The sequence below is a fragment of the Salinisphaera sp. genome (genome assembly GCF_035690525.1).
GTDB lineage: Bacteria > Pseudomonadota > Gammaproteobacteria > Nevskiales > Salinisphaeraceae > Salinisphaera.
Genome location: NZ_DASSKM010000109.1, coordinates 1 through 102,191, shown reverse-complemented (window position 1 = coordinate 102,191; position 102,191 = coordinate 1). Strand labels below are relative to the sequence as shown.

The window sequence follows — 102,191 nt, the reverse complement described above, 5'->3', positions numbered from 1 at the left end:
CAGGACAAGGACGGCCTCGTGGTCACCCCGGCCACCGCCAAGAAATATCACCTCAAGACGATCGCCGACCTCAAGCCGGTTGCCGGCAAGCTCACGCTGGGTGGCCCGCCGGAGGTCAAGACGCGCTACGTGGGATTGAAGGGCCTGAAGCAGGTGTACGGCATCGAGTTCAAGAACTTCCGAGCGCTGGATGCCGGCGGCCCGCTGACTCAGAGCGCGCTGCAAAGCGGGGCGATCGATGTCGCGCGCATGTTCACCACCCAGGGCGTGATTCCCGAGCGCGGCTGGGTGCTGCTCAAGGACAACAAGAACCTGGTGCCGGCCCAGAACATTCTGCCGGTGGTGCGCAAGGCGGTGCTGACGCCGACAATTCGCAAGGCGCTCAATGACATCTCGGCGCAGTTGACGACCGAGGATCTGCAGCGCATGAACCAGCGGGTGAGCGTGAAGCACGACGACCCGGAGATAATCGCCCGGGACTGGGTGAAGCAGCACCACCTCGGCAAGTAGCGGCAATCCGTGTCGGTCGGGTTAGCCTTCGGGCGCTACGTTTCGCGTCGGCCCCAGCCGCCGCCGCCCGGGGTGCGCACCGATACGATATCGCCCGGCTCGAGTTCCCGGCTGGCCTTGGCCGGCAGGATCTCGTCGTTTAGACGATTTTCGCCGGGCGTGCCGTCATCGCCGCCGTTGCGGCCGCGCGGGCCGTGGCGGCGGCGATCGCTGATCAGCGAGAGCGTGGCCGGGGCGAGCACCTCGATGTCGCGATAAAAACCGTCGCCGCCGCGGTGCTGGCCGTCGCCGCCGGTTTCATAGGCCAGTTCGTAGCGCACGACGCGCATCGGGTATTCGAGCTCAAACGCCTCGATCGGCGTGTTGAGGGTGTTGGTCATGCCGACATGGCGGCCGGAGGTACCGGGCCCGACGCGGGACGCGCCCTGACCGCCGCCGAGCGTCTCGTAATAACTCCAGTCGGCGCCGCCGATGATGAGATTGTTCATCGTGCCCTGGCCGCCGGCGACGACCTCGGTCGCTTGGCCGAGGGCGAGCAGTACGGTATCGGTCAGGCGCTGGCTGGTCTCGACGTTGCCGGCGACCACCGCCGACGGCCGCTGGGCATTGACGAACGAGCCCTGCCGCGCGTGCAGAGAAATCGGGGCGTATGCGCCGGCGTTGCCTGGCACGTCCGCCGGCAGCAGGGTGCGCAGGGCAAAATAGCAGGCCGCGCGGGTGACCGTGAGCGGGCAGTTCACGTTGCCGGCCACCGCGTCCGCGGTGCCGGTGAAATCGACGTGCAGTTGGTCGCCGTCGACGGTTACGGCGACCGAGATCGGGATGTCGTCGGTGGTCACGCCGTCGCCTTCGATCTCGGATTCGGCGCGATAGACGCCGTCGGGCAGGTCGGCGATCACGCGCCGCGTCCAACGCTCGGTGTAAGTGAGCACGCCGGTAAAGGCGGCGAGTAGCGTGTCGCGCCCGCGCTGCTCGGCCAGTTCGGCGAGACGTAAGGACGCCCGGCGATTGGCGGCGAGCTGGGCTCGCAGATCGCCGCGGCGCACATCCGGTGTGCGCACATTGGCGAGTAGGATCGATAGGATTTCGTCGTTGTCCCGGCCGGCCGCGACCAGCCGTACCGGCGGAATGACCAGGCCTTCCTGATAGATCTCGCGCGAGTCGGCCGGCATCGAGCCGGGGCGCATGCCGCCGATATCCGAATGGTGGGCGCGGGTGACGGCGTAGGCGACGATTTCTTTATCGTGGGCGTCGTCGTCGGCCAGCGTGATCGGCGAGACCAGCGTGATATCCGGCAGATGATTGCCGCCGGCGAACGGGTCGTTGAGCATGAACACGTCGCCGGGCACGGGCCCGCGTTCGATCACGGCGGCCACCGAATCCTGCATCGCGCCGAGATGTACCGGGATATGCTCGGCCTGGCAGATCATGCGGCCGGCGGCATCGGTGAGCGCGGCCGAGCAGTCGCGGCGCTCCTTGATGTTCGAGGAATAGGCGCCGCGGATCAGCACCGCACCCATTTCCTCGGCGATGCCGGCCAGTGCGCGGGCCATAATCGACAGGGTGATCGCATCCAGGGTCTGCGGCGAGTCGCTCATCATATGGCCTCCAGAATCAGCGTGCCGACGGCATCGATCGCCCCGTGCCAGCCGGGCCGCACCACGCAGGTGGTCTCCGCGAACTCGACAATCGCCGGGCCGTCGATACGGCTGCCGCGGCCGAGCCGGGCCCGGTCGTAGACCGGGATATCGCGCCATTCGTCGTCGACGAGTACGGCTCTCGTGACCGGTTCGGGCGCGGCTTCCGGCGCGTCTTCGGTCAGTTCCGGTTTGTCGACAATCACGCGCGCGGTGATGCGCAGATTGACCAGTTCGATCGGGTCCTCACGCATGGCGTAGCCATAACGAGTTTCGTGGGCCGTGTGGAAACGCTCGGCAAGTTCGTCCCAATCGTCTGCCCAGCCATCCACAACCACGCCCAATTCAAAGGACTGGCCGCGATAACGCAGATCGGCCGTTCGCTCAATCTCCGGCGAGTTCAGATCGGCGCGCACCTCGGTGATCATTTCGTCATAGAGCGCGTCGATGGCGTCGCGCTCGGCGCTGTCCAGGCGTGTGAGCACGGGCCGCGTGAAGTCGCGGCGCAGGTCGGAAACGGCGAGCCCCAGCGCGCTCAATACACCCGAGGCGCGCGGCACCAGGATCTTGGTCATGCCGAGCTGCTCGGCCAGCGCGCAGGCGTGTAACGGGCCGGCGCCGCCGTAGGCCATGAGGGCGTTGTCCCGCGGATCCACGCCGCGGGCCACGCTGATCACGCGCAGGGCGTTGGCCATTTCGGTGTTGGCGACATCGATGATGCCGCGCGCGGTCGCCTCGACATCCAGCGACAGCGTGTCGCCGAGTCGTTCGAGCGCTTGGCCCGCCAGTTCGCGCGCGATGACGACCCGGCCGCCGAGTTCGGTTTGATCGGCGATATGGCCCATGAACACGTTGGCGTCGGTGACGGTCGCATCCTCGCCGCCGAGGCCGTACGCGGCCGGGCCCGGCTCGGCGCCGGCCGAGGCCGGGCCGACGCGTAGGGCGCCGCCGGCGTCGGCCCAGGCGATCGAGCCGCCGCCCGCGCTGACCGTATGCACGTTGATCATCGGCAGCTTGATCGGCACGCCGGCGACCACGCTGTCGGTGGTGGTCGACGCCTGGCCGTTCGCGATCGGAGCCACATCGGTGCTGGTGCCGCCCATGTCGAAGGTTAGGATGTCCGCCACGCCCGACAGCGCGCCCAGCCAGGCCGCGCCGACCACGCCGCCGGCCGGCCCGGAAAGCACGCATTGCGCGGCATTGGCGGCCGCGCTCGCGATATCGATCACCCCGCCGGAGGATTGCATCACGGTCGGCTCCGGCAGGCCGGCGGATGCCAGATGCCCGGCCAAGCTGTCGAGATAACGCCCCAGCCTAGGGGAGAGATAGGCATTGGCGGATGTGGTGGCGAAACGTTCGTATTCGCGGAATTCGGGCAGCACCGCGGACGAGCGCGAGATATGCAGATCGGGCAGGGCGGCCGCCACGCGCTCGGCAACCGCGATCTCGTGCTCGGGATATTCGAACGAAAACAACAGACAGATCGCCACGGCCTCGATATCGCCGGCCGCGCGAATCGCCTCGATCGCGGCGTCCACGCTGGCCATGTCGAGCGCTTTGATTTCGCCATCGCGGCCCATGCGCTCGCGTACCGTGAAGCGATGTTCGCGCGAGACCAGCGGCTCGGGTGGGCGCTGCGTCAGGTCGTAGAGCGCCGGCCGGTTCTGACGGCCGATCTCCACGAGATCGCGAAAGCCCTCGGTGGTGATCAGCGCCACTTTGGCGCCGTCGCGCTCGAGCAGCGCATTGGTGGCCACGGTCATGCCGTGGGCGAGCGCGGCGATACCGTCGGCGGCCAGCCCGCTGGCCTCGATCGCATCGACCACGCCTTGCGACTGGTCGGCCGGTGTCGACGGCACCTTGGCGGTGATCACGGCCCCACCGCCGATCGCCACTAAATCGGTGAACGTGCCGCCCACGTCCACGCCCAGACGAAAATTGCTCATCCATGACTCCGAATTGTCGGGGCGTCGATCGCGCCCATCGTCGCCGCACACGTTAGATGGTTTCGCCTTCCTAGTGCCAATCTGTGCCGCCTGGCACAATAAGCGCCCTCGAAGAGGTTCCGCGCCCGTAGCTCAGGGGATAGAGCAACGGTCTTCTAAACCGTGGGTCGCTGGTTCGAATCCAGCCGGGCGCGCCATTGCCAGAGCTCGCCGCAGGCGGGCTCTGGCAATGGCTCATCTGATTAGAATTCGAACCAGCGACAGATAACAAGTGTGGTTCGACGGACGCGCTTTGCGCGTACGAACGATGCGGCTTTCGCCGCATCGGCCCGAAGGGTGAGCGGCTCCGCCGCGAGTAATCCAGCCGGGCGCGCCATTTTTCCTCTTTATATTCAGTAGCTAAGACGGGAATAATAGATCGCTTGGTGGGTAACCGTTCGGTATATCGTGACAGCTAACGTGATACCGATTAGTCGCGTATGGTTCCGATATGCGCGTAGACCGGGCGCTGGGAAGATAGGGCCGCGTGCTCAACCCGTGGGTATGCATACCGGAACAGTTGGATGAGTCGCGCTCGTCGTTCGGCCCGATGGCTTATTTCATACGTCCGAATGCGAGCGTTGTACAAAACGCGCTACGCCGCTAGAATACGCAGCTCGCAGAGTTCCTTTGCCCTGCGAATCTTAGACGATGGTGGGCGTAGCTCAGTTGGTAGAGCCCCGGATTGTGATTCCGGTCGTCGTGGGTTCGAGTCCCATCGTCCACCCCACCGTCTTCCGGCGGGCCGCTAGCTCAATGGTAGAGCAGTTGACTCTTAATCAATTGGTTCGGGGTTCGAGTCCCTGGCGGCCCACCAATTAAATCAAAGGCTTAACTGGCTGCCACGTTTTTGGCCGGCACTTTCAATAGGCAGTCCAATATTCTTGGTCCACGGCGAAGGCGTCTTGAAACAGACCAGCCTCGACCGATAGCTGTGGCCTTGCGTCATCACTTCAGAGATCGTAGTAGTTCGGCCCGGCGCCGCCCTCGGGCGCGACCCAGTTGATGATCTGGTAGGGGTCCTTGATGTCGCAGGTCTTGCAGTGCACGCAGTTGGCGGCGTTGATTTTCAATTCCTGCTCGCCGGCTTCGTTCTCGATCATTTCGTAGACGTTGGCCGGGCAGAAGCGGGTGCAGGGATTGCCGTACTCGTGGGTGCAGCGTTCGATGCAGACGCTCGTATCGAGCACCTGCAGATGTACCGGCTGATTTTCGTCGTGTTCGGTCTGGGCGTAGTAGACCGAGGCCAGCCGGTCGCGCGGGGCCAGGTCGCGTTTACGATATTCTTCCGCCTGCTCGGGCGTGGGCCCGTCCAGATCTTCGAGCCGTTTGGTCACGCGCCAGTCGGTGTGGTTGGACAGCGTCCAGGGCGAGAGCCCCCGGGTGGCGGTTTCCCAGACTGCATTCGCCAGCCCCAGCCATTTGCCTCTGCGAAAGCCCGGACGGATGTTACGAACCTTCTTGAGTTCGGCTCCGACGGTTGAGGCGCGCAGCATCCGGTCGAAGCCCTGGGGCGACCGGGTGGCGACGGCGTGATCGGCGGCGAGCATGCCCGCGCGCATGGCGGTATGGATGCCCTTGATTTTGGGCACGTTGAGCGTGCCGGCGTTGTCGCCGACGAGCATCGCGCCCGGCATGTCCATGCGGGGCAGCGACTGCCAGCCGCCCTCGACCAGTGCGCGAGCGCCGGCGGAGAGGATCTCGCCGCCTTCGAGCATCGGCTTGATTTTCGGGTGGTGCTTGAATTGCTGAAAGACCTCGAACGGCCGCAACCGCGGGTCGGCGTAGTCCAGCCCGACGACGAAGCCGATGGCGATGCGGTTGTCGTCCAGGTGGTAGATGAACCCGCCGCCGTAAGTGGCGTCGTCCAGAGGCCAGCCGATGGTGTGCTGGATCAGCCCGGCCCGGCATTGGCCTTCCGGCACTTTCCATAGCTCCTTCAAGCCGATGCCGTAGGTCTGCGGATCGGATTCTGCGTCCAGTTCGAAGCGCTCGATGAGTTGTTTGGTGCAGTGTCCGCGGCAGCCTTCGGCGAACAGCGTGATCGGCGCGTGGATTTCGACACCGGGGGTATAGCTGTCCTTGGGCCGGCCGGCGCGGTCGAGCCCGAGATCCGGCGTGCGCACGCCCTTGACCGCGCCGTCGGCGTCGAACAGCGGCTCGGCGGCGGCAAAGCCGGGATAGATCTCCACGCCGAGTGCCTCCGCTTTCGGCGCCAGCCAGGCCAGCATGTTCGCCAGCGAGACGATCACGTTGCCGCGATTGTTCTGCTGGGGCGGGGTGGGCAGTTTGTTGCCGCCGTGCCGATGCAGCATCCAGAATTCGTCGGCCGCCGCGTCGACGCAGATCGCGGGCGGGTCGTCGCGCCAGTCGGGCACGAGCTGGTCGAGCGGATCGGTCTCGATGACCGCGCCGGCCAGGCTGTGCCCGCCGACTTCAGCCGCTTTTTCCAGCACGCAGACTTCGGTTTCCGGGGCTTGCCGCTTGATCCGCATGGCCGCAGCCAGGCCGGCCGGGCCGGCGCCCACGATCAGCACGTCGTAGGCCATGACGTCGCGTTCGATGTTGTCGCTCATGTGGCAACGCTCGGGTTGAGCGGCGCGGGCGACGCCGCGCCGGGCAAAATCGATGATCACCTATGGTAGGCCCATGGTAGCGCCTGACGGGCTCAGGGGGCGCGGCGCAGGCGGCTATTTGCGCAGACTGATGCTGTCGACCGCGTGCTCCGGGCCCTTGGACAGGATCAGGCTGGCGCGCTCGCGGGTCGGCAGGATGTTCTGGCGCAGGTTGACTTCGTTGATCTCGCGCCAGATGCGATCGGCGGTGGCGACGGCTTCCTCGTCGCTCAAGTCCGCGTACTTGTGGAAGTACGAGTTCGGATCGGCGAACACGCTGTCGCGCAGCATCATGAAACGGCGGATGAACCACTGGTTGAGCTGCTCGACCGATGCATCGACGTAGATCGAGAAATCGATGAAATCCGACACGAACACATGGTGCGTGTTCTGCGGATAATCCATCCCGCTCTGCAGCACGTTCAACCCTTCGAGTACCAGAATATCGGGCTGATCGACGATCTGCGTCCGCTCCCGGAGCACGTCGTAAACCAGATGCGAATACAGCGGCACCTCGAGCTGCGGGCGGCCGGCTTTCAGATCGGCAGCGAATTCGATCAGCCGATTGATGTCGAACGAGACCGGGAAGCCTTTCTTGCCCATGAGATCGCGCGCTTCCAGCGTGGCGTTCGGGTAGAGAAAGCCGTCGGTGGTTACCAAGGCGACGGCGCGCGGCTCCGGCCAGCGGTTGAGCAGGGCCTGGAGCACGCGAGCGGTCGTCGACTTGCCGACCGCCACGCTGCCCGCGATACCGATCACGAACGGCGGGCGTCGATCGTGGTTGCCGAGAAACCGGTCGAGCGTGGCACTGCGATGCTGATTGGCATCGACATAGAGATTAAGCAGACGCGCCAGCGGCAGATAGATCTCGGCGACTTCCTCCAGCGACAACGCTTCGTTGATGCCCTTGAGCGTGCGGATCTCGTCCGGGGTGAGCGTCATGGGCGTGGTATCGCGCAGCGCGGCCCATTGTTCCCGGGAAAACCGCATATAGGGGCTGTCTACCGAGCGGGTCGACATCGTTCGGATCCCCGTGTCCAAAATCAAATCCGGCCAGTATAGCCGCCCGGGCGGGGCTGAACAGGGGTGTGGCCGGCCGGGCGCGACGGGTTTCAGACGATAAGCCGAGCCGCCAACACGGCCATCAGCACGGCGACGGCGGCGTCCACGATGCGCCAGGTCGCCGGGCGCGCGAACAGCCCGCGCAACCGCCGCGCGCCAAAACCCAGCGTAAAGAAGAAGACGAAAGACGCAGAGATCGCGCCAAGGCCGAAAACGATCCGCTCGTCGCCGTAGGTCGCAGCCACGGTACCGAGCAGAATCAATGTATCCAGATAGACATGGGGGTTGAGCCATGTCAGTGCCAGACAGATAGCGAGCGTGCGCGAAAGCGATGCGGCGGGTTCGGCACCGGCTGCCAACGCGGCCCCGCTGCCCAGCGCCCGCCGCAGGCTCGCCGCGGCATACACCACGAGAAACGCCGCGCCCGCATAACGAAAAGCCGCGATCCAGTCCGAGTGCGCGCGGGCAAGCGCGCCGACGCCCGCCACGCCGGCGCCGATCAGCACGACATCCGACAAGGTACAGCACAGACATACCGCCAGCACATACCGGTCCGCCAGACCTTGGCGGAGCACAAAGGCGTTCTGGGCGCCGATGGCGACGATCAGGCCAAGACCGAGGGCGAAGCCGGCGTAAAAAGGCATGGCGCGATCAACGATGAATGAGCGCCCGCAGTTTGCTTCGGACCGCCTCAACAGAAAAACTAAAATAATTGGTCTCTATTAAGAAAAACTTATGACGCTCGATTCCGCACAGCTCGCTGCCCTGGCCGCCGTTGTCCAGCACGGCTCGTTCGAACGCGCGGCGCGGACGCTTCACGTCACGCCGTCGGCGATATCGCAACGTATCGCCCGGCTCGAGGATCGTCTTGGGCTGGTGCTGGTGACGCGCGGCGCGCCGTGTCGGGCCACGCCGGCCGGCGATCGCCTGGCGCGCCACGCGGAGGCGGTGGCGCTGGCCGAACACGATACGCTCGCCGCGCTCGGGGTGGCCGACAGCGAAGACGCGCTGCCCGTGGTGCGGGTCGCGGTCAACGCGGACAGCCTCGCGACTTGGTTCGTCGACGCGCTGGCCGGTCTGGAATCGATGCGGGTCGACGTAGTGGTCGACAACGAGGAACACAGCATCGGCTGGCTGCGGCGCGGCGAAGTGATGGCCGCGGTGGCTGTCGACGGCGAAACGGTCGGCGGTTGCGATCGTCGGTCGCTCGGGCGGCTGCGTTATCGGGCCACGGCATCGCCGCAATTCGTCGCGCGTTATTTTCCCGACGGCGTGACGCCGCAGGCGCTCGCCGCCGCGCCGGCGCTGTCGTTCAACGCGGCGGATCGGCTCCAGGCGCGCTGGGCCGGGCGCTACGTCGGGCCGGTGGAGCCGGGGTCCGGGCATTGTCTGCCTTCGGCGAACGCTTTCGTTGACGCGGCCGAGGCGGGTATCGGCTGGGGGCTGAATCCGGCGCCGTTGATCGCGCAGGCGCTGGCCGAGCGGCGGCTGGTCGAACTGCTCCCGGACACGCCGTTCGATGTGCCGCTGGCCTGGCATTACGTTCGTCGCCTGGACGCCGTGCTGGGGCCGCTGACCGAGGCGGTGGCCACTGCCGCGGGCCGCCACTTGGTGGCCCCGGATTGAGCGGCGGCGTCGGCGCGGTCACGAGCCAATTGCCGCGTGATGGCGCTACATGCGCACCGGATCGTGCCCGCCGAGCCGAGCCGGATCGTAGCCGAAGCGCTCGGCGACTGGGCCCGCGAGCCGGCGGATCGTTTCGATTTCGTCCGTTTCGAACGCCGGCCTGTAGTAGTCGGGCAGATGCAGGCGCCGGCCGGCGGCGTCGAGCGTGGCCGCGTCGACCGTCAGGCCGCAGTGGCGATAGAAGTCGGCGAGCACGCGCGGCGAATCGGTACAAAGCGGTTCGTAGCGTACGATCTGCGTGGCCTTTTCGAGTGTTTCGTCGGCATCGATCTGATCGGCGAGCGCGCCGTAGACCAGCGCCCAGTAGCGCGCCCAGCCCTCGACTTCCTGGCCGTTGTTCCAGAGCTTCTCGATACGCGCCACCGCCTCGCTGTCGCCGGTATTGATCGGGCGCCGCTGCAAACCGAACTCGAAATGTCCGACCCGGCGCAGGTGATCGCTCGCCCGGGGGTGGGCTTTCTCGCCGGCCTCGAACAGCGCCTGCTGCTTCATCAGCGAGGCGATATGCCAGATCGGATCGCGGATCGGCAGCACGAAGCGGGCGTCGGCGAACAGCTTCTGCAGATAGCCCAGGCGCATGAGGTTGTAGTTGCCCTTGGCCGCGTAGCGCGCGCCGCCGCGAATCGCCAGTATCTTGCGGATGTGTTCGGCGTAGAAGGCCTCGAACTCGGGGTTTGTTGTCTCGCGGGTGAGCACATTGGAGTGCGCCGGGTCGTGACTGTGCTCGAAGAACGCCATCCACAGCACTTCCTCGAACGCTTCCGGGCTGTGCGAGGTCACGGCGATACCGTCACCGTGGGCGCGCTCGGCGGCCGTTTCATCTTTTTCGGGCACGCGCGCCAGCCAGCGATCCCACAGCCAGGGCGTGAATACCGGCGGAAAGTCGCGGTACTTGTGGGTGGCGACTTCGGGATGCTCGGCCAGCAGCTCGAGCAGAATGGTGGTGCCCGAGCGCGCCAAGCCGGCGATATAGATCGGCGCGTCGATGGTCACGTTCTCGATCGCGTCCGCCGCTATCTTGGTATCGAAGTTGCCGAGCCGGATAGCACCGCGCGGATGGCGTTCCTGCCAGCCGGCGACGCGATGCATCCAGGTCGGAACCGCGAAACTCGCGACCGCGGCTTCGGCCGGGGTCGAGCGCGGCGTGGCGTCCGGAGTTTCGTCGCTCATTCGATCTTGGCCCATTTGAACATCAGCAGGGAGACGATAAACATCACCGGAATGAACACCGCCAGCCAGCCGTGCATCCAGTTCGGGCCGAAGTGGATGTATTCACGCTCCGGCAGTTCGATGCGCACGGCTCGGAGGGGGCTGTCGTCCGGTAGATAGCCGAGCGGGTTGCCGACCAGCCAGTTCCAAGCGCTGTATTTGGTGAGCACCGGTACCGGAGCATTCATGGGGTACGAGCGGGTTTCGCCACCTTCGCCCTGCACGGAAACGGCGGGCGGATGGCTGCTGGCGTCCCAGTGTGCGCGTACGCCGTTAGCGGTCGCCGGCACAGTGGAAACCTTGGGCGTGACGCCATCGGCCGGCAGTTCGTGGCCGAAATAATTGTCGGCCCAGACCAAAAAACACAGTAGCGGCAGGATCGCGATGATCGTGCCCGGCACCACCAGGCCGATATGTTTGAAGGCGGTGACGAACTGGTCGCGGATCAGCGGTCCCGCGTCGGCGAATTCACCGTCGAAGCTGTTGAGTTTCCGGCGTGCTTCGCGGGCTTCGCGCTTGGCTTTGCCGATCCGCTCCTGCGGCGATAGCACCTTGTACAGCAGCATGGTGCCCACGGCGAGGAACGCCGCCCACAGCGCCATTCGCGCCGCGGCCGGCAGTACCGGCGCCACGGCGCCGTCAACGGCGCCGAACACCGGCGACAGGATATTCAACAGACCCATTCAACGCGCTCCGCCGGTAATCCGCCGCAATAGCCGCTCGGCCATCGTTAGCGGCCGTCGTGTGGTGTGTCGGAATCCGACTCGCGATGTGCCGGCGCGGACTCCGAGCGCTGCGCGGCGTCGGCTTGTCGCGCCTCGCGGCGCTTGCGGCGCAGCCGCCGAAGCGGCCACAGGATCACGAACAGAAACGCCGCGCCGATCGCGCACAGCAGACCCCAGAGCGCGCTGAGCAGGCTCAGGCCCGCGCCGGGGCCGACATAAGCCTGGGCGGCCGCGAACGGCGCCAGCAGAATCACAATCGTTACGCCGAGCTTCAGCGGCGTGCTATAGCGGGGGGCGGGAGAACGATAGGACATGACATCACTCCTACGAAGTGCTCAGTGACCGGCGGAATGCCGGCGTCAATTGCTTTGGCTTGATGCGTTGGCCCGACGAGACGACCGGGATGTATTGATCATGATCGCCGCCGCGGATGGGATTGTAGAACTCCCAGACGATATCGCCGTTTGGCGCGACCTCGAACAGCCGGCCGCCATCCGATTCCGTAACCAGGCGGTCGCCGTTGGGCAGCGTGACGACCGCGCCGCGCAACAGGTTGGAAAACGGGTGCGCCTTGCTGCCTTCGTACTCCCATACGATGGCCTCATTGGCCGGATCGACTTCCAGGATCCGGCTCATGTTATGCGGTTCGAAGTTGCCGTAGTTGTCGAAGACCGTGAAATCGCCGTTGGGCAGCGCCCGGATCGAATGTTGGCCCAGCCAGGAGCCGCTGAGCGCCCAAGTCACCTTGCCGGTTTTCAGATCGAGCAGCAACGCGATGCCGGGGTGGCGCATCGACAGCAATACCTGATCGCCGTTGCCCCGAGCCGGGCCGAAGGCCGCGCCCAGTTTGTCGCCTAGATACTGAATGCTGTTGGTGTGCAGCGGATCGGCCATCGCAAAGCTCGGATCGGCGCCCAGCAATTCGTTGTAGCGCGACTGCCAGAGGGCGTCGAACAGCGAAATCTTTTTGAGCACGCGGCCGGTTTCGCCGTCGAGTTCGACCACATAATCGTTGAGCCAGGGCGTTTCCAGGGTGGGGAAACCCGGTACCTCGTCGTTGCGGAAGGCGTCCGTCAGCACGAATACGCGATTGTCGTCGGTGAGATAAATATCGTGGTGGGTGGCGCCGTGGTATTTCCAAATCACGTTCGAGTCGGCGTCCAGCTTGACCAAGCCGTAACCCCACGGCGTATCGCCGGCGGTAATGAAAATCGCCAGCAGATCGCCGTTGGGATACATCACCGCCTTGCGGAAATACATCAGCTTATCGGGCTGCGGCGTGCCGCCGTCCGGCGCGGTCTTCCAAAGATCGGAATAGTTGACGTGCCACTTGTGCACCGTGTTGCCGTGCATGTCGATCAAATAGGCCGTGGTGCGGCCGCCCGAGGTGTAGAGCGTATAGCCGTTGTAGGCGCGAGAGGGGTCGTAAATGTCCACGCCGCGGGCGTCGCTGCGCGCCTCGCGCCATTGATCGGTCTGGGTAAAAGGGTTGTCGATGATGTGTTTCTGTTGAACCAGCGCCCAGCCGGCGCGGTAGGCGTTGTCGAAAAACTTATAGGGAAAGACTTCGGCGATCACGATATAGGCGCCGCCCAAAAAGGCGAAAAACAGACAGCCGATGAAAAACGCCGCCAACCCGGCACGATCGCCTTTGTTCATTCGAACGCTCTCTTGCACATTATGGTCGGACGCCGTCCCCGCCGATCATTGTTCGGGTGGTTGCCTGATTACTGGCCTGGGGTCCGACTTGCCGGAGTATAGATTAGAGGCGGTGCCTGAACGTTGGATTAGCCGGCCGTCACCGGTTCGTCACGCGGTGCCGTGCATCGTGTCGTCGTATGGGCCGTATTCGCCGGCCACGATGCGTTCCAGCTCGCCGTACAGGTCGACCTCGGCGTGTAGGCTACGCAATATCCAGTACAAGCCGGATAGCGTGCGCATGACGAAGACCATGTCCGGCGCGGCCCGGAAATAACGCCAGTAGGCCATCGATCGACCGATCTCGGCGCGAATCGAGTCGATCAACTCGTCACGCTCGAATACATAAGGACGGCGATCGCGCAGCGGGGCGAGGGCGGACTCGGCGTGCCGGATATAGATTTCGCGGTAGATCTCGCTGTGTTTTTCCCAGCTATCCTCGGGCACCGCGCCCAGACGCGCCATGCCGTCGTGAACGCCGACCCAGTCCTCGGCCATTGCGGCGGCGAGGATATCGCGCATGGCCGCGCGGGTCGCAGGATCGAGATATTTCAGGCAGCCGAAATCGTAAAGCGCCATCGCGCCCTGTTCGGTGATGCCAAAATTGCCCGCGTGTGGGTCGGCGTGCAGCGCGCCGGCCTCGAACACCTGACGATTGACCGCCTCGACCACGGCGGCCCCGAGTTTCGGATCGCCGGTCTCGAGCGCCCAGGAGTCGAGCCGGGTGGTGACGAGAATGGCCTCGGTGCACAACTCGTCGACCGGTTCCGGCAGTTCGAAATCACGCAGTTTTAGACCGCGCAGCAGTTTCAGGTTGGCCAGTTCGCGACGATAGTCGGTCTCCTCGACGAAACGCGCGCGCAACTCACCGAGCACGGCATCCAAATCGCGCCCGCCGATGGGCAGAAAACGCGACCATTTGAGCAGCCGGCCCAGATTGGCGACGTCGGCGTCGATCGAATCCGCGACCCCGGGATAACGGATCTTGATTACCACCTCGCGGCCGTCGATCAGGCGCGCCGCATGCACTTGGCCGATCGAGGCCGCGGCCAGGGCGGCCTCGTCGATATGCGCGACCCTATCCCGCTGCTCGTTGGTCCAGTGGGCCACCAGCACCGGCTCGAGATCGACGAAATCCCACGGCTCGGCGTCGCGCTGCAGGCGCGCGAGCTGTTCGGTGAGCTGCGGCGGCAGCAGATCCTGATACTGGGCAGCGATCTGGCCCAGCTTCATCGCCGCGCCCTTGAGCCCGCCCAGTGTGTCGTACCAGTCCTGGCCGGTCCGCTGCAGGCTCTTGGCACGGTCGTAGCCGGGCATGCCGCGCATGGCGCCGCGGCTTAGAGTGCGGATGCCGGCGCCGATGATGCGCCGCCGGCGCCTTTTGGAACCGTCGCTATCCGAGGCCATGAAGGGTCAGCCCGGTGGTATTGCGAAGCCAGCCGTACAAGCTCTGGGCCTGGCTCGGTTTGACGCGGGTTCCCGGCACGAGCGCGGTCGGCCGCGGCTTGCGATCGAACACGAACGCGCCGTTCAACCCGGCCGCGGCGCGGGCCGCGCCCAACCAAACCGCGGTATCAGCGCCCATGCGCGCATCGCGCAGCACCGGACGCATCACGAGATGAAAGCGCGGCAGCGATTCCGCGACCCCGGGCGTGTCCACCCAGCCCGGATGCATGGCGTTGAAATTGATGCCCTCATCGCCATAACGACGCGCCCAATGCGCGGTCAGCGCCACCAGTGCGCGCTTGGCGCGGGCATAGGCCTTCAGCCCGCCGTAGGCCGAGGGCAGCGGCGCGAGTTGGTCGAGATCGAGGCCGACCGCATACATGCCGCCGCTGGCCATGTTGATCACGCGGCCGCCGGCGGCGTGCAACGGCCGCAGCAGGGACTCGGTCAGCACGAACGGCGCGACGAGGTTGATCGCCGTCGTGCGCTCGATGCCGTCATCGGTGACGCCGTACTCGTCGAACAGCGCGCCCGCGTTATTGACCAGCACATCGAGCTTCGGCGCGTCTTCGGCGATGGTCGCGGCGGCCCGGCGCGTCGCGGCGAGGCTCGACAAATCGGCCTCGGTCACGTCGACGGCGTCGGCGGCGGCGCCGGCGAAATCGCGGACGTGATCGGCCGCGGCGGCCAGCCGGGCCGCATCGCGTCCGAGCAGCGTGACATGGGCGCCGAGCCGGGCGTATTCGGCCGCAATCGCCCGGCCGATACCGCCGGTCGCACCGGTCACCACGACGCGTCTGCCGTCCATGAACTCGCTGTGCGCGCGATCGCGCATCGCGAAGTAGCCGCGATCGGTGTACAACGCCTCGCCCGGCAGGATCGCGCGGTCGGCGGCATAGCTGAGCCAGCCTTGGCGCGGCGTCTCGACTCGGATGGCCAGCGCATCGGCCAGGCCGCGGGCGGCCCGCGCCACCATGCGCCGTATGGCCGGCGCGAGCACGGGTTGGGCGCGGGCCAGCGGACCACGCAGCGAGAACCGGCCCTGATATTCGATGCGCGCGCGTTCGCCGCCGTCCTCGGCGGCCACGGTCAGCGTCTCGAACGTCTTGACGCCGGCGCCGCGGCCGACCAGATCGATGCGCCGGCCGGGCTGAATCGCGTTGATCCGGTAGCGCAGCGTCTTGCGGCGCGCGCCCAAGCTCACGATCACGCGGAACTCGGTGCCGACGGCGGGCGTGCCGGGCGTGAGTTTCTCGGCGCGGTAGACGGCCGGGTCCCATTGTTCGCACGTGGAAAAATCGGCGATGTAGCGAAAGGCCTCGCCCGGCGGTCGGTCGGCGATGACGTGGCGGTCGATTTCGATCATGGGCGCGCAGTCGATGTCTGCGACATGGGTCGGATTCCGATGGGGCAGTTTGTTTACTGCAAGGCGGCGCTGCAAGCCGCGGTTTGCCGGCAAGTGCGAGCGTTCGCATTATCTGACCGTTGTACGACGACAAGTTCAATCGTAATTCCCAGCGGCTCGCGCCGGACCAGGTCGAGGCTCTAAGCGGGTATCCTGAGCGGCGATGTTTCGTCCCGACGATTTCGATGGCGCAACCGATCCAGCACACTCTCGCACTCGACGAGACGGACGACCTGCAGCTGCGCGCGTGCGAACTGGCCGCGTATTGGATCGGCCGTGCGCGCGAGATCACCGGCGCCAGCGCGCGCCGGCTGCCGGTGCCGGAGGTCCGCTTCGATCTGCGCGGTCGGGCGGCCGGCCAAGCCGTGTTCGCGCGCCGCACCCGGCGTTGTCATATCCGGCTCAACGCCGAGTTGCTTGCTTCGCACAGCCGCGAAATGCTCGACCAAACCGTGCCGCACGAAGTCGCGCATGTGGCGGTCTATCGGCTCCACGGCCGCCGAGCCAGGCCGCACGGGGCCGAATGGAAAGCGCTGATGCACGCCTTCGGCGTCGATGCCTCGCCCTGCCACACATTGCCCGCCGAGCCGACCCGCCAGCTCAAGCGTTTTCGTTATGCCTGCGACTGCCACGAGCCGGCCTGGCTGACCAGCATCCGCCACAAGCGAGCGCTGGCCGGCACCGATTATGTCTGTCGGGTTTGCGGCGCCAAGTTGGAATACGCCGAGGTTTAGAGCCTGTTCATGAACAGGTTCCTAGCCATTTTGCCCCGCCCAGTCGCGCGCGAACTGCTCCGCGGTTCGGCCGCTGCGATTGCCGCGGGCCAATGCCCATTGCAGCGCGGCGCGTTCCCAGGGTCGATCGGCGCCGATTTCGGCTTCGATGCCGTGAACGGCCAGGTGCCGGGCGGCGATCGCCAGATAGTTGGCTTGATCGAACGGGTAGAACGACAGCCACAATCCAAAGCGTTCCGACAGCGATATCTTTTCCTCGACCGCTTCGCCGTGGTGGATTTCGCCGGTCGCCGCGTCGACCGTGCGCGAGGCCTGATTCTCGGACTGGTATTCCGGCAGCAGGTGGCGCCGGTTCGAGGTCGCGTAGATCAGGACGTTCTCGGGGGCGGCGGCGAGCGAGCCGTCGAGCACGGCCTTGAGCGCCTTATAGCTGCCGTCGCCGGCCTCGAACGACAGATCGTCCGAAAACACCACGAAGCGCTCCTCGCGCCCGGCCAGCGTGGCCACGAGATCAGGCAGGTCGACCAGCCGATGCGCCGGCACCTCGACGATCCGCAGACCCTGGCCGGCGAATTCTGACAGCAACGCGCGCACGAGCGACGATTTGCCGGTCCCGCGCGAACCCCAGAGCAGGGCGTTGTTGGCCGGCCGGTGCGCCACGAACTGGCGCGTGTTGGCGACCAGCCGCTCCTTCTGGCGCTCGATGCCGTGCAGGCGCTCCAACGGCATCGTGCTCGGCGAGGCAATCGCCTGCAACCGGCCGTCGTCGCGCCAGCGAAACGCTAGCGCCGACCAGTCGATATCGCCACCGACCGCTCGCCGCTCGTCGGCCAGGCGTGCCTCCGCCGTGTTCGCGAGCCGAGCCAGCTGCGCCAGGATCTGTGTCAGGGTGTCTGTATGTTGCATCGGAGTATTTTAGACGATCGACGGTTTTGGCGGCGGCGGCTTGTTATCAACGAAGCTCGATCACGCGATGCGCCGCGAGGATCTCGGTGATCGGGCGATCGATCCGGAACACAGCGCGCGGTGTTCCGGCCGCGGCCCAGAGGATAGCGTGTTGCAGAAGGCCCGCGTCCACCCACACCGCCGGTATTTCACGGTGGCCAAGCGGCGGCACGCCGCCGATGCTAAAACCGGTGGTTTCCTTGACGAATGCGGCATCGGCCTTTTCGATCGGCCCGCCCACATGCGCGGCCAGGACGGCTTCATCGACCCGGTTGTCGCCGCTGGCCAGCACGAGCACGGCCGCGTCCGTCCGGGTATCGTGAAATATCAGCGATTTCACGATCTGGGCGCGGTGGCAGCCAAGCGCGGCCGCGGCCTCGTCCGCGCTGCGCGTCGAATCCGGCAATTCGCGAACCCGGAAGTCGAACCCCTTTTCGATCAGCAGGGTTTGAAACTGTCGGGCGCGTCTGCTCAATTCCATCGCGAGACTCCTGTGTCGCCCGACCGGCCGTCTGCTAAAGACACCCGCCGGCCGAGGTATGTCAGCCAGGGCTGGCATGATGATGTTCCGGCCTGGCGACCTCCGGCCGCGGCCGGGTCCGGGCGACGCATCGGGCTCGGCCGCGCTACTCGCGATCGCCGACCCATGCGCCGCACGAGGACCAAGTCTGCAGCGCGTCGAAATCCAGAATATCGACGAGCGAACGGTGCACGCAGATGATCCCGCTTTCCTGTAGCCTGCGCAGCACGCGGCTTACGGTCTCGATGCGCATGCCCAGATAATTGGCCAGATCCGTGCGCTTCATGCTGAGATGTACGGGTGACAGCGACATACCGCGCATCTCGCGTCGACTGGCCAGGCTGACGAGCAGCGAGGCGATCCGCCCTTCACTGTTTTTGCGTCCCAGCGTGAGTAGTAGCTGGTCGTCTTCGGATAGTGCCTGACTCATGAGCCGCATCAGTCGGCGCCGTAGCGACGGCAGATCATCGAGCAGGGCGTCCAGCCGTTCGAACGGGATACGACAGACGGCGCTGTCTTCCAGCGCAGTGGCTGAACAGCGGTGTTCCATTGCCGCCACGCCGTCCAGCCCCAGTAGATCTCCGGGGTAGTGAAAGCCGGTGATCTGTTCCAGCCCGTCGGCGCTCATCGTCGAGGTTTTCAGCGCGCCGGAACCCACCACATAGATCGCCGTTAGACGATCGCCTTGTGTGAACAGCGGGACGTTGCGCGCGAACTTTCGGCCGACGTCGACCAGTTTTTCGAGTCGGGCGACATCGTCCGCGCCGAGTCCACAAGGCAGACACAGCCGGGCCAGCGAGCATTGGCTGCACGCCTGCTGCATGTCATCGAGATGGCGAAAGGTCGCGGGCATGGTCGGTGCCGCCTCGCGGCATGGTGTTTGTCGGATAGTCAAGGTGTGGCAGGCCGATGACAATCAATGATCGTTTCTTAATTAATTATGCATCATCGAATAATGCTCCATTTTCTCACGTCTTATCTGTTCGGATCCGGCTTGATTTGAATCAAATCGGGAGCGCCTGATCACGGCTACAGTGCCAGTGCCTTTTCCTGGGCTTTAGAGGCGATGTCGGTACAAAAAAATGTCACGGCCGATGCCAACTCGCCGAACAGAGCGCTGTTCGGCGCCGCGTTCGATTCTTCACCGGCTTCGGGCCGTATCCCTGTTCGGGTTCGGACCCGCCGCGGCTAGCTACACCGACGTGATGCAACTGGCGATGCCTTCATCTTGAGCTTGATGGCGGCAGTGAACGTAGAAACAGGACCGCGCTATTCGTGACATTTTTTGGGGAGACCGGGCATGAGTCATTTTCTCGATCGACTGACGTATTTCACCCGCAAGCAGGACGCTTTTGCCGACGACCACGGCGAGACGTCCACCGACGACCGCGCCTGGGAGAACGCCTACCGCCAGCGCTGGCAGCACGACCGCATCGTGCGCTCGACCCACGGCGTGAACTGCACCGGCGCCTGCTCGTGGAAGATCTACGTCAAGGAAGGGCTGGTGACCTGGGAGACCCAGCAGACCGACTATCCGCGCACCCGGGCCGATCTGCCCAACCACGAGCCGCGGGGCTGCCCGCGCGGGGCCAGCTATTCCTGGTATATCTACAGCGCCAACCGGCTCAAATATCCGCTGGTGCGGGCCGCGCTGATCAAGCTCTGGCGCGAGGCCCGGGCCGCGCACGCCGATCCGGTCGATGCCTGGGCGGCGATCGTCGCCGACGAGGAAAAACGGGCCAGCTACCAGAAGCGCCGCGGCCTGGGCGGCATGGTGCGCGCCGGCTGGGACGAGCTCAACGAACTGATCGCCGCGGCCAACGTGCATACCATCGAGCGCTGGGGGCCGGACCGGATCGCCGGTTTCTCGCCGATTCCGGCGATGTCGATGCTGTCCTATGCTTCCGGGGCGCGCTATCTGTCGCTGATCGGCGGCGTGGCGCTTTCCTTCTATGATTGGTACTGCGACCTGCCGCCGTCCTCGCCGCAGGTCTGGGGCGAGCAGACCGACGTGCCGGAATCCGCCGACTGGTACCGGGCCAAGTTCATCATGATGTGGGGCTCGAACGTGCCGCAGACGCGCACCCCGGACGCCCATTTCATGACCGAAGCGCGCTACAACGGCACCGAGATCGTGGTTTGTTCACCGGACTACGCCGAGGCCACCAAGTTCGCCGACCTGTGGCTGTCGCCCAAGCAGGGCACCGATGCCGCGCTGGCGATGGCGCTCGGCCACGTGATCCTGAAAGAATTCCATGTCGATAATCCGAATCCGTATTTCCAGGATTACTGTCGGCGTTTGACCGATCTGCCCATGCTGGTCCGGCTCGATCCGCACGAAGACGGCCATGTCGCGGGGCGCTTCTTGCGCGCCAGCGATCTGACCGCAGACCCGGTCGAAAACGGCGACTGGAAGACGGTGGTCTGGGACGAAACCCGCGACGTACCGGCGGTGCCGCAGGGCTCGATCGGTTTCCGCTGGGACGGCAGCGGGCGTTGGAACCTGGAGCAAAAGACCGCCGACGACGCCGAGATCCATTCGCGGCTCACCTTTTTCGAGGCCGGCGACGACACCGCACTGGTCGGCTTTCCGTACTTCGGCGGGCTCACTCACGAGCAGTACACACCCAACGTGCAGGAGGATGTGCTCTGGCGGCGCGTGCCGGTAACCCGAATCCGGCTTGCCGACGGCACCACCGCGCCGGTGGCCACGGTCTACGACCTGCTGATCGCCCACTACGGCGTGGGTCGCGGCTATAACGACGGCACCGCGTGCGATTACGAAGACAACGTGCCCTATACGCCGGCCTGGCAGGAAACCATCACCAGCGTGCCGGCCGCGCACGTGGTGCACGTCGCGCGGCGCTTCGCCGAAACCGCGGCCAAGACCCGGGGCAAGTCGATGGTGATCCTCGGCGCGGGCCTGAATCACTGGTACCACAACGACATGAACTACCGCGGCATCATCAATATGCTGATGCTGTGCGGTACGGTCGGGGTCAACGGCGGCGGCTGGGCGCATTACGTCGGCCAGGAGAACCTGCGCCCGCTGGACGGCTGGCTGCCGGTGACCTTCGGCCTGGACTGGCTGCGCCCGCCGCGCCAGATGAACGGCACGTCGTTTTTCTATGCGCACTCCGACCAGTGGCGCTACGAACAGGTCGGGGTCGACGAGATTCTGTCGCCGCTGGCCGACGCCAAGCGCTGGACCGGCAGCCTGATCGACTACAACGTGCGCGCCGAGCGCATGGGCTGGCTGCCCTCGGCGCCGCAGTTGAACCGCAATCCGCTGGTTATCGCCCGTGAAGCCGCGAAAGCCGGGCGTGATCCGATCGAATACGTGGTCGAGCAGCTTAAAAACGGCGATCTGCGCATGGCCTGCGAGGATCCGGACGCGCCCGAGAACTGGCCGCGCAACATGTTCATCTGGCGCTCCAACCTGCTCGGCGCCTCCGGCAAGGGCCACGAGTATTTTCTCAAGCACCTGCTGGGCACCGAAGACAGCGTCCAGGGCGCCGATCTCGGCGCCGAGGGTGGTCTGCGCCCGGAACACGTGGTCTGGCACGACGAAGCACCCCGCGGCAAGCTCGATCTGCTGGTCACGCTGGACTTCCGCATGTCCTCGACCTGTCTGTATTCGGACATCGTGCTACCCACGGCGACCTGGTACGAGAAGAACGACCTCAATACTTCGGACATGCACACCTTCATCCATCCGCTGTCCGCGGCGGTCAATCCGGCCTGGGAGTCACGCTCGGACTGGGATATCTTCAAGGGCATCGCGGCCGCGTTCTCGCAGGCCGCCGAAGGTCGGCTGGGCGTCGAGACCGATCTGGTCACACGTCCGCTGGCGCACGATTCGCCGGGCGAACTGGGTCAGCCGTTCGACGCCGCCGAGTGGTATGCCGGCGAGTGCGAGCCGCTGCCCGGCCAGACCATGCCGTCGATCAAGATCGTCGAACGCGATTACCCGGCGACTTTCGATCGCTACAATTCGCTGGGCCCGGCCCTGGAAGCCCACGGCAATGAGGAAAAAGGCCTCGAATGGGAAACCGCCGGCGAGGTCGCCGAGCTGGGCGCGGTGCACGGGCGGGATCACAACGGCCGGCCGCGCATGGACAACGCGATCCAGGCGGCCGATACCGTCATGACGCTGTCCTCGGCGACCAACGGCAAGGTGGCGGTCAAGGCTTGGCGGGCGCTGGAGGCCGCCACCGGCCGCGAACACGCCCATCTAGCTGCGCCCCGGGCGGGCGAGCATATCCGCTTCCGCGACATCGTGGCCCAGCCGCGCCGGGTCATCGCCTCGCCGGTATGGTCCGGCGTGCCCGACGAGGACACCACCTACAACGGCAGCTATCTCAACGTTCACGAACTGATCCCCTGGCGCACGCTGACCGGGCGCCAGCACTTCTATCTGGACCACCAGTGGATGCGCGCCTTCGGCGAAGGCTTCACGACCTATCGGCCGCCGGTCAATACCAAGACCTGGAAGTCGATCATGAACACCCGGCCCAACGGCCACACCGAGATCGTGTTGTCCTGGATCACCCCGCACCAGAAATGGGGCATCCACAGCACCTATACCGACAACCTGATCATGCTCACGCTGTCCCGCGGCGGGCCGATCATCTGGATCTCGGAAGTCGACGCCAAGCGCGCCGGCATCGCCGACAACGACTGGATCGAGGGCTACAACATCAACGGCGCGGTGGTCGCCCGCGCGGTGGTCTCGCAGCGCGTGCGCGAGGGCATGGCGATGATGTATCACGCCCAGGATCGCACCGTGAACACGCCGGGCTCCGAGATCACCGGCAACCGCGGCGGCATCCACAACTCGGTGACCCGCACGCTGATCAAGCCCACCCACATGATCGGCGGCTACGCCCAGCTCAGCTACGGCTTCAACTACTACGGCACGGTCGGCTCCAACCGCGACGATTTCGTGATCATCCGCAAGATGGATCGCGTCGACTGGCTGGAAGGCGACGATCAAAGCATCCGCGATCAGGGGTACGTGCGATGAATGTTTTCCGTACGGATCGAGGTCAAATGGCTTTTTGGCTGTATTCAGCCCCTTGGGCGCCGCGCCGAGCAGCGGAGCCAGAAAGCGATGAAGCCGCCGGATGTCTGAGCGCAGCGAGTTCCGGCGGCGCGCTTTCTGGCGAGCAGCACAGGGGACCGATGCGAAGCATCGGCGCAAGACAGGGTGTCGTTTGTTTTGCTTTCTTTTATTTGGACAAGCAAATAAAAGGGAGTCGCGCATCAGCGCGAAACCCAGCCCCAATCGAAGGTAGAGCACAACCAGTCCGGCAACCGACAATTTGCGGGGAAAAAACTTCACCGATTCCTGACTTTCGCACGCAATCAAAAACGTTTGTGCGCTCAAGCATCGCGAGTGACCTGGAGGTCTCACCATGAAAATCCGAGCCCAGATCGGCAAGGTTTTGAACCTGGACAAATGCATCGGCTGCCACACCTGCTCGGTGACCTGCAAGAACGTGTGGACCTCGCGCGAGGGCGCGGAGTATATGTGGTTCAACAACGTCGAGACCAAGCCCGGCGTCGGCTATCCCAAGGACTGGGAGAACCAGGACCGCTGGAAGGGCGGCTGGGTACGCCGCGACGATGGCGAGATCACGCCGAAGCAGGGCGGCAAATGGCGGCTGCTCGCCAAGATCTTCGCCAACCCACACCTGCCCGAGATCGACGAATACTACGAGCCGTTCAACTTCGACTATCAGCGGCTGCAGAACGCGCCCGCGTCCAAGGCCCAGCCGACCGCCAAACCGTATTCGGCGATCACGGGTGCGCCCATCGACAAGATCGAGTGGGGCCCGAACTGGGAAGAGATTCTCGGCGGCGAATTCGCCAAGCGCAAGCGCGACTACAACTTCGCGAATATCCAGACCGAGATCTACGGGCAGTTCGAACATACGTTCATGATGTATCTGCCGCGGCTGTGCGAGCACTGCCTGAATCCGAGCTGTGTCGCGTCGTGCCCGAGCGGCGCGATCTACAAGCGCGCCGAGGACGGCATCGTGCTCATCGATCAGGATCGCTGCCGCGGCTGGCGGATGTGCATCTCCGGCTGTCCGTACAAGAAGATTTACTACAACTGGCAGTCCGGCAAGTCCGAGAAATGCATCTTCTGTTATCCGCGCATCGAGGTTGGCGAACCGACCGTGTGCTCGGAAACCTGCGTCGGCCGTATCCGCTATCTGGGCGTGATGCTCTACGACGCCGACCGCATCAAGGAAGCGGCCAGCGTGGCCAACGAGGCCGATCTGTACGAAGCCCAAATGGACATCTTCCTCGATCCGCACGACCCGGAAGTGCAGGCGCAGGCGCGCGCCGATGGGGTGCCCGACAACTGGCTGGAAGCAGCCAAGCGCTCGCCGGTCTGGAAGATGGCCAAGGAGTGGCGGGTGGCCTTCCCGCTGCACCCGGAATACCGCACCCTGCCGATGGTCTGGTACGTGCCGCCGCTGTCACCGGTGCAGGCCGCGGCCGACGCCGGCAATATCGCCGCCGACGGCGAGATTCCGGACGTGCAGTCGCTCAAGATCCCGGTCAAGTATCTGGCCAACCTGCTGACCGCCGGCGAGGAAAAACCCATTATCTACGGCCTGCGGCGGCTGCTGGCGATGCGCAAGTACCGGCGCTCGCTGACGGTGGACAACGAGCCTAACAACGCCGTGTTGGAACAGGTGGGCCTGACGTCCGAGCTGGTCGATGACATGTACCAGACCATGGCCATCGCCAACTATGAAGACCGGTTCGTGATCCCGACCGGGCACCGCGAAATGGCCTCATCCGATCCGCTCGGCCAACGTTCGGGCTGTGGCTTTTCCTTCGGCGACGGCTGCCATACCGACGGCGTGACGCGGGGCAACTTGTTTGGGGGTAAAAGCCCCGGAAAGCGTGAGCATGCGCCGGCCGTACCCGCGGCCGAAAGCGAGGCGGGCAAATGACGGCCGGCGCCGACAATCCGCTCGCCCGGCCGCTGGCAGCACTCGCCCGGGTGCTCGATTATCCGAGCGCGACGCTGCAAGCCCATGCAGATGAGCTGGCGGACATCCTGTGCGTGCTGTCGGAATTGAGCGACGCCGAGCGCACGGCGGTTCACGCCTTCATCGACGATCTGGCGCAGCGCGATCTGCTGGAGATCCAGGCGCGCTACGTGGACACCTTCGATCGCGGCCGCAAGGTCTCGCTATATGTCTTCGAACACGTCTACGGCGAGTCCCGCGACCGCGGTCCGGCGATGATCGAGCTCACCCGCGTTTATCGCGAGCACGGCCTGGAAAGTCATACACGCGAGCTGCCGGATTTTCTGCCGATGCTGCTGGAATTCTGTGCCCAGCTTCCCGAGCCGGACGCGCGAGCCTGGCTGGTCGAAACTACCCACGTGCTACAGCGGATCAGCGTGCGTCTAAGCCAGCGCGACAGCGGCTATGCCAGCGCCTTCACCGTGCTGCTGCGCCTGATCGGCGCCGAGCCCGCGCCGGAAGGGCTGACCGAGATGGCCGGCAAGGAAGTGCGCGACGACACGCCGGCCGCTATAGACGACGTCTGGATGGAAAAACCGGTCACATTCGGCCCCGGCGAGGCGCACACCAATTGTGGGGCAACGCGCCAGAACCGGCCCGAGCCGGATACGGGCAGCGCGCCATCGGCTCATATTCAGGGAGATTGAGGCATGGATACGCTTGATTACATTCTGTTCCAGATCTATCCCTATATCGCCGGCACGATATTTTTACTCGGCAGCCTCGTGCGCTACGACATGAGCCAGTACACTTGGAAGACCAATTCCAGCCAGTTGCTGAACAATTCGATGGTTTTCCAGATCGGCAACTACCTGTTCCATCTGGGCATCATTTTTTTATTCTTTGGCCATTTGATCGGCCTGCTCATGCCGCACTGGCTTTATCCCTATGTTGGCCTGACCGTGACCAGCAAGCAGCTGTTGGCCATGGTCTCCGGCGGCGTCGCGGGCACGGCCGCGCTGGTCGGCGGCAGCATCTTGCTCTATCGGCGGCTGTTTCATCGCCTGGTCAGCGCGCAATCCCTGCGCGGCGACAAGTTCATTCTGATTCTGCTGTACGTGCAGCTCGTATTCGGCCTGGCCACCATTCCGGTGTCGGCCCAGCATCTGGACGGCAGCGAAATGATCGCGCTCGCCGACTGGGCCCAGCATATCGTGACCTTCCGGCCGGGTGCTTCGACCTATCTGGCCAGCGTCTACTGGGTGTTCAAGGTGCATCTGTTTCTCGGTTTGACCGTGTTCTTGGTCTTTCCCTTCACGCGCCTGGTGCATATCTGGAGCGTGCCGTATCGCTACGCGGCGCGGCGTTATCAGGTGGTGCGAGAGTACCGGACGCGGGCCGCGGCGCGCTCCGAGCGCGCCTGAACCGGGCAAGGAGTTCATCATGCTGGCCATGGTCAATCGTGTCGTGCTGCCCGAGCACCACATCAACGCCGAGTCCGGCGAAATCGATTCGGGCACGATCGACGAAAAACGCGCCGAGGCCACCCGGCGGCTGGCGGTCAAGGAACTGCTGCGCCAGCGCGCCGAGGCCGTTGGCATCGCCACCGCCGAGCGCCTGGACGCCGCCATCGATGAGCTGCTGAGCGCCGAGGTCGCGGTGCCCGAGGCCACCGAGGACGACTGCCGGCGCTACTTCGACGCCAATCGCGAGCGGTTCGCCACGCCGGTGAGCGTGGCCATGGCGCATATTCTCTTGGCGGCCGCGCCCGACGATCCCGAAGCCCGTGTAGCAGCGCGGCAGCAGGTCGATGAATTGATCGAACAGCTCGGCGTCGAACCGGACTGTTTTGCCGAACTGGCGGCGGCGCATTCACGCTGCCCGTCGGCCGAAGCCGGCGGCGCGCTCGGCTGGATCGGGCGCGGCCAGACCGTGCCCGAGCTGGAGAGCGTGGCGCTGCGGCTGGACGTGGGCCTGGCGAACAAGCCCATCGAGACGCGCTACGGTTATCACATCGTGCGCGTGGACGAGCGCCGTGGCGGCGAGCCGCTGGCCTATGACGACGTCGCGCCAATGGTCGCCGATTATCTGGCCGAGCGCTCCTGGCGCCGGGCGGTCAGTCAGTATATTCGGGTGCTGGCCTCCGAAGCCGAACTCCGGGGCGTGGAGCTGGAAACCGCCGACAACCCGCTGCTGCAATAATGGATACAACGACTTCGAATACCGTGCCGGCGCTTGAGTCGTTCGACGACCTGATCGCCATGGCGCGGGCCGAACCCGATCCCTGCCGGCTGCTCACGGTGCTGGTCCAGGCCGAAACCGCTTATCGGCGCCGGGCCGATGCGAATAAGGCCTTGATGGACGAAGGTCTGCTGCAGCCCGTCATGGTCCGCGATTGGGCGGTGACGGACGATCTGTGCCTGGCCGATATCGTGGCCGGGGCCGATTCGGTCACGAGTGACTGGCGATTTCTGATGACAGCGGTATTGCCGGGATCGCACGGCACCGCGCCCACGTCGGCCGAATGTGAACCGCATCTTGAGCGTATGGCAACCGCGCTGACGATCGGCGCGGATCTGGGCGCATTCGTGTTTTTCGACCGCGAAGGTGGGCCCGTGTCCATCCGCAGCGCATCATGAACTGTTAGCGATAGCGCGCTTCCGGCTGATTGCGGACATCGAGTACGCGAAGCCTGAGCGCATTACCGCCGGGCACCTGCCACTGAATCTCCTGGTCGACAGCCAGGCCGAGCAGTGCGCTGCCCACCGGCGCGAGTATCGATACCTTGCCGGGGCTGCCGTCGATATCCCGGGGATAGACGAGCGCCAGCTCGAAACGCTTGCCGCTGTCAACGTTTTCGAACGCGATGGTCGAATTCATCGTCGCCACGTTTTCCGGAACGTCCTCCGACGCAACGACGTGCGCGCGCTCGAGCTCGGTGCGCAGCTCCCGTATGCCGGGTACGGCATCGCCCGTTTCATCGAGCAGCGCGTCGATCCGGTCGTAATCGGTTTCGGTGACGGTGATGGGCGGTTGTTTCATTAGAGATTCCCGGGCATTGCCGTACAACCGGCAATGTCGTGTTGCAGAATTTGCCGAACGTCCGCAAGTTGGATCTCAAGCGGAAATGGCTCGTGTACTGGAGTTCCACCAGTATACGAAAAAATAGCGAAACCGGTCGTCAATCCGCGGCGTGTTGACGATTCAGGGCAATGCGTCCGAACGCGGTAGCGGAATGAAAAAAGGCCCCCGTAAGACGGCGCGGGCGCACCGTGGCTCTGGTGGAAATGGATCGGGACGAATGTTTTCGGGTCATGCCCACCGCGTCGGTCGCATCCCGACATGATCTGGATCAAGGCCCGTCCGTCGAGATCGATCTATGCTGTCGACAACGGTCGAATGAGGTCCATCATGACGCATGTAGTGACCGACAATTGTATTCGCTGCAAGTACACCGACTGTGTCGAGGTGTGTCCGGTGGACTGCTTTCACGAGGGGCCTAATTTCCTGGCCATCGATCCGGAGGAGTGTATCGACTGCACGCTCTGTATACCCGAGTGCCCGGCCGAGGCGATTTTCGCCGAGGACGATGTGCCGGCCGATCAGCAGCATTTTTTCGAGATCAACGCGCGTCTCGCGTCGCGCTGGCCGGTCATCGACGCGATGATCGAGGCGCCGGAGGATGCCGATTCCTGGAACGGCGTGCCGGACAAGCTGGGGCTGCTGGACGAGGGGGCGCCGGAGCCGTCCGCGCATTGCAACCCGAAAAAACGTTGACGTGGCTTGCGCGAGCTCGGAACGCGTGGTTTCAATCAATCACGAGCCGAGTCCGGAGGTCTTTCCGGTCAATTACGCCGTGCGGAATAATGCCGTGGTGATTCACTCCGGAGTCGGTGCCAAGCAGATCACGGCCAGCCGGGGTCAGCCCCTAGAAGCGCTGGCCGCCTGTTGACTCGTCGAATTCGCGGCGCAGCACCGCGGGCTCCGGGATGTAAAGCCGGTGCGGATCGGCGGTGCGCTGGATCAGGCCGTCCCGGTTTAGACCGGCCAGAATGCGGGATAGCGTTTCGGGCCGGATCGAAAGCTGAGCGGCGATCGTGTTCTTGCGTGCCGGCAGTGTGATGGTCGCGTCGTTGCGTGCGGCTCCATCATTCGGCACCAGGCCGAGCAGAAAGCGGATCACGCGGTCGCGTCCGCCGCGCAGGGTCAGGCACTCGATCTCGTCGAGCAGCCGCGAGATACGGCCGGTCAGCTTGCCCATCACCGCCAGGCAGGTTTCCGGCGAAGCGATCAACTGTTCACGATACACTTTACGCGATAAGCCGATCACCCGGCTGTCTTCGATGGCCTGCGCATGAACCGGATAGCGTGGGCATTCCATGAACGCGATGCCTTCGGCGAAGCTGTCGCCGGCACCGACGCGGCCGATGATTTTTTCGCTGCCGGCGGCCGAGATGCGATAGAGCTTGAGCTTTCCTTCGATGACCACGAAGAACCGTGTGGCCGCCGCCTGCTGATGGAATAGGAACTGGCCTTCGGCGACGCGTCGATGCGCCGCGGTGTCGATGAGGCGTTCGAGAGCGTCGTCGCCCAGCCCAGCGGCGAAGGGCTGAGCGGCGATCAGACGGGCCGGCGCGTCGGCATCCACCGACGTTCCGGAACGTTTTTTCTGCACTTTCCCCGCGGTATCACACACGACGGTGCGCTGGCCTCAGCTGGCCTTTTCGAGGGCCGCGGCCGGGCCGAAGAACTCGTAGTGCATCGCGTCATTCGATACGCCGCGCGACGTGAGTAGACGATAGAGCGCGATCAGCATCGGCTCGGGTCCGCAGAAGTAGTAGTCCGCGGGCGTATCGCCGACCAGACGATCGAGCAGGGCATCGTCGATCAGCCCTTCGCTGACGCCGTCGTCCTCCGCGCCCACGTCGCCGGCGTCGGGCTCGTTGTAGATCACGTGCAGGCGCAGGTTGTCGTGGGTTTCGTCGGCAACCGCCAGTTCCTCGGCGAACGGACGAAGCCGGGCACAGCGCGCGGCCTGGATGAACACGACCGGGCGATCCTTGTTGGCTTCGTCGGCCAGCGCGGTGTGCAGCATGGACAGCAACGGCGTAATGCCCACGCCGCCCGCCAGGAAGACCAGAGGCCGCGAGCTGTCCCGGGAGGGCTCGAGCGTGAATTCGCCGCAGGGCGGGCTCACCCGGACCTTGTCGCCCTGGGCGAGACGTTCGTGGGCGTAGTTGGAGAACTTGCCGCGCGGCACGCCGGCCCGGGGCGCGTCTTCGCGCTTGACGCTGATCCGGTAGTAGGGCGTGCCCGGCGCGTTGGACAGGCTGTAGTTGCGCAGTGCGGTGTCGCCGTCGGGCAATTCGGCGTGAATGGCGATGTACTGGCCCGGCTTGTGGGGCGGCAGCGGCTGACCGTCCACGGGTTCCAGATACACCGACATCACGTTATCCGAGACCGGCTGGCGCTCGGTCACAACGAACGGCTTGAGGCCGTTCCATCCGTCGCGCTCCTTCTGGTCGGTATAGATCTGTCGTTCGCGATCGATGAAGATCTCGGCGAGTTGCGAGTAGGCCGCGGCCCAGGCATCGATCACTTCGTCCGTGGCGGCTTCGCCGAGCACTTCGCGGAACGCGGCCAGCAGGTGCCGGCCCACCACAGGATAGTGCTCGGGCTGGATGCCGAGCGACGTATGCTTCTGGGCGATCAGTTCGATGGCCTCGGTGAGCGCGCCCGGGTTGTCGATATGCTGGGCGTAGGCGGTCACGGCTGACGAGAGCGCCTTTTGCTGGCGCCCGGAAATCTGATGGGCCGGATTGAAGTAGTCCTTGACTTCCGGGTTCTGGGTGAACATCCGGTCGTACATATGGCGGGCGACGGCTTCGCCGTGCTCGTTGAGAACCGGCGCCGTATCCTTGATGACGGCGGTCTGGCGTTCACTGAGCATGCAACTCTCCTTATTTAAGGCAAGTGAAATACTTCTTTTAAAGAAGTATATAATACGCTCATTTGGCGTCAAGTCTCATGCAGCTCACGACCCATACCGATTATTCGCTGCGCCTGCTGATCTATCTGGCCGTGGGTGACGATCCGGAACCCGCCCGGATCAAGGACGCGGCCACACGGTTCCGTGCTTGATCTGGATCAATCGGTTGGGACACAACCCGTGGTAGCTTCTGAAGGCTTTTCGACCGACAATGCGGCCTGGCTTCTGATGGCGGCTATCGGGCCTTTATACTTCGAAGAATAGGTTTGCAACGTGGATCCACTCGCGATACTGCTGACCCGGCTTGATTTCGCCTGGGTCACCAGCCTGCATTTCCTGTATCCGCCGCTGACAATCGGATTGTCCGCGCTTTTGTTCGTTTCCGAATGGCGCTGGCTCGCCACGAACGACGAGGGCTGGTACCGGCTGGTTCGCTTCTTCGAAAAGCTATTCATCATCAATTTCGGCGCCGGGGTGGCCACCGGCGTGACCATGGAAATGGCCTTTGGGATTCTCTACGGGCCATTTTCGCAGGCCGCCGGGCCGTTTTTCGGCGTTGTGCTCGGCTACGAAACCATCACCGCCTTCATGTACGAGGCCGGCTTCATCGGCCTGATGGTGTTCGGCTGGGGCAAGATCAGCCGCGGTATGCATCTGTTTGCGACCTTCAACGTCATGCTGTCGTCGACGTTGTCCGCCTTCTGGATCATGGACGCCAATTCCTGGATGCAGACGCCGACCGGCGTCGAGCTCAGAAACGGTGTTTTCCATGTCACCGATTGGTGGGCGGCGATCTTCAACCCGAACTTTATCTACGGTTTTCCGCATATGTGGATCGCCGCGCTGGAACTGGCGCTGTTCTTCGTGATCGGGGTGGCCGCCTGGTTCGTGCTCAAGGGCCGCCAAGTCGCGCTGTTTCGGCGGGCGTTGCAGTACGCGCTGCTCGCCGCGGTCGTTATTACGCCGCTGCAGATTTATCTGGGCGATGCGCTCGGTCATGTTGTGGGCGAAACCCAGCCGGCCGCGCTGGCGGCCATGGAAGGCCATTATCAGACGTACGATGCGGATGGCACGATCAATACTGCCTGGACGATTATCGGCTGGCCCAACGATGCCGCGAACACAATGGACTGGGCCATTTCCATCCCGCACGCGCTGAGCCTGATCGAGACCTATTCGTGGAACGGCAAGGTGCCCGGGCTAGACCAGTTCAAGCCTGAAAATCGGCCGCCGGTATGGGTGCCGTTCTATTCGTTTCGGGTGATGGTCGCGATCGGCTTCTTTCTGTTTGGCGTCGCGCTCTGGGGCGCGTACCTGATGTGGCGCGGCCGTTTGTCGGCCACCACCATTGCCGGCAACCGCTGGTTTCTGCGTATTTTAGTGTTTTCTGCTTTTCTGCCGTATCTGGCGATCTGGACCGGCTGGTGGACGCGCGAGGTCGGCCGCCAGCCGTGGCTGGTGGACGGCATGATGCGCGTGTCCGAAGGCGTGAGCCGGATGACGGTGTTCGAGGCTGCGCTCTGGCTGGGCGCGTTTTTCGTCTTTGAACTGCTGGTGTGGTACTTCACCTGGTATTTCCTGGCCAAAGTTTTGCGGGCCGGCCCGGATATGGACAGCCCGGTAGTCACCGGTGGGGATGAATTGCTCGGGCATCTGGAGAACGCGCCGGATTCCGACGAAGACGAACCGGCCTACGTGCGGCCGTAGGAGGGCACAGGCAATGAACGATCTGTCACAGGCCCATAATTTCCTGATATACGCCTGGTGGTTCGCACTCGGCTTTAGTTTCCTGATGTATATCATGCTCGACGGCGCCGATCTGGGCGCCGGCGTCTTCTCGTTATTCGTGCACGATCATCAAGAGCGTGGCGCGATTATGGCGACTATGGCCGGCACATGGGATGCCAATGAAACCTGGCTCGTTGTGGCCGGTGGCATTCTGTTTGGCACTTTTCCCATGGTGTACGGCTCGGCGTTTCATTATCTGATGCTGCCGCTGATCATCGTACTGCTCAGCATCATGATGCGGGCTGTATCGTTGGAGTTCCGGCATCTTTCGCAGCGCACCCAATGGCTATGGGACGGCTTGTTCGGCGTGGCCAGCCTGACCACGCTGTTTTTCGCCGGCATGGCCATGGGCGCGGTACTTCAGGGGTACCCGCTGACCGGCGGTCAAGTGCCGACATACCCAGGCGGCATGCTGCGCTTTGTCAGCGCTTTCAGCGTCTGGACCGGCATTGGTGCGGTAATCGCGGCCTCGCTGGCCGGGAGTTTGTTCATCCGGGCGCGCTTCGAGCGCACCGAAGCGATCCGCGTGCGGGCGGCGGTCTGGGTCGATCGTACGTTCTATCTGGCGCTGGCCGCCGTGGTCGTTACCGGCATCTGGAGCCTCGCGATCTTCGAATGGGTACGCGCCAAATGGCTGGGGCCGTATTTCTGGATTTGGCTGCTGTTGGCGATCGTGGTCGTGCTGGCAACCTTCCAGATGCGCCGCGCGACCCGCAAAGAGCGCGATCTGGCGGCCATCCTGTGGCTAAACGCCGCCATCGCGATCATGTGGCTTTCCATGATGTTCACTATGCTCCCCTGGATTGTGCCGAATACCTGGACTGTGCAAGCGGCTGCCAGCCCGGCGGTATCGCTGGTGACCTTCACGCTCGCCATGGGCAGTTTCCTGCCGGTGATGCTGGCCTACAACTGGTATCAGATTTGGGTGTTCCGGGCGCGTATCAACAAGCTCACGGGTTATGGCCACTAAACCGACCATGCCTGCGGCCGACAATGGCGATGCCCGGCATGTTTGGGCTCGGGCGCTATGGCATATGCGCTGGCCGGCGGTCTATATCTGTGGCCCGGTGCTCGGCCTGGTGATGGTCAACCTGTTTTTCGGCCTGCCTGGCCACCTGTGGTTTGTTGCGGCCGCCTTCTTCGGTTTTAGTGTCGTGTTGTTCGGCATCCTGGTCAGGGGCGAGGCGCGCCGTCTCCGCCGGATCGGGCGTTCGCGCTGATTCGAACCGCTATCGGCAATTTTTGGCCGGTCGGGTCGGTCGGATATTCATGAGTTGATTCGGGGTGGTGAGAATGGCGCGTTCGGCTGCACCGGGAAAGCGTGCCGCCGCCGGGGTGCTGAGCGGTTGGTTGCGCAGACAACTCCGCCGGGCGCGCGGGCCGCTGGGCTTGAGTATCGCGATGAGCGCGGTCGACGGGCTGTTGCTGATCGGACAAGCCTGGCTGCTGGCCCGGATCATCGCCGCGGTGGCGATCGACGGTCGAGGCTTGGCCGCCGTATGGCCGTGGCTGTGGGGCGTGCTCGCCGTGTTCGCGGTGCGCGCCGCCGTAACGCCATTGGCTGAGGTCGCCGCCTTCGAGGCCGCGGCGCGCGTCAAGCTCGCGGTGCGGAGGCAGCTATACGACCATGCCCAGGCCCTCGGTCCGGCATGGGCGCGCCGTCAGCGCAGCGGCGCGATCGCGCATACGCTCACCGACGCGGTCGAGTCGCTCGACAGTTATTACGCCGGCTATCTGCCGCAGATCGCCCGGGCTACGTTCCTGCCGCTCGCGATCCTGGTGTTCGTTTTCCCGCAGGATTGGGTCTCCGGACTGATCCTCGTCATCACCGCGCCGCTGATTCCGCTGTTCATGATCCTGATCGGCAAGGGCACCGAGCGCCTCAATCAGCGCCAGTGGCGGCGGCTCGCGCGCATGAGCGCGCATTTTTTCGACGCCATCGAAGGCCTGACCACGCGCAAGCTGTTCAACGCCAGCCGGCGCGAGGCCGCGGTCGTGGCCCGGATATCGAAAGCCTATCGGCACGACACCATGGCGGTGCTGCGCGTGGCGTTCCTGTCGTCGTTGATGCTGGAGTTCCTGGCCACGATCGCCATCGCGATGGTCGCGGTCTATATCGGTTTCCGGCTTTACTACGGTGAGATGCAGTTTCTGCCGGGCCTGTTCGTGCTGCTTCTGGCGCCCGAGTTCTATGTGCCGCTGCGCAACATGGGGGCTCAGTACCATGCGCGCATGGAGGCGATTGGCGCTTCGGAGCAGATCGTGGCGCTGTTGGATGAGCCGGCGACGCGCCCGGCGCGCGGTGAGGCCGCCGCCCGGATCGGCCCTCTGACCCGCGTGGCTTTCGAGCGCGTCGATTTTGCCTACGAGCCCGGGCAGCCGGTGCTTCAAAATCTCGACTTCGCGATCGAGCGCGGCCGGCGCGTCGCCCTCGTCGGGCCGAGCGGCGCCGGCAAGACGACGATCAGTCAGCTGCTTCTGGGCTTCCTTCAGCCGGCACAGGGCCGCGTCCGCGCCAATGGCGTCGATCTGTGTGATATCGATGCCGAACAATGGTTGGCGCGGGTGGCTTGGCTGGCCCAGCGGCCGACGCTGTTCCACGGCAGCGTGGGCGACAATATCCGTCTGGGCATGCCGTCGGCGGGCCCCGAGGCGGTGCGGCGTGCGGCGGCGCAGGCCAACGCCGCCGCGTTCATCGAAGGATTGCCGGCCGGCTACGACACGATCGTCGGCGATCGCGGCCAGGGGCTATCCGGCGGCGAGATCCAGCGTATCGCGCTTGCGCGCGCTTTTCTCAAGGACGCCGACCTGGTGGTGCTGGATGAGGCCAGCGCCAGTCTCGACCCCGAGACCGAGACGTTGATCACCCAGGCCATCGAGCGCCTGGCCCGCAATCGCGTCATGCTGATGATCGCGCATCGCCTGGCCACCGTGCGCCGCGCCGACGAGATTGTGGTTCTCGATCACGGGCGCATCATCGAGCGGGGCAGCCACCGCACGCTGCTGAATAATAACGGGCGTTACGTCGAAATGCTGTCGCTCTACCGCGGCGGTATGGTCGATACGCCATGACCGATTTGCTGCGTCTGCTCGGTCTCTTCAAGCCCTTCCGGCGCTCGCTCGCTGCCGGCATCGCGCTGTCGACCGGCGTCATTCTGGCCAATGTGGCGTTGTTGTCGCTGGCCGGCTGGTTCATCACCGCAATGGCGCTGGCGGGCCTTGGCGGGTATACGATCAACTACTTCACGCCGGCTGCCGGTATTCGCGCCCTGGCCATCGTGCGGAGCGTCGGGCGTTACGGTGAGCGGCTGGTGACCCACGACGCCACGCTTCGCCTGCTGTCGCAGTTGCGCGGCTGGTTCTATGTGCATCTCGAACCGCTGGCGCCGGCGCGGCTACAGTTTTATCGCGGCGGCGATCTGCTGAGTCGTATCCGCGCGGATATCGATACGCTCGACAACTTCTATCTACGGGTGCTCGTGCCCACCGTTGCCGCGGCGGTCAGCGTGCTGGTGATGGTCGGTTTCCTCGCCGGCTTCAGCGTGGCCGCGGCGCTGATCGATCTGGCCGGGCTGGTGGTCGTCGGTATCGGGATGCCGCTGTTGGTCCAGCGCCTGGGGGCGGTACCCGGCGCGCGTGCCGTGGCGGGTCGCGCCGATCTGCGCTCCGCGATCGCCGATTCCGTGCGCGGCATGGACGAACTGCACGTCTATCAGGCGCGTGTCCGTCAGGCCGGGCATGTGGAACGGCTGAGCCAGGGGCTGGTCGCGCCGCAGCGCCGGCAGGTATGGATCGATGCCGTGGCGGGGGCGGTTTCGGGGCTCGCGACCCGGCTCTGTCTCTGGCTGGCGTTGGTGGCCGTGATTCCGCTGATCGCGGCCGGCCGGCTCGACGGCGCCGATCTGGCGATGATCGCGTTTTTCATCCTGGCCAGCTTCGAGGCCGTCAATCCGTTGCCATTGGCCTTTCGGAGCCTCGGCGAGACGCGCGCCGCCGCGCGCCGAATATTCGCTCTGGTCGATGCCGCGCCGGCGGTGGACGAACCGCCGCGCGAGGCCGAGCCGCCGCCCATTTTCGATATCCGGTGCCGCGGGCTGCGTATGCGCTATGCCGAAGGCGCGCGCTGGGCGCTGGACGGTATCGACTTACACGTGGCGCCGGGCCAACGGCTGGGTGTCGTCGGCGCGACGGGTTCGGGAAAAACAAGTTTGTTCAATGTGTTGCTACGATTCTGGGACTATCAGGACGGCGAGGCGACCCTGGGCGGCGTACCGCTGCGCGCCTATCGCGGCGAGACGGTCCGCGGCTGGTGTGCCGTGGTCTCGCAGCGGACGCATCTGTTCAATACCAGCATCCGCGAGAATCTGAGGCTCGCGCACAGCGGAGCCACGGACGAACAGCTCTGGGGCGCTCTGCGTCAGGCCGGGATCGAGGCTGAAATTCGGGCGCTGCCGGGTGGACTGGACACCGTGACCGGCGAAACGGGGACGCGCCTGTCCGGTGGCCAGGCGCGCCGGATCGCCATCGCTCGCGCGCTGCTCAAGGACGCGCCGATTTTGTTGTTGGACGAGCCCACCGAAGGGCTGGACGCCGGGACCGAGCATGCGGTGCTGCAGGCGCTGGAAACGCTCATGGCGAATCGTACGACGCTGCTCATCACGCATCGGCCCCAGGCCCTGCGGCACGTCGACCGGGTTGCGGTGCTAGGCGACGGCCGCGTGCTGGAGCAGGGGACGCCGGGCGAACTGTTGCGCCGAGGGCGCTATCTGCCGATCTATGCGGCACTTGGTTAACGTCCCACCCGTCGCCGCGCCCGGCGGCGTCGCCAAACCTAGCCTGGCGCACCGTCCACGCGCGGGCCGAGATAGGCGGCGCCATAGCGCAGAGTCCAGGGCAGCAGGGCGACGAGCCAGAGCGCCGCGGCGGCGAGGATCAACCACGGGCGCAATCCGCTCGGCACCGGGCATTCGGCCAGGACGCGGACCACGGCCGTCACTTGAATCAGCGTGAAAGCCCATAGCGCGACACGCCCGGCGATCAGCGGGCGGCCTGAATGACCGAGGCTCACGCGGGTGGCCATGGCGACCACCATACCGGTGACGAAGCCGATCCCCAGCGCATGCAGAGGCGCGGTGCCGAGCGACATTCGAGCGCCGAAGAACTGCAGCAGACTGTCGATTGCATACAGCGTCATCGCGACGGCCAGCCAGGCGAAGGCGACGTGGAGCATGCCGAGCAGGGGGTTGCGCAGGCTCCGCGCCAGCCCCCAGCGCCAGCTATGCCACGCGGCGAGCGCCGCCAGCGGTAGATCGCAGAAGAGCGACCAGTCAAGCCGGCCGGCGATCGCGAGGCTGCAGTGGGCGGCAACGCAAAGCAAGGTGGCCGGTAGGGTCCAGCCGGGTTTGGCGATTCGGTAGTCACTTAGAACACGAGAACTGAAAAACGGAATCATTCGATGGCTTATGGCCACGATCAGCGGCACCAGAAACAGCCAGATGCCGATCGCGATGGCCGGTTCCAGCAGCGGCGCCCGCGGTACGATCAACCCGGCGACGTAGATGGCCGCGCCGAGCCAGCCCGCGGCGATACACCCCAGTGGAAACAGCGCGAAGCGCTTGTCGACACGCGGCGAGTGCCGCCAGACTCGATACAGCGTGACCCAACCGAAGCCCCATGCGGCCACGAACAGCGCAGCACCCGCGGCGGCCAGCCTCCGGTCGATCAGGAAGCCGATGTAGGCGACGCACACGCCCAGCGCCATGCCGGCGGCGATGCGCGCATAGCGCGCCTTGGGCACCGGTGCGCTGTTCAACCAGCGTGGGAACGCGGTAAGGGCGAAACCGAACACAAAAAACGGAAACAGGCCGTACAGCATCAGAAAAACGTGCACAGCCATGCCGGGAACCGCGAGCGTCGGGCCGGCCGTGCCGGGTAGATACCAGCCGCAGAGAATCGTTAGCCAAAGCCCCATGGCCGCGACGATCTGCGCGGCGCCGGCCAGAAAGAACGGCCGATGCGGTGAAGCCAGTACGATCGCTGCTCGCCCGGCCATGATCGGAGTCTTCACGCAAATCCCCGTCTATGAGGTGTTGGTGGCCCGCACTCGGCAGACCGCGCGACACGGCGATTACAATATCGCGCGAATCGCCGGTTTTTTCATAGCACATGATGAGGGATCGCCCTGTCGGCCCGCCTTGACGCAGATCAAGGCCTGTACCGGCGTTGCCGGCACACTGGGTAAACGCATGGCGCTCGGGCGGCCGCACTCGGTTTTCGTATCGATCAGGGCGAACGCGTCGAAGGCGATGACCCGGCGGCGTCGCAGGTTCATATCGTCCTAAAAGAAAAAGGCAACGAAGCTGATGGACATCGGCACTCTCTACAACGGGATCAAGCTCGTTCACATGAGCTGCGCCGGGGCCAGCGTCAGCCTGTTCACGGCGCGCGGTCTATGGGTCAACGTGGCGCGCCGCGGTCTCTGGCGTTGGCTGCGCATCGTGCCGCACGTCATCGACACGCTGTTGCTGGCCAGCGGTCTCACGCTGGCCTTTCTCATCCATCAGTATCCGTTTTTCAACAGCGACTGGCTGACCGCGAAGGTGATCGGTCTGATCGCCTATATTGCGCTGGGTACCGTGGTGTTTCGTGGCCCGTCCGACCGCCGGTGGCGGGCGCTCGCGGGCGTGCTCGCGCTGCTGGTCTTTGCCTATATCGTGGGCGTGGCCGTGACCATGCGGCCGACGGGCTTTCTGCATTTCGCGCTTTGATCTGAGCGGCTGCCGCCCGGCTCGGACTCACGCAAAGCCCGCTGGATGCCATTCCTCCATCATCTTTTGCCGGGCGGAACTCAGCCGTCGGGACATCAGGGCCGAAAAGCGCTTGAACAGCTCGTAGCCGAATTTGGGGTCGGATTCGCAGCGGGCCAGAATGGCGTCGCCGTCGAATACCAGCACGTCGCTGTCTTCCAGGGCACGGGCTTGAAAATGCCAGCGATAGGGCGGTATCAGCCACGACCAGCCGACGACCTCGCCGGGTCCGAGATGTTGCATTTCGAGCGCGGGGCCGCTGATCGCCGCCACTTCGATGCTGATGGCGCCCCGGCGTATGAAATAGAACTGCTGCGCGCGGTGATCGTGGCGAAACAGGATATCTTCCGTGTCCAGCGCGAGCGGCGTGGCACAGCCGGCCAGAAAAGAAAGAAAGGACGGATCGAGCCCGATGAAGAAATCCCGTTCGGCCAGATCGCTCACGGTGGGTTGGTTCGACATCGATTCATACCTCGCTGACTGATTCCATGCTATCGGGGGTGTCGTTGGGCAGACAACAGTCTGCACAGGATAGCGCTCGAAAGAGACTCGGGCACCCCGGCCGACGGCGACGAAGGGTGTCGTGCAGGCGCCGCCAATGGACAAGCATCCGCGCCTCGGCGATACTCATTTTCATAAAAACAGACTGTCACGCCACAAGATCAACCGGGGACCACGGTTCGCGTACGCCTGAAAAGGCCGGGCAGGCGGCGCGCTCGTTCGCGGTGCCGCCGCTCGCTTGTGTGATTCGGCAACGAACCATGCCCGGTCTGCTCACCTGAAGATTCTCCGAGACCGCCGCCCGTAAATGCAGCCCGTCAGGCTCGTCGAACCCGTTGTGATGCTTGCGACCGTAGCCCAGTGGCTGGTGCTGGCCACGCTGACGGGGACCCTGGTCGGGGCGGGCACCAGTCTTTTTCTGTACGCGCTGTTCTTCGTTTCCGCGCCCACTGAAACCGCGCCGCTCTGGCTGCATATGGTGCTGTTGCCGTTGGGCGGTCTGTTCAACGGTCTGCTGCTGCACTGGGGTTACCGCGCCAACAAGACGGGTCTGAAGGATTCGACGATCGCCGCAGTGCATCAGCAGGCGGGCAGAATGCCGCTGGCCACGGCGTGGATCAAACCCGTGGCCGCGCTGGCCACACTGGCCTCCGGCGGTTCGGCCGGCCGGACTGGGCCGTGCTCGCACATCGGCGGGGCGGTCGCGGCCGGGATCGGCAAGGTACTGCACCTGAACGGCGAGTTGCGAAAGCGGCTCGTCGCCTGCGGCATCAGCGCCGGTTTCGCCGGCGTCTTCGGCACGCCGATCGCGGGCGCCGTCTACGGCGTGGAAATCCTCACGGTCGGCTATCTCCGGCACGATTTCCTGTTTCCGGCCACGGTGGCCGGCTTTGCGTCGTTCGAGATCAGCAAGTTGGTCGACGCCCCGTACATCGAATATTTCACCATCGGGCTGCCGGACAATTTCTCGGAAATCCTGTTCATCAAGACCGTGATCATCGGGATCATTTGCGGTCTGGTCGCGTGGCTCTACGTTTATCTGATCGAGCTCGCCCGCCGGGGCTTCAAGCGGTTCCGGTACCGGTTCAATCTGTGGCCGCCGCTGATGCCGCTGTTGGGCGGCGTCATTCTGGCCGTGCTGATCATCGTGATTCCCACCGATTACCTGGGCCTGAGCCTGCCATTGATGGACCACGCGCTCGCCGGCGACCCCATGCCGTATCTCGGTTTCCTGTGGAAGTCGATTCTGGTGGCGATCACGCTGGGCTCCGGGTTTTATGGCGGCGTCGTGACACCACAGCTCGTCATCGGCGCCATGACCGGCAACGCTTTTTCCCATCTACTCGGTTTCAGCCCGGCGCTGGGCGGCGCGATCGGCCTGGTTGCGGTGGTGGCCGCGGCCTCCGATGCGCCCATCGCCGCGATACTCATGGGTATCGAACTGTTCGACACGTCGACCGGCACCTTCTATGCCTCGGGTGCCGCCATCGCGGCCTATCTGGTGATCGGCCATCGCAGCGTTTATCCCGACCAGCTTCTGGCTTTTACCAAGTCCTCCTGGATATCGGCCAAACCGGGCCTGCCGCTGGACAAGAAAACGCTTTATCTATCCTTCGGCCTGCGCAAGTGGCTCAGTTATCTGCGTAAACGCCGCCGCGGAGAGAGACGATAGCGCTTCCTCTTCGACCCGAGCGGGCCAGACGGCGGTGATGCTCAGGCACGGCCTGAGGCTGTCGACGCGTCGTCGAGCAACGCCCGCAGCATAAAGCGCAGGATGCCACCGTGGCGATAGTAGGCCGCTTCGGCGGGCGTATCGATCCGCAGGCGGACATCGAACGCCTGTGACCGCCCGTCTGTGCCGGCCGCCGTGACCTGAACGAAATTCGGCAGCACGTCCCGGCCGGCCAGCCCGGTGATCGCGAAGGTCTCCTCGCCGGAGAGCCCGAGCGAGTCGGCGGATTCGCCCTCGGCAAACTGCAGCGGCAACACGCCCATGCCGATCAGGTTGGAGCGGTGGATGCGCTCGTAGCTCTCGGCGATCACCGCGCGCACGCCGAGCAGGGCGGTGCCCTTGGCAGCCCAGTCGCGCGACGAGCCGGAGCCATACTCCTTGCCGGCGAGCACGAGCAGCGGTGTGCCCGCCGCCGCGTAGTTTACCGACGCATCGTAGATCGTGCTCACCGGCGCGTCGTCCTGCGTGAAGTCCCGGGTGTAGCCGCCTTCCGTACCCGGCGCGAGCAGATTACGCAGGCGAATGTTGGCGAAAGTGCCGCGGATCATCACTTCGTGGTTGCCGCGGCGCGCGCCGTAGGAGTTGAAATCCGGGCGCGCCACGCCGTGCTCGGCCAGATATTGTCCGGCCGGGGAGTCGGGCGCGATCGCACCCGCCGGGCTGATGTGATCGGTGGTGACCGAGTCGCCGAGCCGGGCCAGCACGCGCGCGCCTTCGATATCGGCCAGAGGTTCGGGCTCGCGGCTCATGCCGTCGAAAAACGGCGGCCGGCGCACGTAGGTTGAGTCCGCCTGCCATTCGAAGGTGTCGCCTTCGGCGATGGCCATGCCGCGCCAGCGCTCGTCGCCTTTGTAGATATCGGCGTAGCCGGCGGTGAACATGTCCGCGTGCAGGTTTTCGGCGATGGTGTGCTCGATGGCGGCTGGCGCCGGCCAGATGTCCTCGAGAAAAACCGGCTCGCCGTCGCTGCCGGTGCCGATCGGCTCGCGCAGCAGGTTGACGTGCAGGCTGCCGGCCAGCGCGTAGGCGATCACCAGCGGCGGCGAGGCCAGAAAATTCATACGGCATTCGGGGTGGATACGGCCCTCGAAGTTGCGGTTGCCCGACAGTACCGAGCACACCGTGAGGTCTTTGTCGTTGACGGCGGCACTGACCTCCGGGATCAGCGGACCGGAATTGCCGATGCAGGTCGTGCAACCGTAGCCGACCAGATGGAAGCCCAGCTCCTCCAGATACGGCGTCAATCCGGCGCGCTCGATGTAGTCGGTGACCACTCTGGAGCCGGGCGCCAGCGAGGTCTTGACCCAGGGTCTGCGCGCCAGGCCCTTTTCCACGGCATTTTTCGCGAGCAGGGCGGCGCCGATCATTACCGACGGGTTGGAGGTATTGGTGCAGGAGGTGATCGCGGCGATCACCACCGAGCCGTTGTCGATCTCGCACCGGCTGCCGTCGTCCAGGGTCACGGTCGCCGGCGTGCTGGGCCAGGCGTGCTCGGCCCCGCAGTCACACGGCGGATTCGGTTCGTCGCCGGGATGATCGTGGTCGATCGAGACCGGATCGCTGGCCGGAAAGGATTCTCCGGAGGCTTCGTCGAGACCGACATCGATAGCCTCGGCCTGGGTCTGGCCGGCCAGCAGCGCGCCGACCGCGTGGGGGGCAATACGCAGCGGCACGCGATCGTGCGGACGTTTGGGACCGGCGATGGATGGTTCGACCGTGCCTAAATCCAGTTCGACGACCTGCGAGTATTCGGCTTCGTGCTCGGGGTCGTGCCAGAGGCCCTGTTCCTTCGCGTAGGCCTCGACCAGGCGGATCTGATGCTCGTCGCGCCCGGTCAGGCGCAGATAGGCGAGCGTTTCATCGTCGATCGGGAATATCGCGCAGGTCGAGCCGTATTCCGGGCTCATGTTGCCGATGGTGGCGCGGTTGGCCAGCGGCACGTTGGCCACGCCGGGCCCGAAGAACTCGACGAATTTGCCGACCACACCGGTGGCGCGCAGCAGTTCGGCGACGGTGAGCACCAGGTCGGTGGCCGTGGTGCCGGGCTGCAGTTCGTCGGTGAGCTTGAAGCCGACCACCTGCGGCATCAGCAGGCTGATCGGCTGGCCGAGCATGGCCGCCTCCGCCTCGATGCCGCCCACGCCCCAGCCGAGCACCCCCAGGCCGTTGACCATCGGCGTATGCGAGTCGGTGCCCACCAGTGTATCGGGGTAGGCGAGCGTGCCGTTTTCGGTCTCGCGGGTGAATACCGTACGGGCCAGATATTCCAGATTCACCTGATGGCAGATGCCGGTGTCCGGCGGTACCACCTTGAAATCGTTGAACGCCGTCGCACCCCAGCGCAGCAACTGATAGCGCTCGGCGTTGCGCTCGAACTCCCTGGCTGCATTGGTCAGAAACGCATTCGGCCGGCCGAAGGCATCCACGATCACGGAATGATCGATGACCAGTTCGGTGGGGATCTGCGGATTGATCCGTCGCGCATCGCCGCCCAACTCGCCGATCGCATCGCGCATCGCCACCAGATCCACCACACCCGGTACACCGGTGAAATCCTGCATCAGCACCCGCGCCGGGGTGTATTGGATCTCCTGTTCGGGCGCGGCTTCGGGCCGCCACTCGGCCAGTGCGCGGATTTGTTCGGCGGTCACGCGCTCGCCGTCCTCGTTGCGCAGCAGGTTTTCCAGCATCACCTTCAGGCTGTAGGGCAGGCGTTCGAAGCCTTCGACGGCCGACAGTCTGTAGATGATGTAATTCGCGTTGTCGACGGCCAGCGTATCGCGGGCGCCAAATGTGTTGGATGCCATGCCGATGCTCCTTGAATCGATTGGCCAGGCCCAGCCCGTATGCCGCCTCGCGTCTACCGAGCCAGATCCGGCCGGTAGCCGCCGGCTTCCATGCGCGAAGCGATCGCCAGCCGGTTCCAACTGTTGATCGCGGCAATCGCCAGGCTGAGATCCAGTAGTTCGTTGTCGTTGAAATACTGAGCCGCCTGTTCGTACACGTTGTCCGGCACATGGGTATCGGCCACGCGCGTCACCGCCTCCGTCCAGGCCAGAGCGGCACGTTCGCGGTCGCTGAAAAAAGGCGTTTCGCGCCAGGCATTCAATGTGTACAGTCGCTGTTCGCTTTCGCCGGCCGCGCGAGCGCCCTTGCTATGCATGTCCAGACAAAACGCGCAGCCATTGATCTGCGAGGCACGCATCTTGACCAGTTCCAGCAGCGGCGCTTCGAGACGGCAGTCGTGAAGATAGTCTTCCAGGCTGCGCAGCGCCTGGATACCCGCATGCGACAGCTGATATGTGAAACGCTGGGCCATATTGTTTGCTCCCGCTATCGGATGTCTGGCTCTATTGATTGATAGAGCATGCGAGAAATGTCGTTATCAGTCGTTGACCCAGATCAAACCGGCTGATCGACAGGCTCGCCTCGGTCGCATTTCTTGCAGTCCAGCTCGAAACCGAGCATCGACTCACGCCCGGCCGCGTGCGTGACCCAAGGCCGCTGGACCCACGGCGGATCGTGTCGGACATGCTGATTGTGGCCGCAGGCCAGCTCGGCCACCCAATGGTCTTCCAGGTCGCGGTGATAGCCGGCGATTGGTTGGCGCATGGAATCCACGGTCTCAGCCGGTGACGGCCAGAGCCTGATCCAGGTCGGCGATCAGGTCGTCGATGTGTTCGATGCCGATCGACAGCCGGATCATGTCGGGCGTCACGCCGGCGCTTGCGAGCTCGGCTTCGTTGAGCTGGCGATGGGTGGTCGCGGCCGGCATCGATGCGCAGCTCTTGGCGTCGCCGATATTGACCAGCCGGATGAACAGATCGAGGGCGTCGTAGAAACGCACACCGGCCTCCAGACCCCCTTCGATGCCGAAACTCAGGATGCCCGAGGCCCGACCGTCCATATAGCGCCGGGCCAGCGGATGATCGCGGTGGTCGGCGAGTCCGGCGTAGCTGACCCAGCGCACGCGCGGGTGGGCCTCGAGGTATTCGGCGATGCGCTGGGTGTTGTCGCAGACACGCTCCATGCGCAGCGCCAGGGTCTCCAGACCCTGCAGCAACTGCCATGCGTTGAACGGGCTCATGGCACCGCCCATGTTGCGCAGCGGCACCACACGGGCGCGCGTGATGAAAGCCGCTTCACCCGCGTCCTTCGCGTAGTTGACGCCGTGATAGGACGGATCGGGCTCGGTGAGCAGCGTGAAGCGTTCGGCGTGGTCCAGCCAGGGGAAACGCCCGGAATCGACGATTAGGCCGCCGACCGTGGTGCCGTGGCCGCCGATGTACTTGGTCGCGGCGTGCACGATGATATCCGCGCCGTGTTCGATCGGGCGCAGCAGCGTCGGCGAAGGTACGGTATTGTCGACGATCAGTGGCACGCCGTGGCCGTGCGCGATCTCGGCCAGCGCTTCGATATCCGCGACGTTGCCCGACGGGTTGCCGATCGATTCGCAGTAGATGGCCTTGGTGTGTTCGTCGATGAGCGCAGCCATGGCGGCCGGGTCGTCCTTGTCGGCGAAACGCACCGTCATGCCCTGACGCGGCAGGGTATGGGCGAACAGATTGTAGGTGCCGCCGTAGAGTTCGCTGATCGAGACGATGTTGTCGCCGGCCTCGGCGATGGTCTGGATCGCGGCGGTGACCGCAGCCATGCCGGAGGCCATAGCGAGTGCGCCGACGCCGCCCTCGAGCGCCGCGATGCGCTGTTCCAGCACGTTGCAGGTCGGATTCATGATGCGGCTGTAGATATTGCCCGGTACCTTCAGATCGAAGAGATCGGCGGCGTGTTGGGCATCGTCGAACGCATACGATGTGGTCTGGTGGATCGGCACGGCCACGGCGTGCTGTTCGTCGGGCGTGTACCCGCCGTGCAGGGCAATGGTTTCCGGTTTCATGAGCGATCACCTGTGTGCTGACGAAGTAGGCAGCCACGATTGAGCCTCGTCACGAAGCCGAACACAAGTAACGGGTTCGGTTACGAGCCGGGTTAGCGCGTTGGAGCATGGTTTCGCATGCCAGGACAGGGACGCACGTAATCGGGTGTTATAGTCATGTTTTAATACGCGTTTACAGTTTGAGGCGGATCATGGCCAAGACAGCGAAACAGAATCGAGAGGATCTGACGCCGGATGCGGAACAAGCCTGGCGCGACTTCAGCAAGGCCGTATTCGCGCCGGGCGCGTTGGATGCCAAGACCAAGCAACTGATCGCGGTCGCCGTCGCGCACGTGACCCAGTGCCCCTACTGCATCGAGGGACACGCGCCGGCCGCCCGGCGGGCCGGCGCCACCGAGGCGGAAATGATGGAGGCGATCTGGGTAGCCGCGGAAATGCGGGCCGGCGGCGCGATCGCGCATTCGCATTTGGCTCTGAATGCCTACGCGCAAACCGAATCCGACTGAAAGCGCCTGCGTGGCAGCGACGCACGCGCCGCTTCCTTAGAGGACCACAGCCGATCGCGGTCCCGGCGAAGGAGGGATGATCGATGAGTCACAAATTCCGGGTTGGCGACCATGTCGCCTGGAACTCGGAGGCGGGTCGGGTCAGCGGTACCATCATCAAGGTTCATACGCGGGATTTCGACTATAAGGGCCACACCCGGCGCGCCTCCGAGGACGAACCCCAGTATGAAATCAAGAGCGACAAGACCGATCACGTCGCGGCGCACAAGGAAGGCACACTGACACGGATTGGCTGACGGCGTGGTGCCGGTGTTCTACACGATCGGCCACTCGACGCGCACGAGTGCGCAGTTCGTCGACCTGCTGCGGGCCGGCGGCGTCGAGCACGTGGTCGATGTGCGCGCTATGCCGCGCTCGCGCGCCAATCCCCAGTTCAACGCCGAAGCGCTGACGCAGAGTCTGGCCGCGAGCGGGATCGGATACAGCCACAGCGCCGAGCTGGCCGGCCTGCGCACCCGCGACGACCGGATTCCGGAGACGCGCAACGGCTACTGGCGCAACCGTAGCTTTCACAACTACGCCGACTACGCGTTATCGGCGCGTTTCCGGTCGGGGCTCGAATCGCTCGTTGCCCGGGGGCGCGACGAGACATGCGCCATCATGTGTTCGGAGGCGGTATGGTGGCGCTGTCATCGTCGCATCATTGCTGATCACCTGCTGCATCGTGGATTCGCGGTTCATCATCTGATGGGCCGTGATCGAATCCAGCCGGCCGAGCTGACGCCGGCGGCGCGTGTCGCGGAAAACGGCGCTCTGATCTATCCCGCGTCAGAAGTACCGGATTCGTAGATCCGGCTTTCCGTTCACGCGGCGCCAGCTCTTCGGGGCCTGTTCAAAACGTATCGCTGAATCCCGGCGGAAATGGCTCCAACCGGATTGACGCGCATCAAGGTATTCGGCCCGCCGACCAGAAGCAATTCATCGCGATCAATGCCGAGCTGGCTCCGCGCTGGCCGGTGATCGACCCCATCATCGAAGCGCCATCGGACGCCGACGAATGGAACGGCATTCCCGACAAGCTGGAATATCTCGACCGGGGCGAGCACGCGGAACAGGAGGATCTCGCTGAATCGTAATGAGATGGGCTAAGTTGGCCGATGTCTGCATACCGGTCGTACCGGACGGCGCAGTTGGTGTTGTAGCCCGCGTATGTGAACGATACCGTTCAATCTCAATCATCGAAGCTATCCATCGTGCCTGTAGTCGCGGATTCGTTCCACGATGAGTTCCGCCAGGCAATCGGCGGCCCGGCTGGCTCGCCCCGGCTTGCGGTGTAGCCGGATGTCCATGGCGGGCAGTTCGGGAAGGCCGGTGGTTTCCGGGGCCAGTATTTCCAGGTCGGAGCCGATCAGGCTCGGTATGGCCACGGTCACGGCGAGACCGACGCCGACCGGTATGCGCTGTGCGGCGAACGCGGGGCTTTCGTAAGCGATTCGCCAGCGCTGGCCGGCGGCGTCCAGGCGCGCGGTGGCGGCGGCCCGGAAGGCGCAGACGCCCTCGGGGCTGAGGGATAGCGGGATCGGGTCATGGAGATAGGCGGTCGTTCCGGGCGCGGCGACCCAGACCAGGGCTTCCCGCCGGAGCAGGGTTCCCCCGGACGCGTCTGGCTCGCGGGTGACAATCGCCATGTCGATGTCGCCCGCCCGCGTTTGTTCGATCAGGTTCACGCTAAGCTCGGATCGGACTTCCATTTCGACCAGCGGATAGCGTTCGGCGAACATCGTCAACGTGCTCGGAATATAGGGCGCGTAATCGACCGGCAGCCCGAGGCGCACGGTGCCCCCGATTTCCCGTTCCGCCAGCCGGTGACGCAGCTCGCCGTTGAGCCGGAGCATTTCGCGCGCGTAGCCGAGCACTTCTCCGCCCGCGCGGGTCGGCTCGATTGAGCGCGATTCCCGTTTCAATAAGGAAACGCCGAGTTCATTCTCGAGCCGGCGGATCTGCATGCTGATCGCGGACTGCGAATAGTGCAGTTGTCTGGCGGCGCCGGTGAAGCTTCCAATGTCAACCACGGTCACGAGGCTTTGCAGCGCGCGCAGATCGAGCGTTCGGTAGGGCAATGGTCATCAACAAAATTGATAGAACAGTCAAAAATTATCGTTTAACGAATAGTTCTGACAAGCGCATATTGCACGGCCTGAGTTTCAACGGATGCTCGCTTTTCCGTGCGTTGGCGGCGCTGGCAACGGCATCCGAATCATCGACGAGCGATGCGATATGTCATACGAAGATCGGCCGGCCTTTCGAATCATCGGCCTGAGCGGCGTCGTCATATTCCTGTGGGGCGTCACGGCGTGGTTGCGGATGTTGGCGGGTAGCGTCCCACCGCTGGAGCTGACCGGTATCGCGTTGATTGGCGCGGCATTGAGCAGTTGCCTGCTGACTGGCCCGCGCGGCGCGACGTGGTCCGCGATACGTCGTCATCCCTGGTACGCCTGGCTCACCGTCGGCGCCGGGCTGGTTGGCGGGGCCGCGTTCTATTTCGCCGCACTCACGTATGCCCCGGCGGCCCAGGTCGTGGTGATCACCTATAGCTGGCCGCTGCTGTTCGCCATCGCCAGCGATGTCTATAGTCATCGCCGGCCCGCGCCGCTGACGTTCGTCAGCCTGTTCGTCGGGCTGGCCGGCGTCGGGGTCATGCATGGCACAACGGCGGCGCCATCGGCCGATGCCTGGCTGGGTTACGTGTATGCGCTGGCCTCCGGATTGTGCTGGGTGGCGTATTCGCTATTCGTTCAGGTGTATTCCCGCCCGATCGCGTCGGCCTATCCCGCGTTTTTCGCGGTCGGCGCCGTGGCGGCGTTGTTGCTTCAAGCCGCCACAGGTGGCTTGGTGTGGCCGGGTTCGACCGGCGCCTGGACGGCGAGCATTATTCTGGGTATCGGGCCTTACGGGCTGGGTTTCCTGGCGTGGGGCTATGTCGTTCGTCATGGCAACCCGCGCATTGTGCCCGTGTTGCCTTACGCCGTGCCCGCGGTGGCAGCGATTACCTTGGTGCTGGTGGGGCGCGTACAGCCAACTCTGACTCTGTGGGCCGGCTGCGCACTGGTCATCATGGCTTGCGTGGCATCGATGCGGACGCGGCGCCACGCGGGCCGTGTGTGAAGCCGTTTCTTTCGCCGGCTTCGCCTTGTCTCGGCGAGCCGCTATCCCCGACCCCAAAGAAAAGCCCCCGTGTAAGCTGCGGGGGCTTGATAGGTTGGTGCGTCCCGCCGCCGGTTGATTAGGCCAATTTGCGATGCTTGGCCTTGGCCGAGCCTTCCGATGCGCTGCCGAGCCGGCGTTTGCGATCGGCTTCGTAGTCCTGGTAGTTGCCTTCGATGAAGACCACGTCGTCGTCTTCGAACGCCAGGATGTGAGTGGCGATGCGGTCCAGGAACCAGCGGTCGTGGGAGATGACCAGCACCGCGCCCGGGAATTCCAGCAGGGCTTCTTCCAGCGCGCGCAGGGTTTCGACGTCCAGATCGTTGGTCGGCTCGTCGAGCAGCAGGGTGTTGCCGCCTTTCTGTAGCAGCTTGGCCAGTTGCAGCCGATTGCGCTCGCCGCCCGAGAGCTCGGACACGCGTTTCTGCTGATCCGAGCCCTTGAAGTTGAAGCGGCCGATATAGGCTCTGGATGGAATCTCGTAGTTGCCGATCTGCAGGATGTCCTGTTCGTTGGATACTTCCTGCCAGACCGTCTTGTCCGAGTTCAGATCTTCGCGCGATTGGGTGACGTATGCCAGGTCGACGGTGTCGCCGACACGAATCTCGCCGGAATCCGGTTCTTCCTCGCCGTTGAGCATACGGAACAGCGTCGTCTTGCCGGCCCCGTTGGGGCCGACGATACCGACGATCGCACCCTGCGGGACCTTGAGCGAGACGTTCTCGTAAAGCGTGCGGTCGCCGTAGGACTTGGTTACGTTGTTCATCTCGAACACGAGATCGCCCAGGCGCGGGCCCGGCGGGATATAGATCTCGTTGGTTTCGCTGCGCTTCTGGTATTCACGCGATTGCAGTTCCTCGAACTGCTTGAGGCGCGCCTTGGATTTGGATTGACGACCCTTGGCGTTCGAGCGCACCCATGCCAGCTCGGACTTGATCGCTTTCTGGTGTGCGTCCTCGGATTTTTGTTCCTGTTCGAGGCGTTTTTCCTTCTGTTCCAGCCAGGAAGAATAATTGCCCTGCCACGGGATGCCATGACCGCGATCGAGTTCCAGAATCCAGCCGGCGACGTTGTCGAGGAAGTAGCGATCATGGGTGACCGCGACCACGGTGCCGTCGAAATCCTTCAGGAAGCGTTCCAGCCAGGACACCGACTCGGCGTCCAGATGGTTGGTCGGTTCGTCGAGCAGCAGCATGTCGGGCTTGGACAGCAGCAGCCGGCAGAGCGCCACGCGGCGGCGCTCGCCGCCCGACAGCGTATTTACGTCGGCGTCCCACGGCGGCAGATTGAGTGCGGCGCCCGCGCGATCCAGCGTGTTGTTGATCTCCCAGCCGTCGGCCGCGTCGATGGCTTCCTGCAGTTCGGCCTGTTCGGCCAGCAGCGCTTCGAAATCGGCATCCGGGTCCGCAAAGGCCTCGCTGATCTCATTGAAGCGTTTGAGTTTTTCGGCGACGTCGCCAAGGCCTTCCATAACATTGGCCCGCACGTCCTTGGACGAGTCCAGCGCCGGCTCCTGCGGTAGATAGCCGATATGGATGCCGGGCATGGGGCGGGCTTCGCCTTCGTATTCCCGGTCGACCCCGGCCATGATGCGCAGCAGCGTCGATTTGCCCGCGCCGTTGTAGCCCAGCACGCCAATCTTGGCGCCCGGATAGAACGACAGCGAGATATCGCGCAGGATGTGCTTTTTCGGCGGGACCACTTTGCCTACGCCGTTCATGGTGTAGATGTATTGGGCCATAGGATGCGTGTGCACTGGAAACAATCGAGCCGTTTATTGTAGCCAAGTTTGGCAAGCGATACACGGCGCGCCGGCCGGTCGGGGCGTAATACTAAGAATATAACTAAACGATATTGAAAGGCGGGTTTAAAATAACCGAATAGCTTTTAAAATTCTGCCAATGTCATTCGAGGCCGCCAACGTCGGCCCGGGCTCATTCAAGTGAGGTTCCGTCTTATGGATATCGATATCGCCAAGGCCAACGACGAATTCGCCGGCCGGCATCCGCAGGAAATCGTGAACTGGGCCGCCGGCCTGGATGGCCGTACGATCGTGACCACCAATTTCGGTCCGTACGAAGCCGCGATCCTGCATATGGCCGTGTCCGCGCAGCCGGATATGGACGTGGTCTGGATCGATTCCGGCTATGCCACGCGCAAGACCTATCTGTTCGCGGAAAAGCTGATCGCCGATCTCGGTCTGAACATCCATGTATTCAATCCGCTGGCTTCGGCGGCACGCCGTGATGCGATCATGGGCATTCCGGATGTCGATGATCCGATGCACGAAGAGTTCACCCGCCAGGTCAAACTGGAGCCGTTCGGCCGCGCCATGCGCGAGATGAGTCCGGATGTCTGGCTGACCGCCGTGCGCCGCGACCAGACCGCTTTTCGTCAGGGCATGGATATCGTGTCGCAGGACAAGCCCGGCGGTGTGATCAAGGTGGCGCCGGTGCTGGAATGGACCGAGTTCGACGTGGAGCGCTATCTCCACGAGCACGACCTGCCGAACGAGAAGAACTACTACGACCCGACCAAGGTGCACGGCAACCGCGAGTGCGGTTTGCACAATCGTTTCTCGGCCTGATCCGGCCGGATAGCGGAGCGATCGGGCGCGGGGGCTTCGGCGGCCTCTGCGCCTTTTTCATGCGCGCACGCCGCGCCGGTCAGAATGCCGGCGAGGTGATGCTGATGTCGGGCGGGGCGTTGTTCTCGTCGCCTGGTTGACCGGCGCCGTCGGCCGAGGGTTTTTCGTCCAGCGCGGCCGGTTTGCGTTGGTGCCGGTCGCTCGTCATCCAGGTCAGAATATCGTAGTAGGCGCGGATATCGCTGACGTAAGCCGCCGCCTGCTTGCCCCGGGCGTAGCCGTAACGCGTGTCGTCGAGATAGCGCTTTTCCGACAGCCAGCCGAGGGCGTCGCGCAGATTCACCCATACGTTCGGATCGCGGCCGGTCTTTTTCAGCAGGCGCCGGGCGTCGAGAACATGGCCGAGGCCGAGATTATAAGCGGCGAGCGCGAACCACGTGCGATCGGGCGGTTTCACGGCCTCGGGTAGGCGCTCGCGCACCTGCAACAGATAACGGGTGCCGCCGTCGATTGACTGTTGCGGGTCGAGGCGATCGCTGACATTCATGAGCTCGGCGGTGTCGCGCGTGAGCATCATGATACCGCGCACGTTCGTGGGGCTGGTGGCCTCGGCATCCCAGCGCGACTCCTGATAGCCGATCGCGGCCAGCAGCCGCCAGTCGACCCCGTACTGCTTGCCGGCGGCCTTGAAATCGGCCTTCCATCGATCCAGACGCTTATCCACCTGACGGGCGAACTCGGCGCCGCCGACGAAGCCGAGCCGCGCGGCGTGGCCGAAATAGCGGTTGTGCAAAATCTTGATTCGTCCCACGGCCTTGGCCTGTCGCAGATAAGCGATGGCCTTGTTGTAAAGCGCGTCATCGATACGCGCACCGCGATTTTTTGCAAACGCCCAGGCCATCCGCTGGCGCACCTCGTCGAGCGTGAAGCCGACCCGTAGTTTGGGGTAGTAGCGCTGGTTCATCGCCACCAAATCCGCATTGGCTATGGTCGCGTCGATATCGCCGTGGGCGATGCGCGCCATCAACTCTTCGATATTCGCGGAATGATCGACGCTAAACTTTAAATGCGGATGACGACGGCGTAGCCAATCGGCCAACGGCGTACCGTCGGGCAGCACCAGGTGGCCCGACAGATCGGATAACTGTTGAGGCTGGTCCTGGTGTTGGCGATAGACCGCTTCCAACGGGGTGCTGAGATAGGGCGGCGTGAAACGCACGCGCGCATCGCGCCGCGAACTAACCGCTAAGCCGACGCCTATCTGGGCGCGTCCGCTGTTCACCGCGCGGATAACGGCCGCGCGATTCGGCACCACCACCATCTTGAGCTGCACGCCCAGCGATTTCGCGAACCCGTGCGCCAAGTCGTATTCGAAGCCTTTCGGTCCGTGCGGTCCGAGATAAAAGGTATCCGCCGAATTGACCGTGGCTACACGCAGTACGTCGGTGCGCCGGACCTGGGTCAACCCGGCGGGGCGATACACGCAGGTGCTCAACAGCGTGCTCGCGCCGATCAGTACGATCAGCGCGAGTACCGCGGCCAGGCGGCGTCCTCGGGTTGATTTGGAGGCCGCGCGCCACGGACCGGCGCCCGGCCCTCGGTTTGTCTCGGGCACGTGTCGTAAAGAATTATCGAATCAAGTGTTGGGAAAGCGATTCGTATCGTTTAACATACGCGACTTCGCGGCCGGGGTCAGGCACGAGATCGGGCGCGAAAACAATGGAGAGGTACCGAAGCGGTCATAACGGCACCGACTCGAAATCGGTTGGGGGCTAACCGCCCCACGTGGGTTCGAATCCCACCCTCTCCGCCATTTCTCTATCCGATCATCGATCGATTCGTCCCATGGCCAACGCCGATTCCAATCGCCGCTTATATCGCGTGGCGTTCTACAATCAGGGCGAAGTTTACGAGATCTACGCGCGCTCGGTCGCCCAAGGCGGTCTGTTCGGCTTCGTCGAGATCGAGCAACTGGTCTTCGGCGAGCGCACCACGCTCGTAATCGACCCGGCCGAGGAGAAGCTTGCCGACGAGTTCTCCGAGGTCAAGCGCAGCTATATCCCCATGCACTCGATCATCCGCATCGACGAAGTCGAAAGCCGCGGCACGGCGAAGATCAGGCCGGCCGATTCCGAATCCAAGGTGCGCCCGTTTCCGGTCTATACCCGACAGGGGCCCGGCTCGGGAGGTCATGGCTCGGGGCACAACTCCTGAGCATGCGCTTCGCCCTGTTGGGTAGCGGCAGCAAGGGCAACGCGCTGGTGGTCGAGCAGGGCGCGACCAGGCTTCTGATCGACTGCGGCTTTTCCGCCCGCGAGATCGAAAAACGTCTGGCCCGGCTGGCACTCGCGCCCGCCGACATCGATGCCATCGTGATCACGCACGAACACGACGATCACTGGAAAGGCGTCTCGCGCTTTTCGCGCGCCCACGAGTTGCCGGTTTGGCTCACGCCGGGTACGCAGGCCGCGACGCTTGGCAGCGAACTCGCGGCCACGGAGCTGTATTCCCCGCACGAACCGTTCGCCATCGGCGATCTGGAACTGTTTCCCTATCCGGTGCCGCACGACGCGCGCGAGCCCGCGCAGCTCGTCATCGGCAACGGCGAGCATCGGCTGGGTGTACTTTCGGATATCGGCCATATCACGCCGCATGTGCGCGCGATGGTCGATGCCTGCGACGCGCTCATCATCGAATCCAATCACGATCCCGACCTGTTGGCGGGCGGGCCGTATCCGCCCAGCCTCAAGGCCCGGGTGGCCGGCCGGCTCGGCCACCTGAGCAACACCGAGGCCGCCGCGCTCGTATCGGCTATCGATACCGGCGCACTTCAGCATGTCGTGGTCGCGCATCTGTCCGAATCCAATAATCGTCCGGAGCTGGCCCGGGCCGCGTTGGCGCCGGCGCTGAACTGCACGCCGGACTGGGTGCAGGTCGCCAACCAAAACGAGGGTCTGTCGTGGCGAAGTCTGGTCAATCGATAACCGCGGTCGAAATCTATGCCGGCGAGACTGCGCTGGCGGACTTCGAACGCGAGCGTCTGGCCGCCGGTTTGCGGCGCGCCGGGCTCGAGGTCGACAAGGTCGAGGCGCGGGCGGTGTACATCGCCGCGTTCGCGAACGAACCGGACGATACGACCCGCCAGCGTCTATACCGCCTGTTGACGGTGGACGGCGCAGCGCCGCGCGCCGAAGGCGTGGTCGTGGTGCCGCGTCTGGGCACGGTTTCCGCCTGGTCGAGCAAGGCCGAGGACATCGCGCACAACAGCGGGATCAAGAATCTCGTGCGGCTCGAGCGCGCGGTGGCTTATCGACTCGGCGCCGATGCGCCGGACATCGGCGTATTGGCTCAAAGCCGCGCGCTCCACGACCCGATGACCGAATCACTGGTCGACGATTGGGCGCTGCTCACCACGTTGTTTACGGCGCCTGGGCGTCGTCGGCTACGCCGCGTGCCGCTGATAAGTCAGGGCGTCGAAGCGCTGGCCGCGGCCAATCGCGACTGGGGACTGGCGCTGGCCGAGGAGGAAATCGAATATCTCGCCGCGCAGTACGCCGCGCTCGATCGCGACCCCACCGACGTCGAGTTGATGATGTTCGGCCAGATCAATTCCGAGCATTGCCGGCACAAGATCTTCAACGCCGAGTTCACCATCGACGGCGAGACGCAAGCGGCCTCGTTGTTCGACATGATCCGCAGTTCCTACAAGGCGGCACCCGAAGGCGTGTTGTCGGCCTATCGAGACAACGCGGCTGTGGCCGCCGGTCCGGCCGCGACCCGCATGACGGTCGGTCGCGATCGCGTCTATCGCCTGGTCGAGGAAGACGTGCATCTGCTGATGAAGGTGGAGACGCACAACCACCCGACCGCGATCGCCCCGGCGCCGGGGGCCGCCACCGGCGCCGGCGGCGAGATCCGGGACGAAGCGGCGACCGGGCGCGGCGGCAAGCCGAAGGCCGGGCTGACCGGTTTCTCGGTCTGCGATCTGCGTATCCCCGCGGCTATCGCCCCGTGGGAACGCGATGCCGATCGGCCGGCGCATCTGGCCAGCGCGCTCGATATCATGCGCGAGGCCCCGATTGGCGCGGCGCGCTACAACAACGAGTTCGGTCGGCCCGCGCTCGGCGGTTACTTCAGAACCTTCCAGTACGAATCGGCGGCCACCGGTCTGCGCGGCTTCGCCAAGCCGATCATGATCGCCGGCGGCATGGGCAATGTCCGGCCGGGGCACGTTGAAAAACACGAAGTCCCGGTCGAGGCCTGTCTGATCGTGCTCGGCGGGCCGGCCATGCTGATCGGCCTCGGCGGCGGCGCGGCCTCGTCGATGGCCAGCGGTTCGGGCTCGGCGGCGCTGGATTTCGCCTCGGTGCAGCGCGCCGACCCGGAAATGCAGCGCCGCGCCCAGGAAGTCATCGAGGGCTGTATCGCGCTGGGCGCGGACAACCCGATCGCCTCGATCCACGATGTCGGCGCCGGCGGATTGTCCAACGCGCTGCCCGAGATCATCGACGCCGACGGCCGCGGCGGTTCGATTCGGCTGCGCGACATCGTCAGCGCCGATCCGAGCCTGTCGCCGATGGAGATCTGGTGCAACGAATCGCAGGAACGTTACGTGATTGCGATTCCCGCCGGCGAACTCGATGTGTTCGCGGCCCTCGCCAAGCGCGAGCGTTGTCCGTACAGCGTGGTGGGGCGCGCCACGGCCGAGCCCAATCTGGTGGTCGAGGACAGCGAGGCCGCTACCGCCGAGACCGCGCGCCCGGTCGATATGCCGATGCAGGTGCTGCTCGGCCGGACCCCGCGCATGCAGCGCGAGGCCGGGCACGTCGCGGTCGAACTGCCGGCATGGGAGCACGAGGGTGTGGACATCGCCGAAGCCTTCGAGCGCGTGCTCACACTGCCCGCCGTGGCCAGCAAGTCGTTTCTGATCACCATCGGTGATCGCAGCGTCGGCGGCATGACCGCGCGCGATCAGATGGTCGGGCCCTGGCAAGTGCCGGTCGCCGACGTCGCCGTGACCACCACCGCCTTCACCGGCGATGCCGGCGAGGCGATGGCCATGGGCGAGCGCAGCCCGGTGGCGCTGATCGACGCGCCGGCGTCCGGCCGTATGGCGGTGGCCGAGGCGATCACCAATCTGGCGGCGGCCCGGATCGGCAAGCTCACCGATGTACGCCTGTCGGCCAACTGGATGGCGGCCTGCGGCGATCCGGCCGAGGACGCGCGGCTGTACGACACGGTGCGCGCGGTCGGCGAACAGCTTTGCAGCGAACTCGGCCTGGCCATACCGGTCGGCAAGGATTCGCTGTCCATGCGCACGGGCTGGGACGGCGAAGCCGGTTCGCGCACCATGAGCGCGCCGGTATCGCTGGTCGTTTCGGCGTTCGCGCCGACGGTTTCGGCACGCGCCACGCTCACGCCGCAGCTGATGCCTCCCGGGCAGGTCGAAAGCCGGCTGATTCTGGCCGATCTGGGCGCCGGGCGGAATCGCCTGGGCGGGTCGGCGATCGCGCAGGTGTATGGCGCGCTCGGCAACCGGGCGCCGGATCTGGATGCGCCGGCCCTGCTGGGCGGCTTCTTCGATGCGGTGCAGACTCTGGCGTCCGACGGCCGGATTCTGGCGTATCACGATCGCAGCGACGGCGGCTTGGCCGCATGTCTGGCGGAGATGTGTTTCGCGTCGCGGCTCGGTGTGGACGTGGCGCTCGATCAACAGGGCGGCGATCCGCTGGCGGCGCTGTTCGCCGAGGAACTGGGCGCGGTGCTTCAGGTCGCGGCGGCCGATGTCGAGGCCGCGCTGACCGCACTGCGCGACGCCGGCGTGGCCGCCACCGATATCGGCACCGTCACCGCGGCCGATCGTATCGTCGTTCGCCACGGCGATGCCGAAGTGTTGTCGGTGGCGCGTATGGAGGCCCAGCGCCGCTGGGCCGCGACCAGCCATGCCATGGCGGCGCTGCGCGACGAGCCGGCCTGCGCGCACGCCGAATACGACGCGCTGCTGGATACGGCCGACCCCGGTTTGCCGGCCGAACTGACTTTCGATCCCGCCGAGGACGTGGCCGCGCCGTACATCAATAGCGAACGGCCGAAAATCGCGATCCTGCGCGAGCAGGGTGTGAACGGCCACAACGAGATGGCGTTCGCCTTCACCCGCGCCGGTTTCGATGCGATCGACGTGCATATGTCGGAAGTCGTCTCCGGCCGGGTTCGGCTGACCGATATGCAGGGCGTGGCGGCCTGCGGCGGTTTTTCCTATGGCGACGTGCTGGGTGCGGGCCAGGGCTGGGCCAAATCGGTCCTGTTCAATCGCAACGCGCGCAAGGCGTTCGCCGATTTCTTCGCGCGCGAGGACACATTCGCGCTCGGCGTATGCAACGGCTGCCAGATGCTGGCCGCGCTGTCGGAGCTCATCCCCGGCACCGAGGGTTGGCCCACGTTCGTGGCCAATACCTCACGCCAGTTCGAAGCCCGCACCAGCGCGGTCGAGATTGTCGAATCCAACGCCGTGCTGCTGGACGGCATGGCGGGCGCGCGGATGCCGATCGCGGTCGCGCACGGCGAAGGCCATGCCCGGTTCGCCGACCCCGCCGATCTCGCGCGGCTCGCCGATGCCGGCCGGATCGGCATGCGTTATACCGCCAATGCAGGCGGCGCAGCCGAATCCTATCCGGCCAATCCGAACGGTTCGCCGGGCGGGGTGACCGGCTTATCGAACGCCGATGGGCGGGTATTCATTTGTATGCCGCATCCCGAACGCGTCACGCGCACGGTCAATTTGTCGTGGGCGCCGGCGTCCTGGGGCGAGGCCAGCCCGTGGGCGCGCCTGTTCGCCAATGCGCGCCGTTTCGTGGGGTGAGCCGGCGTCGCGTCGCCGGCTCATTGCGGGCGCAGTGTTTTTCCATGCCGGGGCGGCGCTTCTGGTAATCCGGTCTGCTAATCTGGCCGGCAAACCCATCGGGCGGCCACGGCTATGAAAAGAACGTCGATCGTATCGCGAAGCGTCTGGGTCGCGGCCGTGCTGGTCGTCGCCGGCTGGGTCGGCAGCGCCCAGGCCGAGGCAACGTTCACGATCAAATCCCCGGCCTTCGATAACGGCCAGCCGATCCCCAAACGCTTCAGTTGCGACGGCGGCAACACGTCGCCGCCGTTGACGCTGTCCGGCGTGCCGGGCGCCGCGAAAAGCCTGGCCTTGATTGTCGACGACCCCGATGCCCCCGGCAGCGTGTTCACGCATTGGGTGTTGTACAACCTGGCGCCCAGCCTGGTCGCGCTGGCGCCGGGCGCCAGCGATCAGCCGCTACCGGGCCCGGCGACTACGGCCGATAACAGCACCCGGCACGCGAATTACCACGGCATGTGCCCGCCGCCGGGCGATGGCGTCCATCATTATCATTTCAAGCTGTTCGCCCTGGACCGACGGCTGCCGTCGAATTTGGCCGACAAGGCCGCGGTGCTAAAGGCGATGCAGGGCCATGTGATCGCGCAGACCGAGATCGTCGGCACCTATCAACGACCGTAGGCCCCGGTCGTAATACCAACCATTACAATGATGTAGCGATAGCCGATAAGAAAAAGAGCAAGTCCGCAAATAAACGCCAAAGGTACGCAAAATAAAGAAAATTAGTTTTCATTTGCGTTTTTTCGCGTTCATTCGCGGACTGTTTTTGCCTTCCTTTTGTATCCTTTTTTGCAGGTTGGTATAAGTCTTTATGAGCGTCGACGCCGAGCATCCGATCGTCCACCAGCCCTCGCGTGCGGCTATCGAGCACAGCCGGTTGGCCGGCTATGTGCGCTGGCTGGCCGATCGCGACGGCATGCCGGGTTTCGCTGTGGACGATTATGCGGCGCTGCATACCTGGTCGATCGACGAGCCGGAGTCGTTCTGGTCGAGCCTGTGGGATTATTTCGGCCTCGTCGGCGAGCGCGGCGAAGGCGCGGTCATCGATACACGCGCGATGCCCGGCGCGCGTTGGTTTGCCGGCGCGTGTATCAATTTCGCGGAGAACCTGTTGCGCGAAGCGGTCCAGGGTGATGCCGAGCGAATCGCGATCACCGCGTTGTCCGAGGCGCGCCCGCCGATCGCGCTGACCTACGGCGAATTGTATCGCCAGGTCGGCGCCTTCGAGGCGTTTTTGCGCTCGGCCGGCGTGCGGGCCGGCGATCGGGTCGCCGGGGTGGTCGCACATACACACGAGCCGATCGTGGCGCTGCTGGCCTGTGCCAGCCTCGGCGCGATTTGGTCGTCGGCCTCGCCGGATTTCGGCGTCTCGGGCGTCGCGGACCGCTTCGCCCAGATCGAGCCGCGCGTGCTGATCACGGTGGACGGCTATTGCTACGGCGGTAAGCAACACGACCGGCTCGACCGTATCGCGGCGCTGCGCGAGCGCATCCCGTCGATCGAGCATGTGATCGTCACCGACAACACCGGGCAGGGGCGTATGCTGCCCGACGACCCGAAAATCACCGCCTGGGCCGATGCGCTGGCCGCCCACCCGGAAGCATCGCCGAGCTTCGACCGCGGACCTTTCGACCGGCCGATTTATATCCTGTTTTCGTCGGGTACGACGGGTGCGCCAAAGTGCATCGTACACGGCGCCGGCGGAGCGCTGATCCAGCACGTCAAGGAACAGGTGCTACACGGCGATCTGCGGCGCGACGATGTGTTCTTCTACTTCACCACCTGCGGCTGGATGATGTGGAACTGGCATGTATCGGGGCTGTTCACCGGCGCGGAACTGATCACCTACGACGGCAGCCCGGGCTATCCCGATCTGAACGCGCTCTGGGCGATGGCCGCGGCACGGCGGGTCAGCCATTTCGGCACCAGCGCCAAGTGGCTCGGCGCCTGTCGCAATGCGGATCTCGCGCCGGGCGCGGAGCATGATCTGGCCGCTCTGCGCGTGATATTCTCGACCGGCTCGCCGCTGCTCGATGCCGACTACGACTGGGTCTACGAGCGGGTGAAATCCGACCTGCTGCTGGGTTCGATCTCGGGCGGCACGGATATCGTGTCGTGCTTTGTCGGCTCGTGCCCGACGCTGCCCGTGCGCCGCGGGGAGATTCAATGCCGGCTGCTCGGGGTCGCGGCCGAAGCGTTCAACGACGCCGGCGAGGCCGTGCTGGAAGAATGCGGCGAGCTGGTCTGTACCCAGCCGATCCCGTCCATGCCGGTCGCCTTCTGGAACGATCCCGACGGCGGTCGTTATCGCGCCGCTTATTTCGAGCGTTTCCCCGGCGTTTGGGCGCACGGCGATTTTATCGAGTTCAAGGCGTCGGGCGGGGCGGTCATCCACGGCCGCAGCGATGCCACGCTCAACGTCGGCGGCGTACGCATCGGCACGGCCGAGATTTATCGTCAGATCGAGCCCATGCCCGAGGTGGCGGATTGCCTGGTCGCGGCGCAGTCGGTGGGCGATGACGAGCGCATCGTGATGCTGGTGGTGCCGGCCGCCGGATACGCGGTCGACGACGCGCTGCGCGAGGCAATCCGAAACCGGCTGCGCGAACGGGCCAGCCCGCGGCATGTGCCGAAGCTGATCGTGGGCGTGGAAGCCCTGCCATACACGCGCAGCGGCAAGAAGATCGAGGTCGCGGTCGCGCGGTTGCTCAACGGGCGCGACGTGGCGCAGTCCGGTGCGATCGCCAATCCGGAATCGTTGGCCGCGATCGCGGAGCATCCGGATCTGGGGCTGCCGGAACGGCGGGGGCCGTCTGATTAAAAATAATACCAACCTGCAAAAGCAATGACCTACCGGTCAAAACGGTCCGCCAATAAACGCAAATGCACGCGAATAAGACGCGCTTATGCGCTTTTCTCGCTTTCATTCGCGTTTATTGGCGTTCATTTGCGGACGAATTATGGCTTCATGAAGATCGATCAATTTTTATGAGGGTTGGTATAAGACGTTTTATTTTTATTTTTATTTGCGTTTATTCGCGGACTGATTTGTCTTCCTTTTGTGTCCTTGTTTTGCAGGTTGGCATTAGTTCGCCCGGTCGAGCGGAATGACGTCGCCCAACGCACAGAAATCGATGATCGCGCGCATCTGCGACGGCGCGTTGGCGAAATGCAGCGTCGCCCCTGCTTTATCCGCATCGCGAATCCATTCCAAGAGCAACGCCACGCCGGCGCTGTCCGCCCGCGTGACGCCGCCCAGGTCGATCACCGTGTCGCGGCCGCGCTCGAACCAGCCCGCGGATTTGCGCAGGCGGGCCGGCACGTTGTCGACGTCCAACTCGCCTTCGACGCGGACGGTGTGAGCGGCGCTGTCGCTGGTATCGGTCACGGCGGCTTGAGCTAGGAATTGCCGCTGTTATAGCGTTTTTCCATCTCTTCGATGAAATCCTCCAGCCCTTGGCGCCGGATCGCGGAATTGAACTGGCCCCGGTAGTTGGTCACGAACGACAGATTGCCGACGCTGCCGTCGTAGACCTTCCACTGATCCTGCACCTTGTGCAGTTGCAGGCTCACCGGCGTGTCCTGGCCGTTGGGCGAGTGGATCACCGCGTTGAAGGTGACGCGCTTGGCGTCGTCGGGCGCGCGTACCGGCTTGTATTCGATATTGATGTCATTGTTGAAGCCGAGCAGGGCGCTGCCGTAGGTGCGGACCAGCATGTTCTTGAACGCGGCCTGAAAACGCTGGCGCTGTTCCGGCGAAGCCTGGCGCCAATAGCGGCCGAGTACCAACTGCGACATATAAGGCAGGTCGATCAGCGGTATCAAGTCACGTTCGATCAGGGCGTAGAGTTCCTGCGGGTTGTTGCGCAGTTCCGCGCGCCGCCCGTCCAGGTCGTTGAGCACCTTCTGCACGGTTTGTCTGGCGAGCTGCTCCGGCGGCGTCGGGTCGGCGCTGGCCAGAGCCGGCGCCATCAGCGCCACCGTGATGAAGGGGATGAGAACGCGAGTCCAACGCATAGCGGAAGCCCCTAAGCTGATAGGTCGTCGAATCTGTCGAAGTTTGTGTCATTGCCCTGAATCTGTCCTGAAGAACCGCCCCAGGGCAACCGATCGATGGCAATCGATGGCAAGGCGCGGCGCGACAGGATGCGGTGCGGGCTTAGCCACCGGAACCCGAACCGCCGCCGCCGCTGTCGGCGGACATGCTGGTCATGAACTGCCCGATCAGGTTTTCGAGCACGATGGCGGATTGGGTGATGATGAACTGGTCGCCGTCCTGCATGTTCTCGGTCGAGCCGCCGGGCCCGATGCCGACGTATTGGTCGCCCAGCAGGCCGGAGGTGAGAATCGAGGCGCCGGAATCCCTCGGAATCTTGTATTGATCCTGGATGTGTATGGTCGCGACCGCTCGGTAGGTGGTCTGATTGAGCTTGATGTCGGTCACCCGGCCGATGCGCACGCCGGCCAGATCCACCGGCGCGCCTACTTTCAGCCCGCCGATATCGTTGAAGGCGGCGGTGACGGTGTATCCCTCCGCGCTCCCGGTATTGGCCAGGTTGCTCACCCGCATCGTCAAAATGAAGATCGCGGCGATTCCGAGACAGACGAATAAACCGACCAGCAGTTCGACGGCTCTCGATGGCATAGCGTCGTTCCTTGATTAGCTACCGCTAAACATGACGGCGGTCAGCATGAGATTGGCGGCCAGAACCGCCAGCGAGGCGATGACCACGGTATGGGTGGTGGCCCGCGATACGCCTTCGGATGTCGGCGGGGCATGATAACCCTGAAAGACCGCGACCCAGGTGATGATGGCGCCGAAAACGCCGCTTTTTACGAATACGTTGAGAATATCGCGATTGAATTCGACGTTCGATTGAATGCCGTTCCAGTAAGCCCCGGCGTCCACCCCGAGCAGGTCCACGCCGACAAAATAGCCGCCGCCGGCCCCGATCGCCATCACGCAGAAGATGCAGGTCAGCAGCGGCATCGCGATCACACCGGCGATAAAGCGCGGCGCGACGATACGGCGCACCGGATCGACCGCCATCATTTCCATTCCGGCGAGCTGATCGGTCGCCTTCATCAGGCCGATCTCGGCGGCCAGGGCGCTGCCCGCACGACCGGCGAACAGCAGACCGGTGACCACCGGGCCGAGTTCGCGCACCACCACCAGCGCGACCGAGGTGCCGAGCGCGTTCTCGGCGCCGAAGTCGGCCAGCGCGCGATAGCCGGACAGGGCGAGAACCATGCCCACGAAGATGCCGGCCACCACCACGATCAGCAACGACAATACGCCGACCGAGTAGAGCTGCTCGACCACCAGCCGCGGCTTGGCCAGCAGCGATGGAATGGCGACGAGGGTACGGCCGAGAAAGATCGCGCTGCGGCCCAAATCGGCCAGCCAGCCGAACAACGCGTTGAAGATGTCCGCGGACCGGCTCATGCGCGGGGCCCGTCGAGCAGGTCGTCGGCGTAGGAGGTGTCGTTGTAATGAAACGGGACCGGGCCGTCGGCCGCCGCGGTCACGAACTGTTGTACCCAGCCCGACTCGGAATGCCGGATATGATCGGGGTCGCCGTGGTCCACGACTTCGCCGTCCGAGATGACGTAGACGTAGTCCGCGATGCCCAGCGTTTCCTTGACGTCGTGGCTGACCACGATCGAAGTCAGCCCGAGCACGTCGTTGAGCCGCCGGATCAGGCGCAGTAGGACGCCCATCGAGATCGGGTCCTGCCCGGCGAAAGGTTCGTCGTACATGATCATCTCGGGATCGAGCGCGATCGCCCGGGCCAGCGCCACGCGCCGCGACATGCCGCCGGAGAGCTGCGCCGGCGCCAGATCGCGCGCGCCGCGCAGGCCCACGGCCTCGAGCTTCATCAGCACGATGTCGCGGATCAGGCGTTCGGGCAGCCTGGTGTGCTCGCGCAGCGGAAAAGCGACGTTGTCGAAGACCGACAAATCGGTCAGCAAAGCCCCCGACTGAAACAGCATGCCCATGCGCTTGCGCTGAGCGAACAGCGTGCTCTGCGACATGCCGGCGACCGACCGGCCGTCGAACAGGAGCCGGCCGGAGCCGGCCCGCCACTGGCCGCTGATCAGACGCAGCAGGGTGGTTTTGCCGGTGCCCGAGGGCCCCATGATCGCCGTGATGCGGCCGCGCGCGATGTCGATATCGACGCCGTTGTAGATCATGCGCGAACCGAGCGTGAAATGCAGATCGCGCACCTCAACGAGGTTGTCGGTAGCGCCGGTGGTCGCGGTCGGGTCGGTCATGAACGGGATTCGGGCTGGAATGCGCGCCAGCCTATCAGATCGGCCGTTCGGGCCGGCGAATCCTCGGGCGTGAGCCCGAGAACGGCGCACAGATGGCCGCCCAGATCGTCGGCCACGCGATCCAGATCGCCCGGCCCGCCGAGCGCGGCGATCTGGGTCATCGCAAGCCCCTGATAACCGCAGGGATCGATCCGGCGGAACGGCTCCAGATCCATGTCGACGTTCAGCGCGAGACCGTGGTAGCTGTTCGAGCGCGACACACGCAGCCCGATCGAGCCGATCTTGGCGTCGCCGACATAGACGCCCGGCGCGTCGCGGCGGCCGTAGGCGTCGATATCGTAGCCGGCCAGGGTCGCGATCATGGCGTTTTCCAGGCCGGTGACGAGGCTGCGAATACCGATGCCCAGGCGTTTCAGATCGAGCATGACGTAGGCCATAAGCTGGCCCGGCCCGTGATAGGTCACCTGGCCGCCGCGGTCGATCGGTACGACCTCGATGTCGCCGGGCGCCAGCACGTGCTCGGCGCGACCGTTGCGGCCCTGGGTGAACACCGGCTCGTGGTTGAGTAGCCACAGCGCGTCCGCGTCCTCGGGCCCGCGCTCGGCGGTGAAGCGCTGCATGGCTTGCCAGACGGGACGATAGGGCAGAGGCTGCCAGCCGAAACGGCGGATGACGACGGGCCCTGTGCTCACAGCGACATCAGGACCTGTTCGTTGTCGGTCAAATCCTTGTAGATCGCGTCGAGCTGCGCGCGGCTTTGCGCGGTGATGGACGCGGTGACCGCGATATAGCGCCCGCCGCTAGATTCGCGGCAGCTCAGATCGTTCATGCTCAGCTCCGGCACATGCGCCTTGACCAGGGTGTAGACGGTCTGTTCGAAGGCGCTCCCGTGCCGGCCGAACGCCTTGATCGCGAACTCGCAGGGGAACTCGAGCAGGGTTTCGTCGTTGGATTCAGTCATGAAGCTACGGGGTCGCGGACCGGGGTCGGCGTCGGGCCGCCCGCCGGCGTGGCGGCCCGACCAGCGCGGCTATTGGAACATCATGAGGATGTCGTCGACGAACTGCGTGACGTAACCACCCTCGGCGATCGTCTTGCCGGCGTACAGCGGCTCTTCCTTGAGCGTCTTGTCATTGTACTTGATCGACAGCGTGCCCAGACGTTCACCCTTTTTGACCGGGGCGGTCAGTTGGCTCGGCAACTTGGCGCTGGTCGTCAGCGAATCACGCTGGCCGCGCGGATAGGCGATATAGACCGCGCCGTGGGCGACCACCGGCAACTCGTTTTCCGCGCCTTTCCAGACCCGGATCCGCGAAATTTCCTGACCCGCGGCGAACAGCTTGCCGTCGTTGAAGAAGCGAAAACCGTAGCTGATCAGAGCTTCGCACTGATTTTTGCGCGCGTTTTCCGAATCGGTGCCGGTAACCACCGAGATCACGCGCATGCCGTGGTCCTTGGCCGACACTGCCAGATTATAGCCGGCCGATTCGGTGTGGCCGGTCTTGCCGCCGTCCACGCGCGGATCGGACCAGAGCAGCGTGTTGCGGTTGTACTGCTGGATGCCGTTATAGGCGAACTTCTTCTGGTGGAAGTACTTGTCGTAGAGCTTAGGGAAGTGGCGCACGATCGCGCCGTACAACGTCGCGATGTCGCGTGCGCTCATGTAATGATCGGGATGCGGCAGGCCGTTGACGTCCATGAAGTGGCTGTTCTTCATGCCCAGATGCTTGGCATAGGCGTTCATGTAGTCGGCGAAGGTCGAGGCCGTTCCGGCCACATATTCGGCCAGGGCGACCGCCGCATCGTTGCCTGACGCGGTGATCAGGCCGTGCAGCAACTTGTCGACCGAGACCTTGTCGCCGACCTTGAGAAACATTTGAGAGCCGTGCATCTCCCATGCTTTTTTGCTGACCGTGACCATATCCGAGGGCTTGAGATTACCCTTCTTGATCTCGTCGAAAATGATATAGCAGGTCATCAGCTTGGTTATGCTGGCCGGCTCGATTCGCTGGTCGGGGTTCTTGGCCGCCAGCACCTGTCCCGAATTGTAATCCACCAGGATATAGCTTTTGGCGCCCAGCGACGGCGCGCTCGGAATCGGCAGATCGGCCGCGGTGGCGGCAACGCTGACCAGCAGGGCCGCGACGAACAAGAACAGGCGTTGGGCGTGAGGCATCGGGCTCGAACTCTTGGCGAACATGTAGGGTGGTGGAAGATGGCGAAGTTTAGCGTTTTGTGCGCGCTGCAGCTAACGTTTGACTTCGCGCACGGGAAATCCGGCAGCGGCGAGCTGCTGTTTGGCCCGCTGTTGGGCGGCCGACGAACTAAACGGTCCCACGCGGACACGATATAGGCTCATATCGGGCGACGGCGGTATCACCGCCACCGGGCCGACGCCCGCGGCGTTCGCGTGGGCCTTGGCGCGGCTGGCGTGGCCGGCCGTTGAAAAAGCCCCGATCTGCAGCGACGCGACCGGCGCGATGGTTTCGTCGGGGTCGGACGGCGGATTCTGTGCCCGGCGCAGCGGAACCGGCGGATCGGCGTGCTCCGGTGCATTGTTTTCCACGTACGGCTGATCGAGGGTTTCGGGCGTGACCGTGCGGATGCGCACCGGAGCGCTGCCTTCGTCGACGATGCCGAGCCGGCGCGCGGCGACATAGGAAAGGTCGATGATCCGGCCTTCATGAAAAGGGCCGCGGTCGTTGATCTTGACCACGACCTGTTTGTGGTTTTCCAGATTGGTGACCCGGACCCAGGTCGGGATCGGCAGGCTCTTGTGGGCCGCGGTCATGGCGAACATGTCGTAAGGCTCGCCGGAGGAGGTCCGCTCGCCGTCGAACTGTCGTCCGTACCAACTGGCCAGACCGGTTTGCGTGAAGCCGGCGGCGCTCTTCAATACGTAGTAGCGCTTGCCGAGCGCGGTGTAGCTGCTCGGGTTGCCGTACTCGGACAGCGGCATGTCCTTGGGCACCGCGTCGGGGATCTTGGACAGATCGATATCGATATTTTTCGGCGGCCCGTCGTTCTGGTAGTAACCGCCGCCACGGGACTTGGGCCCGGGGCTGCTCGCGCAGCCGGAGAGTACGAGCAGGGCGCCGGTGAGCGCGCTGGCCAGAGCGCTGGCCAGAGCCGGGCTCGTCCACCCACGCAACGCGCTCACGAGCCCACCGCCGGATGGGTGAAGGCCTTGATCTCGCGGCCCAGCTGATACACCGCCATGGCATACAAGGGGCTGGTGTTGTAGGTCATGATCACGAAGAAATTATGCTCGGCGATCCAGTACTCGGGCCCGTGCGGCCCGGTGAACTCGAGCAGGCCGACGCGCGTGTCGGTGGTTGGTGAGTCCGCGACTCGCACGCCTTTGGCCTTGAGTTCGCCCCAGCTATAGCGGGGTTTGCGGGTGTCGATATGGATATCGTCGATGGCCTCGGGATCGGCCAGTTCGGCCGGCTGTGCGATCGGCTGACCGCGTTGCCAGCCGTTTTTGGCCAGATAATTGGCGATCGAATCGATGATGTCGGCGGGCTCGTGCCATAAATCGCGTTGGCCGTTGCCGTTGCCGTCGACCGCGTAGTAGGCATAGCTCGACGGCATGAACTGGCCCAGTCCCATCGCGCCGGCATACGAACCGACGTCGTGGGTGCAATCCAGTTCTTCGCCTACGCAGAGGGTGATGAATTCGCCCAGTTCCTTGGTGAAATAGGTCGACCGCTCAGGGTAGTCGAAGGCCAGCGTGGCCAGCGCGTCGAGCACTCGATCGTCGCCGATATAACGGCCGTAGCGCGTCTCGACGCCGAGAATCGCGGCGATCATGTAAGCCGGCACACCGTATTTGGCCTGGGCTTTTTCGAACAGTTCGCGGTGGGCGTCGATATAATCGGCGCCCTGGCGTGCGCGTTCGCGTTGGACGAAGATCGGCCGGTACTCGGCCCAGGTGAGGGTTTTTTCCGCCGGTTTGCGCATTTTGGCCACGATTTCGGGCTTGTACTCCGCCTCGTTGAGCAGCCGTCGAGTGGTCGCCTTGGGAATATCCTGGTCGCGATACAGCCGGTCGATGAGTTTTTTGCCGGCGGCGGAATCGGCGTAGTCGCCGTGTGGAGCGTCCTCGGCGAGGGCGGCGCCGGCCGCCGTGAACAGGGCGAGCCCGAGTGCTACGTTCAACGCCAGTGTTTTCATGTCGCGAGCAACTTCCGGTGGGTGTGGATCGACATCAGAACGCCGAAGGAGGTCAGCAGCATGACCATCGACGTGCCGCCGAAGGAAATCAGCGGCAGCGGCACGCCGACTACCGGCAGCAGCCCGGCGACCATGCCCATGTTTACGAACGCGTAGAAGAAAAAGGTCAGCGACAGGCTGGATGCGGTCAGGCGCTGGAAAGTGTCCTGGCTCTTGACCGCGATGAACAGCCCGCGCGCGACGATGAAACCGTAGATCGCCATCAAACCGAGCACGCCGAGCAAGCCGTTTTCCTCGGCGTAGACGGCGAACACGAAATCGGTGTCGGATTCCGGCAGGAAGTTCAGATGCGCTTGGCTGCCGTTGAGCCAGCCCTTGCCGAACACGCCGCCCGAGCCGATGGCGATTTTCGACTGTGTAATGTGATAGCCCGCGCCGAGCGGGTCGCGCGCCGGGTTGAGAAACGTGAGCACGCGCTGTTGCTGATAATCGTGCAGGTTGAACCAGAACAACGGCGCAGCCGCGGCGGCGAGCACGATCAAGAGCAGGATGATGCGCCAGCGCAGCCCGGCGAAGAACAAGGCGCAACCGCCGCCGGCGACGATCAGCACGGCGGTGCCCAGATCGGGCTGTTGTACGACCAGCGCCACTGGCACGGCCACGATCGCGCCGGCCGCGATAACGTCGGTCAGCCGCGGCGGCAGGTTGCGATGGTGGAAAAACGCCGCGATCGTGAGCGGCACCACCAGCTTGGAGATTTCCGAGGGCTGGAAACGCACCACGCCCAGATCCAGCCAGCGCCTCGCGCCCATCGCGGCGTCGCCGAGCACGAGAGTAGCCACCAACAACAGCACGCCAACGATATAGACCCAGGGCGCGGTCACGCGGTACCAGTGCGGCGGGATCTGGGCCAGCGAGATCATGGCGACCAGGCCGATACCCGCGCGCACCGCCTGATCGATCACGATTTCGGTCGAACGTCCCGAGGCGCTGTAGAGCACGAACAGGCCGAGCAGGATGCAGCAGAGCAGGGCCACGAGTAGCTGTAGGTCGATATGCCAGTGCGCGAGCCATTGCGACAGCGTGGTCGGCCGATTGTGGGCGGTGGTCGTGCTCATGTATCGGTGCCGGCCTGGTCATGGGTCTGGCTGGCCTGCAGCGTCTTGCCGCCGGTCAGGCTGTTGAGATAGCTGTCGATCACGCGGCGCGCGATCGGCCCGGCCACGCTCGAACCGCCGCCACCATGCTCGACGACGACGGCCACGGCGATCTTGGGATTGTCGATCGGCGCGAAGGCGATGAACAACGCGTGCTCGCGCAGCCGGTACGGAATGCTCTCCAGATCCGGGGCGACCTCGTTCTGGGGCAGCCCCGCGACCTGTGCGCTGCCCGACTTGCCGGCGATCGGGTATTCCAGGTTCATGCCCACGTAGTAATGAGCCGTGCCGTGAATATTGTTGACCACGCCTTGCATGGCGTTGATCACGATTTGCCAGTGGCGTTTGTCGTGCAGTGAGATCGGCGGCAGCGCCCGCGGCTGATATTCGGTCACGACCCCGGTCCGCGGATCCTTCCAGGCCTTGAGCACGTGCGGCTTGTAGGCATGGCCGCGTTCGGCGATTTCGCTAACCGCCTGAGCCAACTGTAACGGCGTGGCGGTCATGAACCCCTGGCCGATCACCGTGATCAGGGTCTCGCCGGGATACCACGGCAGGTGCCGATTGCCGTGCTTCCATGCGCGCGAGGGCATGATGCCCGCATTCTCGCGCGGTAGATCGATACCGGTTTCCTGGCCGAAGCCGAACATCGAGCCGTAGCGGTGGATGTTGTCGATGCCGAGCTTCATCCCCAGCTTGTAGAAATAGACATCCGAACTGCGCTCGATCGCCTGGGTCAGGTCGATCCAGCCCTGGCCGGAGCGTTTCCAGTCGCGGTAGCGATGGCTCGATCCCGGTAGGGTGATATAGCCGGGGCACCACACTTTCTTGTCCGGGTCGATCACGCCGGTTTCCAGCGCGCCGATCGCCATGAACGGCTTGACCGTCGACCCGGGCGGGTACTGGCCCTGGAGCGCACGGTTGTACAGCGGATTGTGCGGGTTGTTGAGCAGGCGCGTGTAGTTCGCCTGGCTGATGCCGTCGACGAACAGATCCGGGTTGTAGCCCGGCTTGCTGACCATCGCCAGGACGCCCCCGGTCCCGGGGTCGAGCGCGACCACCGCGCCGTCCTGATCGCCGAGCGCGTTGTAGGCGATTTTCTGCAACGCCGAGTCGAGCGTGAGCACCAGACTGTCGCCGGCGGTCGCCGGATGCATCTCCAACTGGTGCAGCGTACGCCCGGCGGCGTTGATTTCGACCACCCGCGCGCCCGGATAGCCGTGCAGTTTCGATTCGTAGGACAGCTCGACGCCGACCTTGCCGATATGGGATGAGCCGCGATAGCGCTTGTCGTCCACCTTGGCCAGATCGGCCGCGGTGATGCCGCCGACGTAACCCACGAGATGCGCGGCGTATTTACCAAGCGGGTAGCTACGCCTGAGTCCGGCGCGAATATCCACACCGGGAAAGCGCTCGCGATTGACTTCAAAACGGGCGACCTCGGCTTGGGTCAGGCTCAGCCGTATCGGCGTGCCGCGAAACGCGGGTGTCTGTTTTTCCCGCGTATAGAAGCGCCGCTTATCGGCGTCGGTAATGTTCACGATCCGGGAAAGCCGCGCGATCGTGGACTCGACGCTGTCGGTGACCTGCTCCGGCACGATCTCCAGCCGGTAGGCCGGCTCGTTGTTGGCCAGCAGATTGCCGTGACGGTCGAAGATCAGGCCCCGCACCGGCGGCACGACCTCCATTCGCATACGGTTGTCCTGCGAACGGGTTTCGTAGTAGCTGTGCTTGTAGACCTGCAGATACACCACGCGCGCGATCAGCAGGCCGATCAGGATTACAAGCAGCAGGCCGGCGGCGATCGTGCGGATGATGAACAGGCGCCGCTCCGCCGCGTGATTCTTGATTGCGTCGTCCGCGGCCATATCCCCGCTCGTCGTCACCCTGATGCATGGCACGAGACCGCCGCGACGCGTACCAGGGCGCGCCCGTGTCGATCCTGTCGTAACCCCTTATCGACTATCCGACCTCTAATTCGGCGATCCGTTCCAGAAAAAAAGCCCAGATCGGCCAAAGCACGGCCGACGTGAATACCGGAAGCCAGCGTCCCCAAGGATTCACGTCCAGGCCGGCGACGCCGTCGATCCAGAACAGCACGAATTCGTAGATCGCGAAAACCGGCAGCATCAGCAGGCTCTGTTGGATCAGCGGAAAGCTCCACAGCAGTTCGCGCCCCTTGACCACCATATAAGCCGCCACCGCCATCGCTAGACCATGTTCGGAAAACGGCGTGCCGTAGAGCACGTCGATCGCCAAACCCGCGCACCAGGCCGCGATCGGCCCGAAACGCTGCGGCTGATTTGCGGTCCAGAACAAGACGGTCATGGTATAGAACGCCGGCTGGGCCGCGGAGACCGGGGTCGGCATCGGCAGCAGCGTGATGATCAGGGCCACGGCCAGGCTGGCGGCGATCAGCAGGCCGCCGACATGCTGATTGACGATCATGGGGCCTTGGCGTCATTGGCGCTGCCATCGTCGGGCGCGGCCGGCTTGCCCGATTGACCGGGATGATCCGAAGCGGGTTGGGCGCCGTCGCCGTGGTTGTTCCAGACCAGCAGCACCTCGCGGCCGTGGTTGAGATTGGCCGTGGGCTCGGCTGTCACATCCAGGAACTCCTCGCCGGGACGATGAACCACGCGGGTCACGCGGGCCACCGGATAGTTCGGCGGATAGCGGCCGCCCAGCCCCGAGGAGATCAACAGATCGCCGACCTCGATATCGGCGTTATTGGGCAGAAACGGCAATGTAAGCGCGCCGGTATGTCCGGTGCCCTGGGCGATGGTCTGCAAGCCGGTGCGGTTGACCTGGACCGGGATGCCGGTGTTCGGGTCGCTGATCAGGATCGCCCTGGAGGTCAGCGGCGTGACATCGGTGACCTGGCCCATGATGCCGTGCGCGTCGATCAGCGTCTGGCCGACGAACACGCCGTCCACGCTGCCCTTGTTGAGTTTGACGTATTGCCGGTACGGGTCCGGGCTGACCGACAGAATGCGCGCGATCAGCACGTTCCGGTCGATCGCGCTGGCCGAGGCCAGAAGCGCGCGAATACGCTCGTTCTCGGCCTTGAGCGCGGCCAGCTTCTGCAGCCGGCTCTGGAGCAGCAGCAGTTTTTGCGAAAGCTGCTCGTTTTCGTGGACCAGGTCGTCGCGATCGAAATAGTTCTTGAGATAATCGGCGGCATCGCCGGGTATCTCAGCGGCCATTTGCACCGGCTCGAGCGCCACCGCCAGTACGCCGCGCACCGTCGACAGGCTGTCGTGCGCATTGTCGACCATCATCAGCACGATCGAGACGATTGTGATCGCCACGATCTTTAGGCCGGGCGCGATTCGGCGGCCGAGAAAACGCGGTGTGTCGTCGTCGGAAAAATCTGCCACTAGCGCCGCCCCGCAGCGGCCGGTCGGTTTTGCGGCTGTTTTGTCGACCTATGAGTAGGCACGGTGTGCGGGCCCCCAGCGTGGGCTAGTCGAGTGCGAACAGCGCGCCCGACTTGCGATCGATCATCTCCAGCAGAATGCCGCCGCCGCGGGCCACGCAAGTCAACGGGTCGTCGGCCACGATCACCGGCAGCCCGGTCTCCTCGGACAGCAGCTTGTCCAGATCGGCCAGCAGGGCGCCGCCGCCGGTCAGCACGATACCGCGCTCGGCGACGTCCGAGCCGAGCTCGGGCGGGGTGGATTCCAGCGCCAGCTTGACCGCCGAAACGATGTTGGACAGCGGTTCGGCGAGCGCGTCCAGGACTTCGTTCGAATTTAGGGTGAAGCTGCGCGGCACGCCGGCCGACATATGCCGGCCGACCACCTCGATCTCCTTGATCTCGTGGCCGGGGAAGGCGGTGCCGATCCGGTGCTTGATGGATTCGGCGGTGGTTTCGCCGATCAGCATGTTGTACTGCCGGCGCACATAGTTGACGATCGCTTCGTCGAGCTTGTCGCCGCCGGTGCGCACGGATTCGGCATACACGATGCCGTTGAGCGAGATCACGGCCACTTCCGAGGTGCCGCCGCCGATATCGAGCACCATCGAGCCGCGGGCCTCGCCGATCGGGATGCCCGCGCCGATGGCCGCGGCCACCGGTTCGTCGACCAGATAAACGCGCCGCGCGCCGGCGTTCGAGGCCGACTCGCGAATCGCGCGTCGTTCGACTTGGGTCGAGCCGTAGGGCACGCAGACCAGCACCCGCGTCATCGGCCGCAGGAAACGCTTTTTATGCACCTTGCGGATAAAGTGCTGAAGCATTTTCTCGGTGACCGTGAAATCCGCGATCACGCCGTCCTTGAGCGGACGGATGGTGCTGATGTGCGCCGGCGTGCGGCCCAACATGCGCTTGGCATCGGCGCCCACCGCCTCGATCCGCTTGCCGCCCTTGGCGTCGGTGCGCACCGCCACCACCGAGGGTTCGTCGAGCACGATCCCCTGGTCGCGCGCATAAACCAGCGTGTTGGCCGTGCCGAGATCGATCGACAGATCGTTGACGAACAGGCCGCGAAAATTTTCCAGCATGGAGCTCACCGAGCACAAAAAATATGACGCGCGTTGCGCGCACCGGTCGCCGACGGGCGTCGACGCGAATGTCTTTCGCTCTTATTCTGTTGTTCAGATGAGCGAAAGGTCCCCTAAAGGTGCGCAATGCTAGCAACGGGGGACGTGCACGGCAACGCTCGATCGGTCGTATGTCCGAGAGCGTGTTGAAGTTTCGTGCGAGATCGCGCCAGCGCCCATCGGTTCGCGAGCCGAGACGCCGCATGCGCGATTGCGGCCTCTTTTATGCTACGTTTTGTCGCCGCGCGGGCGTGCTGCCCGCGAGCCGAACCCGAAAACGAGATCACCGCCGTGAGTCTGACCACCGATGACGTGCGCAAGGTCGCCCGCCTGGCCCGACTGGGGCTAAACGACGGCGCCGTCGCCGAGTATGCGACCCAGTTGTCCAGCATTCTGGACGTGGTCGACCATCTCGGGCGCGCCGATACCGATCATGTCGCGCCGATGTTCCATCCGCTGGATTTGACCGCCCGCCTGCGCGAAGACGTCGCCCGCGCCACGGTCGATCGCGAGGCGTTCCAGGCAATCGCGCCGGATACCGCCGAAGGGCTGTACCGCGTGCCCAAGGTGATCGAATGATCCACGAACGTTCCATCGCCGATCTGATCGCGGCGCGCGCCGCCGGCGAACTGAGCGCCGAGGCCGTCGTGGACGCCTATCTGGCGCGTATCGACAGGCATGGGGATACGCTCAACGCGCTGATCACCCGCACCCCGGAAGCCGCGCGTGCGCGCGCGGCCGAGATCGACGGCGCGCTGGCCGGCGCGCTGGCCGGGTTGCCGATCATCCACAAGGACATCTTCTGCACCCAGGGCGTGAAGACCAGTTGCGGCTCGCGCATGCTCGACAACTTCGTCGCACCTTACGACGCGACCGTGGTCGAGCGGCTGACTACGGCCGGCGCGGTGACGCTGGCCAAGGCGAATATGGACGAGTTCGCCATGGGCTCGTCCAACGAGAACAGTTTCTACGGCGCGGTGAAAAACCCCTGGAACACCGATTACGTCCCGGGTGGTTCGTCCGGCGGCTCGGCGGCCGCGGTCGCGGCGGGCCTGGCGCCGGCGGCCACCGGCACCGACACCGGCGGGTCCATTCGTCAGCCGGCGGCGCTGAGCGGCGTGACCGGCATCAAGCCGACCTACGGCCGCGTTTCGCGCTATGGCATGATCGCTTTCGCTTCGAGTCTGGATCAGGGCGGCTGCTTCGCTCGTTCGGCGGAAGATTGCGCGCACGTGCTCGCCGCCATGGCCGGCTTCGACGGGCGCGATTCGACCAGTGTGGAGGCCGACGTACCGGATTACGCGGGCCAGCTCACCGGCGATATCACGGGCTTGACCATCGGCTTGCCGCGCGAGTATTTCGCGGAAGGCCTGGAGGCCGGTAGCCGCGAGGCCGTCATGGCCGCGATCGACGAGATGAAAGCGCTGGGTGCGAACGTCGTCGAGATCGACATGCCGCATACCGATCTGGCGGTTTCGACCTATTACGTCATCGCGCCCGCCGAGGCGTCGTCCAATCTCGCGCGCTTCGACGGCGTACGCTACGGCTATCGCTGCGCCGACCCGGTCGATCTGGACGACCTGTACAACCGCTCCAGAGCCGAAGGCTTCGGCCCGGAAGTGCAGCGCCGCATCATGATCGGCGCGTATGTGCTTTCGGCCGGCTACTACGATGCTTATTATTTGAAAGCGCAGAAGACGCGACGGCTGATCGCGGGCGATTTCCACGCGGCCTTCGACCAGGTCGACTTGATCGCCGCGCCGGTCACCCAGGCGCCGGCTTTTCCGATCGGCGAGAAGGCCGACGATCCGGTGGCCATGTACCTCAACGACGTCTATACGCTGCCGGCGAGTCTAGCCGGCGTGCCCGGCATGTCGGTGCCGGCCGGTTTCGTCGACGGCCTGCCGGTGGGCCTGCAGTTGATCGCGCCGTGGTTTGAAGAGGGGCGGTTGCTGAACGCCGGCCATGCCTATCAACAGGCCACGAGCTGGCATACCCGCCGCCCGCCGGGTTTCGAATAGGGGCAGGTGATGAACTGGGAAGCCGTTATCGGGCTGGAAGTGCATATCCAGCTCGCGACCCGAAGCAAGATCTTTTCGAGCGCGCCGACCGCCTACGGCGCGGCGCCGAACACCCAGGCCAACGAGGTGGACGTCGCCATGCCGGGCGTGCTGCCGGTGATCAACGGCGAAGTCATCCGCATGGCCACGCTGTTCGGTTTGGCGATCGATGCGGATATCGCGCCTAGATCCGTGTTCGCGCGCAAGCATTATTTCTATCCGGATCTGCCCAAGGGCTACCAGATCAGCCAGTACGAGCTGCCGATCGTGGCCGGCGGCCATCTGGATATCACGGTGGGCGCGGGTGACACCAAGCGCATCGGCATCACCCGCGCGCATTTGGAGGAAGATGCCGGCAAGTCGCTGCACGACGCCTTCGATCGGGCCACCGGGATCGATCTGAATCGCGCCGGCACGCCGCTGATCGAGTGTGTGTCCGAGCCCGAGATCGCCACCGCCGGCCAAGCCGCGGCGTACGCCCGCAAACTGCATTCGCTGGTGACGTATCTGGGCATCTGCGACGGCAACATGGCGGAAGGCTCGTTCCGTATCGATGCCAACGTTTCCGTGCGCCCGGCCGGATCGAGCGCGTTCGGCACGCGCACCGAGACCAAGAACGTCAATTCCTTTCGTTTTCTGGAAAAAGCCATCGAGTTCGAGATCGAGCGTCAGATCGACGTGCTCGAGGCCGGCGGCGAAATCGTGCAGGAAACCCGGCTGTTCGACCCGGATTCCGGCGAGACCCGCTCGATGCGCAGCAAGGAAGAAGCGCACGATTATCGCTACTTCCCGGACCCGGATCTGCTGCCGGTGGCGATCGATGCGGCCTTCATCGAGTCGGCGCGCGCCGATTTGCCCGAACTGCCGGGCGCCAAGGCCGAGCGTTTCGAGGCCGAATACGGCGTCTCGACCGCCGATGCGGCCGCGCTCACGGCCTCCAGAGCCTGGGCCGATTATTTCGAGGCCACGGTCGCGGCCGCCGGTGCCGACAAGGCCGGGCTCGGCAAGCCGGCCTCGAACTGGATCGGCACCGAGCTGGCCGGCGTGCTCAATCGCGACGGCCGCGCGATCGGCCAAGCGCCGGTCAGCCCCGAACAGCTTGGCGGCCTGATCAAGCGGGTCAACGACAACACCATCTCCGGCAAGATCGCCAAACAGGTATTCGACGCGCTGGTGGCCGGCGAGGGCGAGTCCGCCGACGCGATCATCGAAGCCCGGGGCTTGAAGCAAATCACCGATACCGGCGCGATCGAGTCGTTCGTGGACGAAGCCATCGCCGACAATCCGGAACAGGTCCGGCAGTATCTCGACGGCAAGACCAAGGTCGTCGGTTTCCTGGTCGGGCAGGTGATGAAGGCCTCCAAGGGCAAGGCGAACCCCAAGGAAGTCAACCAGATGCTGGTGGAAAAGCTCAACGCGATGGCCTAGTTGGCCGCGGGCTGCGTTATCTGAAGACTGTTAACCGCAGATACACGCAGATTCACGCAGATAAGAAAAGTTGCTTGGTTGGCTTGCAGCGCGTTTTCCGTCGCTTCGGTATCATATTTTTTCTTCAATCTGCGCCCATCTACGTGTATCTGCGGTTACAAAAGAACGGCCTCGTGATACAGGTAAGGCGAATCCCAAGGAAGTCGATCAGGTGCTGGTGGAAAAGCTCGATGCGATGGCCTAGTCGGCGGGCTGCGTTCTCTGAAGACTATTAACCGCAGATGCACGCAGATTCACGCAGATAAGACAGCTGTTTGATTGGCTTGCTGCTCGGTTACCGCCGCTGCGGCATCCTTATTTCTTTAATCTGCGTAAATCTGCGGTTAAAAAAAGAACGGCCTCGTGATAGAAGACGGCAGACAGGGCCGGCCCGGCGCGTTAGTCTGTGGAACAGAATTTTTGATTCGCCAACGCCATGCAGAAAACGCTGACCTATGACACGCCGGGCCGCTCGACGCAGGATATCACCCGCGACGTGGACGCTGTCGTGAGCGAGGCGGGGGTCGAGACGGGGCTGGCGCATGTGTTCGTCAAACACACCTCGGCGTCCTTGATGATCTGCGAAAACGCCGATCCCACCGTGCGTCAGGATATCGAAACCTGGATGGCGCGCGCGGTGCCCGACGGCGATCCGATGTATGTCCACACCATGGAAGGCCCGGACGACATGCCCGGCCATATCCGTTCCATCCTCACCGGGATGGACGTGACGGTGCCGATTACCGGCGGCGCGCTCAATCTCGGCACCTGGCAGGGCATCTATTTATACGAACATCGCAGCGCGCCGCATTCGCGCCAAGTGGTCGTCACGCTTACCTCTGCGTCCGCGTGATTTCGGGCCGCAACGCGGCGCCGTGGCGATCATGAACACGCTCTTACGGCCACTGGGCGCCGGTTTGGGCGACGTAGATCGCATAGAGCGAGCTGCTCGCGGTGATGAACAGCCGGTTGCGGCGCGGCCCGCCGAAGGTCAGGTTCGAGACCGGCTCGGGGATATGGATCCTGCCGAGCAGCGTGCCGGCCGGGTCGTAGCAGTGCACGCCGTCGCCGGCGCTGGTCCAGATATTGCCATCGGTATCGATACGGAATCCGTCCGACACGCCGGGCTCGATTACGGCGAACACGCGCGGATTTTCCAGCCGGCCATCGCGTACGTCGAAGGCGCGGATATGATGATGACCCTCGGGATCGTGCGAGCGCGCGGTGTCCGAGACATACAGCACCCGTTCGTCGGGTGAGAACGCGAGCCCGTTCGGGCGCACGAAATCCTCGGCGACGACCCGCAGGTCGCCGGTGGCGGGGTCGAGGCGAAATACGAAGCAGCCCGCTTGTTCGGACTCGGCCTTATGGCCCTCGTAATCGCTCAGGATGCCGTAGGGCGGATCGGTGAACCAGATACTGTCGTCCGAGGCCACGATGACGTCGTTGGGCGAATTCAGCCGGCCGCCGTCGTAGCGGTCGGCCAGGACCGTGACGCGGCCGTCGGTTTCGGTGCGCGTGACCTGCCGGGCGCCGTGCTCGCAGCTGATCAGCCGGCCTTGTCGGTCGCGGGTATGGCCGTTGGCGTGCCGGCTCGGCTGGCGGAACACGCCGACATCGCCGGTGGGTGTCCAGCGCAGGATGCGGTCGTTGGGGATATCGCTCCACAGCACGATATCCGCATCGGCGATATAGACCGGCCCCTCGCACCAGAGCGAGCCGGTGTGCAGCCGTTCGAGCCGTGCATTCGGCTGGGTCAGTTCATAAAAACGCGGATCGATGTATTCGATCGTTTCGCTCATCAGGATATCCTTTCATGGACGGCCTCAACGGGCGGCCAGCTTCTGTCGCCCGTACAGCAGCAGTAACAGGATGATGATCGTTCCGAATACGATGTCCTTGCCGGCTTCCTGGATCTGCACGATCGACAGCACCGATTGCAGCAGAACCACGATCAGCGCGCCGGAGATCGAGCCGAGATAACCGCCGGAGCCGCCCATGATATTGGTGCCGCCGATGATCACCGCGGCGATCGGGACCAGCAGATAATCGCTGCCCATGCCGAGATAGGTTTGCGACGAATACCCGGTGAGCATGATCCCGGCCAGGGCGGCGCAGAAGCCGGAAGTGGCGAACGCGCCCAGATAGACCTTGCGGCTGTCCACGCCGGACAGGAACAGCGCCGATTCGTTGTTGCCGATTGCATACAGATAGCGGCCGAAGCTCGTCTTATGCAGGATTACCAAAGCCACCGCGCCGGCGGCGATCCAGACCAGCAGCGGCACGGGAATGCCGTACAACGAGCCCGAACCCAGCGCGCGCACGATCGGCGGCACGTCCACCCGGGGCGGCTGCGCGTGGGTATAGACCAGGGTCGCGCCCTGCATCAGCGCGTTCACGCCGAGCGTCCAGACCAGCGAATGGATACGGAATATCGCGGTGCCGATCGAGTTGAACATGCCGACCAGCGTGCCCGAGGCCAGCGCGGCCGCGACCGCGGTGGCCGTGCTGTAGCCGTGGCTGCACAGCGTGGCCATCAGGATCGCCGAGAAGGTCAGGTTCCACGGCACCGACAGATCGATCTGGCCGGTGATGATGACCAGCGTCTGACCGACCGCGATCACGCCGATGAAGGCGCCGATCTGCAGCAGGTTGCGGATGTTGTCCCACGATGCGTAGTGCGGGTTGATCGCCGCCGCGATCGCGAACAGCACGACCAGCAGAATGTAGGAAACCGTCACCCCCTGAAACAGCCAGGCGGGCAGGGCGGTGCGTTGGCGGGCGGGTGTTGCGGTATTCATTAGTTCGACATCACTCGGAGCCAGTGCCGCGTGCGCAGCCGCCAGCTATTGGCCACGGCCAGCACGATCACCAGAATCGCGCCTAGCAGCAGGTTTTGATAGAACGGCGACACGCCGCCGGCGAACAGCACGCTGATCAGCAGCGATAGGAAATAGGCACCGCAGATCGGGCCCAGCGCGACCCCGCGCCCGCCGCCGAGCACGGCGCCGCCGAACACCACGGCGGCGACCGAATTGAGCGTATAGCTGGCGCCGATCGTGGCGTCGCCGGAGGTGGTTTGGGCGGTTAGAAATATACCGGCGCAGGCGGCGAAGAAACCGCCCGCGGTATAGGCCCAGAGTTCGGTGCGCGCGACCGAAATGCCGGAGACGTGCGCGCCGTTGCGGTTGTCGCCGATCGCCTGAATCGCCCGGCCGAGCCGCGAGCGCATCAACGGCACCCAGGCTAGGCCCACGACCGCGAGCAAGAAGACCAGCGCATGCGGAAGATAGCCCCAGGACCGGGTCAGCGCATCGGCGAAGCCGCCGGGCACGAGCCCGCCGGGCTGCGGCCGGATCACCAGACCGATGCCAGTGAAGATATACAGTGTGGCCAGGGTAACGATGATCGGCTGGATACGGCCGTAGGCCACCACCAGACCGTTGACGAATCCGGCCAGCGTGCCGGCGGCCAGCGTGCCGATCAGCACCGCGGCCGCGATGCCCGGATGCGTGCCCATATAGGTCGCGGCAATCGCATTGGTGAGCCCGACGATCGCGCCGACCGACAAATCCACCCCGCCGGTCAGCACCACGATCAGCTGGGCGAGTGCCGCCAGCGCCAGCGCGGTGCCCTGGTTGGCCGATAGGGTCACGCCGAACGGCGACAGGATCATCGGCTGGATGTAAACGAACAGCACCACCAGTAAGATCAGGCCGATAACGGCGGTCAGCGAGCTGTAATAGCGTTCGACGATCACGAGGCGGCTCCGGCGGTTTGGGATACGGGCGGCGACGCGGCGCTCGTCTTTGTGCGTTCGCGCACGCCGAGCGAGGCGGCGAGGATGTTGTTCTCGGTGATCGGGTCGTCTTCCAGCGTTTCCACGATGCGACGATCGTTCATCACCAGCACGCGATGGCACAGCCCGACCAGCTCCGACAACTCGGTGCTGTAGAGCAGCACCGCTTTGCCGGCCCGGGCCAGTTCGCCGATCAACTCGTAGAAGACCCGCTTGGTGCCGACGTCCACGCCGCGGGTCGGGTCGTAGAACAGAAAGATGTCGCCGCCGCACTGCAGCCACTTCGCGAGCACGACCTTCTGCTGATTGCCGCCGGATAGCGACTGCACCGGCATTTCCATGCTCGCGGCCTTGATTTGCATGCGCTCCATGCCCTGAGTGGCGGTAGCGCGTTCGCGCGATCGATCGATCAGGCCGCCGCGGGTCAGGGTGGCGAGGCTGGCCAGCACGATGTTTTCGCGCAGCGACTGCGGCTGTAGCAGGCCCTGGGTCTTGCGGTCCTCGGGAATCATGGCGAAGCCGGCCCGGATCGCCTTCCAGGGCGTGCCGAGACGGACCCGCTTGCCGTGTACGCGCACCTCGCCGCCGAGGCGCCGCACCATGCCGAACAAGGCCAGCAGCAGATCGCCCTGGCCTTGGCCCTCGAGCCCGGCAACGCCCACGACTTCGCCGGCATACAGATCGAAGCTGATGTCGTGCAGCAGGTTGCCGGCGCCAAGATGCGCGACCTGCAGCAGCGGCTCGGCGCCGGCAGGCATCGGCGCGCGTTTGGGAAAGGACTGCTCGATGCGCTCGCCGAGCATGAGTTCGACCAGATGGGCCTCGTCCATGTCCGCGGCGTCGACCGTGCCGACGTCGGTGCCGTTGCGGAACACGGTCAGCCGGTTGGCGATCTCGCGCACCTCGGCCATGCGATGGGAAATGAAAATGATCGCCGTGCCGCGATCGCGCAGCCGCGCCAGCAGATCGAACAGGCGCCGAACTTCCTCGGGGCCGAGCGCCGAGGTGCCTTCGTCGACGATCAGCGTTCTTGGCTCGTGCGACAGCGCCTTGGCGATCTCGACCAACTGCTGATCGGCAAGGGTGAGGCGGGTGACCAGAATGTCGGGTTTGATATGGTCGATGCCGATCTGCTCGAATAGCTCGGTCACCCGGCGGCGCAGGGCGCGCCCGCGAATCTGGCCAAGCGCGCCGGTCGGCTCATGCGCCAGCATGATGTTCTCGGCCACGGTCAGGTGAGGGCAGAGCGACAACTCTTGAAACACCGCGGCCACGCCGAGCTTGGCGGCCCGGATCGGATTGTCCAGGCGCACCGGCTCGCCGGCCAGATGAATCGTGCCTTCGTCGGGCGGTTGCACACCGCACAAAATTTTCACCAAGGTGCTCTTGCCGGCGCCGTTGGCACCGAGCAGCACATGCACTTCGCCGCGGCGACAGCTGAAATCGGCATCCTTTAGCGCGATGGTGCCGGCGAAGTGTTTACCTATGCCGCGGGCTTCGAGGGCCGGTACGCCATTCGGCGCGCCGGCTGTGGACGGATCGACCATGGAACGCTCGCAGTCGATGAAAAAGCGGGGTGACGCAGCCGGGCGCTCGGCGCCCGGCCGGCGCCCGGTGGTCTCGGGTCACGGAATCGCGCGGACGCTCAACTGGTGGTGGCGTGATAAACCTCGGCCGCATTGAAATCCAGCCCGCAGTCGGGCACGCCGACCTCATCGAAGAAACTGTCCGGAATGCCCATGAAATAGTTCTTGCCTTTCTCGAGGTCGTCGTTGGTCACCGGATTTAGCGGCGCCTGGATCGACTGTGGCACTTTTTCGCCCTGCAGGACGCTCAGCGCGACCTTCATCGACAAGGCAACCAGCCCGGCCGACTGACCGATCGAGAGTATGGGGAAGCCCTCTTTCGCGGCCGCGATTCGGAAGCCGTTCTCGGCTTCGCCGGCGATCGGCGGCACTTTCAGGCCATTTTGCTTGAAGGCGTTGACCACGCCGCTGTCGCCGCCCTCGCTCCATACGGCATCGAATTTCGCGCCGGCGGCAATGGCGTTGGCCGTGACTTTCTGCGCCGTGCCGCTGTCCCAGTTGCCGTAGACCTCGGTGGTCCGGATACCCGAATGCTGGTCGAACACCGACCTGCCGCCCTTGTAGCGTTCCTGATCGACGAAGGTACCCGCCACGCCGCGGACCACCAGCACATGTCCCTTGCCCCCGATCTGCTCGACCACGAAATCGGCCCAGCGCTTGCCCATCTCGAACTGATTTTGATTGATGGCAATCGCCTTATCGGTGGTCACTACATTGTCGAAAGAAACCATGAGTATGCCCGCGCTGGCGGCGCGTTCGATCGTCGAATTCAGGCCCGTGGGGCTGGCTGCATCGAGCACGATGGCGTCCACGCCACCCAGGATCATCTGGTTGATCTGGGCGATCTGCGCGTTTACATCGTTGCCGGCGCTGGAGAGCCTGAAGTCTTCGATCAGAGGTTTGACGTCCGGGCGCTGCGCATACATCTTGGCGATCGTGACCATTTCGCTGCGCCACGCGTTGCCGATATAGGAATTGCTCAACGCGATCCGGTACGGTGGCTTCTTCTTCGGCCAGGAGAAAGTCGGGGTACCGGATTTCCACGGGCTGTAGCACTTGCCGCCCTCGGCCCAGGCCAGCGAGGGCAGCGTACCGAGCAGCATGGCCGAACCGAAACCGCCCGCGGCCTGAATGAGAAGGTCCCTGCGTTTCATGTCGTGTCTCCTCCGAGTGCCGAATCGTTTGTTATCAGCTGGGACAAGAGGCAGCCGGCAACCAAGATTGCCTGTCAACCTGTTATACCAGTCGTTTAATGTTTAACAGCCCCATGCTATATGCACAACATACGCTTTGGTCGAATACCCACGTCGGCCTGTTCGCCCGCGCGAGACAACAGTCTCCTGGGGGCAGATTGTTGTATGATGCACCGAGCGGCGGGGTGGCGGTGTGACCGGTTCGCGATCCAAAATGCGCGGTCGGTCGGTAAAGCGTATTCGCATGGCGGTTCGCCTTGAATCGCTCGCCTCGACCCGCCCTTCAACAAATATACGGCGCAGCGGCCACCGCTTAGCCGCTGTGCGAACCGAATGTTATGGCCCGATACCAGATCGAACGTAGGAAACTATCCGACCAAGTCATCCAACAGCTCGAGCAGGACATCGTCTCGGCGCACTTCAAGCCCGGCGATCGCCTGCCTTCGGAGCGGGCGCTGATGGAACAGTTCGGGGTCGGGCGTCCGACCATCCGCGAGGCGCTCTTTTCGCTGGAGAAGATGGGGCTGGTGGCGCTCGCCAGCGGCTCGCGCGCCCGAGTGATCCGGCCCACCCCGGCGGTAGTGTTGGACGGGCTGTCCGGCGTAATGGGCCATCTGTTGTCGAACGCGGACGGCCAGCGTCATTTTCAGCACGCCCGGGCGATGTTCGAGACCGCGATGGCCCGGCATGCGGCGTTGCATGCGCAGGCCGCGGATATTCATGCACTGCGCGGCGCGCTGGCGGATAACGCCGCAACATTGGGTAACGACGCCGAATTCAAGCGAACGGATATCGCCTTTCATGGCGTGCTGGCGGCGATTCCGGGCAACCCGGTCTATCCCGCGGTGCACGACGCGATGGCCCAGTGGCTGGATGATCGACGCGCCGTGGCCCTCGAGCAACCCGGCCAGGACCGTATCGCGCTGATTGCGCATGAGCGAATCGTCGAAACCATCGAGCACGGCGACCCGGAAGCCGCCGACGCGGCGATGCGCGATCATCTCGACCAGCACTACGGCGTCTATCGGCGCATGCGCGCCGGCGGCAAGCCCTAGACACCATCTTGCGCCGGCGGTTGGTTACATCGTCGCGCCCAGTTGCCAGGGCACGAACTCGTTGTCGCCGTAGCCGAACGCCTCGCTCTTGCTCGGTTCGCCGGAAGCCACGGCCAACATGCGCGCGAAGATATCGTCGCCACAATCGGCCAGGCTTTGTTCGCCGGTGAGCACGGTGCCGCAGTTGATATCCATGTCTTCGGTCTGGCGTTGGTAGAGTTCGGAATTCGTGGCGAGCTTGATCGAAGGCGCGGGCTTCGAGCCGAAGGCCGAGCCGCGCCCGGTGGTAAAGCAGACGAGATTGGCGCCGCCGGCGACCTGACCGGTGGCCGATACCGGATCGTAGCCCGGGGTGTCCATATAGACCAGACCGCGGGCGCGCACGCGTTCGGCATATTCATAAACTTCGACCAAATTCGTGGTGCCGCCCTTGGCCACCGCGCCCAGTGATTTTTCGAGGATGGTCGTGATGCCGCCGGCCTTGTTGCCGGGCGAGGGGTTGTTGTTCATCTGGGCGCCCTCGCGGCGGGTGTACTCCTGCCACCAGCGGATGCGTTCGAGCAGTTTCTCGGCCACCGCGGGCGACGCCGCGCGTCGTGTGAGCAGATGTTCGGCGCCGTAGATCTCCGGCGTCTCCGAGAGAATCGCGGTGCCGCCGTGTTCGACCAGCCGGTCGACGGCATGGCCCAGCGCCGGGTTGGCGCTGATCCCGGAATAACTGTCCGACCCGCCGCACTGCAAGGCTACACACAGCTCGGAGGCCGGGACGGGTTCGCGTTCGGCCCGGTCGATCTCGGGCAGCAGCTCGCGGATGAGCGCGGTGGCGCGCTCGATGGTCCGGCGCGTGCCGCCGGTTTGCTGGATGGTCATCGACCGGACCGGCTTGATGTCCCGCAGACCTTCGATTCGCTGTAGACCGCCGACCTGCATCACTTCGCAGCCGAGGCCCAGAAACAGCACGGCCGCCACGTTCGGGTGATCGGCGTAGCCCTGCAATGTGCGCTTGAGTAGCTCGAAACCTTCGCCGGAATCGGCCAGGCCGCAGCCGCCCTGATGGGTGAGCGCGATCACGCCGTCGACGTTGTCGTAGCGCTCGAGTTCGCCGGAAAAGCGAAAGCCATCGGCGATATGCCGGGCGGCGGTGGCCGAGCAGTTCACGCTCGATACGATCGCGATATAGTTGCGCGTGCCGACCCGCCCGTCGGCGCGCCGATAGCCGTTGAAAACGGCGGGCTGTGAGACGAGCCGGGTCGGCCGGGCGTCGCGGCAGAACGCATGGTCGGGGCTGATCTCGCCCATGGCCAGATTGTGCAGATGCACGTGCGCGCCGGGTTCGATATCGCTCGACGCGAAGCCGATCACCTGACCGTAGCGCAGCACCGGCTGCCCGCGCTTGATGGCGCAGGTCGCGATCTTATGCCCGGCGCTGATGTCCGCGCGCGCCGTGAGCGCCGTGAGCGCCGGATTCGCGAGTGTCGCCCCGGCCGAAACGGAGTTGCGGACAATGCATACGTTGTCGTCGTCGTGCAGCCGGATTGTCGGGCTATCGCTGGCGATCGATGTGGACATGGCGTGCAGTTTCCTCTGATTTTGTTTTAAAACGGACCCGCGCAAGTCCGTCTAAAACTTAGGTATGCCTGTTATACCAAACGGCCCGTCGACGCGCTATGTTCGAAGCAGCAGCCAAGAGGATATCCGACGATGACGAATGGCCCCGTTCCCACCGGTTTTGTCGTTGCAGCCGAAGCGCTGCAAAGCTGGGCGGCCGACGCGCTCCGGCGCCAATTCCTGACCGATCGCGACGCCCGGCTCGTGGCGGGTTGTTTGGTACAAACCAGCCTCTGGGGAATCGATACCCACGGGATCGGCCGGTTGCCGCACTATCTGGAGCGACTCGAGCGCGGCTCGATCGCGGCGCGGCCCGACCTGCATGTCGAACGTACCGGAGCGGCTACGGCGTCGGTCGACGGCGGCCACGGGCTCGGCATGGTGGTCTGCGATTTCGCCATGGATCAGGCCATGCAATGCGCCGAGGACGCCGGCGCCGGCGTGGTCGGTTGCTATCACTCCAGCCACTGCGGCGCGATCGGTCTTTACGGCCGCCAAGCCGCCCAGCGCGGCATGATCGGGATCGCCTTCACCCATTCCGACGCCTTCGTCGCGCCCCACAACGGCCGCCGGGCGTTTCTCGGCACCAACCCGATCTGCATCGCGGTGCCCAGCGCCGACGGCCCGCCGCTGTGCCTGGACATGGCCACCAGCACGATACCTTTCAATTACGTAATGAACGCACGCCGCGATAACACGGCGCTGCCGCCCGGCGTGGCCATCGACGACGACGGCGAGACGACCACCGACGCCGAAGCCGCGCGCTCGTTGCTGCCGTTCGCCGGACACAAGGGCTATGCGCTCGGTTTCATGATCGACGTGCTGTGCGGTCTGCTCAACGGCATGGCGTTCGGCCCGCACATCGCGCCGATGTACGGCGATCTCGAGGCGCGCCGCAACCTCGGCTCGCTGATGATCGCCATCGATCCGCGCCGCTTCTTCGGCGGCGATGCGCTGGCGGGCGAGGTGGCGCGCATGGCCGACGAAGCGCGTGCGATGGCCGCCCGGCCGGACAGCGCTGTGATGGCGCCGGGCGATCCCGAATATCGAACCGAACGCGAGCGCCGGCGCGCCGGCATCCCGATCGGGCCCGGGCTGGCCGAACAGATCCGCGATTGGTCGCAACACCTGGATATCGCGCCGCCGCCGCTGGACGCTGCGTGAGCCGCGGCGGCGCATAGCGCCGCGAACCGGAGGTATCGGGCGCCGTCGCCCTGATCTATCGGTTCGGGGCTCGGCCGGGTCTAGCCGATCGTGGCCTGAGCCCGCTCAACCGCGGCCCATATAGGGCATGCCGTTGGCCATCACGGTCAGAAACGGCACGTTCGCCTCGGGCGGCAGTTCGGCCATGAACCGGATCGCCCGGGCGACGTTGTCGAGCGCCATCACCGGCTCGGCGGCCATGCGGCCGTCGGCTTGCGGCACGCCGGCCGACATCGCGTCGGTCATGTCGCTGGCCGCGTTGCCGATATCGATCTGGCCGCAGGCGATGCCGTGGGCCCGGCCGTCGAGGGCGATCGATTTGGTCAAACCGGTGATGGCGTGCTTGGTCGCGGTATAGGGCGCCGAACCCGGGCGCGGCACATGCGCCGAAATCGAGCCGTTGTTGATGATGCGTCCGCCCGAAGGTTGCTGTTGCTTCATCAGGCGATAGGCGGCCCGGGCACACAGGAACGAACCGGTGAGATTGACGTCGACCAGCGCCCGCCAGTCGGCCTCGTCGATATCGCCGAACTCGGTCGCGGGCATGTTGAGCCCGGCGTTGTTGAACAGCAGATCCAGCCGGCCGAAGCGCTGTTCGATGCGCGCGAACAGCCGGCCCACCGACGCCGGGTCGGCGACATCGGTCGGCACGACCAGCGGATCGCCCGAAAGCCCGCCGGCAACTTCGGACAGCGGCGCCTCGCGGCGCCCGGCCAGCACCAATTCATAGCCGGCTTCATCGAGCGCGACGGCACAGGCGCGGCCGATGCCGCGGCCCGCGCCGGTGATTAGGGCGATCTTCGTCATGCCTGTATCTGCGATGGCTGTATCGATTCGATCGGCTCAGCGTAGCCTAGTCGCGGCCGGGAGCGAACGACCAGGGCTTGATTTTAGTGCCGAAAGTGTCGCATCCCGGTGAACAGCATCGCGATACCGGCCTCGTCGGCGGCGGCGATGACTTCCTCGTCGCGAATCGAGCCGCCCGGCTGGATCACGGCGGCCACGCCGGCCTCGGCGGCGGTGTCGATGCCGTCGCGAAACGGGAAGAAGGCATCCGAGGCCATGACCGAGCCGGCGATTTCGAGCTTCGCGTCGGCCGCCTTTTGCCGGGCGATGCGCGCCGAGTCGACGCGGCTCATCTGGCCGGCGCCAATGCCCACGGTGGCCCCGTCGCGCGCATAGACGATGGCGTTGGATTTCACGTACTTGGCCGCCCGCCAAGCGAACAGCAGGTCCTGCAGCTGCTCGCCGGTCGGCTCGACGGCGGTGACCGCCTTGAGCTGACTACGATCGAGTAGTTGGTCGTCGTCGTCCTGAACCAGTAGGCCGCCGGCGATCGGCTTGAGTACGAGCCCGCCCCGGTCGGCCTTGCGCCAAGCGCCGGTGATCAGCACGCGCAGGTTCTTTTTCTTGGAAAACACGGCGAGCGCGTCTTCGGTGATGGCCGGCGCGAGAATCACTTCGGCGAACTGGTTGCTCGTGATGGCCTCGGCGGTTTCGGCCCCGAGTTCGGTGTTGAAGGCGATGATGCCGCCGAAGGACGAGACCGGATCGGTGGCGAAGGCGCGCCGATAGGCCGCGGCCGGATCGGGCGCGACTGCCACGCCGCAAGGGTTGGCGTGCTTGACGATCACGCAGGCCGGCGATTGATCGAAGGCCTTGACGCAGGCCAGCGCCGCGTCGGCATCCGCGAGATTGTTGTAGGACAGCGGCTTGCCCTGGGCCACCCGGGCTTCCACCAGGCTGGCCTCCACCCGACGGCCGTCGGCGTAGAGCGCGGCGCGCTGATGCGGATTTTCGCCGTAGCGCAGGTCGGCGCGCTTGGTATAGACCGGCGCATAGCGCGCGGGCAGGGCTTCCGGGCGGCCTTCGTCGTCGGCCGGGTCGCCGGCCGGGTCGTCGTCGGCGAGATAGGCCGCGATGGCGCGGTCGTAGCCGGCGGTATGCGCGAACCCCTTGGCGGCGAGCCGGCGACGCGTGGCCTCGCGGGTGCCGCCATGTTCGGCGAGGTCGGTGAGCACGCCGGCGTAGTCGGCCCCGTCGACCACAAGCGTGACATCGGCGTGGTTCTTCGCCGCCGCGCGCAGCATGGCCGGGCCGCCGATATCGATGGTCTCGATCGCGGTTTCCCGGTCGGTATCCGGTCGAGCAATCGTCTGCTCGAACGGATAGAGGTTGACCACGACCAAGTCGATGGGCGCGATTTCTTGCTCGGTCATTACTGCGTCGTCGATGCCGCGCCGGCCCAGGATGCCGCCGTGGATTTTCGGGTGCAGCGTCTTCACGCGCCCGCCCATGATTTCCGGCGCTCCGGTATGAGCCGCTACGTCTATGACCGCGACGTCGGCCTCGCGCAGCATACGGGCGGTGCCGCCGGTCGACAGGATTTCCACGCCGTGGTCTTCGGCCAGCGCGCGGGCGAAATCGGCCACGCCGGTCTTGTCGGATACGCTGATCAGAGCGCGGCGGATCGGGGTGACGGAGGCGGTCGAGGTCATGGCGTCGGACTGGTTGCGAAAAAAACGCGCCGCGCGCGGCGAGCGCCGCGCTTTATTCATCAATACCCCGCGGCTTGCCGCGGGCACCTTAGCAATGGGGTTCCCCGAGGGGAGAGGCGCGAGCTCTCCCTTTGGGTCGACCGCGCGGTTTCATACCGCGCGGTCGAAAGACATTTGATTTGTAAACAGGTGCTTAATCGAGATTGTAATTGCGCAGCTTTTTGCGCAGCGTGCCGCGGTTGATGCCGAGCATGGCGGCCGCCTTGGACTGGTTGCCGCGATTATAGTCGAGCACGCGCTCCAGCAACGGCCGTTCGACCTGCTCGAGCACCATGTGATAGAGATCGGTGGGCGGCGCGCTGTCGTTCAACGACTCGAAGTAACGATCGAGACTCGTTCCCACGTAGTGACTCAGCGGCTGGGCCGCGTCATCGTCGGCGTCGGCGTGGCGCATCCGTGTCATCAGCCTGCGGGGTGGGAACAGCGCGAACTATAACGGCAATCCGGGGTGAGCAAAAGGCGACGAAAGGCGGTGTCGGGGTCAGGCGACAGCCCGATACCCGACCAGTCGGGCCCAGCCCTCCTCGACTTGCGGCCGGTCGAAGGCGAGGCCCGCCGCGTAGGCGGCCACGACCTCATCGACTTGGCGCGTCAGCAGGCCGGCCAGTACCACGGGCGCGCCGGGCGCGGCCAGTTCGAACAGTGTGGGCGCTAGCGAAATCAAGGGTTTGGCGAGGATGTTGGCGAGCACGATATCGAACGGCCCGTTTTTTATCGCGCCTATCGGCGGCGTGGCGATCGTGTCGGAGACGCCGTTGCGGATCGCGTTCTCGCGCGTGGCGCGCACGGCCTGATCGTCGATATCCACGGCGACCACCGCGGCCGCACCGAGGCAGGCCGCGGCGATCGCAAGAATGCCCGAGCCGCAGCCGTAGTCGAGCACGCGCTTGCCGACGAGATCCTGGCCGGCGAGCCAGTGCAGGCACAGGCTCGTGGTCGGGTGCGTGCCGGTGCCAAAGGCCAGCCCCGGATCCAGGCGAACCACCACGGCGTCCTCGGCGGCATCCACCGCGGCGCTGTGCGGGGCGATCCACAAACGTTCACCGAAGACCAGCGGCGGGTGCTCGGCCAGCCAGGCGCTGGCCCAGTCCCGGTTTTCGAGCGTGTTGGTTTCGATCCCGGCGTCGCGGCCGAGCGCTTCGGCCAGCGCGGCCACGATCGGCTCGGCCGGCGTGCCCTGGGCGAACAGACCGACCACGCGCGCGCGCTCGAACGCCGGCCGGCTGTTCGGTGTTTCCTCGACGGTAAGCGCGTCGCCGGCGTCGAGTTCGGTGATCGCCTCGGCGCCGAACTGCTCGAACACCGCCTCGGCGAGCTGGGCGCGATGCGTGGTCGCGGTAATCTGTAGCCAGGCGATGCTCATCGTGGGCTTTATACCAACCGTGATAATGATGTAACGATAGCCGATAAGAAAAAGAGCAAGTCCGCAAATAAACGCCGATGCACGCAAAATAAAGAAAATTCGTTTTCGTTTGCGTTTTTCCGCGTTCATTTGCGGACTGTTTTCGTTTTCCTTTGTGTCTTTTCTACAGGTTGGTATTAGCCCTTGCCCAGACGCTCGCGGATCTTCTTCTCCAGCCAGTGAATCGAGACCCCGCCGGCCGCGAAGCTCGGATCGTTCATGATCCATTCGTGCAGCGCTAGATTGGTATGGATGCCCTCGACGACCATCTCCGACAGCGCCATATCCATACGGGCCCGTGCGGCATCGCGGGTATCGCCGTGGGCGATTAGCTTGCCGATCAGCGAGTCGTAGTAGGGCGGTACCGTATAGCCGGTGTACATATGGCTGTCCATGCGGATGCCGGGCCCGCCCGGGGCGTGGTACTGCGTGATCTTGCCGGGCGAGGGCGCAAACGTTTCCGGGTGTTCGGCGTTGACGCGGCATTCGATCGCGTGCCCGCGCAGCACGATATCGTCCTGGGTATAGCGCAGTTTCTCGCCGGCGGCCACGCGTAGCTGTTCGGCGACCAGGTCCACGCCGGTCACCATTTCGGTCACCGGATGCTCGACCTGGATACGCGTGTTCATTTCGATGAAATGGAACTCGCCGTTCTCGTACAGAAATTCGAACGTGCCCGCGCCGCGATAGTCGATCCGTTTGCAGGCCTCGACGCACAGGCTGCCGATCTGTTCACGCTGCTCGGGCGTGATGCCCGGCGCGGGTGACTCCTCGACCACTTTCTGGTGGCGGCGCTGCGGCGAACAATCGCGCTCGCCGAGGTGGATGGCGTTGCCGTGCGTGTCGCACAGCACCTGGACTTCCACGTGGCGCGGCAGCTCCAGGTATTTCTCCATGTACACCTGCGGATTGCCGAAGGCGCTGGCGGCTTCGCGGCGCGCCATGTCGACCGCGCCGGCCAGATCGTCGGCTTCGTAGACCACGTGCATGCCGCGACCGCCGCCGCCGCCCACGGCCTTGATGATCACCGGGTAGCCGATGCGCTCGGCGATCTCGCGGTTTTCGATATCGTCGGCGGTCAGCGGTTTGCCCGAACCGGGCACGCAGGGCACGCCGGCGGCCATCATTTCCTGGATTGCCGATGTCTTGTCGCCCATCAGGCGGATGGTCTCGGCCCTGGGGCCGATGAAGGTGAAGCCGGACTGCTCGACCGATTCGGCGAAATCGGCGTTTTCCGACAAAAAGCCGTAACCGGGATGGATTGCGGAAGCGCCGGCAACCTCGGCCGTGCTCATGAGCACGGCCATGTTCAGATAGCTGGCCGTGGCCGACGGCGGGCCGATACAGACCGCTTCCTCGGCCAGCAGCACGTGTTTCTGATCGCGATCGGCGGTCGAATACGCGGCGATCACGGGAATATCGAGCTGACGACAGGCGCGCAGGATACGCAGCGCGATTTCGCCGCGGTTGGCGATGAGAACCTTGTCCAGCATGGGTGAACCTCGGGTCAGGTCGTCGCGCGGATCGGGCTGCGACCGCGCGCCGACGCGAGTTTGTTGGGGGCGTAGCCGTATGCCCGCGGGCGATGCCGCGGGTAGCGCGCGGATATCGGGCCGCGCCGCGTCATCACTTGATCACGAACAGCGGCTGATCGTATTCGACCGGCTGACCGTTCTCGACCAGGATCTCGCCGACCGTGCCGGATATCTCGGCCTCGATCTGATTGAGCATCTTCATCGCCTCGATGATGCATACCGTGTCGTTCGGGCCGACGCTGTCGCCGATGTCGACGAAGGCCTTGGCGTCGGGGGCCGGCGCGCGGTAGAAGGTGCCGACCATCGGCGAGCGGATGGTATGACCCTCCACGGCGGCTTCGCCGTCGCCGGCCGAGGCGGGCGACGAGTCGGCCGCTGGCGCCGTGCCAGTACCCATCGGGGCCTGCGGCGGGGCCGCCATATAAGCCGTGGGCGGCGCGCTGGGCTGGCTTGCCGCCGGCGGATAGCGGCCGATGCGGACCGACTCCTCGCCTTCGGTGATCTCCAGCTCGGCGATGCCGGAGTCCTCGACCAGCTCGATTAGTTTTTTGAGTTTGCGGATATCCATGGCGTGTCGGTTCGCTCCTGTCGGGCGCGGCGAGCCGGCCGAGTCAGCGACCGGACCAAGGCGAAAACGGCTGCCGTTGCTCGTCCCGCGTGTGTCTGGGACAAGTGTGCCGCATGGCTCGGCGCGATACAACTGGCGCAAGGCCGATCGCCGCCGTTCGCCACCTTATAATCGAATATTCGCCGACGTTCGAGCATTTTGTCTGGCGTGATCACAGCATGTTCCAGCGCCGCCGGCACGGCGCGCGGCCACATGCGCATCACCCGGTCTGTTCGAGCAACCAATCCAGATAAGCGGGCGAGCCGTCGGTGATCGGCAGCGTGATGCGCTCGGGGACCTCGTCCGGGTGCAGTTCGGCGAGCCGGGCGTCGATCGCGGCGAGTCGGGCGGCGCGGGTCTTGATCACCAGCAGCAGTTCATCGTCGACCTCGATCTCGCCCTGCCAGCGATAGACCGACTCCACGCCGGCCACGATGTTCACGCAGGCCGCCTCGCGGTTCTCGACCAGCGCCGAGGCGATGGCGCGCGCGGTCTCGCGCTCGGGCGCGGTGACATAGACGACGACCGCCTCCTGGTCGGCTGGGTTGCTCATGGCCTCGACTCGCGATCTTGTATCGGCAATGCTTGATGACCATATACCAGCTGTTGCCGGCGGTCGATGGTCGCCCCGTGATCGCCGGCGTTCGCTGCTACAATTGCGTCCCCGCAAGAAAAAAGGAGAGCATCATGGGTCTAAGACTGGGTGATACTGCGCCGAACTTCACCGCCGACACCACCGAAGGCGAGATCGATTTCCACCAGTGGCTCGGCGATGGCTGGGGCGTGCTGATGTCGCATCCCGCGGATTTCACGCCGGTCTGCACCACCGAGCTCGGCGCTGTGGGTAAGCTCAAGGAGGAGTTTGCCAAGCGTAATGCAAAGGCCATCGTGATCTCTGTCGACTCCGTGGAAGATCATAAGGCCTGGTCCGCGGATATCGGCGATGCGATGGGTTGCGCGCCGAACTTTCCTATCATCGGCGATACCGAGCGCAAAGTAGCTGAGCTATACGGCATGATTCACCCCAACGAGGGCGACACCTCGCCGGTGCGGACCGTGTTCCTGATCGACCCGAACAAAAAGATCCGGACGATGCTCACATATCCTAAAAGCGTCGGCCGGAATTTCTCCGAGGTTCTGCGCACCATCGATGCCCTGCAACTGACCGACAACCATAAGATCAGCACGCCGTCGGATTGGCAGGATGGCGATGACGTGGTTATTTTGCCTTCACTGTCGGAGGACGAGGCAAAACAGCAGTTCCCCGACGGCTGGAACGAACTCAAGCCTTATCTGCGCATGACCAAGCAGCCGAACCGCTGATCGGCTGACCGGCTATGCACCGCGACGGCGCCCCCGGGCGCCGTTTTTTTTGTGCATGATGCAGGCGCGGCTGCATAATGGCCGGCCATTTGTCAGTGAGAGCGATCATGGCCGCCGACGAGAACCAGTCCCAACCCGGCCCGCGTCGTAGCCGGGTGATCACCCAGGGTACGGCGCGTGCGCCCAACCGCGCGATGTTGCGCGCGATGGGTTATACCGACGAGGACTTCAACAAGCCCATCGTCGGCATCGCCAACGGCTATTCGACGATCACGCCCTGCAACATGGGCCTGAACGTGCTCGCCGAGCGCGCCGAGCAAACGCTGGAGAGCGGCGGCGCCAAGTCCCAGGTCTTCGGCACGCCCACCGTGTCCGACGGCATCTCGATGGGCACGCCGGGGATGAAATATTCGCTGGTCTCGCGCGAAGTGATCGCCGATGCGGTCGAGACCGCGGTTCAGGCCGAAGCGATGGACGGCGTGATGGCGATCGGCGGCTGCGACAAGAATATGCCGGGTGCGATGATCGGCATCGCGCGCATGAACGTGCCGGCGATCTTCGTCTACGGCGGCACGATCAAGCCGGGCCACCTCGACGGCGAAGACCTCAACCTGGTTTCGGCGTTCGAGGCGGTGGGGCAGTACGCGGCCGGCCAGATCGACGGCGAGCGTCTGCACCGGGTCGAATGCGCGGCATGCCCGGGCGTCGGCTCCTGTGGCGGCATGTACACCGCCAACAGCATGTCCTCGGCCTTCGAGGCGATGGGCATGAGCCTGGCTTATTCGTCCACCATGGCGGCCGAGGACGGCGAAAAAACCGAAAGCGCGGCTGAATCCGCGCGCGTACTGATCCAAGCGATCGAAAAGGACATCAAGCCGCGCGACCTGCTGACCCGAAAAGCGTTCGAGAACGCGATCACGCTGATGATGGCGGTCGGCGGCTCCACCAACGCCGTGCTGCACCTGTTGGCGATCGCCCAGGCCGCCGAGGTCGACCTCACGCTCGACGATTTCGAGCGTATTCGCGCCAAGGTGCCGGTGTTCTGCGATCTCAAACCCTCGGGAAGGTTCGTTGTGACCCAGTTGCACGCCGCCGGCGGTATTCCGCAGGTCATGAAAATGCTGCTGAACGCCGGGCTGCTACACGGCGACACGCCGACCATCACCGGCCAGACGCTGGCCGAAACGCTGGTCGACGTGCCGGATCAGCCGCCGGCCGGGCAGAAAGTGATCTTGCCGATGGACCAAGCGCTCTATAAGTCCGGGCATCTGGCGATCCTGCGCGGCAATCTCGCCGAGGAGGGCGCGGTCGCCAAGATCACCGGGCTGAAAAATCCGGCGATTACCGGACCGGCGCGTGTGTTCGATTCCGAAGAAGCGGCCATGGCCGCGATTCTCGACGGATCGATCGTGGCAGGCGACGTGGTGGTGATCCGCTACGAAGGACCGAAGGGCGGGCCCGGCATGCGCGAGATGCTGTCGCCGACCTCGGCGCTGATCGGCCGGGGCCTGGGCGAAAAAGTCGGCCTGATCACCGACGGGCGCTTTTCCGGCGGCACCTACGGCATGGTGGTCGGCCATGTGGCGCCGGAAGCCGCGGTCGGCGGCGGCATCGCACTGGTCGTCGAAGGCGACACCATCACCATCGATGCCCGCGAGCGCAAGCTGCACCTGCATGTCGACGACGACGAGTTGCAGCGCCGCCGCGCCGCCTGGGCGCCGCGCCCGCCGAACGCGACGCGCGGTGTGTTGGCCAAGTACATGCGCCTGGTCGGCAGCGCGGCCACGGGCGCGGTTACCGATCAGCCTCCCGTATAGCCGCGGCTGGCGATCGGGTCGCCGATCGTGTGTCTGATTATTACCGAGGCGCCGTCCTCGCGGCGCGAAACCGCGAGGACGGCCCAACGTAGCGCTGACGCCTGTCCTCTTTGGAACCCCATCGCCAAAGCGCCCGCGGCGAGTCGCGGGGCAGGGCCGCTATAAAAACGCGAAAGGATTCAGGCTATGGAGGACTCTATCGGTGGGCCATACGCCGGACCGCGATAACTCGATTGGGAAGCGCCGATAACCATTGGCTGAACTTTAGGGGCCGCAGCCCCTAGTCCGGCCGCATCGCCAGCCGCCCGCTACCCAGAAACAGGATCGCCACGCCGCCGAGCAGGTAGGACACCTGCAGTTCGATGGCCCAGCCGCCCTGGTCGCTCAGCGCGAAAATCTGGCCCAGATGCACCAGATACAGCGCGAACAGCATGTTGATCGCCACCAGCAGGCCGCCGACGCGGCTGAATACACCAAGCAGGATCAATAGCGGCCCGATCACCTCGCCCACGTAGACGCCGTAGCTCAGCATCTCCGGCAGATTGGCGCCGGTCAACTGCCTCTGGATGAATTCCAACGCGCCGGGGTGCGCGACTTTGCTCACGCCATGAAACAGAACCAGGCCCCCTACGGCCAGCCGCAGCACCAACTGGCCCAAGGCTTTGTTATCGATAAAATGCATGTCGTTCGCTTTCTTTTTGACGTACGCCGTGTTTCGCTTACTGGTCCATTTAATGGGCCCATCTATGGGCCGGAGCCGGCGAACACGCAAGAATCGCCGGGGCCTTCCGGACGGCCCGTTTGTTCGGAACCGTCGGAGACATGATCGGTCTATAGTGTGCTGCGCTCAATGGCGAAGCGCTCGCGCAGCATGGCCTGCATCGACCGCCGAATGGCGTGGCAGTCGGCGTGCGCGCCCACGAGAATCTCGGCGGACAGGCAGGCCATGCCGGACGTCACTTCCCAGACGTGCAGATCGTTGGCGCCGAGCACGCCGGGGGCGGCTCGATCAGCCGCATGACCGCCTCGACGATGAACCACAGCGCCAGCAGCAGTAACGTCAAGCCGTTGGCCTGCGCGCTGAGGATTTCCACCCGTTTGAGGCCTAAGGTGAAACGCCCGGACGCAGGGCGGCGGGCCAGGCGCATGGCGACCAGCGCCAGGGCGATGGCGCCGGCGTCGGTGATCAGGGCCAGCGACTGCGCGATAATACCGACGACGACCTCGACGATCATGAACGCCGTCAGCAGCCCCAGCGCAATGAACAAATAGCGCCGGCCCGCGTCGGCTGAAACGGTGTGGCTGTGGTCGTGGTGGTCGTGATCACCCTGGTTGTGATCATGGCTCATGGCAAAAGCTCCTGTTGCCGCACTAGCGGTATCCGGCCTGCGGTTCGCTGAGCGAGGCAGTGGGCTGCGACCAGTTCGCGCGGGCATCGCGCAGGACGCCGATCGCCGAGTGCAGAAACAACCCGGCGATGATGATCCCGACGGCGATGTCCGGCCAGAGGCTGCCGGAGAGCGCCACCAGCGCCGCGGCCCCCAGCACGCCGACGTTCGCGAACAGGTCGTTGCGCGAGCAGATCCACGACGAGCGCATGTTCACGTCGTCGTCGCGGTGGCGGGTCAGCAGCGCCAGACACACGAGATTGGCGATCAGCGCGAGCCCGCCGACCGCGGCCATGACGCCGACCTGCGGGGCCTGGCCGGCGATCGCCTCGGCCGCCGCCTCGCCCAAAACGAGCAGCCCGAAACCCAGCATGAACAAGCCCTTGACGCCGGCCGACAGCGCCTTCCAGTGCCCGCTTCTAGCTACCACGAACAGGCTCAGGCCATAGACCAGGGCATCGCCGAGCATGTCCAGCGAATCGCCCATCAGCGCGGTGGACGAGGCCAGCCAGCCGGCGCCGAATTCGACCGCGAACATGCCGGCGTTGATCGCGAGCACGATCCACAACATGCGAGCCTGCCGGCCGCGCGCGTGTTGCAGGTGGGCGTCGTTTTCGTTGCAGCAGGGCATCGGGCGCTACGGGTATTGAATTGCTATAGGCTCAACCCTAAAGTCGCTTCAAGGTCAACGACGGAAAATATTATGCTTACAATCGCCGACGCGGCGCGCGCCGCCGCGTGCTCGGCCTCCACCGTCCGCTACTACGAGCGCGTGGGGCTGCTGGCCCCGGCGCGGCGGGGCGATAACGGCTATCGCTACTACGACGCCGCCGACGTCGAGCGCCTCGCCTTCGTCAACCGGGCCCGCGAGCTCGGCTTTTCCATCGCCTCGGTGCGCGATCTGCTGCGCCTGGCCGACCACCCGCACGAACCCTGTGAGGCCGTCGACACGTTGCTGGCCGAACAGGTTCGCTCGATCCAGGGGCGCATCGCGCAGTTGCGCATGCTCGAAGAGCGTTTGCAGCGCTTGCAACGTGCCTGCAACGGCGATCACCCGGTGAACGAGTGCGGCATTCTCGCCGCCCTGGCAGACAGCCAGCCGCCGCAATGAGCGGCGCGGCTTTTTTTTATTAAGCCGGCATCAAAATAGATGAACGACCATCGGCTTAATAAAGCGGACCGCGCAAGCGGGCCGCCGCGGCGTCAAGCCGCGAAGCCTTGTCAAATCCAGGCCGGACATGCGCCGGCCTTGATTTGGCGAGGCGTTGAAAACAGCCGATCTTTCGGCTGTTTTGTTGCCACATTAATAAAACTCGTAGCCGACACGCGTACCGCCGATCAGAACGTCGTCCCGGC

The 102,191-nt window shown here is 64.7% G+C and carries 95 protein-coding genes and 4 tRNA genes; 42 read left to right on the top strand and 57 right to left on the bottom strand.

Features of this window, described 5'->3' with window-relative positions:
- On the top strand, positions 1-510 hold a 510-nt coding region (locus VFJ08_RS08185), incomplete at its 5' end, for an ABC transporter substrate-binding protein (RefSeq protein ID WP_324996703.1).
- 35 nt (positions 511-545) lie between these two features.
- Here VFJ08_RS08185 and VFJ08_RS08180 read toward each other — a convergent pair.
- Together VFJ08_RS08180 and VFJ08_RS08175 are read right to left on the bottom strand one after the other, a co-directional pair.
- Positions 546-2,108: a hydantoinase B/oxoprolinase family protein gene (locus VFJ08_RS08180; protein ID WP_324996702.1), complete on the bottom strand. Its 1,563-nt coding sequence runs from the start codon at positions 2,106-2,108 to the stop codon at positions 546-548.
- Positions 2,108-4,093, bottom strand: a complete 1,986-nt coding sequence (locus VFJ08_RS08175) for a hydantoinase/oxoprolinase family protein (protein WP_324996701.1) — start codon at positions 4,091-4,093, stop codon at positions 2,108-2,110. Before VFJ08_RS08175 ends, VFJ08_RS08180 begins: the two co-directional genes overlap by 1 nt.
- Positions 4,094-4,214: 121 nt before the next feature.
- Between VFJ08_RS08175 and VFJ08_RS08170 the strand changes: the two genes are divergently transcribed.
- From VFJ08_RS08170 to VFJ08_RS08160, 3 genes are all read left to right on the top strand, one after another.
- A tRNA-Arg gene (locus VFJ08_RS08170) sits at positions 4,215-4,290 on the top strand.
- 496 nt (positions 4,291-4,786) lie between these two features.
- Positions 4,787-4,862 (top strand) — tRNA-His (locus VFJ08_RS08165).
- Between the two features lie 12 nt (positions 4,863-4,874).
- Positions 4,875-4,949: transfer RNA gene (locus tag VFJ08_RS08160), tRNA-Lys, on the top strand.
- 136 nt (positions 4,950-5,085) lie between these two features.
- Here the strand turns inward: VFJ08_RS08160 and VFJ08_RS08155 are convergent.
- From VFJ08_RS08155 to VFJ08_RS08145, 3 genes are all read right to left on the bottom strand, one after another.
- The gene (locus tag VFJ08_RS08155) at positions 5,086-6,708 is read right to left on the bottom strand and encodes an electron transfer flavoprotein-ubiquinone oxidoreductase (RefSeq protein WP_324996700.1); all 1,623 of its coding nucleotides are present in this window, start codon (positions 6,706-6,708) and stop codon (positions 5,086-5,088) included.
- 114 nt (positions 6,709-6,822) lie between these two features.
- The gene (gene coaA / locus VFJ08_RS08150) at positions 6,823-7,767 is read right to left on the bottom strand and encodes a type I pantothenate kinase (protein ID WP_324996699.1); all 945 of its coding nucleotides are present in this window, start codon (positions 7,765-7,767) and stop codon (positions 6,823-6,825) included.
- A 92-nt stretch (positions 7,768-7,859) separates the two neighbouring features.
- Positions 7,860-8,453: a LysE/ArgO family amino acid transporter gene (locus VFJ08_RS08145; protein ID WP_324996698.1), complete on the bottom strand. Its 594-nt coding sequence runs from the start codon at positions 8,451-8,453 to the stop codon at positions 7,860-7,862.
- Between the two features lie 91 nt (positions 8,454-8,544).
- Between VFJ08_RS08145 and VFJ08_RS08140 the strand changes: the two genes are divergently transcribed.
- Complete coding sequence (locus VFJ08_RS08140) at positions 8,545-9,435, top strand: ArgP/LysG family DNA-binding transcriptional regulator (RefSeq protein WP_324996697.1); 891 nt, start codon at positions 8,545-8,547, stop codon at positions 9,433-9,435.
- A 45-nt stretch (positions 9,436-9,480) separates the two neighbouring features.
- On the opposite strand, the gene VFJ08_RS08135 is transcribed toward VFJ08_RS08140, so the two are convergent.
- From VFJ08_RS08135 to VFJ08_RS08110, 6 genes are all read right to left on the bottom strand, one after another.
- Entirely contained in the window at positions 9,481-10,665 is a 1,185-nt protein-coding gene (locus VFJ08_RS08135; protein ID WP_324996696.1) for a sulfotransferase, read from the bottom strand.
- Positions 10,662-11,387 carry a hypothetical protein gene (locus VFJ08_RS08130; RefSeq protein WP_324996695.1) on the bottom strand — a complete coding sequence of 242 codons (726 nt, stop codon included), beginning with the start codon at positions 11,385-11,387 and terminating at the stop codon, positions 10,662-10,664. The genes VFJ08_RS08135 and VFJ08_RS08130 overlap by 4 nt, the downstream gene beginning before the upstream one ends.
- Before the next feature lie 47 nt (positions 11,388-11,434).
- Positions 11,435-11,743 (bottom strand): hypothetical protein, encoded by a 309-nt coding sequence (locus VFJ08_RS08125; RefSeq protein ID WP_324996694.1) that lies wholly within the window; start codon positions 11,741-11,743, stop codon positions 11,435-11,437.
- Positions 11,744-11,753: 10 nt separating this feature from the next.
- A complete protein-coding gene (locus VFJ08_RS08120) occupies positions 11,754-13,088 on the bottom strand; it encodes an arylsulfotransferase family protein (protein ID WP_324996693.1) in 1,335 nt (444 codons plus the stop codon).
- Positions 13,089-13,238: 150 nt separating this feature from the next.
- Positions 13,239-14,534 (bottom strand): AarF/ABC1/UbiB kinase family protein, encoded by a 1,296-nt coding sequence (locus tag VFJ08_RS08115; protein WP_324996692.1) that lies wholly within the window; start codon positions 14,532-14,534, stop codon positions 13,239-13,241.
- The gene (locus VFJ08_RS08110) at positions 14,521-15,939 is read right to left on the bottom strand and encodes an SDR family NAD(P)-dependent oxidoreductase (protein ID WP_324996691.1); all 1,419 of its coding nucleotides are present in this window, start codon (positions 15,937-15,939) and stop codon (positions 14,521-14,523) included. Before VFJ08_RS08110 ends, VFJ08_RS08115 begins: the two co-directional genes overlap by 14 nt.
- Before the next feature lie 224 nt (positions 15,940-16,163).
- Here VFJ08_RS08110 and VFJ08_RS08105 point away from each other — a divergent pair, with 224 nt between their 5' ends.
- Positions 16,164-16,712: a SprT-like domain-containing protein gene (locus VFJ08_RS08105; protein ID WP_324996690.1), complete on the top strand. Its 549-nt coding sequence runs from the start codon at positions 16,164-16,166 to the stop codon at positions 16,710-16,712.
- A gap of 21 nt (positions 16,713-16,733) precedes the next feature.
- Here the strand turns inward: VFJ08_RS08105 and VFJ08_RS08100 are convergent, their stop codons facing one another.
- The 3 genes from VFJ08_RS08100 to VFJ08_RS08090 form a co-directional block, all read right to left on the bottom strand.
- The gene (locus VFJ08_RS08100) at positions 16,734-17,618 is read right to left on the bottom strand and encodes an ATP-binding protein (protein WP_324996689.1); all 885 of its coding nucleotides are present in this window, start codon (positions 17,616-17,618) and stop codon (positions 16,734-16,736) included.
- Positions 17,619-17,664: 46 nt separating this feature from the next.
- Positions 17,665-18,138, bottom strand: coding sequence for a YbaK/EbsC family protein (locus VFJ08_RS08095; RefSeq protein ID WP_324996688.1), 474 nt, complete (start codon positions 18,136-18,138; stop codon positions 17,665-17,667).
- A gap of 145 nt (positions 18,139-18,283) precedes the next feature.
- Positions 18,284-19,030: a helix-turn-helix domain-containing protein gene (locus VFJ08_RS08090; RefSeq protein ID WP_324996687.1), complete on the bottom strand. Its 747-nt coding sequence runs from the start codon at positions 19,028-19,030 to the stop codon at positions 18,284-18,286.
- 447 nt (positions 19,031-19,477) lie between these two features.
- On the opposite strand from VFJ08_RS08090, the gene VFJ08_RS08085 reads away from it, so the two are divergent.
- The 6 genes from VFJ08_RS08085 to VFJ08_RS08060 all read left to right on the top strand — a co-directional run bounded on the left by VFJ08_RS08085 (position 19,478) and on the right by VFJ08_RS08060 (position 27,808).
- Positions 19,478-23,203, top strand: a complete 3,726-nt coding sequence (locus VFJ08_RS08085; protein ID WP_324996686.1) for a nitrate reductase subunit alpha — start codon at positions 19,478-19,480, stop codon at positions 23,201-23,203.
- A 391-nt stretch (positions 23,204-23,594) separates the two neighbouring features.
- On the top strand, positions 23,595-25,151 hold the full coding sequence (gene narH / locus VFJ08_RS08080; protein ID WP_324996685.1) for a nitrate reductase subunit beta: 1,557 nt from the start codon (positions 23,595-23,597) through the stop codon (positions 25,149-25,151).
- Positions 25,148-25,876, top strand: coding sequence for a nitrate reductase molybdenum cofactor assembly chaperone (narJ, locus tag VFJ08_RS08075; protein ID WP_324996684.1), 729 nt, complete (start codon positions 25,148-25,150; stop codon positions 25,874-25,876). The genes narH and narJ overlap by 4 nt, the downstream gene beginning before the upstream one ends.
- A gap of 3 nt (positions 25,877-25,879) precedes the next feature.
- Complete coding sequence (narI, locus tag VFJ08_RS08070; protein ID WP_324996683.1) at positions 25,880-26,593, top strand: respiratory nitrate reductase subunit gamma; 714 nt, start codon at positions 25,880-25,882, stop codon at positions 26,591-26,593.
- A 19-nt stretch (positions 26,594-26,612) separates the two neighbouring features.
- On the top strand, positions 26,613-27,371 hold the full coding sequence (locus VFJ08_RS08065; RefSeq protein ID WP_324996682.1) for a peptidylprolyl isomerase: 759 nt from the start codon (positions 26,613-26,615) through the stop codon (positions 27,369-27,371).
- Positions 27,371-27,808: a hypothetical protein gene (locus VFJ08_RS08060; RefSeq protein WP_324996681.1), complete on the top strand. Its 438-nt coding sequence runs from the start codon at positions 27,371-27,373 to the stop codon at positions 27,806-27,808. Before VFJ08_RS08065 ends, VFJ08_RS08060 begins: the two co-directional genes overlap by 1 nt.
- Before the next feature lie 4 nt (positions 27,809-27,812).
- Here VFJ08_RS08060 and rnk read toward each other — a convergent pair whose 3' ends face one another.
- The gene (gene rnk, locus VFJ08_RS08055; protein ID WP_324996680.1) at positions 27,813-28,211 is read right to left on the bottom strand and encodes a nucleoside diphosphate kinase regulator; all 399 of its coding nucleotides are present in this window, start codon (positions 28,209-28,211) and stop codon (positions 27,813-27,815) included.
- 369 nt (positions 28,212-28,580) lie between these two features.
- Here rnk and fdxA point away from each other — a divergent pair, with 369 nt between their 5' ends.
- Positions 28,581-28,946: a ferredoxin FdxA gene (fdxA, locus tag VFJ08_RS08050; protein ID WP_324996679.1), complete on the top strand. Its 366-nt coding sequence runs from the start codon at positions 28,581-28,583 to the stop codon at positions 28,944-28,946.
- 151 nt (positions 28,947-29,097) lie between these two features.
- Here the strand turns inward: fdxA and VFJ08_RS08045 are convergent, their stop codons facing one another.
- Both VFJ08_RS08045 and hmpA read right to left on the bottom strand, forming a co-directional pair.
- On the bottom strand, positions 29,098-29,844 hold the full coding sequence (locus VFJ08_RS08045) for a Crp/Fnr family transcriptional regulator (RefSeq protein ID WP_324996678.1): 747 nt from the start codon (positions 29,842-29,844) through the stop codon (positions 29,098-29,100).
- 36 nt (positions 29,845-29,880) lie between these two features.
- Positions 29,881-31,119: an NO-inducible flavohemoprotein gene (hmpA, locus tag VFJ08_RS08040; protein WP_324996677.1), complete on the bottom strand. Its 1,239-nt coding sequence runs from the start codon at positions 31,117-31,119 to the stop codon at positions 29,881-29,883.
- Between the two features lie 312 nt (positions 31,120-31,431).
- On the opposite strand from hmpA, the gene VFJ08_RS08035 reads away from it, so the two are divergent.
- The 5 genes from VFJ08_RS08035 (at position 31,432) to cydC (ending at position 37,739) form a co-directional block, all read left to right on the top strand.
- Positions 31,432-32,865, top strand: coding sequence for a cytochrome ubiquinol oxidase subunit I (locus tag VFJ08_RS08035; protein ID WP_324996676.1), 1,434 nt, complete (start codon positions 31,432-31,434; stop codon positions 32,863-32,865).
- Positions 32,866-32,878: 13 nt separating this feature from the next.
- Positions 32,879-33,916 carry a cytochrome d ubiquinol oxidase subunit II gene (locus VFJ08_RS08030; protein ID WP_324996675.1) on the top strand — a complete coding sequence of 346 codons (1,038 nt, stop codon included), beginning with the start codon at positions 32,879-32,881 and terminating at the stop codon, positions 33,914-33,916.
- The gene (locus VFJ08_RS08025) at positions 33,906-34,166 is read left to right on the top strand and encodes a hypothetical protein (RefSeq protein WP_324996674.1); all 261 of its coding nucleotides are present in this window, start codon (positions 33,906-33,908) and stop codon (positions 34,164-34,166) included. The genes VFJ08_RS08030 and VFJ08_RS08025 overlap by 11 nt, the downstream gene beginning before the upstream one ends.
- Before the next feature lie 73 nt (positions 34,167-34,239).
- A complete protein-coding gene (gene cydD, locus VFJ08_RS08020; RefSeq protein WP_324996673.1) occupies positions 34,240-36,018 on the top strand; it encodes a thiol reductant ABC exporter subunit CydD in 1,779 nt (592 codons plus the stop codon).
- Entirely contained in the window at positions 36,015-37,739 is a 1,725-nt protein-coding gene (cydC, locus tag VFJ08_RS08015; RefSeq protein WP_324996672.1) for a thiol reductant ABC exporter subunit CydC, read from the top strand. The genes cydD and cydC overlap by 4 nt, the downstream gene beginning before the upstream one ends.
- A 38-nt stretch (positions 37,740-37,777) precedes the next feature.
- Here cydC and VFJ08_RS08010 read toward each other — a convergent pair whose 3' ends face one another.
- Positions 37,778-38,998: an NnrS family protein gene (locus VFJ08_RS08010; RefSeq protein ID WP_324996671.1), complete on the bottom strand. Its 1,221-nt coding sequence runs from the start codon at positions 38,996-38,998 to the stop codon at positions 37,778-37,780.
- 310 nt (positions 38,999-39,308) lie between these two features.
- Between VFJ08_RS08010 and VFJ08_RS08005 the strand changes: the two genes are divergently transcribed.
- Entirely contained in the window at positions 39,309-39,713 is a 405-nt protein-coding gene (locus VFJ08_RS08005) for a SirB2 family protein (protein WP_324996670.1), read from the top strand.
- 27 nt (positions 39,714-39,740) lie between these two features.
- Here VFJ08_RS08005 and VFJ08_RS08000 read toward each other — a convergent pair whose 3' ends face one another.
- Complete coding sequence (locus tag VFJ08_RS08000) at positions 39,741-40,214, bottom strand: cyclic nucleotide-binding domain-containing protein (RefSeq protein ID WP_324996669.1); 474 nt, start codon at positions 40,212-40,214, stop codon at positions 39,741-39,743.
- A 379-nt stretch (positions 40,215-40,593) separates the two neighbouring features.
- Here VFJ08_RS08000 and VFJ08_RS07995 point away from each other — a divergent pair, with 379 nt between their 5' ends.
- Entirely contained in the window at positions 40,594-41,925 is a 1,332-nt protein-coding gene (locus tag VFJ08_RS07995) for a chloride channel protein (protein WP_324996668.1), read from the top strand.
- A gap of 41 nt (positions 41,926-41,966) precedes the next feature.
- Here the strand turns inward: VFJ08_RS07995 and VFJ08_RS07990 are convergent, their stop codons facing one another.
- The 4 genes from VFJ08_RS07990 to VFJ08_RS07975 all read right to left on the bottom strand — a co-directional run bounded on the left by VFJ08_RS07990 (position 41,967) and on the right by VFJ08_RS07975 (position 46,882).
- Entirely contained in the window at positions 41,967-44,792 is a 2,826-nt protein-coding gene (locus VFJ08_RS07990; RefSeq protein WP_324996667.1) for an aconitate hydratase, read from the bottom strand.
- A gap of 53 nt (positions 44,793-44,845) precedes the next feature.
- On the bottom strand, positions 44,846-45,304 hold the full coding sequence (locus VFJ08_RS07985; RefSeq protein WP_324996666.1) for a carboxymuconolactone decarboxylase family protein: 459 nt from the start codon (positions 45,302-45,304) through the stop codon (positions 44,846-44,848).
- Between the two features lie 83 nt (positions 45,305-45,387).
- Positions 45,388-45,597 carry a DUF3565 domain-containing protein gene (locus tag VFJ08_RS07980; protein ID WP_324996665.1) on the bottom strand — a complete coding sequence of 70 codons (210 nt, stop codon included), beginning with the start codon at positions 45,595-45,597 and terminating at the stop codon, positions 45,388-45,390.
- A gap of 13 nt (positions 45,598-45,610) precedes the next feature.
- On the bottom strand, positions 45,611-46,882 hold the full coding sequence (locus tag VFJ08_RS07975; RefSeq protein ID WP_324996664.1) for an O-acetylhomoserine aminocarboxypropyltransferase/cysteine synthase family protein: 1,272 nt from the start codon (positions 46,880-46,882) through the stop codon (positions 45,611-45,613).
- 191 nt (positions 46,883-47,073) lie between these two features.
- Between VFJ08_RS07975 and VFJ08_RS07970 the strand changes: the two genes are divergently transcribed.
- The 4 genes from VFJ08_RS07970 (at position 47,074) to VFJ08_RS07955 (ending at position 48,524) form a co-directional block, all read left to right on the top strand.
- A complete protein-coding gene (locus VFJ08_RS07970) occupies positions 47,074-47,388 on the top strand; it encodes a carboxymuconolactone decarboxylase family protein (RefSeq protein ID WP_324996663.1) in 315 nt (104 codons plus the stop codon).
- Positions 47,389-47,471: 83 nt separating this feature from the next.
- A complete protein-coding gene (locus VFJ08_RS07965; RefSeq protein WP_324996662.1) occupies positions 47,472-47,684 on the top strand; it encodes a DUF2945 domain-containing protein in 213 nt (70 codons plus the stop codon).
- A complete protein-coding gene (locus tag VFJ08_RS07960; protein ID WP_324996661.1) occupies positions 47,677-48,237 on the top strand; it encodes a DUF488 family protein in 561 nt (186 codons plus the stop codon). The genes VFJ08_RS07965 and VFJ08_RS07960 overlap by 8 nt, the downstream gene beginning before the upstream one ends.
- Before the next feature lie 56 nt (positions 48,238-48,293).
- Positions 48,294-48,524 (top strand): DUF3470 domain-containing protein, encoded by a 231-nt coding sequence (locus VFJ08_RS07955; RefSeq protein WP_324996705.1) that lies wholly within the window; start codon positions 48,294-48,296, stop codon positions 48,522-48,524.
- Positions 48,525-48,632: 108 nt separating this feature from the next.
- On the opposite strand, the gene VFJ08_RS07950 is transcribed toward VFJ08_RS07955, so the two are convergent.
- Positions 48,633-49,508 (bottom strand): LysR family transcriptional regulator, encoded by an 876-nt coding sequence (locus VFJ08_RS07950; protein WP_324996660.1) that lies wholly within the window; start codon positions 49,506-49,508, stop codon positions 48,633-48,635.
- 157 nt (positions 49,509-49,665) lie between these two features.
- On the opposite strand from VFJ08_RS07950, the gene VFJ08_RS07945 reads away from it, so the two are divergent.
- A complete protein-coding gene (locus VFJ08_RS07945) occupies positions 49,666-50,553 on the top strand; it encodes a DMT family transporter (protein WP_324996659.1) in 888 nt (295 codons plus the stop codon).
- A 118-nt stretch (positions 50,554-50,671) separates the two neighbouring features.
- On the opposite strand, the gene ettA is transcribed toward VFJ08_RS07945, so the two are convergent.
- On the bottom strand, positions 50,672-52,333 hold the full coding sequence (gene ettA, locus VFJ08_RS07940; RefSeq protein ID WP_324996658.1) for an energy-dependent translational throttle protein EttA: 1,662 nt from the start codon (positions 52,331-52,333) through the stop codon (positions 50,672-50,674).
- Positions 52,334-52,549: 216 nt separating this feature from the next.
- On the opposite strand from ettA, the gene VFJ08_RS07935 reads away from it, so the two are divergent.
- Positions 52,550-53,179 carry a phosphoadenosine phosphosulfate reductase family protein gene (locus tag VFJ08_RS07935; protein WP_324996657.1) on the top strand — a complete coding sequence of 210 codons (630 nt, stop codon included), beginning with the start codon at positions 52,550-52,552 and terminating at the stop codon, positions 53,177-53,179.
- A 79-nt stretch (positions 53,180-53,258) separates the two neighbouring features.
- Here the strand turns inward: VFJ08_RS07935 and mltF are convergent, their stop codons facing one another.
- Entirely contained in the window at positions 53,259-54,794 is a 1,536-nt protein-coding gene (gene mltF, locus VFJ08_RS07930; RefSeq protein WP_324996656.1) for a membrane-bound lytic murein transglycosylase MltF, read from the bottom strand.
- A gap of 106 nt (positions 54,795-54,900) precedes the next feature.
- On the opposite strand from mltF, the gene VFJ08_RS07925 reads away from it, so the two are divergent.
- From VFJ08_RS07925 to VFJ08_RS07900, 6 genes are all read left to right on the top strand, one after another.
- Positions 54,901-54,992 (top strand) — tRNA-Ser (locus tag VFJ08_RS07925).
- Between the two features lie 32 nt (positions 54,993-55,024).
- The gene (locus VFJ08_RS07920; protein WP_324996655.1) at positions 55,025-55,393 is read left to right on the top strand and encodes a DUF1820 family protein; all 369 of its coding nucleotides are present in this window, start codon (positions 55,025-55,027) and stop codon (positions 55,391-55,393) included.
- 2 nt (positions 55,394-55,395) lie between these two features.
- Positions 55,396-56,163, top strand: coding sequence for an MBL fold metallo-hydrolase (locus tag VFJ08_RS07915; RefSeq protein WP_324996654.1), 768 nt, complete (start codon positions 55,396-55,398; stop codon positions 56,161-56,163).
- On the top strand, positions 56,139-60,038 hold the full coding sequence (gene purL, locus VFJ08_RS07910; RefSeq protein WP_324996653.1) for a phosphoribosylformylglycinamidine synthase: 3,900 nt from the start codon (positions 56,139-56,141) through the stop codon (positions 60,036-60,038). The genes VFJ08_RS07915 and purL overlap by 25 nt, the downstream gene beginning before the upstream one ends.
- A gap of 114 nt (positions 60,039-60,152) precedes the next feature.
- Complete coding sequence (locus VFJ08_RS07905) at positions 60,153-60,701, top strand: YbhB/YbcL family Raf kinase inhibitor-like protein (RefSeq protein ID WP_324996652.1); 549 nt, start codon at positions 60,153-60,155, stop codon at positions 60,699-60,701.
- A gap of 190 nt (positions 60,702-60,891) precedes the next feature.
- A complete protein-coding gene (locus VFJ08_RS07900) occupies positions 60,892-62,901 on the top strand; it encodes an acetoacetate--CoA ligase (RefSeq protein ID WP_324996651.1) in 2,010 nt (669 codons plus the stop codon).
- Positions 62,902-63,165: 264 nt separating this feature from the next.
- Here VFJ08_RS07900 and VFJ08_RS07895 read toward each other — a convergent pair whose 3' ends face one another.
- The 15 genes from VFJ08_RS07895 to VFJ08_RS07825 all read right to left on the bottom strand — a co-directional run bounded on the left by VFJ08_RS07895 (position 63,166) and on the right by VFJ08_RS07825 (position 76,195).
- Positions 63,166-63,468 (bottom strand): STAS domain-containing protein, encoded by a 303-nt coding sequence (locus VFJ08_RS07895; RefSeq protein WP_324996650.1) that lies wholly within the window; start codon positions 63,466-63,468, stop codon positions 63,166-63,168.
- 11 nt (positions 63,469-63,479) lie between these two features.
- Positions 63,480-64,097, bottom strand: coding sequence for an ABC transporter substrate-binding protein (locus VFJ08_RS07890; protein WP_324996649.1), 618 nt, complete (start codon positions 64,095-64,097; stop codon positions 63,480-63,482).
- Between the two features lie 142 nt (positions 64,098-64,239).
- The gene (gene mlaD, locus VFJ08_RS07885; RefSeq protein ID WP_324996648.1) at positions 64,240-64,725 is read right to left on the bottom strand and encodes an outer membrane lipid asymmetry maintenance protein MlaD; all 486 of its coding nucleotides are present in this window, start codon (positions 64,723-64,725) and stop codon (positions 64,240-64,242) included.
- A 15-nt stretch (positions 64,726-64,740) separates the two neighbouring features.
- Positions 64,741-65,526: a lipid asymmetry maintenance ABC transporter permease subunit MlaE gene (mlaE, locus tag VFJ08_RS07880; protein ID WP_324996647.1), complete on the bottom strand. Its 786-nt coding sequence runs from the start codon at positions 65,524-65,526 to the stop codon at positions 64,741-64,743.
- On the bottom strand, positions 65,523-66,356 hold the full coding sequence (locus tag VFJ08_RS07875) for an ABC transporter ATP-binding protein (protein ID WP_324996646.1): 834 nt from the start codon (positions 66,354-66,356) through the stop codon (positions 65,523-65,525). Before VFJ08_RS07875 ends, mlaE begins: the two co-directional genes overlap by 4 nt.
- Positions 66,353-67,048, bottom strand: coding sequence for a lipoyl(octanoyl) transferase LipB (gene lipB, locus VFJ08_RS07870; RefSeq protein WP_324996645.1), 696 nt, complete (start codon positions 67,046-67,048; stop codon positions 66,353-66,355). The genes VFJ08_RS07875 and lipB overlap by 4 nt, the downstream gene beginning before the upstream one ends.
- Positions 67,045-67,317, bottom strand: a complete 273-nt coding sequence (locus VFJ08_RS07865; protein ID WP_324996644.1) for a DUF493 domain-containing protein — start codon at positions 67,315-67,317, stop codon at positions 67,045-67,047. The genes lipB and VFJ08_RS07865 overlap by 4 nt, the downstream gene beginning before the upstream one ends.
- Positions 67,318-67,386: 69 nt before the next feature.
- A complete protein-coding gene (locus VFJ08_RS07860) occupies positions 67,387-68,532 on the bottom strand; it encodes a D-alanyl-D-alanine carboxypeptidase family protein (RefSeq protein ID WP_324996643.1) in 1,146 nt (381 codons plus the stop codon).
- Between the two features lie 72 nt (positions 68,533-68,604).
- Positions 68,605-69,516, bottom strand: a complete 912-nt coding sequence (locus VFJ08_RS07855; protein ID WP_324996642.1) for a septal ring lytic transglycosylase RlpA family protein — start codon at positions 69,514-69,516, stop codon at positions 68,605-68,607.
- Entirely contained in the window at positions 69,513-70,532 is a 1,020-nt protein-coding gene (mltB, locus tag VFJ08_RS07850) for a lytic murein transglycosylase B (protein WP_324996641.1), read from the bottom strand. The genes VFJ08_RS07855 and mltB overlap by 4 nt, the downstream gene beginning before the upstream one ends.
- On the bottom strand, positions 70,529-71,650 hold the full coding sequence (gene rodA / locus VFJ08_RS07845; protein WP_324996640.1) for a rod shape-determining protein RodA: 1,122 nt from the start codon (positions 71,648-71,650) through the stop codon (positions 70,529-70,531). Before rodA ends, mltB begins: the two co-directional genes overlap by 4 nt.
- Positions 71,647-73,557 carry a penicillin-binding protein 2 gene (gene mrdA / locus VFJ08_RS07840; protein WP_324996639.1) on the bottom strand — a complete coding sequence of 637 codons (1,911 nt, stop codon included), beginning with the start codon at positions 73,555-73,557 and terminating at the stop codon, positions 71,647-71,649. The genes rodA and mrdA overlap by 4 nt, the downstream gene beginning before the upstream one ends.
- Before the next feature lie 94 nt (positions 73,558-73,651).
- Positions 73,652-74,137 carry a rod shape-determining protein MreD gene (mreD, locus tag VFJ08_RS07835; RefSeq protein WP_324996638.1) on the bottom strand — a complete coding sequence of 162 codons (486 nt, stop codon included), beginning with the start codon at positions 74,135-74,137 and terminating at the stop codon, positions 73,652-73,654.
- Positions 74,134-75,069 carry a rod shape-determining protein MreC gene (gene mreC / locus VFJ08_RS07830; RefSeq protein WP_324996637.1) on the bottom strand — a complete coding sequence of 312 codons (936 nt, stop codon included), beginning with the start codon at positions 75,067-75,069 and terminating at the stop codon, positions 74,134-74,136. Before mreC ends, mreD begins: the two co-directional genes overlap by 4 nt.
- A gap of 85 nt (positions 75,070-75,154) precedes the next feature.
- The gene (locus tag VFJ08_RS07825; RefSeq protein ID WP_324996636.1) at positions 75,155-76,195 is read right to left on the bottom strand and encodes a rod shape-determining protein; all 1,041 of its coding nucleotides are present in this window, start codon (positions 76,193-76,195) and stop codon (positions 75,155-75,157) included.
- A 330-nt stretch (positions 76,196-76,525) separates the two neighbouring features.
- On the opposite strand from VFJ08_RS07825, the gene gatC reads away from it, so the two are divergent.
- From gatC to VFJ08_RS07805, 4 genes are all read left to right on the top strand, one after another.
- Positions 76,526-76,813 (top strand): Asp-tRNA(Asn)/Glu-tRNA(Gln) amidotransferase subunit GatC, encoded by a 288-nt coding sequence (gatC, locus tag VFJ08_RS07820; RefSeq protein ID WP_324996635.1) that lies wholly within the window; start codon positions 76,526-76,528, stop codon positions 76,811-76,813.
- A complete protein-coding gene (gatA, locus tag VFJ08_RS07815; RefSeq protein ID WP_324996634.1) occupies positions 76,810-78,255 on the top strand; it encodes an Asp-tRNA(Asn)/Glu-tRNA(Gln) amidotransferase subunit GatA in 1,446 nt (481 codons plus the stop codon). Before gatC ends, gatA begins: the two co-directional genes overlap by 4 nt.
- A 9-nt stretch (positions 78,256-78,264) precedes the next feature.
- Positions 78,265-79,722: an Asp-tRNA(Asn)/Glu-tRNA(Gln) amidotransferase subunit GatB gene (gatB, locus tag VFJ08_RS07810; protein ID WP_324996633.1), complete on the top strand. Its 1,458-nt coding sequence runs from the start codon at positions 78,265-78,267 to the stop codon at positions 79,720-79,722.
- Positions 79,723-80,197: 475 nt separating this feature from the next.
- Complete coding sequence (locus VFJ08_RS07805; protein ID WP_324996632.1) at positions 80,198-80,614, top strand: secondary thiamine-phosphate synthase enzyme YjbQ; 417 nt, start codon at positions 80,198-80,200, stop codon at positions 80,612-80,614.
- Between the two features lie 43 nt (positions 80,615-80,657).
- Here the strand turns inward: VFJ08_RS07805 and VFJ08_RS07800 are convergent, their stop codons facing one another.
- From VFJ08_RS07800 to VFJ08_RS07780, 5 genes are all read right to left on the bottom strand, one after another.
- The gene (locus tag VFJ08_RS07800; protein WP_324996631.1) at positions 80,658-81,563 is read right to left on the bottom strand and encodes an SMP-30/gluconolactonase/LRE family protein; all 906 of its coding nucleotides are present in this window, start codon (positions 81,561-81,563) and stop codon (positions 80,658-80,660) included.
- Between the two features lie 24 nt (positions 81,564-81,587).
- The gene (locus tag VFJ08_RS07795) at positions 81,588-82,562 is read right to left on the bottom strand and encodes an ABC transporter permease (RefSeq protein ID WP_324996630.1); all 975 of its coding nucleotides are present in this window, start codon (positions 82,560-82,562) and stop codon (positions 81,588-81,590) included.
- A complete protein-coding gene (locus tag VFJ08_RS07790; RefSeq protein ID WP_324996629.1) occupies positions 82,562-83,521 on the bottom strand; it encodes an ABC transporter permease in 960 nt (319 codons plus the stop codon). Before VFJ08_RS07790 ends, VFJ08_RS07795 begins: the two co-directional genes overlap by 1 nt.
- Positions 83,518-85,107 (bottom strand): sugar ABC transporter ATP-binding protein, encoded by a 1,590-nt coding sequence (locus VFJ08_RS07785; RefSeq protein ID WP_324996628.1) that lies wholly within the window; start codon positions 85,105-85,107, stop codon positions 83,518-83,520. The genes VFJ08_RS07790 and VFJ08_RS07785 overlap by 4 nt, the downstream gene beginning before the upstream one ends.
- 98 nt (positions 85,108-85,205) lie before the next feature.
- Positions 85,206-86,300 carry a sugar ABC transporter substrate-binding protein gene (locus VFJ08_RS07780; RefSeq protein ID WP_324996627.1) on the bottom strand — a complete coding sequence of 365 codons (1,095 nt, stop codon included), beginning with the start codon at positions 86,298-86,300 and terminating at the stop codon, positions 85,206-85,208.
- A 377-nt stretch (positions 86,301-86,677) separates the two neighbouring features.
- On the opposite strand from VFJ08_RS07780, the gene nanR reads away from it, so the two are divergent.
- Entirely contained in the window at positions 86,678-87,394 is a 717-nt protein-coding gene (gene nanR, locus VFJ08_RS07775) for a transcriptional regulator NanR (protein WP_324996626.1), read from the top strand.
- Positions 87,395-87,418: 24 nt separating this feature from the next.
- Here the strand turns inward: nanR and VFJ08_RS07770 are convergent, their stop codons facing one another.
- Positions 87,419-88,963 carry an altronate dehydratase family protein gene (locus tag VFJ08_RS07770; RefSeq protein ID WP_324996625.1) on the bottom strand — a complete coding sequence of 515 codons (1,545 nt, stop codon included), beginning with the start codon at positions 88,961-88,963 and terminating at the stop codon, positions 87,419-87,421.
- A 132-nt stretch (positions 88,964-89,095) separates the two neighbouring features.
- On the opposite strand from VFJ08_RS07770, the gene VFJ08_RS07765 reads away from it, so the two are divergent.
- Positions 89,096-90,166, top strand: coding sequence for an Ldh family oxidoreductase (locus VFJ08_RS07765; protein ID WP_324996624.1), 1,071 nt, complete (start codon positions 89,096-89,098; stop codon positions 90,164-90,166).
- 105 nt (positions 90,167-90,271) lie between these two features.
- Here the strand turns inward: VFJ08_RS07765 and VFJ08_RS07760 are convergent, their stop codons facing one another.
- The 7 genes from VFJ08_RS07760 to cutA form a co-directional block, all read right to left on the bottom strand.
- Positions 90,272-91,012, bottom strand: coding sequence for an SDR family oxidoreductase (locus VFJ08_RS07760; protein WP_324996623.1), 741 nt, complete (start codon positions 91,010-91,012; stop codon positions 90,272-90,274).
- 83 nt (positions 91,013-91,095) lie between these two features.
- Positions 91,096-92,703 (bottom strand): bifunctional phosphoribosylaminoimidazolecarboxamide formyltransferase/IMP cyclohydrolase, encoded by a 1,608-nt coding sequence (gene purH, locus VFJ08_RS07755; RefSeq protein ID WP_324996622.1) that lies wholly within the window; start codon positions 92,701-92,703, stop codon positions 91,096-91,098.
- Between the two features lie 193 nt (positions 92,704-92,896).
- Positions 92,897-93,157, bottom strand: coding sequence for a helix-turn-helix domain-containing protein (locus tag VFJ08_RS07750; RefSeq protein ID WP_324996621.1), 261 nt, complete (start codon positions 93,155-93,157; stop codon positions 92,897-92,899).
- Between the two features lie 87 nt (positions 93,158-93,244).
- A complete protein-coding gene (prmA, locus tag VFJ08_RS07745) occupies positions 93,245-94,126 on the bottom strand; it encodes a 50S ribosomal protein L11 methyltransferase (protein WP_324996620.1) in 882 nt (293 codons plus the stop codon).
- A 176-nt stretch (positions 94,127-94,302) separates the two neighbouring features.
- Complete coding sequence (gene accC / locus VFJ08_RS07740; RefSeq protein ID WP_324996619.1) at positions 94,303-95,658, bottom strand: acetyl-CoA carboxylase biotin carboxylase subunit; 1,356 nt, start codon at positions 95,656-95,658, stop codon at positions 94,303-94,305.
- A 133-nt stretch (positions 95,659-95,791) separates the two neighbouring features.
- A complete protein-coding gene (gene accB / locus VFJ08_RS07735) occupies positions 95,792-96,268 on the bottom strand; it encodes an acetyl-CoA carboxylase biotin carboxyl carrier protein (protein WP_324996618.1) in 477 nt (158 codons plus the stop codon).
- 259 nt (positions 96,269-96,527) lie between these two features.
- Positions 96,528-96,860, bottom strand: coding sequence for a divalent-cation tolerance protein CutA (gene cutA, locus VFJ08_RS07730; protein ID WP_324996617.1), 333 nt, complete (start codon positions 96,858-96,860; stop codon positions 96,528-96,530).
- Between the two features lie 134 nt (positions 96,861-96,994).
- Between cutA and VFJ08_RS07725 the strand changes: the two genes are divergently transcribed.
- Both VFJ08_RS07725 and ilvD read left to right on the top strand, forming a co-directional pair.
- Complete coding sequence (locus tag VFJ08_RS07725) at positions 96,995-97,630, top strand: peroxiredoxin (protein WP_324996704.1); 636 nt, start codon at positions 96,995-96,997, stop codon at positions 97,628-97,630.
- 107 nt (positions 97,631-97,737) lie between these two features.
- Positions 97,738-99,447: a dihydroxy-acid dehydratase gene (gene ilvD / locus VFJ08_RS07720; RefSeq protein ID WP_324996616.1), complete on the top strand. Its 1,710-nt coding sequence runs from the start codon at positions 97,738-97,740 to the stop codon at positions 99,445-99,447.
- A gap of 280 nt (positions 99,448-99,727) precedes the next feature.
- Here ilvD and VFJ08_RS07715 read toward each other — a convergent pair whose 3' ends face one another.
- The 3 genes from VFJ08_RS07715 to VFJ08_RS07705 form a co-directional block, all read right to left on the bottom strand.
- Positions 99,728-100,129, bottom strand: a complete 402-nt coding sequence (locus VFJ08_RS07715; protein ID WP_324996615.1) for a DoxX family protein — start codon at positions 100,127-100,129, stop codon at positions 99,728-99,730.
- Positions 100,130-100,403: 274 nt separating this feature from the next.
- On the bottom strand, positions 100,404-100,796 hold the full coding sequence (locus VFJ08_RS07710; RefSeq protein ID WP_324996614.1) for a cation transporter: 393 nt from the start codon (positions 100,794-100,796) through the stop codon (positions 100,404-100,406).
- A 22-nt stretch (positions 100,797-100,818) separates the two neighbouring features.
- Positions 100,819-101,466, bottom strand: coding sequence for a cation diffusion facilitator family transporter (locus tag VFJ08_RS07705; protein ID WP_324996613.1), 648 nt, complete (start codon positions 101,464-101,466; stop codon positions 100,819-100,821).
- 72 nt (positions 101,467-101,538) lie between these two features.
- On the opposite strand from VFJ08_RS07705, the gene VFJ08_RS07700 reads away from it, so the two are divergent.
- Together VFJ08_RS07700 and VFJ08_RS07695 are read left to right on the top strand one after the other, a co-directional pair.
- Positions 101,539-101,946, top strand: a complete 408-nt coding sequence (locus VFJ08_RS07700; protein WP_324996612.1) for a MerR family transcriptional regulator — start codon at positions 101,539-101,541, stop codon at positions 101,944-101,946.
- 39 nt (positions 101,947-101,985) lie between these two features.
- Positions 101,986-102,191: hypothetical protein (locus VFJ08_RS07695; protein WP_324996611.1), on the top strand; the 206-nt coding region annotated here is incomplete at its 3' end.

Bases quoted from the DNA above. Each gene is read 5' to 3' on its own strand.
- VFJ08_RS08180 (WP_324996702.1), bottom strand. From the start codon at position 2,108: ATGAGCGACTCGCCGCAGACCCTGGATGCGATCACCCTGTCGATTATG.
- VFJ08_RS08175 (WP_324996701.1), bottom strand. From the start codon at position 4,093: ATGAGCAATTTTCGTCTGGGCGTGGACGTGGGCGGCACGTTCACCGAT.
- VFJ08_RS08155 (WP_324996700.1), bottom strand. From the start codon at position 6,708: ATGAGCGACAACATCGAACGCGACGTCATGGCCTACGACGTGCTGATC.
- coaA (WP_324996699.1), bottom strand. From the start codon at position 7,767: ATGTCGACCCGCTCGGTAGACAGCCCCTATATGCGGTTTTCCCGGGAA.
- VFJ08_RS08145 (WP_324996698.1), bottom strand. From the start codon at position 8,453: ATGCCTTTTTACGCCGGCTTCGCCCTCGGTCTTGGCCTGATCGTCGCC.
- VFJ08_RS08140 (WP_324996697.1), top strand. From the start codon at position 8,545: ATGACGCTCGATTCCGCACAGCTCGCTGCCCTGGCCGCCGTTGTCCAG.
- VFJ08_RS08135 (WP_324996696.1), bottom strand. From the start codon at position 10,665: ATGAGCGACGAAACTCCGGACGCCACGCCGCGCTCGACCCCGGCCGAA.
- VFJ08_RS08130 (WP_324996695.1), bottom strand. From the start codon at position 11,387: ATGGGTCTGTTGAATATCCTGTCGCCGGTGTTCGGCGCCGTTGACGGC.
- VFJ08_RS08125 (WP_324996694.1), bottom strand. From the start codon at position 11,743: ATGTCCTATCGTTCTCCCGCCCCCCGCTATAGCACGCCGCTGAAGCTC.
- VFJ08_RS08120 (WP_324996693.1), bottom strand. From the start codon at position 13,088: ATGAACAAAGGCGATCGTGCCGGGTTGGCGGCGTTTTTCATCGGCTGT.
- VFJ08_RS08115 (WP_324996692.1), bottom strand. From the start codon at position 14,534: ATGGCCTCGGATAGCGACGGTTCCAAAAGGCGCCGGCGGCGCATCATC.
- VFJ08_RS08110 (WP_324996691.1), bottom strand. From the start codon at position 15,939: ATGATCGAAATCGACCGCCACGTCATCGCCGACCGACCGCCGGGCGAG.
- VFJ08_RS08105 (WP_324996690.1), top strand. From the start codon at position 16,164: ATGGCGCAACCGATCCAGCACACTCTCGCACTCGACGAGACGGACGAC.
- VFJ08_RS08100 (WP_324996689.1), bottom strand. From the start codon at position 17,618: ATGCAACATACAGACACCCTGACACAGATCCTGGCGCAGCTGGCTCGG.
- VFJ08_RS08095 (WP_324996688.1), bottom strand. From the start codon at position 18,138: ATGGAATTGAGCAGACGCGCCCGACAGTTTCAAACCCTGCTGATCGAA.
- VFJ08_RS08090 (WP_324996687.1), bottom strand. From the start codon at position 19,030: ATGCCCGCGACCTTTCGCCATCTCGATGACATGCAGCAGGCGTGCAGC.
- VFJ08_RS08085 (WP_324996686.1), top strand. From the start codon at position 19,478: ATGAGTCATTTTCTCGATCGACTGACGTATTTCACCCGCAAGCAGGAC.
- narH (WP_324996685.1), top strand. From the start codon at position 23,595: ATGAAAATCCGAGCCCAGATCGGCAAGGTTTTGAACCTGGACAAATGC.
- narJ (WP_324996684.1), top strand. From the start codon at position 25,148: ATGACGGCCGGCGCCGACAATCCGCTCGCCCGGCCGCTGGCAGCACTC.
- narI (WP_324996683.1), top strand. From the start codon at position 25,880: ATGGATACGCTTGATTACATTCTGTTCCAGATCTATCCCTATATCGCC.
- VFJ08_RS08065 (WP_324996682.1), top strand. From the start codon at position 26,613: ATGCTGGCCATGGTCAATCGTGTCGTGCTGCCCGAGCACCACATCAAC.
- VFJ08_RS08060 (WP_324996681.1), top strand. From the start codon at position 27,371: ATGGATACAACGACTTCGAATACCGTGCCGGCGCTTGAGTCGTTCGAC.
- rnk (WP_324996680.1), bottom strand. From the start codon at position 28,211: ATGAAACAACCGCCCATCACCGTCACCGAAACCGATTACGACCGGATC.
- fdxA (WP_324996679.1), top strand. From the start codon at position 28,581: ATGACGCATGTAGTGACCGACAATTGTATTCGCTGCAAGTACACCGAC.
- hmpA (WP_324996677.1), bottom strand. From the start codon at position 31,119: ATGCTCAGTGAACGCCAGACCGCCGTCATCAAGGATACGGCGCCGGTT.
- VFJ08_RS08030 (WP_324996675.1), top strand. From the start codon at position 32,879: ATGAACGATCTGTCACAGGCCCATAATTTCCTGATATACGCCTGGTGG.
- VFJ08_RS08025 (WP_324996674.1), top strand. From the start codon at position 33,906: ATGGCCACTAAACCGACCATGCCTGCGGCCGACAATGGCGATGCCCGG.
- cydD (WP_324996673.1), top strand. From the start codon at position 34,240: ATGGCGCGTTCGGCTGCACCGGGAAAGCGTGCCGCCGCCGGGGTGCTG.
- cydC (WP_324996672.1), top strand. From the start codon at position 36,015: ATGACCGATTTGCTGCGTCTGCTCGGTCTCTTCAAGCCCTTCCGGCGC.
- VFJ08_RS08010 (WP_324996671.1), bottom strand. From the start codon at position 38,998: ATGGCCGGGCGAGCAGCGATCGTACTGGCTTCACCGCATCGGCCGTTC.
- VFJ08_RS08005 (WP_324996670.1), top strand. From the start codon at position 39,309: ATGGACATCGGCACTCTCTACAACGGGATCAAGCTCGTTCACATGAGC.
- VFJ08_RS08000 (WP_324996669.1), bottom strand. From the start codon at position 40,214: ATGTCGAACCAACCCACCGTGAGCGATCTGGCCGAACGGGATTTCTTC.
- VFJ08_RS07995 (WP_324996668.1), top strand. From the start codon at position 40,594: ATGCTTGCGACCGTAGCCCAGTGGCTGGTGCTGGCCACGCTGACGGGG.
- VFJ08_RS07990 (WP_324996667.1), bottom strand. From the start codon at position 44,792: ATGGCATCCAACACATTTGGCGCCCGCGATACGCTGGCCGTCGACAAC.
- VFJ08_RS07985 (WP_324996666.1), bottom strand. From the start codon at position 45,304: ATGGCCCAGCGTTTCACATATCAGCTGTCGCATGCGGGTATCCAGGCG.
- VFJ08_RS07980 (WP_324996665.1), bottom strand. From the start codon at position 45,597: ATGCGCCAACCAATCGCCGGCTATCACCGCGACCTGGAAGACCATTGG.
- VFJ08_RS07975 (WP_324996664.1), bottom strand. From the start codon at position 46,882: ATGAAACCGGAAACCATTGCCCTGCACGGCGGGTACACGCCCGACGAA.
- VFJ08_RS07970 (WP_324996663.1), top strand. From the start codon at position 47,074: ATGGCCAAGACAGCGAAACAGAATCGAGAGGATCTGACGCCGGATGCG.
- VFJ08_RS07965 (WP_324996662.1), top strand. From the start codon at position 47,472: ATGAGTCACAAATTCCGGGTTGGCGACCATGTCGCCTGGAACTCGGAG.
- VFJ08_RS07945 (WP_324996659.1), top strand. From the start codon at position 49,666: ATGTCATACGAAGATCGGCCGGCCTTTCGAATCATCGGCCTGAGCGGC.
- ettA (WP_324996658.1), bottom strand. From the start codon at position 52,333: ATGGCCCAATACATCTACACCATGAACGGCGTAGGCAAAGTGGTCCCG.
- VFJ08_RS07935 (WP_324996657.1), top strand. From the start codon at position 52,550: ATGGATATCGATATCGCCAAGGCCAACGACGAATTCGCCGGCCGGCAT.
- VFJ08_RS07920 (WP_324996655.1), top strand. From the start codon at position 55,025: ATGGCCAACGCCGATTCCAATCGCCGCTTATATCGCGTGGCGTTCTAC.
- VFJ08_RS07915 (WP_324996654.1), top strand. From the start codon at position 55,396: ATGCGCTTCGCCCTGTTGGGTAGCGGCAGCAAGGGCAACGCGCTGGTG.
- VFJ08_RS07905 (WP_324996652.1), top strand. From the start codon at position 60,153: ATGAAAAGAACGTCGATCGTATCGCGAAGCGTCTGGGTCGCGGCCGTG.
- VFJ08_RS07900 (WP_324996651.1), top strand. From the start codon at position 60,892: ATGAGCGTCGACGCCGAGCATCCGATCGTCCACCAGCCCTCGCGTGCG.
- VFJ08_RS07890 (WP_324996649.1), bottom strand. From the start codon at position 64,097: ATGCGTTGGACTCGCGTTCTCATCCCCTTCATCACGGTGGCGCTGATG.
- mlaD (WP_324996648.1), bottom strand. From the start codon at position 64,725: ATGCCATCGAGAGCCGTCGAACTGCTGGTCGGTTTATTCGTCTGTCTC.
- mlaE (WP_324996647.1), bottom strand. From the start codon at position 65,526: ATGAGCCGGTCCGCGGACATCTTCAACGCGTTGTTCGGCTGGCTGGCC.
- VFJ08_RS07875 (WP_324996646.1), bottom strand. From the start codon at position 66,356: ATGACCGACCCGACCGCGACCACCGGCGCTACCGACAACCTCGTTGAG.
- VFJ08_RS07865 (WP_324996644.1), bottom strand. From the start codon at position 67,317: ATGACTGAATCCAACGACGAAACCCTGCTCGAGTTCCCCTGCGAGTTC.
- VFJ08_RS07860 (WP_324996643.1), bottom strand. From the start codon at position 68,532: ATGCCTCACGCCCAACGCCTGTTCTTGTTCGTCGCGGCCCTGCTGGTC.
- mltB (WP_324996641.1), bottom strand. From the start codon at position 70,532: ATGAAAACACTGGCGTTGAACGTAGCACTCGGGCTCGCCCTGTTCACG.
- rodA (WP_324996640.1), bottom strand. From the start codon at position 71,650: ATGAGCACGACCACCGCCCACAATCGGCCGACCACGCTGTCGCAATGG.
- mrdA (WP_324996639.1), bottom strand. From the start codon at position 73,557: ATGGCCGCGGACGACGCAATCAAGAATCACGCGGCGGAGCGGCGCCTG.
- mreD (WP_324996638.1), bottom strand. From the start codon at position 74,137: ATGATCGTCAATCAGCATGTCGGCGGCCTGCTGATCGCCGCCAGCCTG.
- VFJ08_RS07825 (WP_324996636.1), bottom strand. From the start codon at position 76,195: ATGCTGGAAAATTTTCGCGGCCTGTTCGTCAACGATCTGTCGATCGAT.
- gatA (WP_324996634.1), top strand. From the start codon at position 76,810: ATGATCCACGAACGTTCCATCGCCGATCTGATCGCGGCGCGCGCCGCC.
- gatB (WP_324996633.1), top strand. From the start codon at position 78,265: ATGAACTGGGAAGCCGTTATCGGGCTGGAAGTGCATATCCAGCTCGCG.
- VFJ08_RS07805 (WP_324996632.1), top strand. From the start codon at position 80,198: ATGCAGAAAACGCTGACCTATGACACGCCGGGCCGCTCGACGCAGGAT.
- VFJ08_RS07800 (WP_324996631.1), bottom strand. From the start codon at position 81,563: ATGAGCGAAACGATCGAATACATCGATCCGCGTTTTTATGAACTGACC.
- VFJ08_RS07795 (WP_324996630.1), bottom strand. From the start codon at position 82,562: ATGAATACCGCAACACCCGCCCGCCAACGCACCGCCCTGCCCGCCTGG.
- VFJ08_RS07785 (WP_324996628.1), bottom strand. From the start codon at position 85,107: ATGGTCGATCCGTCCACAGCCGGCGCGCCGAATGGCGTACCGGCCCTC.
- VFJ08_RS07780 (WP_324996627.1), bottom strand. From the start codon at position 86,300: ATGAAACGCAGGGACCTTCTCATTCAGGCCGCGGGCGGTTTCGGTTCG.
- nanR (WP_324996626.1), top strand. From the start codon at position 86,678: ATGGCCCGATACCAGATCGAACGTAGGAAACTATCCGACCAAGTCATC.
- VFJ08_RS07770 (WP_324996625.1), bottom strand. From the start codon at position 88,963: ATGTCCACATCGATCGCCAGCGATAGCCCGACAATCCGGCTGCACGAC.
- VFJ08_RS07765 (WP_324996624.1), top strand. From the start codon at position 89,096: ATGACGAATGGCCCCGTTCCCACCGGTTTTGTCGTTGCAGCCGAAGCG.
- VFJ08_RS07760 (WP_324996623.1), bottom strand. From the start codon at position 91,012: ATGACGAAGATCGCCCTAATCACCGGCGCGGGCCGCGGCATCGGCCGC.
- purH (WP_324996622.1), bottom strand. From the start codon at position 92,703: ATGACCTCGACCGCCTCCGTCACCCCGATCCGCCGCGCTCTGATCAGC.
- VFJ08_RS07750 (WP_324996621.1), bottom strand. From the start codon at position 93,157: ATGCGCCACGCCGACGCCGACGATGACGCGGCCCAGCCGCTGAGTCAC.
- prmA (WP_324996620.1), bottom strand. From the start codon at position 94,126: ATGAGCATCGCCTGGCTACAGATTACCGCGACCACGCATCGCGCCCAG.
- accC (WP_324996619.1), bottom strand. From the start codon at position 95,658: ATGCTGGACAAGGTTCTCATCGCCAACCGCGGCGAAATCGCGCTGCGT.
- accB (WP_324996618.1), bottom strand. From the start codon at position 96,268: ATGGATATCCGCAAACTCAAAAAACTAATCGAGCTGGTCGAGGACTCC.
- cutA (WP_324996617.1), bottom strand. From the start codon at position 96,860: ATGAGCAACCCAGCCGACCAGGAGGCGGTCGTCGTCTATGTCACCGCG.
- VFJ08_RS07725 (WP_324996704.1), top strand. From the start codon at position 96,995: ATGGGTCTAAGACTGGGTGATACTGCGCCGAACTTCACCGCCGACACC.
- ilvD (WP_324996616.1), top strand. From the start codon at position 97,738: ATGGCCGCCGACGAGAACCAGTCCCAACCCGGCCCGCGTCGTAGCCGG.
- VFJ08_RS07715 (WP_324996615.1), bottom strand. From the start codon at position 100,129: ATGCATTTTATCGATAACAAAGCCTTGGGCCAGTTGGTGCTGCGGCTG.
- VFJ08_RS07710 (WP_324996614.1), bottom strand. From the start codon at position 100,796: ATGAGCCATGATCACAACCAGGGTGATCACGACCACCACGACCACAGC.
- VFJ08_RS07705 (WP_324996613.1), bottom strand. From the start codon at position 101,466: ATGCCCTGCTGCAACGAAAACGACGCCCACCTGCAACACGCGCGCGGC.
- VFJ08_RS07700 (WP_324996612.1), top strand. From the start codon at position 101,539: ATGCTTACAATCGCCGACGCGGCGCGCGCCGCCGCGTGCTCGGCCTCC.